Source organism: Stenotrophomonas sp. YJH_SMC_80 (assembly GCF_059372495.1).
The window spans coordinates 1-107,228 of record NZ_JCAFVP010000013.1; the positions used below are offsets into that span (position 1 = coordinate 1).

The 107,228-nt window shown below is 67.4% G+C and carries 87 protein-coding genes and 5 pseudogenes; 64 read left to right on the forward strand and 28 right to left on the reverse strand.

The window, feature by feature from the left end; genetic code table 11:
• The 5 genes and pseudogenes from AC5P99_RS17470 to AC5P99_RS17490 form a co-directional block, all read left to right on the forward strand.
• Positions 1-751: RHS repeat domain-containing protein (locus AC5P99_RS17470; RefSeq protein ID WP_495213367.1), on the forward strand; the 751-nt coding region annotated here is incomplete at its 5' end.
• A gap of 402 nt (positions 752-1,153) precedes the next feature.
• Positions 1,154-1,481 (forward strand): annotated as a pseudogene (locus AC5P99_RS17475) (RHS repeat-associated core domain-containing protein); the annotation flags it as partial.
• 410 nt (positions 1,482-1,891) lie between these two features.
• Positions 1,892-2,104, forward strand: coding sequence for a hypothetical protein (locus AC5P99_RS17480; RefSeq protein ID WP_227833054.1), 213 nt, complete (start codon positions 1,892-1,894; stop codon positions 2,102-2,104).
• Positions 2,105-2,608: 504 nt separating this feature from the next.
• A pseudogene (locus AC5P99_RS17485) lies at positions 2,609-3,150 on the forward strand (RHS repeat-associated core domain-containing protein); the annotation flags it as partial.
• A 314-nt stretch (positions 3,151-3,464) separates the two neighbouring features.
• Positions 3,465-3,749, forward strand: coding sequence for a DUF6984 family protein (locus AC5P99_RS17490; RefSeq protein WP_049451634.1), 285 nt, complete (start codon positions 3,465-3,467; stop codon positions 3,747-3,749).
• A gap of 45 nt (positions 3,750-3,794) precedes the next feature.
• Here the strand turns inward: AC5P99_RS17490 and AC5P99_RS17495 are convergent.
• Positions 3,795-4,168: pseudogene (locus tag AC5P99_RS17495) on the reverse strand (hypothetical protein).
• Positions 4,169-4,734: 566 nt separating this feature from the next.
• On the opposite strand from AC5P99_RS17495, the gene moaA reads away from it, so the two are divergent.
• From moaA to AC5P99_RS17550, 11 genes are all read left to right on the forward strand, one after another.
• The gene (gene moaA / locus AC5P99_RS17500) at positions 4,735-5,715 is read left to right on the forward strand and encodes a GTP 3',8-cyclase MoaA (RefSeq protein ID WP_495213368.1); all 981 of its coding nucleotides are present in this window, start codon (positions 4,735-4,737) and stop codon (positions 5,713-5,715) included.
• 8 nt (positions 5,716-5,723) lie between these two features.
• On the forward strand, positions 5,724-6,719 hold the full coding sequence (gene moaCB / locus AC5P99_RS17505) for a bifunctional molybdenum cofactor biosynthesis protein MoaC/MoaB (protein WP_495213389.1): 996 nt from the start codon (positions 5,724-5,726) through the stop codon (positions 6,717-6,719).
• Entirely contained in the window at positions 6,719-7,972 is a 1,254-nt protein-coding gene (locus tag AC5P99_RS17510; RefSeq protein ID WP_495213369.1) for a molybdopterin molybdotransferase MoeA, read from the forward strand. The genes moaCB and AC5P99_RS17510 overlap by 1 nt, the downstream gene beginning before the upstream one ends.
• The gene (locus AC5P99_RS17515) at positions 7,972-8,232 is read left to right on the forward strand and encodes a MoaD/ThiS family protein (protein ID WP_021204222.1); all 261 of its coding nucleotides are present in this window, start codon (positions 7,972-7,974) and stop codon (positions 8,230-8,232) included. Before AC5P99_RS17510 ends, AC5P99_RS17515 begins: the two co-directional genes overlap by 1 nt.
• Positions 8,233-8,235: 3 nt before the next feature.
• Positions 8,236-8,736, forward strand: a complete 501-nt coding sequence (locus AC5P99_RS17520) for a molybdenum cofactor biosynthesis protein MoaE (RefSeq protein ID WP_111687368.1) — start codon at positions 8,236-8,238, stop codon at positions 8,734-8,736.
• 102 nt (positions 8,737-8,838) lie between these two features.
• A complete protein-coding gene (gene mobA, locus AC5P99_RS17525) occupies positions 8,839-9,387 on the forward strand; it encodes a molybdenum cofactor guanylyltransferase (RefSeq protein ID WP_005409912.1) in 549 nt (182 codons plus the stop codon).
• Positions 9,384-9,749: a hypothetical protein gene (locus AC5P99_RS17530; RefSeq protein WP_005413668.1), complete on the forward strand. Its 366-nt coding sequence runs from the start codon at positions 9,384-9,386 to the stop codon at positions 9,747-9,749. Before mobA ends, AC5P99_RS17530 begins: the two co-directional genes overlap by 4 nt.
• Positions 9,750-9,817: 68 nt before the next feature.
• The gene (locus tag AC5P99_RS17535) at positions 9,818-10,594 is read left to right on the forward strand and encodes a helix-turn-helix domain-containing protein (RefSeq protein ID WP_005409910.1); all 777 of its coding nucleotides are present in this window, start codon (positions 9,818-9,820) and stop codon (positions 10,592-10,594) included.
• Between the two features lie 23 nt (positions 10,595-10,617).
• A complete protein-coding gene (modA, locus tag AC5P99_RS17540; protein ID WP_032966866.1) occupies positions 10,618-11,361 on the forward strand; it encodes a molybdate ABC transporter substrate-binding protein in 744 nt (247 codons plus the stop codon).
• Between the two features lie 3 nt (positions 11,362-11,364).
• Positions 11,365-12,048, forward strand: coding sequence for a molybdate ABC transporter permease subunit (gene modB / locus AC5P99_RS17545; RefSeq protein ID WP_111151345.1), 684 nt, complete (start codon positions 11,365-11,367; stop codon positions 12,046-12,048).
• Positions 12,038-12,706, forward strand: coding sequence for a sulfate/molybdate ABC transporter ATP-binding protein (locus tag AC5P99_RS17550; protein ID WP_495213390.1), 669 nt, complete (start codon positions 12,038-12,040; stop codon positions 12,704-12,706). Before modB ends, AC5P99_RS17550 begins: the two co-directional genes overlap by 11 nt.
• Positions 12,707-13,003: 297 nt before the next feature.
• On the opposite strand, the gene AC5P99_RS17555 is transcribed toward AC5P99_RS17550, so the two are convergent.
• Complete coding sequence (locus AC5P99_RS17555; protein ID WP_495213370.1) at positions 13,004-14,533, reverse strand: diflavin oxidoreductase; 1,530 nt, start codon at positions 14,531-14,533, stop codon at positions 13,004-13,006.
• Positions 14,530-14,958, reverse strand: coding sequence for a PAS domain-containing protein (locus tag AC5P99_RS17560; RefSeq protein WP_005409905.1), 429 nt, complete (start codon positions 14,956-14,958; stop codon positions 14,530-14,532). Before AC5P99_RS17560 ends, AC5P99_RS17555 begins: the two co-directional genes overlap by 4 nt.
• A gap of 579 nt (positions 14,959-15,537) precedes the next feature.
• Between AC5P99_RS17560 and glgA the strand changes: the two are divergent.
• The 7 genes and pseudogenes from glgA (at position 15,538) to glgX (ending at position 27,531) form a co-directional block, all read left to right on the forward strand.
• A pseudogene (gene glgA, locus AC5P99_RS17565) lies at positions 15,538-16,925 on the forward strand (glycogen synthase GlgA).
• A complete protein-coding gene (locus AC5P99_RS17570) occupies positions 16,922-19,159 on the forward strand; it encodes a 1,4-alpha-glucan branching enzyme (RefSeq protein ID WP_285311756.1) in 2,238 nt (745 codons plus the stop codon). Before glgA ends, AC5P99_RS17570 begins: the two are co-directional and overlap by 4 nt.
• Entirely contained in the window at positions 19,156-20,874 is a 1,719-nt protein-coding gene (gene treZ / locus AC5P99_RS17575) for a malto-oligosyltrehalose trehalohydrolase (protein ID WP_123958644.1), read from the forward strand. Before AC5P99_RS17570 ends, treZ begins: the two co-directional genes overlap by 4 nt.
• Positions 20,871-22,715, forward strand: coding sequence for a 4-alpha-glucanotransferase (locus AC5P99_RS17580; RefSeq protein ID WP_285311757.1), 1,845 nt, complete (start codon positions 20,871-20,873; stop codon positions 22,713-22,715). Before treZ ends, AC5P99_RS17580 begins: the two co-directional genes overlap by 4 nt.
• A complete protein-coding gene (treY, locus tag AC5P99_RS17585) occupies positions 22,712-25,285 on the forward strand; it encodes a malto-oligosyltrehalose synthase (protein WP_495213371.1) in 2,574 nt (857 codons plus the stop codon). Before AC5P99_RS17580 ends, treY begins: the two co-directional genes overlap by 4 nt.
• Complete coding sequence (locus AC5P99_RS17590) at positions 25,254-25,424, forward strand: DUF2934 domain-containing protein (protein ID WP_005413658.1); 171 nt, start codon at positions 25,254-25,256, stop codon at positions 25,422-25,424. Before treY ends, AC5P99_RS17590 begins: the two co-directional genes overlap by 32 nt.
• Positions 25,411-27,531, forward strand: a complete 2,121-nt coding sequence (gene glgX, locus AC5P99_RS17595; RefSeq protein WP_049407224.1) for a glycogen debranching protein GlgX — start codon at positions 25,411-25,413, stop codon at positions 27,529-27,531. The genes AC5P99_RS17590 and glgX overlap by 14 nt, the downstream gene beginning before the upstream one ends.
• 52 nt (positions 27,532-27,583) lie before the next feature.
• On the opposite strand, the gene AC5P99_RS17600 is transcribed toward glgX, so the two are convergent.
• The gene (locus tag AC5P99_RS17600; protein ID WP_005409898.1) at positions 27,584-27,898 is read right to left on the reverse strand and encodes an AzlD family protein; all 315 of its coding nucleotides are present in this window, start codon (positions 27,896-27,898) and stop codon (positions 27,584-27,586) included.
• Positions 27,895-28,626: an AzlC family ABC transporter permease gene (locus AC5P99_RS17605; RefSeq protein ID WP_099481087.1), complete on the reverse strand. Its 732-nt coding sequence runs from the start codon at positions 28,624-28,626 to the stop codon at positions 27,895-27,897. The genes AC5P99_RS17600 and AC5P99_RS17605 overlap by 4 nt, the downstream gene beginning before the upstream one ends.
• Positions 28,627-28,753: 127 nt before the next feature.
• On the opposite strand from AC5P99_RS17605, the gene AC5P99_RS17610 reads away from it, so the two are divergent.
• From AC5P99_RS17610 to AC5P99_RS17680, 15 genes are all read left to right on the forward strand, one after another.
• Positions 28,754-29,218, forward strand: coding sequence for an Lrp/AsnC family transcriptional regulator (locus AC5P99_RS17610; protein WP_005413654.1), 465 nt, complete (start codon positions 28,754-28,756; stop codon positions 29,216-29,218).
• Positions 29,219-29,850: 632 nt separating this feature from the next.
• Positions 29,851-30,531: a TonB C-terminal domain-containing protein gene (locus AC5P99_RS17615; RefSeq protein WP_111151492.1), complete on the forward strand. Its 681-nt coding sequence runs from the start codon at positions 29,851-29,853 to the stop codon at positions 30,529-30,531.
• Between the two features lie 16 nt (positions 30,532-30,547).
• Entirely contained in the window at positions 30,548-31,078 is a 531-nt protein-coding gene (locus AC5P99_RS17620) for an RNA polymerase sigma factor (protein ID WP_123958641.1), read from the forward strand.
• A gap of 69 nt (positions 31,079-31,147) precedes the next feature.
• Complete coding sequence (locus AC5P99_RS17625; RefSeq protein WP_005409893.1) at positions 31,148-32,128, forward strand: FecR family protein; 981 nt, start codon at positions 31,148-31,150, stop codon at positions 32,126-32,128.
• Positions 32,129-32,186: 58 nt separating this feature from the next.
• Positions 32,187-32,738, forward strand: a complete 552-nt coding sequence (locus tag AC5P99_RS17630) for a hypothetical protein (RefSeq protein ID WP_012480451.1) — start codon at positions 32,187-32,189, stop codon at positions 32,736-32,738.
• 144 nt (positions 32,739-32,882) lie between these two features.
• Complete coding sequence (locus AC5P99_RS17635; protein ID WP_253682444.1) at positions 32,883-33,443, forward strand: hypothetical protein; 561 nt, start codon at positions 32,883-32,885, stop codon at positions 33,441-33,443.
• Positions 33,444-33,500: 57 nt separating this feature from the next.
• Complete coding sequence (gspG, locus tag AC5P99_RS17640; protein ID WP_005409890.1) at positions 33,501-33,938, forward strand: type II secretion system major pseudopilin GspG; 438 nt, start codon at positions 33,501-33,503, stop codon at positions 33,936-33,938.
• 9 nt (positions 33,939-33,947) lie between these two features.
• Positions 33,948-34,853, forward strand: coding sequence for a type II secretion system minor pseudopilin GspK (gspK, locus tag AC5P99_RS17645; protein WP_060380596.1), 906 nt, complete (start codon positions 33,948-33,950; stop codon positions 34,851-34,853).
• Entirely contained in the window at positions 34,850-36,013 is a 1,164-nt protein-coding gene (gspL, locus tag AC5P99_RS17650) for a type II secretion system protein GspL (protein ID WP_149501150.1), read from the forward strand. Before gspK ends, gspL begins: the two co-directional genes overlap by 4 nt.
• Entirely contained in the window at positions 36,010-36,537 is a 528-nt protein-coding gene (locus AC5P99_RS17655) for a type II secretion system protein M (protein ID WP_005409887.1), read from the forward strand. Before gspL ends, AC5P99_RS17655 begins: the two co-directional genes overlap by 4 nt.
• Entirely contained in the window at positions 36,534-38,915 is a 2,382-nt protein-coding gene (gene gspD / locus AC5P99_RS17660; protein ID WP_329753018.1) for a type II secretion system secretin GspD, read from the forward strand. The genes AC5P99_RS17655 and gspD overlap by 4 nt, the downstream gene beginning before the upstream one ends.
• Complete coding sequence (gene gspE / locus AC5P99_RS17665) at positions 38,912-40,345, forward strand: type II secretion system ATPase GspE (RefSeq protein ID WP_329753017.1); 1,434 nt, start codon at positions 38,912-38,914, stop codon at positions 40,343-40,345. Before gspD ends, gspE begins: the two co-directional genes overlap by 4 nt.
• Before the next feature lie 7 nt (positions 40,346-40,352).
• Positions 40,353-41,552: a type II secretion system inner membrane protein GspF gene (gspF, locus tag AC5P99_RS17670; protein ID WP_005409884.1), complete on the forward strand. Its 1,200-nt coding sequence runs from the start codon at positions 40,353-40,355 to the stop codon at positions 41,550-41,552.
• 563 nt (positions 41,553-42,115) lie between these two features.
• Positions 42,116-43,291 (forward strand): substrate-binding domain-containing protein, encoded by a 1,176-nt coding sequence (locus AC5P99_RS17675; protein ID WP_049451124.1) that lies wholly within the window; start codon positions 42,116-42,118, stop codon positions 43,289-43,291.
• A 199-nt stretch (positions 43,292-43,490) separates the two neighbouring features.
• Complete coding sequence (locus AC5P99_RS17680) at positions 43,491-55,874, forward strand: filamentous hemagglutinin family protein (RefSeq protein ID WP_495213372.1); 12,384 nt, start codon at positions 43,491-43,493, stop codon at positions 55,872-55,874.
• Positions 55,875-56,233: 359 nt separating this feature from the next.
• Here the strand turns inward: AC5P99_RS17680 and AC5P99_RS17685 are convergent, their stop codons facing one another.
• Genes AC5P99_RS17685 through gspH form a run of 3 tightly spaced genes read right to left on the reverse strand, consistent with a single transcriptional unit; the run spans position 56,234 to position 57,650 of the window.
• Positions 56,234-56,848, reverse strand: coding sequence for a prepilin-type N-terminal cleavage/methylation domain-containing protein (locus AC5P99_RS17685; RefSeq protein WP_329753027.1), 615 nt, complete (start codon positions 56,846-56,848; stop codon positions 56,234-56,236).
• Positions 56,845-57,195, reverse strand: a complete 351-nt coding sequence (gene gspI / locus AC5P99_RS17690; protein ID WP_329753015.1) for a type II secretion system minor pseudopilin GspI — start codon at positions 57,193-57,195, stop codon at positions 56,845-56,847. Before gspI ends, AC5P99_RS17685 begins: the two co-directional genes overlap by 4 nt.
• Positions 57,196-57,203: 8 nt before the next feature.
• Entirely contained in the window at positions 57,204-57,650 is a 447-nt protein-coding gene (gene gspH / locus AC5P99_RS17695; RefSeq protein ID WP_049396082.1) for a type II secretion system minor pseudopilin GspH, read from the reverse strand.
• Positions 57,651-57,753: 103 nt separating this feature from the next.
• On the opposite strand from gspH, the gene AC5P99_RS17700 reads away from it, so the two are divergent.
• Positions 57,754-58,215 carry a hypothetical protein gene (locus AC5P99_RS17700; RefSeq protein WP_005413637.1) on the forward strand — a complete coding sequence of 154 codons (462 nt, stop codon included), beginning with the start codon at positions 57,754-57,756 and terminating at the stop codon, positions 58,213-58,215.
• Between the two features lie 130 nt (positions 58,216-58,345).
• Here the strand turns inward: AC5P99_RS17700 and AC5P99_RS17705 are convergent, their stop codons facing one another.
• Entirely contained in the window at positions 58,346-58,681 is a 336-nt protein-coding gene (locus AC5P99_RS17705; RefSeq protein ID WP_088435983.1) for a hypothetical protein, read from the reverse strand.
• A gap of 201 nt (positions 58,682-58,882) precedes the next feature.
• Between AC5P99_RS17705 and AC5P99_RS17710 the strand changes: the two genes are divergently transcribed.
• From AC5P99_RS17710 to AC5P99_RS17735, 6 genes are all read left to right on the forward strand, one after another.
• The gene (locus tag AC5P99_RS17710) at positions 58,883-60,499 is read left to right on the forward strand and encodes a ShlB/FhaC/HecB family hemolysin secretion/activation protein (RefSeq protein ID WP_329753014.1); all 1,617 of its coding nucleotides are present in this window, start codon (positions 58,883-58,885) and stop codon (positions 60,497-60,499) included.
• 38 nt (positions 60,500-60,537) lie between these two features.
• Positions 60,538-62,322 (forward strand): DUF2341 domain-containing protein, encoded by a 1,785-nt coding sequence (locus AC5P99_RS17715; protein WP_049454606.1) that lies wholly within the window; start codon positions 60,538-60,540, stop codon positions 62,320-62,322.
• A gap of 10 nt (positions 62,323-62,332) precedes the next feature.
• The gene (locus AC5P99_RS17720) at positions 62,333-62,746 is read left to right on the forward strand and encodes an ExbD/TolR family protein (protein ID WP_005409874.1); all 414 of its coding nucleotides are present in this window, start codon (positions 62,333-62,335) and stop codon (positions 62,744-62,746) included.
• A 39-nt stretch (positions 62,747-62,785) separates the two neighbouring features.
• Positions 62,786-63,451 carry a TonB family protein gene (locus tag AC5P99_RS17725; protein WP_038646013.1) on the forward strand — a complete coding sequence of 222 codons (666 nt, stop codon included), beginning with the start codon at positions 62,786-62,788 and terminating at the stop codon, positions 63,449-63,451.
• Between the two features lie 42 nt (positions 63,452-63,493).
• A complete protein-coding gene (locus AC5P99_RS17730; protein ID WP_099523609.1) occupies positions 63,494-65,239 on the forward strand; it encodes a putative porin in 1,746 nt (581 codons plus the stop codon).
• 97 nt (positions 65,240-65,336) lie between these two features.
• Positions 65,337-65,666, forward strand: a complete 330-nt coding sequence (locus AC5P99_RS17735; protein ID WP_005409871.1) for a hypothetical protein — start codon at positions 65,337-65,339, stop codon at positions 65,664-65,666.
• A gap of 42 nt (positions 65,667-65,708) precedes the next feature.
• Here AC5P99_RS17735 and AC5P99_RS17740 read toward each other — a convergent pair whose 3' ends face one another.
• The 6 genes from AC5P99_RS17740 to AC5P99_RS17765 all read right to left on the reverse strand — a co-directional run bounded on the left by AC5P99_RS17740 (position 65,709) and on the right by AC5P99_RS17765 (position 71,821).
• A complete protein-coding gene (locus AC5P99_RS17740) occupies positions 65,709-66,107 on the reverse strand; it encodes an OsmC family protein (protein ID WP_005413631.1) in 399 nt (132 codons plus the stop codon).
• Between the two features lie 84 nt (positions 66,108-66,191).
• The gene (locus AC5P99_RS17745) at positions 66,192-66,833 is read right to left on the reverse strand and encodes a hydrolase (protein ID WP_005409869.1); all 642 of its coding nucleotides are present in this window, start codon (positions 66,831-66,833) and stop codon (positions 66,192-66,194) included.
• Between the two features lie 87 nt (positions 66,834-66,920).
• Positions 66,921-68,582 (reverse strand): amidohydrolase, encoded by a 1,662-nt coding sequence (locus tag AC5P99_RS17750; protein ID WP_495213373.1) that lies wholly within the window; start codon positions 68,580-68,582, stop codon positions 66,921-66,923.
• Positions 68,583-68,702: 120 nt separating this feature from the next.
• Complete coding sequence (locus tag AC5P99_RS17755; RefSeq protein ID WP_141097917.1) at positions 68,703-70,124, reverse strand: alginate export family protein; 1,422 nt, start codon at positions 70,122-70,124, stop codon at positions 68,703-68,705.
• Positions 70,125-70,201: 77 nt separating this feature from the next.
• The gene (locus tag AC5P99_RS17760) at positions 70,202-70,882 is read right to left on the reverse strand and encodes a hydrolase (protein WP_005409868.1); all 681 of its coding nucleotides are present in this window, start codon (positions 70,880-70,882) and stop codon (positions 70,202-70,204) included.
• 72 nt (positions 70,883-70,954) lie between these two features.
• Entirely contained in the window at positions 70,955-71,821 is an 867-nt protein-coding gene (locus AC5P99_RS17765) for a pirin family protein (RefSeq protein WP_005409867.1), read from the reverse strand.
• A 151-nt stretch (positions 71,822-71,972) separates the two neighbouring features.
• Between AC5P99_RS17765 and AC5P99_RS17770 the strand changes: the two genes are divergently transcribed.
• The 11 genes from AC5P99_RS17770 (at position 71,973) to AC5P99_RS17820 (ending at position 84,209) form a co-directional block, all read left to right on the forward strand.
• Entirely contained in the window at positions 71,973-72,899 is a 927-nt protein-coding gene (locus AC5P99_RS17770; RefSeq protein ID WP_024956507.1) for a LysR family transcriptional regulator, read from the forward strand.
• A gap of 185 nt (positions 72,900-73,084) precedes the next feature.
• Complete coding sequence (locus AC5P99_RS17775) at positions 73,085-73,585, forward strand: RNA polymerase sigma factor (RefSeq protein WP_049450892.1); 501 nt, start codon at positions 73,085-73,087, stop codon at positions 73,583-73,585.
• An 85-nt stretch (positions 73,586-73,670) separates the two neighbouring features.
• A complete protein-coding gene (locus AC5P99_RS17780; RefSeq protein WP_322533785.1) occupies positions 73,671-74,627 on the forward strand; it encodes a FecR family protein in 957 nt (318 codons plus the stop codon).
• A 182-nt stretch (positions 74,628-74,809) separates the two neighbouring features.
• Entirely contained in the window at positions 74,810-77,932 is a 3,123-nt protein-coding gene (locus tag AC5P99_RS17785) for a TonB-dependent receptor (RefSeq protein WP_495213374.1), read from the forward strand.
• Between the two features lie 53 nt (positions 77,933-77,985).
• Positions 77,986-78,750, forward strand: coding sequence for a Slam-dependent surface lipoprotein (locus AC5P99_RS17790; protein WP_049450888.1), 765 nt, complete (start codon positions 77,986-77,988; stop codon positions 78,748-78,750).
• A 90-nt stretch (positions 78,751-78,840) separates the two neighbouring features.
• Positions 78,841-80,295, forward strand: a complete 1,455-nt coding sequence (locus AC5P99_RS17795) for a surface lipoprotein assembly modifier (RefSeq protein WP_049450887.1) — start codon at positions 78,841-78,843, stop codon at positions 80,293-80,295.
• Between the two features lie 136 nt (positions 80,296-80,431).
• The gene (locus AC5P99_RS17800) at positions 80,432-80,836 is read left to right on the forward strand and encodes a response regulator (RefSeq protein ID WP_024956513.1); all 405 of its coding nucleotides are present in this window, start codon (positions 80,432-80,434) and stop codon (positions 80,834-80,836) included.
• A gap of 9 nt (positions 80,837-80,845) precedes the next feature.
• A complete protein-coding gene (locus AC5P99_RS17805; RefSeq protein ID WP_322533782.1) occupies positions 80,846-82,441 on the forward strand; it encodes a sensor histidine kinase in 1,596 nt (531 codons plus the stop codon).
• A 70-nt stretch (positions 82,442-82,511) separates the two neighbouring features.
• Positions 82,512-82,853 (forward strand): type II toxin-antitoxin system prevent-host-death family antitoxin, encoded by a 342-nt coding sequence (locus AC5P99_RS17810; protein WP_005413623.1) that lies wholly within the window; start codon positions 82,512-82,514, stop codon positions 82,851-82,853.
• A gap of 3 nt (positions 82,854-82,856) precedes the next feature.
• Complete coding sequence (locus tag AC5P99_RS17815; protein ID WP_099530360.1) at positions 82,857-83,483, forward strand: ATPase; 627 nt, start codon at positions 82,857-82,859, stop codon at positions 83,481-83,483.
• A gap of 105 nt (positions 83,484-83,588) precedes the next feature.
• Positions 83,589-84,209: a hypothetical protein gene (locus tag AC5P99_RS17820; protein ID WP_495213375.1), complete on the forward strand. Its 621-nt coding sequence runs from the start codon at positions 83,589-83,591 to the stop codon at positions 84,207-84,209.
• Positions 84,210-84,293: 84 nt separating this feature from the next.
• On the opposite strand, the gene proP is transcribed toward AC5P99_RS17820, so the two are convergent.
• Entirely contained in the window at positions 84,294-85,781 is a 1,488-nt protein-coding gene (proP, locus tag AC5P99_RS17825; RefSeq protein ID WP_495213376.1) for a glycine betaine/L-proline transporter ProP, read from the reverse strand.
• Positions 85,782-86,261: 480 nt separating this feature from the next.
• On the opposite strand from proP, the gene AC5P99_RS17830 reads away from it, so the two are divergent.
• The 3 genes from AC5P99_RS17830 (at position 86,262) to AC5P99_RS17840 (ending at position 89,455) form a co-directional block, all read left to right on the forward strand.
• Positions 86,262-86,678 (forward strand): host attachment family protein, encoded by a 417-nt coding sequence (locus AC5P99_RS17830; protein WP_005409854.1) that lies wholly within the window; start codon positions 86,262-86,264, stop codon positions 86,676-86,678.
• Between the two features lie 5 nt (positions 86,679-86,683).
• Positions 86,684-87,007: a thioredoxin family protein gene (locus AC5P99_RS17835; RefSeq protein WP_049469714.1), complete on the forward strand. Its 324-nt coding sequence runs from the start codon at positions 86,684-86,686 to the stop codon at positions 87,005-87,007.
• Positions 87,008-87,103: 96 nt separating this feature from the next.
• Complete coding sequence (locus AC5P99_RS17840; protein ID WP_495213377.1) at positions 87,104-89,455, forward strand: GH92 family glycosyl hydrolase; 2,352 nt, start codon at positions 87,104-87,106, stop codon at positions 89,453-89,455.
• A gap of 164 nt (positions 89,456-89,619) precedes the next feature.
• Here the strand turns inward: AC5P99_RS17840 and AC5P99_RS17845 are convergent, their stop codons facing one another.
• Both AC5P99_RS17845 and AC5P99_RS17850 read right to left on the reverse strand, forming a co-directional pair.
• A complete protein-coding gene (locus AC5P99_RS17845; protein WP_495213378.1) occupies positions 89,620-90,999 on the reverse strand; it encodes a sensor histidine kinase N-terminal domain-containing protein in 1,380 nt (459 codons plus the stop codon).
• A complete protein-coding gene (locus tag AC5P99_RS17850) occupies positions 90,992-91,666 on the reverse strand; it encodes a response regulator (protein WP_495213379.1) in 675 nt (224 codons plus the stop codon). Before AC5P99_RS17850 ends, AC5P99_RS17845 begins: the two co-directional genes overlap by 8 nt.
• Before the next feature lie 62 nt (positions 91,667-91,728).
• Here AC5P99_RS17850 and AC5P99_RS17855 point away from each other — a divergent pair, with 62 nt between their 5' ends.
• Genes AC5P99_RS17855 through AC5P99_RS17865 form a run of 3 tightly spaced genes read left to right on the forward strand, consistent with a single transcriptional unit; the run spans position 91,729 to position 97,219 of the window.
• Positions 91,729-92,976 carry a TolC family protein gene (locus AC5P99_RS17855; protein WP_099604801.1) on the forward strand — a complete coding sequence of 416 codons (1,248 nt, stop codon included), beginning with the start codon at positions 91,729-91,731 and terminating at the stop codon, positions 92,974-92,976.
• Positions 92,973-94,145, forward strand: coding sequence for an efflux RND transporter periplasmic adaptor subunit (locus AC5P99_RS17860; protein ID WP_495213380.1), 1,173 nt, complete (start codon positions 92,973-92,975; stop codon positions 94,143-94,145). Before AC5P99_RS17855 ends, AC5P99_RS17860 begins: the two co-directional genes overlap by 4 nt.
• On the forward strand, positions 94,142-97,219 hold the full coding sequence (locus AC5P99_RS17865) for an efflux RND transporter permease subunit (RefSeq protein WP_495213381.1): 3,078 nt from the start codon (positions 94,142-94,144) through the stop codon (positions 97,217-97,219). Before AC5P99_RS17860 ends, AC5P99_RS17865 begins: the two co-directional genes overlap by 4 nt.
• 100 nt (positions 97,220-97,319) lie before the next feature.
• On the opposite strand, the gene AC5P99_RS17870 is transcribed toward AC5P99_RS17865, so the two are convergent.
• Positions 97,320-98,063 (reverse strand): SDR family oxidoreductase, encoded by a 744-nt coding sequence (locus AC5P99_RS17870; protein WP_495213382.1) that lies wholly within the window; start codon positions 98,061-98,063, stop codon positions 97,320-97,322.
• 105 nt (positions 98,064-98,168) lie between these two features.
• On the opposite strand from AC5P99_RS17870, the gene AC5P99_RS17875 reads away from it, so the two are divergent.
• Positions 98,169-99,110 carry a LysR family transcriptional regulator gene (locus AC5P99_RS17875; protein WP_049450869.1) on the forward strand — a complete coding sequence of 314 codons (942 nt, stop codon included), beginning with the start codon at positions 98,169-98,171 and terminating at the stop codon, positions 99,108-99,110.
• 136 nt (positions 99,111-99,246) lie between these two features.
• On the opposite strand, the gene AC5P99_RS17880 is transcribed toward AC5P99_RS17875, so the two are convergent.
• The 8 genes from AC5P99_RS17880 to dkgB all read right to left on the reverse strand — a co-directional run bounded on the left by AC5P99_RS17880 (position 99,247) and on the right by dkgB (position 105,794).
• Positions 99,247-100,614 carry a heavy metal sensor histidine kinase gene (locus tag AC5P99_RS17880; protein ID WP_495213383.1) on the reverse strand — a complete coding sequence of 456 codons (1,368 nt, stop codon included), beginning with the start codon at positions 100,612-100,614 and terminating at the stop codon, positions 99,247-99,249.
• On the reverse strand, positions 100,611-101,309 hold the full coding sequence (locus AC5P99_RS17885) for a heavy metal response regulator transcription factor (protein WP_495213384.1): 699 nt from the start codon (positions 101,307-101,309) through the stop codon (positions 100,611-100,613). Before AC5P99_RS17885 ends, AC5P99_RS17880 begins: the two co-directional genes overlap by 4 nt.
• Before the next feature lie 45 nt (positions 101,310-101,354).
• Positions 101,355-102,239 carry a copper homeostasis membrane protein CopD gene (copD, locus tag AC5P99_RS17890; protein ID WP_495213385.1) on the reverse strand — a complete coding sequence of 295 codons (885 nt, stop codon included), beginning with the start codon at positions 102,237-102,239 and terminating at the stop codon, positions 101,355-101,357.
• Between the two features lie 10 nt (positions 102,240-102,249).
• The gene (copC, locus tag AC5P99_RS17895) at positions 102,250-102,627 is read right to left on the reverse strand and encodes a copper homeostasis periplasmic binding protein CopC (RefSeq protein ID WP_495213386.1); all 378 of its coding nucleotides are present in this window, start codon (positions 102,625-102,627) and stop codon (positions 102,250-102,252) included.
• 126 nt (positions 102,628-102,753) lie between these two features.
• Positions 102,754-103,077: a MoaF-related domain-containing protein gene (locus AC5P99_RS17900; RefSeq protein WP_049471694.1), complete on the reverse strand. Its 324-nt coding sequence runs from the start codon at positions 103,075-103,077 to the stop codon at positions 102,754-102,756.
• Positions 103,074-104,012: a cyclase family protein gene (locus AC5P99_RS17905; protein ID WP_495213387.1), complete on the reverse strand. Its 939-nt coding sequence runs from the start codon at positions 104,010-104,012 to the stop codon at positions 103,074-103,076. The genes AC5P99_RS17900 and AC5P99_RS17905 overlap by 4 nt, the downstream gene beginning before the upstream one ends.
• A gap of 19 nt (positions 104,013-104,031) precedes the next feature.
• Positions 104,032-104,979, reverse strand: coding sequence for a TIGR03571 family LLM class oxidoreductase (locus AC5P99_RS17910; RefSeq protein WP_495213388.1), 948 nt, complete (start codon positions 104,977-104,979; stop codon positions 104,032-104,034).
• 11 nt (positions 104,980-104,990) lie between these two features.
• Positions 104,991-105,794 carry a 2,5-didehydrogluconate reductase DkgB gene (dkgB, locus tag AC5P99_RS17915; protein ID WP_065183956.1) on the reverse strand — a complete coding sequence of 268 codons (804 nt, stop codon included), beginning with the start codon at positions 105,792-105,794 and terminating at the stop codon, positions 104,991-104,993.
• Between the two features lie 118 nt (positions 105,795-105,912).
• Here dkgB and AC5P99_RS17920 point away from each other — a divergent pair, with 118 nt between their 5' ends.
• Positions 105,913-106,815 (forward strand): LysR family transcriptional regulator, encoded by a 903-nt coding sequence (locus tag AC5P99_RS17920; RefSeq protein WP_005409836.1) that lies wholly within the window; start codon positions 105,913-105,915, stop codon positions 106,813-106,815.
• A gap of 278 nt (positions 106,816-107,093) precedes the next feature.
• On the opposite strand, the pseudogene AC5P99_RS17925 reads toward AC5P99_RS17920, so the two are convergent.
• Positions 107,094-107,228: pseudogene (locus tag AC5P99_RS17925) on the reverse strand (MerC domain-containing protein); the annotation flags it as partial.

Sequence of the window (107,228 nt, forward strand, 5' to 3'; positions counted from 1 at the left end):
CACCGGCGTGCCGGAACTTGCCTACGTCCAACCAGATCATCTGGGCACACCGCGCGTGGTGATTGATCCGGTGAGTGATGTCGCGATCTGGGAGTGGAACAACAGGAGCGAGGTGTTCGGCAACCAGATTCCGAGTGCCGACCCGGATGGGGATGGTGTGGCGCTCGAGCTGGCACTGCGCTTCCCGGGTCAGCAGGCGACGGCTGCGAGTGGGTTGTTCTACAACTACCAGCGCGAGTACGACGCTGCGACCGGACGCTATACGCAAGCGGATCCCATAGGCTTGTCCGGCGGCATTTCCGCGTACGGGTATTCGAATGCCTCTCCGCTTCTTGCGGCTGACCCACTTGGGCTTGAGCCCGTGTTCGATACAAGTACGTGCGGCGGACAGCTGGGAATGGTGACTTGTGATGGCAATGGAGGATTTCTGGTCAGTGTCTGCAATTCAGGCTGCGACAAGATATGCACCGTTATGCATGAGCGAAACCATAAGGCGTTATTGGAAAAGAGGGTTCCTAATGCCTGCGTGGGTAGGCCTAAAGGTGCAAGCCCATTCCCAAAGGACTGGGAATATGGTGGGATCGAGCATCGGCAGCTGGCCAATGAGCTTGAGTGTCGTGCATATCAAGAGCAGATGATCTGTGCAACTCGGCTGCGCGATGGAGGACTCGGAGGCGCCGCAGTAGACAAGGCCTACAGCAGGGCAGTAAAGGAAAGGAGCAACAGGCAATGCGATGCATTCGGATACTAGCCATCCTCTCGCTCGTTCTGGGCCAGCTGGGGTGCCGGGATGAGGTTGAGAGTTCAACGTACCCCATGGGTCAGACGGGAAAGAGTTGCACTGCCTACAAAGGCTTTGATCGCCAGCCTCCCGAAGTGGTTGTTGCGGAACTGGCCAGACGGGGGTTGGACAGTCGCAGGTTGATCCATAAAACAGTTTGCGGCTCGATCACCAGCTGGGAGATCCTTCCCGCAGGGGCGTCAATCAATCGGATACCTCCCCCAGATACCTACGTGAACGTCTGGCTGAGGGAAGACGGCTCTGTTTCCGTCAGTACGGACCTCCCTTGATGTCGGCGCTCTGATGCTCACGCATCGGGCCAGCGCGCCTGCGCAATAGGTCAGCTAAGGCGAAGTCGCGCTCACTTGATGTCATCCGGGTGGACCGCGCGTGGCAATCGCTCGGTCCCGATGTCCCGGTTTGGGCGCGTAGCAGAAAGAGCGAAGTGTTTGGCAACCAGATTCCGAGTGCCGACCCGGACGGGGATGGTGTGGCAGTCGAGCTGGCGCTGCGCTTCCCGGGCCAGCAGGCCACGGATGCGAGTGGGTTGTTCTACAACTATCAGCGCGAGTACGACCCGGCGGTGGGGCGGTACTCGCAGAGTGATGCTATTGGATTGAAGGGGGGCATCAGCGCTTACGCTTATGTCGATTCGAATCCAACCATTGCTACCGATCCGAAGGGGCTGGCAAAGAAGAGAGCGTGTGTCGCGGCCTACATCGCTGGAGGTGCGGTTTGCGGCGGTGCGGCGGGCTACTACGGAGGAGGCGCTGTGGGAGGCATCAGCGGCGCGGCGGCTTGCAGTCCATCAGGCCCAGGGGCAGCAGTCTGCGCCATCGGCGGCGCGGCTGGCGGGAGTGCTCTCGGCGGTGCCGCAGGTTCGGTGGTCGGCGGGTTTCTGGGCAATATCGCCGGTCAGGCGATGTGTTCGGACGAGGAGGGAGAAGATTGTGAGGCCCTGCTACGGACTGACACGGATACCTGCAATGGAATCACCAGGATGCGTGGCGCAAGAGCCGGTGCGGTCTGTCATGCGTCGGCGACGCAGAGATATGCTGCGTGTCTTAGCGGAAGCCCTATTCCGCCATTGAATACATGGAGCAATTGACAATGAATACGTATGACCATCTCGTCTGTGTTGATGAAGATGCAAAGGAATTGGTTGTTTTTCGGGTGGGGGCAGATGGGAAGAGGACCTTGTTCACCAGGGTGGCGCTTCCGCAGGTTGAGGGATGGTCTGCCGAGTTGCAGGATCTTGCGAGAGCGCTCGGCGAGAACCTGCTGATCGACTCTCCGGTGATCCGGCGGATTCTCAATGTGTGAGACATGAAACAGGGAGCTCCTCAGCCCTCCAGGAAGGTCCGTGGCATAGCATGAGAGCGTTTGATCTGCGATGTTTGAAAAAGGACGCCGAGAAAAGCGGAATGCGGGCCGTTGGAAATTTCTTGATTGCCTTGTATACGCGAGATGTGATCTTTGGGTTTGCGATAGACCCTGCGCCGTCTGCTATCTACTTATGGACCTTTATCTCTAGGTCAGAGGATTGCAAGTGCGGAAGTGGATAGAGTTTTTTTCGCGGAATGCGTGAGGGGCTTTAAGTTGCCAATGTCCAATGTTATTAAAAATAGATTAGATGCGATTCATTCTGTACTGAAGAATGGTGGTGAACCGGGAATCGCAGCATCTTCTGGAGACGTGGTCTGTTCAGACGGCTCGATTGGTCGGCGGCAGCTCCTGGGGCAGCGGACGGTAGCGAATTGTCTCGCTGGGCGCAGCCCCAACGCAGCAGGGAATACACGCTCTGGCAGCAGATCGTTTACCTGCAGCGACCCGGTGCGTGATGTCGCGATCTGGGATTGGAGCAACAAGAGCGAAGTGTTCGGCAACCAGATTCCGAGTGCCGATCCGGATGGGGATGGTGTGGCGTTCGAGCTTGCGTTGCGCTTCCCGGGCCAGCAGGCGACGGATGCGAGTGGGTTGTTCTACAACTATCAGCGGAATACGTCCCTGCAGTGGGGCTGTATTCGCAGAGTGATCGCATTGGACTACTTTGAGGGATTGCAAGCTTTGCGTATGTTGGTGGGAATCCTATTTCACAGTCCGATTCTCTGGGATTGTGCGAAGACGATAATGGTTTTGATGCGTCCATTCATCAAAAGACATATGGCAAGTACTTCAAGTCATGCATGTCTTACGTTCAGCCTCCGACATGGTTGACTTTGCCGGTGTCTAGTGCATCCGTTCTGATATTGTTTGTTGAAGTGCCCTTTGTTGCCGGTGTTGCAACAGTGGGAGGAGGAGCGCTGGCGAGCTATGAGGTTGGAGCAGCTATAGTCTGCGCTATGGCTGGAATTCAAACTCTGCAGTGAGCCCTATGAAACTGACACGCGGGGGGCTTCTTACATTTTCTGGGATTTGGCTAGCACTTTCGGCCTTGATGCTGTGGCTTGACCGAATCTGGGATGCGTGTGGCGCGTTCCTGGCTGCGGCAGCCTTCTTTCTGGTTGCCTTGAGGAGAAAGCAGCATTTGGCTGGTAGATCACAAGAGTAGCGTGCCTTCTCAGCCCTCTCTTCGAGGAGGGGCCTTGAGAATTGTGACTCCAGCGGTCATCGCACCCCGCTGACGACTTCGGCAGGCACCGCCAGCTACACCTTTCCCCCAACCAGCCATCGCTTGGCTGCGGTGGATGGCGAGGTACGCAGCCATGACGCAGCGGGCAACACCACCAGCGTCCAGGTGGAGAACGTGGAAGTCGTCGGATTCGGGGGCGTGGTGCTCCTGTCCAGCACGACCCAGGTCTTCGGAAGCGACATTGCCACGGCGATGCTTGCCGATGCCGACGGCGTGCCGGTGAGAGTCACCCTGTGCCTGGACAATCACGATCAGCTCTTCGAGCTGGAGCTGTGGAAGGTGGACTTCTCGCCGATCATCGGCGTCGATCTGAGGAGCGCTTTCAGTGAGCACTGACGCCTGCTGAAAGCGATCCAAGCTGAAGGGCGTTGTGCATCGCGTTCACCCTTCGGGCTGCAACCGCCCCACCGCCTGCGCGCACAACGACTGGCAGGCCATGACCAACCCCTCATCACCCGGTCGCCCACGTACTGCCCGGGGTCGCCGTTCTGCCGGGTGCGTTCCGCCGCCAAGAGCATTTCCAGCACCACCCGCAATCCACTCAACGCGCAATCGGCATCGGCCAGGGCCAGGCAGCGGCCGGGCAGTTGATGCCGCTCGGGCCAGGGCTGTCCATCGGCCGCCGCACCGGAGCCGATGCGGTGGAGATTGGCAATGAAGGTGTTCCTGTCCTCTGTTGGCGCAGCCGGAGGCGAACCGTCGTCGCCGGCGGTGCTGCGGTAGGCGTGCAGATGGGGGAAGTCCGATTCGTTCATGGCAAGGCTCCGTGCAGGGCAATCGGTAGCCGCCACCCATAAAAGTGGCGGACGGTACGTGGTTCGAACACCGGGTTGATGTCAGTCCGGCGGGCCCGAAGGCCCCCACGCACCGTCCGCCATAGCCGGCAGACGGATTGCCAGCCGGCGCCACGCTAAGGTGGCGCCGGCTGGCAAGCGCATACATCAACATCAACTCGGGTGTTCGAAGCCCGGCCACCCTTTTTAGGTGGCACGCCATCTGAGCCCCTGGCGCTGTGCAATGCCAATCAGAAGAGTTGCAAACATCACTCGATTGGAGACGCATTTGACATTGTCCTACGCTGTTAAGCCGCGCCAGTGCTGGCTGGCGTAGTGATCCGCCCGCAACGTGCAATCTGCGACAGGTGTCGAGGTTGTCACGGCGAACGGGCCGGGCGGGGAGGGCCTATCACGACAGGCGGCGCCAATTCAGGCTGCGTGGCTCACGGGTTGACGCTTTCAACGCCCCAGCGCACTCTGCGGGCTGGGGTCGACAACCCGTTCAGGGGCAGGGCTGCAGGGTGGTACCAGGAGGCGGAACAGCCATGAGCCAACTCACCGACAGCTTCGGACGCAGCTTTCCGTACCTGCGCTTGTCGCTTACCGAGGCCTGCAACTTCCGTTGCAGCTACTGCCTGCCCGACGGCTACCAGGCCGATGGCCGCCCGCGCTTCCTGCAGGTGGACGAGATTGCCCATCTGGTGCGTGCGTTCGCCGCGCTGGGCATGAGCAAGATCCGCCTGACCGGCGGCGAGCCCAGCCTGCGCAAGGATCTGGACGAGATCATCGCCACCGTGGCGGCGGTGCCGGGCATCCGCAAGGTGGCCATCACCACCAACGGTACGCTGCTTCCCCGGCGCCTGCCGGGCTGGCACCGGGCCGGCCTGACCGCGCTGAACGTGAGCATGGACAGCCTGCAGCGCGAACGCTTCAAGACCATCACCGGGCACGACCGCCTGCCGGAGATCCAGCAGGGCCTGGCGCTGGCGCAGGCGTTGGGCCTGCCAGCGATCAAGCTCAATGCGGTGCTGCTGCGTGGCCTGAACGACGACGAGCTGCCGCAGTGGATGGATTACCTGCGTGACCGCCCCTTCAGCGTGCGCTTCATCGAGCTGATGCGCACCGGCGACAACGAAGCCTATTTCCAGCGCCACCACCTGCGCGCCGACGTGGTGATCGAGCAGCTGCTGGCTGCCGGTTGGCAAGAGCGTCCGCGCGCGGCCGACGCCGGCCCGGCGCGCGAGTTCGGTCACCCCGACCATCGCGGCAGCATCGGCATCATCGCCCCGTATTCGCGTGACTTCTGCAAGGGCTGCAACCGCCTGCGGGTGACCGCCAAGGGCGACCTGCGGCTTTGCCTGTTCGGCGAGTTCGGCGTGCCGCTGCGCCCGCTGCTGCAGCGCGATGAGGACCACGACGCGCTGCTGGCACGCATCACGACCCAGCTTGGCCTGAAAGCGGCCGGGCATGGACTGCACCAGGGCCAGACCGGGCTGACCCCGCACCTGGCCTCGATCGGAGGATGAGCAACACGATGAGTGGGGAATTGAACGCGGCCTTCCACATGGCCGATGTGCGCAACAAGCGCATCAGCCGCCGCCGTGCGGTGGCGGTGGGCGAGTTGCATGCCGGTCCAGTGGCCTATCCGCTGATCGTCGAGCGCCGCCTGCCCAAGGGCGATGCGCTGGTGATGGCCGAGATTGCCGGACTGCAGGGCGCCAAGATGGCGTCGATGCTGATGCCGCTGTGCCATCCGCTGCCGCTGGAACTGGTGCAGGTGTTCTGCGCGCCGGTGCCGGAACGGCAGGCGATCCGCGTGTGGTGCGAGTGCGCGAGCGAGGCGCGCACCGGCGTGGAGATGGAGGCGCTGGCTGGCGTCAACGCGGCGCTGCTGACCCTGTACGACCTGAGCAAGCCGGTGGAGCCGGCGTTGCGCATCGAAGGCATCCGCCTGCTGTTCAAGGAGGGCGGCAAGCGCGGTGTCTGGCTGCACCCGGATGGCATGGACGAGGCCGAGCGCGCGCGTTTCAAGCCGCGTGCACCTAAGGGGTTGGAGGATGCGGCCTGCGCGGTGATCACGCTGAGCGATCGCGCCAGCGAAGGCACCTATGAGGATATCTCCGGCCCGACCCTGGTGGCCGGGCTGAAGAAGCTGGGGGGCGAGGTGGTAGCCGCCGAGGTACTGCCCGATGGCATTGAGCCGTTGGCGGGCCGCCTGCAGGCCTTGGCTGCTGAGGGCGTGCGCCTGTGCCTGTGTACCGGTGGTACCGGGCTGGGCCCGCGTGACCTGACCCCGGAGGCGCTGCGTTCCTTGAACGCGCGGCCCGTGCATGGCCTGGCGCAGATGGTGCGGGCCCTGAGTGCGCAGCACACGCCGATGGCCTGGCTGAGCCGCGCCGAGGTGGTACAGCTGGGCAACATGCTGGTGTTCGCATTGCCCGGCAGCCCGAAGGCGGCGGCGCAGTGCCTGGATATCCTGGCGCCGGTACTGGGCCATGCCCTGGCGATGGTCGAGGGGGATGGCCACTGATGATTGCCTACAGCGATGCCTTGCAGCACCTGCTGGACGCGGCCAAGCCGCTGCCGGCCGAGCATCTGCCGCTGCATGAGGCCGCGGGCCGCACGCTGGCCCGTGACATCCACAGCGCGCAGTCGCTGCCGCCGTTCGACAATTCGGCGATGGACGGCTTCGCGCTGCGCGCCAACGGCACGGCGTTCGAGGCCGGTACCGAATTTGCCGTGCAGGGTTGGCAGGCAGCCGGTGATGCAGGTGCCGAAGGTGGCGAGGGTGCCTGGGAAATCATGACCGGTGCGCGCATGCCGTCCGGGCTGGATACGGTGGTGCCGGTCGAGAACGTGGACATCCTCGCCAGCGAGGAGGGACGCCCGACCCGCATCGCCCTGAAGACATCGGTGAAGCCGGGCCAGAACGTGCGCCTGCGCGGAGAGGATGTAAGCGATGGTGAGCGCGTGCTGCAGGCCGGCCAGGTGCTTGATATCAATGCGCGCACCCTGCTGCATGCCATCGGCGTGGGCCAGGTGGCAGTGGTGGCACGGCCGGGGGCTGCGGTGATCGCCACCGGCAAGGAACTGGTGACCGAGGCGGAGCAGACGCTGGAATCCGGGCAGATCCGTGACAGCAACCGGCCGTATCTGGTCGGCCGCCTGCAGGCCGCCGGTGCCGAGGTGGTCTGGCAGGGCTCGGTAGGCGATGAGGTGGCCGCGTTCAACGCGGTACTGGATGCAGCGCTGGACGCGGGTGCGCAGCTGTTGATCAGCACCGGCGCGGTGTCGGCCGGCCGCTACGATTTCATTCCCGACGCGCTGCGCGGCCGGGGTGCGCGCATCGTGTTCCACAAGGTGGCGATCCGCCCCGGCAAGCCGCTGCTGTTTGCGGTGCTGCCCAATGGCGCGCTGTATTTCGGCCTGCCCGGCAACCCGGTGTCGGCTGCGGTGGGCCAGCGCTTCTTCGTTGAGCCGGTACTGCGCCGCCTGCTGGGGCTGGCACCGGAGCCGGTGTTGACATTGCCCCTGCAGGCCGACGTGCGCACGCCGCCCGGCCTGCGCTTCCACGCGCGGGCGCGGGTGGAGGTGGACGCACAGGGGCGCCTGAGTGCGCGCGTGTTGGCCGGGCAGGAGTCGTTCCGTTTGATGTCCATGCTGCAGGCCAACGCCTGGGTGGTGCTGGAAGGCGAGGGAGGTCTGGCCAGTGCTGGCACCTACGTGCGCGTGCAGGGCTGGGGTCATCAGGACCCGGTGCAGCTGGCGAGCCAGGAGTCATGATGAGACAGGTAAATCTGCAGTTGTTCGGTGCGTTCTCCGATCTGGATGCCAGCCGCGAGATTGCCGTGGAGGTGGCCGGTGGCACCGTGGCCGACCTGCGCCAGGCGTTGCGCGAGCTGCTGCCGCTGCGTTGGCCCGGTTTCCGCGCGGGCCTGCTGGACTATTCGGCATTCGCCGACCAGCAACGTGTGCTGCGCGACCATGACGCGCTGCCAGACGATGGCCGGGTGGCGATCCTGCCGCCGGTGAGCGGGGGCTGAGCGATGAGCGAGATGATCATCGCCAAGGTGGTGGATCGCGCGCAGGCGGCGATCGATCCGGCCGAGGGCATCGCGGCAGTGTCCGATCCTGGCTTCGGCGGCATCGATGTGTTCATCGGCAAAGTGCGCGACGTCAATGTGGGCCGGCGGGTGACCGGGATTACCTACGACCTGTTTGAACCACTGGTGCTGAACGAATTCAAGCGGCTGGCCGCCGAGGTCGAGTCGACGTTCGGTCCGAAGCTGAAGCTGTACGTGGCCCATGCCAAGGGCCGGCTTGGCATCGGCGATGTGGCGGTGGTGGTGGCCGCCGGCAGTCCGCACCGTGACGAGGCGTTCCGCGCCTGCCGGCAGTTGATCGAGGTGGTCAAGCACCAGTGCCCGATCTGGAAGCAGGAGCATTACGAGGACGGCGACAGCCAGTGGAGCGAAGGTTGCAGCCTTTGCCATGCGGAAAGTGAACCTTCGCACTCCCATGGCCATACGCATGACCACGGGCATTGACCGCGCCCTTCAGGGCGCGGGATTCAGTAGATCCACGCCATGCGTGGGAGAGGCCTTTCCCCCGCATCCGGCCGACACAGCCACGCATGGCGTGGCTCTACCATGAATGGAACCATCAACGGCATCGTGTTGGCCGGTGGCCTGTCCGCCCGCATGGGTCGCGACAAGGCACTGCTGCCCTGGCAGGGCCGCACATTGCTGGAGCACATGCGCGGCCTGTTGAAGCAGGCGGGCGCGCGCGAGATCTGGGTCAGCGGAAACTACCCGGCGTTTGGCGGAATCCCGGATCGGGTTGCACGCTGCGGCCCACTGGGCGGCCTCTACAGTGTGGCGATGCAGATGACGGATGGCCCTGCCTGGGTGGTGCCGGTCGATACGCCGCGGGTGACACCCGCGCTGTTGCAGCGCCTGCAGGCCGATCAAGCGCGCGCCTGCACGGTATTCGACGATGAACCGTTGCCGATGCGGTTGCAGATCGATGATCATTGCCGCCGCGTGCTGCAGGCCTTGATCGATGACCCGACGGCGCGCCGTTCACTGCGCGCCCTGCAGGAACGCCTGGGCGTGACACGGTTGCCACTGGCGCCGGAGGATCAGGCGTTGCTGCTCAACTGCAATACCCCGTCGGAATGGGAGTCCATCACAGCATGAAGGTCCAGCTGCAACAGCAATCGATGCGCCTGCGCGTGGATGAAGAAGAACTGGCTCGATTGCTGGCAGGTGAATCGGTGGAGAACCTGACGCGCTTTGGTGGCAGCGGTGGCTGGGGCGTGGCGCTGTCGCTGCATGCCGGCGACCAGGCCGTGCTGCTCGATGGCGGTACATTCTGCCGGTTGGTACTGCCGCGCCAGGCCGTCGAGTCGCTGGCGGGGAGGCTGCCCTGCCGCGATGGCCTGGGCTTCGGTATCGCGTTGGATGACGACAGCATGCTGCAGCTGCAGTTCGACGTGGACGTGCGCGACAGCATGCGGCAGCGTGGCCCGCAGCGGCGTTCTGAACCTGCGCCCGAGTAGGCGCAGGTTGCGCAGGGCCGGGTGGTGCGCTGTCGTATGATGAGGGCCTTCGTTACTGCGTCGCTGCAATGCCCCTGAACCCCTCCGCTCCGCCCGCGTCCCGACCGGCCACGCCCAATCCGGCAGCGGCCGACGACGGAGACGCGCTGCACTTCTGCAGCACCTGCGCGTTCTCCGATGCCTGCATGTCGCAGGGCTACGACAAGACCGCGCTGGGCGAACTGCATGTGCTGGTCGACCACGTCGGCCCGTTCCAGGCCGGCGACTACCTGTTCCGTGCAGGCGATCCGTTCGACTCGATCGCAGCGGTCCGCGCGGGCATGGTCAAGACCTTTGTCGATGACAGCCAGGGCAATGAGCAGGTGCTGGGTTTCAGCCTGCCGGGCGAGGTGATCGGGCTCAATGCCATCCATGGCGCGCGCTTTCCCTGCAACGCCGTGGCCCTGGACACCGTCTACCTGTGCCGGATCTCGTTCCCGCGATTGAGCCTGCTGGCCACCCGCATGCCGGGTTTGCAGGCACGGCTGTTCAGCCTGCTCAGTGCCGAGATCGGCAAGGTGGCCACGCTGGCTGCCAACCATCGCACCGAGGAGCGCATGGCGGCGTTCCTGCTGGATCTTTCCGAGCGCTACGCCCGGCGCGGATTCTCCGCCACCCGTTTCAACCTGAGCATGGCCCGTACCGAGATTGCCAACTATCTGCGGATGGCGCCGGAGACAGTGAGCCGGGTACTGCGCCGCTTGAGCGACGAGGGCGTGATTGCGGTGAACCAACGTGAGATGCTGTTGCTGCAACCCGAACGGCTGGCGGCGTTGGCCGTGGCTCGGGAATCCGGACTGGACTGATCAGGCAAGCGAGGGGCCGACCCATGATGCGAGCGGGGCTGTTGGTGCTGGGAATGCTGGCTGCAGTACCGGCCTGGGCGGCCGACCTGACGGTGTCGGCGGCTTCGAGCCTGACCGAGAGCTTCCGCGAGCTGGGCGCGGCGTATGAGAGGGCGCACCCGGGAACCAAGGTCGATTTCAACTTCGCCGCATCCGGCGTGCTGCTGCAGCAGATCAGCCGTGGCGCACCGGTGGATGTGTTCGCGTCGGCCGATGAAACCACGATGGACCAGGCCCAGCAGCAGGACCTGCTGGCGGCCGGTACCCGCGAGGTGTTCGCGGTGAACGCGCTGTGGGTGGTGGTGCCACCGCAGGCCAAGGCCGCGCCGCGCACCTTGAAGGACCTGGCTGGTGCCGGTGTGCAGCGCGTTGCGCTGGGCAACCCGGACAGCGTGCCGGTCGGCCGCTATGCCAAGGGCGCGCTGGAAGCGGCGGGCCTGTGGCCGTCGGTGCAGGGCAGGATCATCACGACGCAGAACGTGCGCCAGTCGCTGGATTACGTGGCGCGCGGTGAAGTGGATGCGGGCTTCGTCTATGCCACCGATGCACAGGCGATGCCCGACCGGGTGCGCCGCGCCTTCGCGGTTCCGGTGGCGGGGCGCATTGCCTATCCGCTGGCGGTGACCAGGGCCAGCGCGCAGTCGGCCGAAGCCAGGCGCTTCACCGCCTTCGTGCGTTCGGCGCCGGGCCAGGCGATCCTGGCCAAGCACGGGTTCGGCAAGCCCTGACGCATGGATCTGGACTGGAGCGCACTGGGGTTGTCGCTGAAGGTGGCCGGCTGGGCCACCGCGATCAATCTGGTGCTGGGCGTGGCACTGGGCGCGCTGCTGGCGCGGCGGCGCTTTCCCGGCCGCGAGCTGCTGGATTCGCTGCTGACCCTGCCGATGGTGCTGCCACCGACGGTGCTGGGCTATTACCTGCTGGTGCTGATCGGCCGCAACGGCCCGATCGGCGCGTGGCTGCAGTCGTGGTTCGGCATCAACCTGGTGTTCACCTGGCAGGCCGCGGTGATCGCCGCGGCGGTGGCTTCGCTGCCGCTGGTGTTCAAGCCGGCACGCGCGGCGTTCGAAGAAGTGGACGGGCAGCTGGAGCAGGCCGCGCGCACGCTTGGAGTGTCCGAAGCAGCGGTGTTCTTCCGCGTCACGCTGCCGCTGGCGTGGCGCGGCATTCTTGCCGGCCTGCTGCTGGCCTTCGCACGCGCGATGGGTGAATTCGGCGCGACATTGATGGTGGCGGGCAGCATTCCGGGACGCACGCAGACGCTGTCGATCGCCATCTACGAGGCGGTGCAGGCCGGCCAGGATGGCAAGGCCAATGCGCTGGTGATCCTGACTTCGGTGGTGTGCATCGTGATCCTGTTGCTGGCTGCGCGGCTGGTGGGCGGACGTCGCCGGGGGCTGCGTGATGTGGCTTGACCTGCAGGTGCAGCGCCGCCTGCAGGCGGCCGGCCAGGATTTCGTGTTGGACGTATCGCTGCAGTGCACGCAGCGCCAGGTGGTGCTGTTCGGGCCTTCAGGCGCCGGCAAGAGCCTGACCCTGAAGGCGGTGGCCGGGCTGCTGCGGCCGGGCGAGGGCCATGTGCGCCTGCAGGGGCAGACCCTGTTCGACGCGGCCACCGCTGTGGATCTGCCGCCGCAGCGCCGCCGGCTGGGCTACGTGTTCCAGGACTACGCGTTGTTCCCGCACCTGAGCGTGCGCCAGAACGTGGCGTTCGGGCTGCAGAAGGGATGGCTGAATCCGCGGGTCGGCCAGCGTTTCGATGCGGTGGAGCAGTGGCTGCACGCATTCCGCATCGACACGGTGGGCGATCTGCTGCCGTCGCAGGTCTCCGGTGGCCAGCGCCAGCGCACTGCATTGGCGCGCGCCCTGGTGACGCAGCCGCAAGCGCTGCTGCTGGATGAGCCGTTCTCCGCACTGGACCATGACCTGCGCCAGCATCTGCGCCAGGAGCTGGAGACCGTGCTGGACAAGACCGGCATTCCGCTGCTGTTGATCAGCCACGATCCACAGGACGTGGCGATGTTCGGTCAGCAGGTGGCGCGCATGGTGGATGGTCGCATCGTCGGCGGTTGACCCGTGATGGACGCACCGGCGATGGTTGGTCACATCTGATGGTAGTGCCGGCCGCTGGCCGGCAACCTCGGTATCCTGAGCAGCCGGCCAGCGGCCGGCTCTACCGTGATGCACGGGCGATGATTGGCTACATGTTCTGGTAGTGCCGGTCAGCGGCCGGCTCTACCGTGATGCACAGGCGATGATTGGCTACATGTTCTGGTAGTGCCGGCCGCTGGCCGGCAACCAAGGGATACTGACCAGCCGGCCAGCGGCCGGCTCTACCGGTCCAGGATTCGTGCAGTCCAGTGGTACCGATCAATACAACTCACAGTGCGTGCGGCCTTCACCGCGCAGCGCGTCCCAGCGCCCCTCGCCACCAATGGTATCGATGGCCTCGCGCACCGCGCCTTCCAGATGGCGCTTGTTGCCGCACAGGTACAGGTGCCCGCCGCGGGCCAGGACGTCGCGCACTTCGCTGGCGCGCTGATGCAGCACATGCTGCACATAGATCTTTTCAGCGCCATCGCGCGAGAACGCGGTATGCAGGCCGGACAGCACGCCACGCGCGTGCCAGTCCTGCAGCTGGTCGCGGTACAGGTAATCGTGCTGGCGGTGCTTCTCACCAAACACCAGGTGCACCTCGCGTTCGCAGCCGTTGGCCTGCAGCTCCTGCATCAGGCCCATCAGCGGTGCGATGCCGGTGCCGGTGCCGACCAGCAGCAGCGGCGCCTGGCCGGTATCGGGCAGGTGGAAGCCAGGGTTGGAGCGGCAGTACACACGGGCGTGCTCGCCGCCATGCAGCAGGCTGCCGGTGGCGGTGCCGAAGCGCTCTCGGCCGCGCAGGGTGTAGCGCACTTCGCGCACGCACAGGCTCAGCTGGTCGTCGCACGGGTGTGAGGCGATCGAATAGGCGCGCGGCAGCCGCGGTGAAAGCAGCTCACGCAGTCTGGCCAGCGGCACGCTGTCCGGCGTGGCGTGGTCCTGCAGCACGTCCAGCAGGTCCAGGCCGTGCAGGTAGGCTTCCAGCTCGCGCTTCTGGCTGACCTTCAACAGGCCCTTCAGTACCTCGCTACCGCCGAGCCTGGCCAGTTCGCGCAGCACGCCCTTGCTCAGCAGGCGCAGCTCGCGGTCGTGCAGGGCGGCCACGGCGGCGGTATCGCCGTACCAGGTAGCCAATGCCTGCAGCAAGGCAGGGTCGTTCTCGGGTACCACGTGCAGGGTGTCACCCGCGCGGTAGGCCATGCCACTGCCGGCAATGTCCAGTTGCACGTGCCAGGCGGCCGGGTCGCTGCTGTTCAAGCGGCGGCGTTTGAGGATGCGGGCGGCAAACGCATTGTCTTCGCCATAGGCGGTGACCTGCAGGTGCAGGTGCTGGCCAGCGCTGAGGTCGCCATCCAGCACCTGGCCGAGCACCGGCTGCCATTGCTGGAAGAACTGCTCGTAGCCCAGGTCGGCGTCCACCCGATGCAGCAGCGGCTGCGCCTGGCGCTCGCTCAGCGCGGCATCCAGCGCCTTGGTGAAGCCGCAGAAGCTCGGGTAGCCGGTATCACCGAGCCCGAACACTGCATAGCGCAGGCCGCTCAGCGTCGGGATCTGGCGCAGCGTTTCGAAGAACTGCTCGCCATTGGCTGGCGGCTCACCGTCACCGAAGGAACTGGAGATCGCCAGCAGCACATCGCCTTGGCCGAGACTGGCTACGTCGATGTCGTTGAACGGGAGCACCTGCGGCCCATGCGGCTGCAGTTCCGCGCCCAGGCGCTGGGCCAGGGCGCGGGCGTTGCCCGACTCGGACGCGAAACCCACCAGCAGACGGCTGAAGGGCGTACTGGTCGGGAGAGCGTTCACGCGGCCTCGTAGAAGTCGTCGAACTTTTCCTTGCTGAACTCGACCAGGTCGTAGTTCTGCATCAGGTCGTTCACCACGCGGCGGATGCTGATGTAGGAGGTGATGTTGCCGTCTGCGTCGAACAGCGGCTGCACGGTGGTGTCGACCACGTAGAGCACGCCGCCCTTGCCGAGGTTGGGCACGATGCCGGTCCAGGTCTTGCCGGCCTTGATGGTGTCCCACATGTCCTTGTAGACGGCCTTGGGCACGTCCGGGTGGCGCACGATGCTGTGCGGCTGGCCGATCAGCTCTTCGCGGGCGAAGCCGGTGAGCGTGCAGAACAGGTCATTGGCGTAGGTGATGTTGCCCTGCAGGTCGGTGGTGGAGATCACCATGACGTTCTGCATGGCGTTCAGCAGCTGGGCGTTGTCGGGGGTGTAGCTCATCGCAGGGTCCTTGTGGATGCCGGCCGCGCCGGCGTGTTCGGGTCCTGCATAGGAATACGCCCGCGCGGCGGCGGGCGGTTTGACATTGGTCAAGCGCGTAGCGCGAAGGCCTGCGACCGGGTGTCGCAGGGTGAGTCTCTTAAAGACCAATCCAGCTCGGCTCAGGCGGCACGTGGGATTGCCAACAGCCGGGCGTGGGCTCGGCCCCATCGCAGGAGACACGGGCAGGAGGCGGGCGCATGTCATGTGTACTGAGCTCATGACGTGTTGTCACAAAGAAATCGCCATGGCTTCACGGTTGATTGATCGCATGCAGGGCTATTGTCGTCCTGAGCCTCTCGCTGACGTCCCCCACGTCCTGCGTCGACTTCCTTCCCACCATCAGCGCCCGTCCGGGCGCCGCTGGCGTCCGTCTGCCTGAAATACCCGAGAGATCCTCCCATGGCCCGCGCTGTCCAGTCCGCTTCATCTGTTGCGACCTCTCCCGGTTCGCTCGTGCCGATCGGCACCCGGCGTGGCCACTCGCAGCCACTGCAGCTGCCGGAGCTGGTACAGCGTGTGTTGTTCGTCGCGACCGAGATGGCCGACTTCATCAAGGCCGGGGGCCTGGGCGACGTGGCCGCAGCCCTGCCGCGTGCGGTACGCGGCGCCTGTGATTCGCGCGTGCTGCTGCCCGGCTACCCGGAGGTACTGCAGCGCCTGCCACAGCTGCAGCGGGTGGGACAGGTCAGCGCGAGGGCGGGCCTGCCTGCGTGCGGGATCGGCATGGCAGTGCAGGCAGACGGCCTTCCGATCTACGTGCTGCTCTCGCCAGAGCTGTACGAGCGCGAAGGTTCGCCATACGTCGATGGGCAGGGCCAGGAGTGGAAGGACAACGCGGTTCGCTTCGCCACGCTCTCACACGCGGCGGCGGAGATTGCGGCCGGGCGTGCCGGGCTGGACTGGTCGCCGCAGCTGCTGCACCTGAATGATTGGCCTGTGGCCATGGCGGCAGCCTACGTGCGTTGGGACCGGACCACCGTGCCGACCCTGCTGACCATCCACAACCTGGCTTACCAGGGGCTGTTTCCGTATGCGCTTGCACCTGTGCTGGGCGTGCCGGTCGAACACCTGGATGAACTGCACTTCCATGGGCAGATGTCGTTCCTGCAGGGTGGCATCACCAATGCCACGCGGCTGAACACGGTCAGCCTGCGCTACGCGCAGCAGATCACCGCCCCGGATGACGGCTGCGGGCTGCATGACCTGTTGGCGCGCCGGGCGGCCGGCGGACACCTGAGTGGCATCGTCAACGGCATCGACGCCAGCTGGGATCCACGCCGCGACATCCACCTCAAGGCCCATTTCGGCATCGGCGAATGGACCGGGCGCGCCACCAATGCGCACGCGGTGCGCAGTGCATTCGGCCTGGCGCCCTCGGCCGGCCGCTGTTCGCGGTGGTCTCCCGCCTGGTGCACCAGAAAGGTCTGGACATCACATGCGACGTGGCGCCGCAGATCGTGGCGGCCGGCGGCCAGCTGGTCATCATCGGTGGCGGCGAGCCGCAGGTGGAAGCGCAGGTGCAGGCGCTGGCCCGGCGCTACCCCGGACGGGTGGGCGCATTCATCGGCTTCGAAGAGGCGCTGGCCCGCCAGATGTTTGCTGGCGCCGATTTCCTGCTGATGCCTTCGCGTTTCGAACCCTGTGGGTTGAGCCAGATGTACGCGCAGCGCTTCGGCTGCCTGCCAATCGCGCACGCGACCGGCGGGCTGGTCGATACCGTTGAGGATGGCGTGACCGGATTCCTGTTCCACGGCGCGAATGCCGATGGCCTGCGCCGCTGTGTGGAACGGGCGATGCGCACCTTCCGCCTGCCCGGCCTGCTGCAGGCCATGCGCCGCGCGGCCATGCTGCGGCCGGGCGGTTGGGATGCGGCGGGGCGCGCATATCTGGCCCTATACCAGCAGACCTGCCAGGTGGCCGCATGAGTCACGACAGCCTGCAGCCGGTCGCCCTCGAGGACGAGGCCATGGCGACTGCCGGACGGGAGGAGGGCGTGGTGGCTCCGGCCCTGGTCGACCTGGTTCATGCACGGCCGGCCGATGCGTTTGCCTGGCTCGGGCCGCACCAACAGCCCGATGGCCAGCGCCAGCTGCGCGTTCTGGTGCCCCACGCGCGTCGCGTGGAGGTGATTGCGGGCCCGGAGCGGCGCTGGGATCTGCAACCGGGCCCCTTGCCCGGCCTGTTCGAAGGTGCAGCAGGTGAAGCGCCCGTGCCGTTGCTCGCCCTGCATTTCGAGCAGGGTGTGGAGCAGGTGCACGATGCCTATTCCTTCGGTCCGCTGCTGGATGAGGCGCTGCTGCAGCATTTCCATGCCGGTGACGCTGATGCAGCGCGCCAGTTGGGCGCAGTAGCGATGCAGGTACAGGGTATCGACGGCGTGCGCTTCGCGGTGTGGGCCCCCAACGCACGAAGGGTTGCCGTGGTCGGCGATTTCAACGGGTGGGATGGCCGGCGCCATCCGATGCGGCTGCGCCACACCGCTGGCGTGTGGGAGCTGTTCCTGCCTGGCGTGCAGGCCGGTGCCCGCTACAAATTCCGCATCGTCGGCGCCGACGGTCGGGTGATGCCCGACAAGTTCGATCCGATGGCGCGCTGGGCCGAGCTGCCACCGGCCACCGCCTCGCGGGTGCCTTCGGCCGCGCCGATGCAGTGGCACGATGATGCATGGTTGGCGGCGCGGCGGCAGGCCGGAACCTGCACGCCGCTGTCGATCTACGAAGTGCATGCGGGCTCCTGGCAGCGCAGCGACGATGGTTCGCCGCTGGACTGGGATGCCCTGGCCGACCGGTTGATTCCGTACGTGGTAGGGCTTGGCTTCACCCACATCGAGCTGCTGCCAGTCAGCGAGCATCCCTTTGGCGGTTCCTGGGGCTATCAGCCACTGGGGATCTACGCGCCGACGGCGCGCCATGGCACGCCACAGGCCTTCGCGCGCTTCGTGGACCACTGCCATCAGGCCGGCGTCGGGGTGATCGTGGACTGGGTGAGCGCGCACTTCCCGAACGATGCGCATGGGCTGGCCGGGTTCGATGGCACCGCGCTGTACGAGCATGCCGACCCGCGTGAAGGGGTGCACGCCGACTGGGACACGCTGATCTACAACTATGGCCGCAACGAAGTGGCTGCCTACCTGATCGGCAGTGCGCTGGAGTGGGTGGAGCGGTTCCATATCGACGGCCTGCGCGTGGATGCCGTGGCGTCGATGCTGTACCGGGACTACAGCCGTGCCGAGGGGGAGTGGATACCCAACGAGCAGGGCGGACGCGAGAACCTGCAGGCGGTCGCTTTTCTACGGCGGATGAACCAGACGCTGAGGGAGCGCTTCCCGGACGTGCTGGTGATCGCCGAGGAATCCACCGCATGGCCAGGGGTGACCGCGCCGGTGGAGCAGGGCGGGCTTGGTTTCACCCACAAATGGAACATGGGCTGGATGCACGACACCCTGCAGTACCTGGGTCGCGATCCGGTTCATCGCCAGCATCACCATAGTGAGATCAGCTTCGGCCTGGTCTACGCCTTCTCCGAACGGTTCGTGCTTCCGCTTTCGCATGACGAGGTGGTGCACGGCAAGGGAGCGCTGCTGGCCAAGATGGCGGGCGAGCCGGCGCAGCGGCTGGCCCAGCTCCGCGCGTACTACGGTTTCATGTGGGCGCACCCGGGCAGCAAACTGCTGTTCATGGGCGGCGAGTTCGGCCAGGGACAGGAGTGGTCGCACGATGCGGCACTGGACTGGGCACGGGCGGCCAGCAACGAGGGCCAGGGCCTGTCGCGCCTGGTGGGCGACCTCAATGCCGTGCTGCGCTCCGAACCCGCGTTGCACCGCGACGAACGCGACGAACGCGGTTTCGACTGGAGCGTGGCCGACGACAGCCGCAACAGCGTCTACGCCTTCATCCGCCGGGATCCGGCCGGTAGCGGCCGCACCCTTCTGGTAGTGAGCAACTTCACTCCGGTACGTCGCGACGGCTACCGGGTCGGTGTGCCGCAACCGGGGTGTTGGACCGAACGGCTCAACACCGACAGCGGTTACTACGGTGGCGGCAACGCGGGAAACCTCGGCGCAGTGCATACCGAGCCGAGGCCGATGCATGGTCACGCGCAGTCGCTGCGGCTCACACTGCCGCCGCTGTCCACGCTGTACCTGCAGGTTGATGCATGACCGCAGTGGCGCCGCGCCTGGGCGCATGGCCGGTGGCCGGTGAAGGTGTCGAGTTCCGCGTGTGGGCACCGGACGCAGGCACCGTGGCGCTGTGCCTGCAGGGCGTGCTGCGGCCGATGCACCGCGACCCGGACGGCTGCCACTGGCTGCGGACACAGGCGTCGCATGGTGACCGCTACCGGTTCCGCCTGCCGTCCGGCCAGGACGTGCCCGACCCGGCCTCGCGCTGGCAGCCGGACGGCATCGACGGCGACAGCGCGGTGGTGCTGGATACGGAGGCAGCGCGGCCTGCCTGGCACGGGCATGCCTGGCAGGACCTGGTGATCTATGAAGTGCACATCGAGGCCGGCGGCGGGTTCGCGGCGTTGACCGCGCAGCTGCCGATGCTGGCGGCCCTGGGCATCACCGCCATTGAACTGATGCCGGTCGCGCAGTTTCCCGGTGGCCGCAACTGGGGCTACGACGGCGTGTTCCCGTATGCACCCGCGCTGGCCTATGGCGGTCCGTCCGCGCTGAAGGCCTTTGTCGACGCTGCGCACGATGCAGGGCTCTCGGTGCTGCTGGATGTGGTCTACAACCACTTCGGGCCGCAGGGGAACCGTCTGCGCGACTACGCGTGCGGGTTCTTCCGTGACGATCGCAGCACGCCGTGGGGCGAGGCCATCGACTTCCGCCAGCCCTGGGTGCGGCGGTTCTTCATCCACAATGCGCTGATGTGGCTGCGCGACTATGGCGTCGACGGACTGCGCCTGGATGCGGTGCACGCCATTGACGATGACCGGTTCCTGCAGCAGCTGGCCGATGAGGTACGCTCGGCGGTGCCGCAGGCGCACCTGGTGCTGGAGAACGAACGCAACCAGGCGCGGTGGCTGCGCGGCGCCTATCAGGGGCAGTGGAACGACGACTTCCACAACGCGCTGCATGTGATGCTGACCGGCGAGCAGGAAGGCTATTACGCGGCCTATGCCGGGCGCGCCGAAGCACTCCTGGCGCGCTGCCTGGCCGAAGGATTCGCCTGGCAGGGCGAGCCGGACCTGCACGGCCATCCCCGTGGCGAGCCCAGCGTCGACCTGTCGCCCGCGCGTTTTGTGGTATTCGCGCAGAACCACGACCAGGTGGGCAACCGCGCCTTCGGCGAGCGCCTGTCGATGCTGATCGATCCTGCCCGGCTGCGCGCGGCGCTGGCCCTGACCCTGCTGACGCCGATGATCCCGCTGCTGTTCATGGGCGAACCGTGGCAGGCGCAATCGCCCTTCCTGTTCTTCACCGACTACGCGCCACCGCTGGACGAAGCCGTGCGCGAGGGACGTCGCCGCGAATTCGCGGGTTTCAGCGCCTTTGCCGATGTCGCCTCGCGGGCGCGCATTCCGGACCCGAACGATGCGGCGACCCTGCAGGCCTCGTACACACTGCCACCCGGCGATGATCCCTGGTCGCAGCACTGGCTGCGCTGCACGGGTGAGTTCCTCGGCCTGCGCAGGCGCTATCTGCAGCCTGGCCTGCTGCAGGCGCGGTCGCTGGGCGCGCGCGTGCTGGGCCAGGGCGCGGTGCAGGCGGGCTGGCAGTTGCCATCGGGCCAGTGGTGGATCGCGATCAACGTGGGTCCGTCGCCGGTGGCCCACGCGATGCCGGCCGGCGAGTGCGTCGTGGGGCCGGATGCGGCCGCGATGCTGCCGGCAGGCGGCGGTGCGCTTGCGCGCTGGATCGCCGCATGAATACGGATGCGGCGGTGCGGGAGGCGGCTCGCCGTGCGGGCCTGCTGGTCCGCTGGACCGACGTGGCCGGAGCAGAGCGCGAGGTTGCGCCCGACGTGCTGCGCGCCGTGCTGTCGGAGTTCGCGTGCGACGGTGCGCCGGTGGTCCACCCGTTGCTCACCGCCTGCTGTGGTCAGCTCCTGGCCATGCCTGAGGCAACGGGCGCGGCGTGCTGGGTGGACGAGCAGGGCACAGCGTTGCCTGCACGTGCGGATGCGCAAGGGCGCTGGCGGGTTCCGGATCAGCCAGGCTATTGGCAGTGGCGCCAGGGCGGGCAGCAACAGGCGGTTGCGGTGGCACCGCAGCGTGCCTGGTGGCCGCAGGGCCTGCTGCGCGGTTGGGGTCTTTCGGCGCAGGTCTACAGCCTGCGCGCGCCCGGTGATGCCGGCATCGGTGACAGCGCCGGCTGTGCGCGGTGGCGCGAGCTGCTGCACCGTCACGGCGGCGATGCACTGGCGTTGAGTCCGCTGCACGCCGGCCTGCCACCGGGCACGGGCTACAGTCCTTACTCGCCCAGCGACCGGCGCTGGCTCGATCCGCTGCAGGTGTCGCTGCCGCAGGTTTTACCGGAGGCCGCCGGCAGCGTGCTGCGCGAGGACGAAGCACTGGCGATGGCCGTTGAAGCGGCTACCGCAGCACGCCGCATCGACTGGCCGCACTCGGCGGCAGTGAAGTGGCGCTGGCTGCGCCAAGGGCGCCAATGGCTGCGGCAGCAGGCGCCGGCACAGTACGAACAGTTGCAGACGTGGTGCGATGCGCAGGGCGAACCCCTGCTGCAGTATTGCGAGCACGCCGCCGACCGCTTCACTGGAAGCGCCGACGACCATGCGTTTGCGCAGTGGTTGGCGCGGCAAGGCTGGGCGCAGGTGCAGGCGGGACTGCGCAGCGACGGCGCGTCGATCGGACTGATCGCGGATCTGGCAGTGGGTTGCGCACCGCAGGGCGTCGAGGCCCGGACCGGCGGCGACCGCCTGCTGCAGGGCCTCGAGCTGGGCGCGCCGCCGGATGCGTTCAATCCGCTGGGCCAGGCCTGGGGTATCACCAGCTGGTCACCCTCTGCGTTGCAGCGTGAGGGGTTTGAACCGTTCATCCGCGTGTTGCGCGCCGTGATGGCGGGTCGCGGTGGATTGCGCATCGACCACATCCTGGGCCTGCAGCGGCTGTGGGTGCTGCCTCGTGGCGCAGGCGCCGGGCAGGGGGTGTACCTGCGCTATCCGTTCGATGATCTGATCAACCTGCTGGTGCTGGAATCGTGGCGCCATCGCTGCGTGCTGATCGGTGAGGACCTTGGGGTGGTTCCTCCGGGTATCCGCCAGCGACTGGCAGCCCGTGGCGTGCTGGGGCTTGAGGTGCTGCCGTTCGCCCGCAACGGTGAGCGCTTCCTGCCGGCGCCACGGTGGCGCCGCGATGCGGTGGCCATGCCGTCCACCCATGATCTGCCGCCGCTGGCCGGCTGGCTGCGTGGGCGCGACCTGCGCTGGCGTGCACGTCTGGGTGAGCTGGCCGAGCTTCCCGCGGCGCTGCACGCGCGTGCCAGCGAGGTACAGGCGCTGTCCGCAGTCGCCCGGGGCGAGGGCGCGACGCTGGAAGCGCGTGCGCTGTCACTGGTGGCGCACGCACCTTCACGGCTGGCGCTGCTCCCGCTGGAAGATGCGCTGGGCAGCCGCGCGCAGGTGAACCTGCCGGGTACCGTCAATGGTCACCCGAACTGGCGCCGACGCTTGCCGCTTGCGTGGGATCCGGACGCGGCCGATGCGCGCATTGCCCGGTTCAGCGCCACGCGACGCAAGGCGGGACGATGACCCGGTTGCGTGCCACCGCACGCCTGCAGCTGCATGCAGGCTTCAACTTCGATGCCGCTGCGGCGCAGCTGCCGTACTACGCCGCGCTGGGCGTCAGCCACCTTTACCTGTCGCCGATCAGCGCTGCGATGCCAGGGTCCATGCATGGCTACGATGGCATCGACCCGGCCCGCATCAATCCGGAACTGGGCGGCGAAGATGCCTTCCAGCGATTGGCGACAGCGGCGCGCGCGCATGGCATGGGCCTGATCCTGGACATCGTACCCAACCATCTTGCGGCATCCCCGCAGACGCCCTGGTGGAACGATGTGCTGCTGCACGGGTGCAGAAGTCCCCATGCCGGATGGTTCGACATTGACTGGGAGGCGCCGGGCTGCGAGGGCCGGCTCTGGCTGCCTGTGCTGGACCGGCCACTGCACGAGGCCGTGCGCGATGGCGTGTTGCGCGTAGCAGTGGACGATGAGCGGCCGATGCTGCGTCATCACGGGCTGGCATTGCCGTTGTCTCCGCGCAGCCATCCGCTGGCACCCGCGCAGTGGCCGGCATGGGCGGAACGCTGCAACCGCAGCGTCGAACGATTGCACACGCTGCTGCAGCGGCAGCACTACCGGCTGGCTTGGTGGCGCACGGCGGGCGATCAGGTGAACTACCGGCGCTTCTTCGACATCAACGAACTGGCCGCACTGCGGGTGGAGCGCGACGATGTGTTCGCGGCGGTGCATGTGCTGCCGTTGCGGCTGGTGCGTGAGGGCTGGGTGGATGGCCTGCGCATTGACCATGTGGATGGCCTGTCGTCGCCCGGAGCCTACCTGCAACATCTGCGTGCGTCGCTCGACGAGGCCTGCGCGGCAGGCGGTCGCGACCCACAGGCAGTGAGCGTGCATGTGGAGAAGATACTGGCGGAGGACGAACAGCTGCCCGATGGCTGGGCCTGCGACGGCACGACGGGCTATGACTTCATGGACCAGGTTGGCGCGTGGCTGCATGATCCGGCAGCTGCACCCGCGCTCTCCCGCACCTGGCAAGCGGCGAGTGCCGACGCGCGCAGCTTTGACGACTTGCAGCAGGATGCCCGCGGCATGCTGCTGCGCACGTCGCTTCACACCGACTTCCAGCGACTGCTGCGCAGCGCGCAGCGGGTCCTGCAGCCCCGGCTGGCCGAAGCCGATATCGGAGCCGCGGCGCTTGCCCGTGCATTGGCCGCGCTGCTGCGGCACTACCGTACCTACCGCCCCTATTCGCTGCAGGATGCGGGTGAACGGAAGGCCTTGGTGGACGCTGCCGTAGCAGCACGCGTGGCACTGGACGGTACGGCACACGCGGCACTGGATCTGCTGCTGCGGGCACTTCCCGGCGAGGCGGAGGTCGAGCGCGCGCTGCGGGTGAGATTCGGGCAATTGGCCGCGCCGTTGAATGCCAAGTCGGTGGAGGACACAGCCTTCTATCGTTACTTCAGGCTGCTGTCGCGCAACGAAGTCGGAAGTGATCCGCAGCGGCTGGGCATGGAGGGACGGGAGCTGCTGGAACACGCAGTGAGACGCCTGCAGCGCCATCCGCGGGCATTGCTTGCGCTGGCGACCCACGATCACAAGCGCGGGGCCGACAGCCGGGCGCGGCTGGCGGTTCTCAGCACCTGCACGGTCGAGTGGCGGGACGCCGTGCGGCGCTGGAGCCGGATGTCGACCCGCGCGGGCGCGCCAATGCCGTTGCCGGGTGCCGAGGCCTATGCGCTGTGGCAGGCGCTCGTGGCCGCGTGGCCGATGCACGGTAACCCGGGCGCCGACTTCGCCTCGAGGATGGTGCAATGGCTGACCAAGGCGTTGCGCGAGGGCAAACGGGTCAGCAGCTGGTCCGATCCCAATGTGGCGGTGGAGGAGGCCGCCGCGCAGTGGCTGCACGCACTGCTGGATGGAGCGCCATTGCAGCCGGTGCGGGAGGCGCTGGCGACGTTCGTGGCGCGCATTGCGCCGGCCGGCGCCTGCAACGGCCTGGCACAGCTGTGCCTGCAGCACTGCCTGCCCGGCGTGCCCGACCTCTACCAGGGCGGAGAAGGCTGGGACCTGAGCCTGGTGGACCCGGACAACCGGCGTGCCGTGGACTATCCAGTGCGGCAGGCGTGGCTGCGCGATACGCCCGGTTGGCCCGCCCTGCTGGAGGACTGGCGGGACGGTGGCATCAAGGTATTTCTGCTCAGGCGCTTGCTGGAGTGCCGCCGCAGGCACCCGCAGCTGTTCCTGCACGGCCAACTGCAGCCGCTGTCCGTACCGGCGCGTTCGCCCTGGCTGGCATTCGCGCGCAGGCATCAGGCGCAGGTGCTGCTGGTGATCGTGCGGCGTGGTTCGCCCACCGCCGTGCCCGGGCCCGGCCTGCACGCAGCACACGACGTCGGCACTGGCGTGATGCTGCACGGGCTGCCGACAGGCCGCATGCGCAACCTGCTGGACGGGCGCATCGAACATTTCAAGGCAACCGAGGACGCGGCACGGCTTCTGGCTGGCAGCCCGTTGGCGGTATGGATCAACGAGGAGACGGACAGGAATGGACAGCAGGGAACGACGGCAGCGGATTGAGGCATTGGCCCATCAGATATGGGAAGCGGAAGGGCGCCCGGACGACCAGCAGCAGCGGCATTGGCACATGGCCGAGCGCCTGGTGGAAGCCGAGATTGCCGCTGCGCGCGACGAGGAGGGAACCGATGGCCAGCCGTAAGTGGACGCAGACCTCGCGGGTGCGCGAAGGCCGGCCGTTCCCGCTGGGGGCGACCTGGGACGGCTTGGGTGTGAACTTCGCGCTGTACTCGCGGCACGCTACCCGGGTGGAACTCTGCCTGTTCGACGCGCGCAACCGTGAAGTCGAGCGTATCGCGCTGCCCGAGTACACCAACGAGATCTGGCACGGCTACCTGCCGGACGTGCGGCCCGGGCAACGTTACGGCTACCGGGTGCACGGCCCGTATGCCCCGGAAGAGGGCCATCGTTTCAATCCCAACAAGCTGCTGCTGGACCCCTACGCCAAGCAGATCGTCGGCGAACTGAAGTGGGCCCCACACCTGTTCGGCTACACCCTGGGTCACCGCGATGGCGATCTCAGTTTCGACCGCCGCGACAGCGCCGGTTACATGCCACGCTGTGCCGTGATCGATCCGGCTTTCAGCTGGGGCGTCGAGCGTGCACCTGCCACGCCCTGGGACCGGACCGTGATCTACGAAGCCCACGTGCGCGGACTGACCATGCAGCATCCCGACGTCCCGCAGGCCGAGCGCGGTACTTTCTCCGCGTTGCGGCACGATGCGGTGGTCGACCACCTCAGCCATCTGGGGGTGACCGCCATCGAGCTGCTGCCGGTGCATGCCTACGTGGATGACCAGCAGCTGCTCGAGCGCGGGCTGCGCAACTACTGGGGATACAACACCATCGGCTTCTTCGCGCCGCAGGCACGCTATCTGTCGCTGGGCACCGTGGCCGAGTTCAAGCAGATGGTCGCGCGCCTGCACAACGCGGGCATCGAGGTCATCCTGGACGTGGTCTACAACCACACGGCCGAAGGCAACGAGCTGGGCCCTACGCTGTCGTTCAAGGGCATCGACAACGCCAGCTACTACCGTTTGGCCGATGATCGCCGCTATTACATCAACGATACGGGTACCGGCAATACGTTCGACCTGACCAATGCCGGTGCGCTGCGCATGGTCATGGACTCCCTGCGGTATTGGGTGACCGAGATGCGGGTGGATGGGTTCCGCTTCGACCTGGCAACCATCCTCGGCCGCGAACGGCATGGCTTTGACGCCTCGGGCAGCTTCCTCGATGCGGTACGCCAGGACCCGATCCTGAGCCAGGTGAAGCTGATTGCCGAGCCATGGGACATCGGCCCGGGCGGCTACCAGCTGGGCCAGTTTCCGCCGGGCTGGGCCGAGTGGAACGACCGCTTCCGCGACACGGTGCGCGCGCTGTGGCGTGGCGATGGCGGGCAGCTGGCGGAGTTTGCCACGCGCTTCACTGGCTCGGCCGACCTGTTCGAACACCACGGCAGGCGACCGTCGGCCAGCATCAATCTGGTGACGGCGCATGATGGATTCACCCTGCACGATCTGGTCAGCTACAACGATCGCCACAACGAGGCCAACGGCGAGGACAACCGTGACGGGCACTCGCACAACCTCTCCAGCAACCACGGCGTGGAGGGAGACACCGATGATGCGGCGATCCTTTCGTTGCGTGCGCGGCAGATGCGCAATCTGCTGGCCACGCTGCTGCTGGCGCAGGGGACGCCGATGCTGCTGGCAGGCGATGAGTTCGGCCATTCGCAGCAGGGCAACAACAACGCCTACTGCCAAGACAATCCACTGAGCTGGATCGACTGGGAGCGCGCAGCATTGCCGGCTGCACAGGCGCAGGTGGCGTTCGTGCGGCGGGCGCTGTCGCTGCGCCGGCGCTACGGCCTGCTGCGCCGGAACCGGTTCCTGCGCGGCGAGTACGATGAGGCACTGGGCCTGCGCGATATCGACTGGCGGCATCCCGATGGTCGCGGCATGGAGGAAGCGGACTGGCATGACGCAGGGCTGCGTGCGCTGCTGATCGTGCTGGACGGTCGCAGCCCGGACAGTGGCCTGCGCGAGCCCGGGCGGCATGTCAGCCTGGCCCTGCTGTTGAACGCCGGGGAGCAGCCGCAGCGGTTCTGTGTGTCAGACGACGCCCTGTCGTTCCGGCGCGTACTCCTGCAGACCGACGAAACGCCGTTGGAGCCGGATGAGGAAGGCGCCTGGACGCTGCCGCCGCGCAGCCTGTGCCTGCTGGCGGCAAGCAGCAGCGCGTGATTGCTCTGCTGCGCCACTACGGTGCGCCGGGCATTGCCCGGCGTACCGGTAGCTACCCCATCAGATAGCGCAACACACCCGCCGAGACCACGCCGATCAGCACGGTCGGCAGCATCGACAGCCGCGTGGCGGCCAGCAGGGTGATGGCCAGTGCGGCCAGGTCGGCCGGCTTGTCGGCCACGAAGTCCGGGGCGATCACCGAGATCAGCACGCAGCCCGGCGCGGCTTCCATCACCGTCACTGCGCGTTTGCTCAGTGTGCGGTTGCGCAGCGCGAGGAAGCCGACGATGCGGGTCAGGTAGGTGGCGGCGGCCATCAGCACGATGGTCAGTACCGAGGTCCAGTGGATCAGGCCATTGAAGATCATGCTGCGTCCTCCGCCAGCAGCCAGGCCGCGGCCAGGCCGGCCAGTGCGCCGCTGGCCACGTACCACGCACCTGGCACCAGCAGGTAGGTAGCAGCGGCAACGACCAGGCTGACCAGCCACGGCCGCGCGGCCTTCATGCCCTGCCACATGCCGCGCAACAGGACCAGGAACACGGCGGGGAAGGCCATGTCGAAACCATAGGCGTGGATGTCGCCCAGCATCGGGCCAACGATCGCGCCCAGCGTGGTGCAGGCCACCCAGACCGTGTACAGGCCTGCCGATACGCCCAGGTAGTAGGCCAGGCTGAAGCCAAGCGCGCGTCTGCGCGCATCGGCCACGCCCATCGCCCAGCTTTCGTCGCACATGAAGAACAGCGCCGGCAGCACCCGGCGGCGCGGCAGGTGCTGGAGCAGCGGGGCCAGGCTGGCGCCCATCAGCAGGTGACGGCTGTTGACCAGCGCGGTGATCGCCACGATCAGTGCAATGTGCGGTGGCGAGGTCCACAGTTCGACGGCGGCGAACTCCGAGCCGCCAGCGAAGTTGAGGCCGGTCATCAGCGGTACTTCCAGTGCGCTCAGGCCCTTCTGGGCCGCCTGCGCGCCGAGCACCAGGGCGAACGGAATGAAGCCGATCATCACCGGCACGGCGGCGCGCAGGCCGCGCAGGAATTCGGCACGCGGCGCGGTATCGCAGGTGTCAGGCAGGGGGAGGGTAGTACGGGCGTCCATCGAACGGCACAACAAGGTGGGGGTGGCCCATGCTAGCGGTCCAATCGCGAAATCGGGTTGCGTTGATACCACTTGATTCTGGATGATTGATATTTCATGCGGCCAGAAGTGAAAGGGGTGAAATTCCATGCAGTACCAGCTGGACAACCTCGATCGGCGCATCCTCGACGCCCTGCAGCGCGACGGCCGCCTGCAGAACCTGGAGCTGGCACGCCTGGTCGGGCTGTCGCCGTCGGCCTGCCTGCGCCGGGTGCGTCTGCTGGAGGAGGGCGGCTACATCGACCGCTATGTGGCCTTGTTGAACGAGGCCAAGGTGGGCCGTGGCTTCACGGTGTTCGTGCGGGTGTGGCTGCGCGGGCAGGACGAGGACACCACCAATCATTTCATCAACAGCATCAAGTCGTTCCCGGAAGTGCTTGAATGCCATCTGATGGCCGGTGACTGCGATTTCCTGTTGCGGGTGGCGGTGGCCGACCTGGATGCCTACCGGCAGTTCCAGATGCAGCACCTGAACCGGATTGCCGGGGTGCAGAACACCAAGACCGAGATTCCGATGCAGCGGATCAAGCAGACGACCCAGCTGCCGCTTTGAGGGATGGGGTTTGCGGCCGGGTTGCACCCGGCACCCGCGGGTAGTGCCGGCCGCTGGCCGGCAACCTCAGAAGCAACAGCAACAGCAACAGCAACAGCAACAGCGGGCCTGCTGAGGGATGGCGGGGTGGGTCCGGTTGCGGGGGACGCTGCAAGTACGTCCATGTAAGCTCGGTCGCGGCTTGCTCGTGTGCGCTGTCCTGCGCACACGGCAAGACCGGGGTTGGGCGTCCTGCCCAACCCGCCCGAGGCATGCCTTGGGCCCATGCGGCTCACGCCCCCGCAACCGGACCCACCCCGCCTTCGACAGATTTCCACGATCTGCCGGAACGGCATGAGCTGCTCCTGGTGGGTGTCGACCTTGGTCGACACGTTTGGGTCGGTACCGGGTCGGATCCCGTTGCTGCGCAACGGGCTCTGACCCTGTGAGCAAATGAACAGGTCTGTTCGATTCATTGATTCCTGATGCGTGACTGGCTTTACGGAGCCTGGCTCGATGCCAGGCCGTGGGCGGCGGTCATCGCAATGACATGTGGCGCCGGTACGGTTTGAGCCCGCTTGCGGGTCGCGCGCGGGCCGGGGTTCCGGTGGTGGCGCGCGTCCACTGCAGCTGCTGTCGCTGCCGAGGGTCATGTGTTCTACGTCAGGGGGCTGAATGGACACCATGCGGTCAGAACTTGGAAGGTGGCCATCGCCGCATGGCTGCTGCTGTCCTTTGCCGCTGCCGCGCAGGACGCTGTTCATGCCTACGACATCCCTGCGCAGCCGCTGGAACAGGCGGTCGAGCGCTTCAGCGTCATCAGTGGGTGGTCAGTGATGTACCCGGGTGACCTGGCCGCAGGCCGCAGCAGCCATGCGCTGCGCGGCAGCCTGGCACCGCTGCCTGCGTTGCAGGTGCTGCTGCAGGACTCCGGTATCGAGGCCGAGGTGATCGGCGAGCAGCGCGTGGTGCTGCGCCGGGGCACGCCCTCGGCCGCCGAATCGAGTGTTGGCGCCGAACTTCCCGAGGCCGAGCGTCGGCGTCGCTACGGCGGCCTGCAGCAGCGGTTGCGTGCGGCGTTCTGTGACGACCCGGAGATCGCGCCCGGCCGCTATGCCGCGACGCTGCGCTTCCGCATCGACGGCGCGGGCCAGGTGAGCGAGCCCGAGCTGCTGTCAGGCAGTGGCAGCGCCCGCCGCGATGCGCGCCTGCTGCAGGCGCTGCAGGGCTTGGTGCTGGCGCCCGATGCCGCTGCGCTGCCGCAGCCGGTGACGCTGCAGATCCGTCCTTCCGGTACCGACCACGACTGTGGCCGGCGCGCGCCCCTTCCATGACTTCAAGGATTCGAACATGAGCAACGGTACGGCTGGGGCAGTTGACCTGATGGACCACCTTCTGGGTGCCTACGATGAGCTGAAGCGCCGGCTGGTGCGCAAGCTGGGCTCGGAGGAGCTGGCCGGCGACGCGCTGCAGGACACGTGGATGCGCCTGAGCGCGCGGCGTGACCGCCTGGATGCCGTGCAGAACCCCGCGGCCTACCTGCTGCGCATGGCAATGAATACCGTGATCGATCGCCAACGTGCTGACCACCGCCTGCTGAGCCTGGAGGAGGTGGATACGCTGATGGACATGGCCGACCCTGCACCCGGCCCGGCGCAGGCGGCCGAACTGGACTTCGCGCTGGAAGACATGGTTGGCCTGCTGCAGCGCATGCCCGAGCGCCGTCGCCGCATCCTGCTGGCGATCCGCGTCGATGGCCTGCAGCAGCGCGACGTGGCCGATCACCTCGGTGTGTCGCTGCGACTGGTGCAGCGTGAGCTGAAGGCGGCCCAGGACTACCTGGGCGAGCGCAGCGGGCAGGGGCGCCAGGTGCGGTTCTGAACGGCGGCATCCGTCTACACTTTGACGCCGAGCAGAACCCCGCAGCGTGCGGGTCCGGCATGAGCCCCCATGGATCCTGACGATCGCCCGCAACGCCCGCTGGATGCCGTCGAGCGTCAGGCGCACGCGTGGGTGGTGCGGCTGACCTCGGGCGAGGCGACCGCCGCCGACGGGCGCAGGTTCCGTGCGTGGTGCGAGTCGGATCCGCGTCATCGTGAGGCGTTCGGCCGTGCGCGCCGGCAATGGGAGCAGGTACGGCTGGCCGGCGAGCAGCTGCCCGCCGCCGCCCGCCAACCGGTGGCGCCGACGCCGGCCCAGCGCTGGAGCCGGCGCGCCTTCCTGGGCGCGGCGATTGCCGCCCCGGCCAGCCTGGTGGTGGTGGCGGCAATCCGCCCGCCGCTGGGGCTGTGGCCTTCGGTGACGGCGATGACGGCTGATTTCCACACCGGCACCGGTGAACGTCTGCAGATCGCACCCTTGCCACAGCTGAAGATCGAACTGGATACGCAGAGCAGCCTGCGCCGCCGCGCCGACGCGCAGGGCGAAGGCTTCGAGCTGGTGCAGGGCCAGGCCGCGATCGAGACCCTGGCCGGCCTGCGCCTGGCGTTGTTCGCGGGCCCGGGTTGCGTGATTGCCGATGAAGGCGCAGTGCGCCTGGATGTGCGCAACACCCACGGCCAGGTACGGGTGACCTGCCTGCAGGGCAGCGCCCGCATCGAGCATCCGCAGGGCCGGCTGCAGCTGCAGGCGGGTCAGCAGACCCAGTACGACGAGCGCCTCAGTGGCGTGGTGGCCGAAGCCGTGGCTTCTGAAGTGAGCGCCTGGACCGAAGGCATGCTGGTGTTCCGCCGCGCACCGCTGCGTGAAGTGGTGGACGAGATCAACCGCTACCGCCGCGGCAAGGTGCTGCTGGGAGAATCGGCGTTGGCGCGCGCGCCGGTCAGCGGTCGCTTCCGTATTGATGATCCGGACGCGGCACTGGAGCAGCTGCGACTGACGATGTCGCTGGATCTGCGTCGCTTTCCGGGTGGCATTGCCGTCCTTGGATAGATGAAGACGCTGGCCGTGCGCGCCGCGCAGGGCTGTTGCAAGCGAGGAGAGGCCAAGGATGCGCAACGAGACCATCGGTGTGCTGGATCTGCGTCGCAATCTGTCGGCGCTGCTGGAAACCACGCAGCGACGGCCATTGATGGTGCATCGCTATGGCTCACCTTGGGTGTGCGTGGTGTCCGATGCGCAGTGGCAGCAACAGGCGGTGCTGCTGGACTTTGATCCGCAGTCGCACCCGCTGGCGATGCTGCTGCGCCTGCAGCAGCAGTCGCTTCCGCTGCCTGAAGCCGGTGCGTTGCCGCCCGCGGCGGTTGCACGCGCACTGCTGTTGATGGACGTGCATCGCATTGAGGATCTCGCACAGCTGCACGACCAGGTGCTTCACCATCGCCTCTGGCATTGGTTCGTAGCAGGCACCCATGGTGTGATGGACGGTTGGCAGCTGCCGGCGCTGCGCGTTGCGATGGCGTCATGGTTCGATGACGTGGACATGTCCAATGCGCTGGCAACATTCGCCGCGCGCAGCGACGTGGCGATACTGGCGCGCCGTTGTGGAGGCGAAGCGCCGCGGCTGGAACGTGAAGCCTGCAGGCAGATGACGCTGCGATGACGTTGTCGATGAAGCGCCACGCAGTGCACAGAGCTGCATGCGCGCTGTCGCTTCACCTGCCTTGCTGACGTCTTCTCCAGAGTACGACGCACCGCGCGTCGTGGAGCATGGGCGGCGCCTATGGCAGACAGTCGCAGGATCAGCATGCTGGAGCTGGATCGTCACCTGAGCCAGTCACTGGAGCAGGCACGGCATGCACCATTGAACGTGCAGCGCTATGGGCGCTCGTGGGTCTGGGTGCTGTCCAGCGATGCCTGGGCGGATGCGGCGCGCTGGGCGGCACTGGATGGTAGTGCGCACCCACTGGCGGCGCTGCGAAAAGCCCTCGACCTGCGGCTGCGGCCCTGGCCCGAGGCGGCGATGAGCCCGCTACCGCTTGATGCAGGCGATGCGCGGCTGCTGCAGCGCGCGGCTCTGCTGGTGGTCGTGCGCGGTCTGAACAGTGCCCAGCGCGTGTACGACGACCTGCGCTATCACCAGGCCTATCGGATGTTCATCGGCCTCGATCATGGAACGGCATGGTCGCCGATGCAGTGCGTGCGCCTGCTGCAGGCCTGCGCGCACCCGTTGCTGCGCGGCTGCATCGACGATGCGCTGGCCAGCGTGCCGCAGCACCTGTTCGAGTCTGCATGTGCCCCGGCTGCACGTATTGCGCCTGCACAGGGACACGCGCAGCGGATTTCCAGCGGATGTTTATCGTACTGACACATGCACCGCTGACCATGGCGCAGCGGTCTCTTCCAGGATGACGAGGGCGGAACAATGGCAAGGCAGGTTCGTGGTCGCAGGGCTCGGCAGCAGGGTTTCAGCCTGATCGAGATCATGGTGGTGGTGGTGATCATCGGCATCCTCGCCGCATTGATCGTGCCGCGGTTGATGGACCGCCCCGACCAGGCGCGCGTAGTGGCGGCGCGCCAGGACATCGCTGCATTGATGCAGGCATTGAAACTGTTCAAGCTGGACAACGGGCGCTATCCCAGTGCCGAGCAGGGGCTGCAGGCGCTGGTGAAGCCACCGCAGGGTGGTGGCGCGATGCCGGTCACGCCCTATCTGGATCGCCTGCCCAATGATCCATGGGGCCATCCGTACCAGTACCAGATTCCCGGAACCCATGGCGACATCGATGTGTTCTCGCTGGGCGCGGACAGCAAGCCCGGTGGCGACGCCGGGAATGCGGACATCGGTTCCTGGCAGCTGTGAGGCAGGCCGATGTCAGCCCGGATGCGTTCTGTTTCGAGTGTCCGCCAACGTGGCATGGCGGTGATCGTCGCCCTGCTGGTGGTGGCACTGGTGGCGGTGATTGCCACCGCACTGCTGACCCGGCAGTCGGCCCAGCTGCGTGCGCTGCGTGGCGACCAGCTGCGCGTACAGGTACGCATGGCGGTGGACGCAACGCTGGAGCGTGCGGCACAGCAGCTGCGTGAGGATGTAAAGGAACAGCTGACCACGGTGCGCAGCGGGCGCTGGGCGCGCCCATTGGAGCTGCAGGCGCCGTTGCCGGTGCAGCTGCAGCTGGTCGATGCGCAGTCGATGTTCAACCTGCGCAACCTTCTTGCGCATGGCAGGCCGGACCCCGAGGCGCGGCGCGCGTTCATCGCGTTGTGTGCCGGGCAGGGGCTGGGCCAGGGCGCCTGCGCATCCGCCGCCGACCACATCCAGGCGCGCCTGCGCGATGGCGACATGCAGGCGCAGGCGCCGCTGCCGCGCGAATCACTGATCGAACAGGCGTTGCCTGGCGCCGATCCGGTGGCGTTGCAGGCGCTGGCGCGGCGCACCGTGGTGTTGCCGGCGCAGACCCTGGTCAACGCCAACACCAGCGACCTGCGCGTTCTGCAGGCGGTGACGCCCGTGGTCGAGCCGGCACGGCTGCAGGCGCTGCTCGGTGAGCGCGATGCTGGCCATTGGCTGCTCAATCGCGGCGACATCGCCAACCGACTCCAACTGAGCAACGAACAGATGGCCGTGCTTCCCCTGGGTATCCATAGCGAATGGTTCCTGGCCGTCGGCCAGGTGCAGGCTGACGGCAGTGCGGTCGATTTTCGCGCGCTGTTGTGGCGCGAATACCGCGACGATGGGGTGCGTGTGCAACGGGTGTGGACGAGGATCGGCGCATGAATGTGCAGCTTCGCATGCGCCTGCCGGCGCTGGAGCACCTGCGCGCCGACAGCGCGGTGGACTGGGCGCAGCTGCACAAGGGCGAGGTGCTGGCGCATGGCCGCGACACACTGACGGCGCTGGGCCTGCGGCATCCGCAGGCTGCGGTGCGTGCCTGCCTCGATCCGAACGACCTGATCCTGCTGGAACTGCAGCTGCCGCCGTTGTCCGGGCGCCGCCTGCAGTCGGCGCTGCAGGGTGAGGTGGAGGCGATGCTGCTGGATGACCTGCAGGAGGTGGCGCTGGCCCACGGCGCGCAGGCGGCAGACGGCACGGTTCCGGTGGCCTGGCTTGGCCAGCAGGCCATCGCGCAGGTGCAGCAGATGCTGGCCTCGTGTGCGCTGCAGCTGCAGGCGCTGTATCCGACGCCACTGCTGCTGCCCTGGCAGGACGGCCAGGCCACGCTGCAGGTCAGCGGCGAGCATCTGCTGGTACGCAGCGGGCGCGATCGGGGTTTCGTTCAATGGTATGGCGGACGTGATGCCTGTGCGGTGATGCAGGCGCTGGCCGTGCGCCTGCAACAGGCCGGCGTGCAGGCCGTGCAGTGGATCGATAGTGTGCCGCCGATGTGGCCGGACAGCCTGCCGGCCACCGCCGTCACGCATGAACGGCAGACCTCTGGCCCCTTGCCAGGCTGGTCATTGCCGCTGCCCGGCGCAGGCCGGCAAGCACCGCGACTGGCGATCGGCCTGGCACTGGCAGCAGTGCTGCTGGCTGCACTCGGCCTGCAGCTGCAGGTCTCGCGTTGGCGGATCGAGGGCGAGGCCCTGCAACAGGACATGGCGCGCCAGTTCAGCGCGCGCTTCCCGGAGATCACCGATGTGGTGGACCCGGTGTTGCAGGCAAGGCGAGCACTTGCCGTGCCGCTGCCGGCGCCGCCGTTGCCGGCGCTGCAGCGTCAGGTTGCCAGCACGCTGCAGGCTGTTCCGGAGCTGGCCGGGCAAGTGCGCAGCCTGCATTACCAACCCGGGCAGCTGGACATGGAGCTGGATGCCGATGCCCAGGCATTGGCCGACGATCCGCAGCGGCTTGAGCACTGGCAGCAAGCAGTTCAGGCACAGGGCCTGCAGCTGGCGCGCCAAGCCGGTGGACACCTGCGAGTGAGCGGAGCTGGGCAGTGACGACCCGCACCCTATGGCTGGGCGAGGGGCTGGTGGGCCTGCAGCACCGCTGGCAACGCCTGCCACCGCGCGACCGGCTGATGCTGTGGGTGATGGTGGTGGCGCTGCTGGTGGCGGGCCTGTGGTCGTTGTGGCTGGAGCCACTGCTGAAGCAGCGCACGTATTGGCAGGCCGAGCTGCCGCGGCTGCAGGCGCAGTCCCGCGCATTGGCACCGCTGCTGCGCGCCCGTGAGCGCCAGCAGCTGGCGCAGAGCCAGCACCCGACACTGGCCGGGCTGCGCGATGGCATCAAGACCGCCGGCCTTGCCGCCGGCCTGCATATCGAAGCGCGCGACGGGCGTTGGCACCTGCAGGTGCAGGCAGTGCCCGCCGACGCGCTGTGGAACTGGCTGCTGCCCGTGCTGGCCGATCCGGCCATCGAACTGCAGCAGCTGCAACTGACACGCACAGGGGATGCGAACATGCCGGCGGCACGGATTTCCGGAAACATCGTGATGGTGGCCACCGCGGGTGCCCATCCATGAGGGCGATGCGTAGCTTTGCCTGCAGTACCGCACTGGCCCTGATCGTGTGCATGGCCCACGCACCGGCGCTGGTACTGGCGCAGGACGCCCGTGATGAGCCGGTGCAGTTGAACCTGGTCGACACCGATATCGGTGGCGTACTGCGCATGGCAGCGCGCTTCACCGGGCGCCAGTTCCTGGTCGATCCACGGGTGACCGGCAAGATGACAGTGGTTTCCGATGGCCCGGTCAGCCGTACCCAGGCCTACCAGTTGCTGCTGGGCGCACTGCGCATGCGCGGCTTCGCCGTGGTCGAGAACGGCGGCGTCAGCCGGGTGGTGCCGCAGGCCGATGCCAAGCTGCTCGGTGGCCGCGTTGGCAGCGGCGGTGCGGGGGGCGAGGTTGCCACGCGCACCTTCGCGCTGCGCTACGAGAACGCGGCCGCGCTGGTGGCGGTGCTGCGGCCGATGATCAGCCCGGACAATCCGATCACTGCCAATCCGGGCAACAACACGCTGGTGATCACCGACTATGCCGACAACCTGGAGCGCATCGCGCGGGTGATCGCCAGCGTGGATACACCGGCCGGCATGGACACCGATGTGGTGAAGCTGCAGCAGGGCATTGCCGTTGACGTCGCGGCGATGGTCGCGCCGCTGCTGGATGCGCAGGGCGCCGAGCCCACCCAGAAGGTGGTGGTGATGGCCGACCCGCGCAGCAACAGCGTGCTGCTGCGGTCGAGCAGTCCCGGGCGCACCCGCCTGGCTAGGCAGCTGGTGGAGAAGCTGGACCGTGCCCAGGATGAATCCGGCAACCTGCATGTGGTCTACCTGCGCAATGCCCAGGCCAACCAGCTCGCGGGTGTGCTGCGTGGCGTGGTGGCCGGGCAGAGCGATGCACCGGCGATGGGCAGCAACGAAGGCATCACACCACTGCCCGGCGACGCCAGCCGCTCCACCCCCGCGCAGCCGTCGCAGCCGCAGCAGGCCAAGCCCGGAGGCAATGCGCTGGAATCGCAGCGCCTGGACCCGAGCCGCCGTGACCCGATCGATGCAGGAAGCACCGGCTTCAGCCAGAACGGCATCTCGGTACAGGCGGACGTGGCCACCAACACGCTGCTGATCTCCGCCCCCGAGCCGGTGTACCGCAACCTGCGCCGGGTGATCGACCAGCTCGACCAGCGCCGTGCACAGGTGCTGGTGGAAAGCCTGATCGTGGAGGTCAACCAGACCGACGCGGCCGAACTGGGCGTGCAGTGGATGCTGGGCAATGGCCGCACCTTCGGCGGCACCCACTTCGGCGGCACCACCGGTGGCAGCGGGTTGAACACCAACGCACGCACCACCCTGGACGTGCTGCCCAAGGATGGCCTGAAGATCGGTGTGATCGACGGCACCATCAACCTGCCCGGCGTCGGCCAGATCCTCAACATGAAGGCGTTGGCCAACGCGCTGCAGAGCAAGGGCGGTGCCAACATCCTGTCCACGCCGAACCTGATGACGCTGGACAACGAAGCGGCCAGCATCATGGTCGGCCAGACCGTGCCGTTCGTCAGTGGCCGCTACGTGACCGACGGCGGCGGCGGCAGCAACAACCCGTTCCAGACCATCGTGCGCGAGGACGTCGGCCTGAAGCTGCGGGTGCGCCCGCAGATCTCCGAGGGCGGCACGGTGAAGCTGGACATCTACCAGGAAGTCAGCAGCATCGACGCGCAGAGCGCGAACAGCACGGCCGGCATCATCACCAACAAGCGCGCCCTGGATACCAGCGTGCTGCTGGACGATGGCCAGATCATGGTGCTGGGTGGCCTGCTGGAAGACAGCGTCAGCCATGGCCGTGATGCGGTGCCGGGGCTGGGAAAGATCCCGGTCCTGGGCGCCTTGTTCCGCAGCGACACGCGCAAGCGCGCCAAGACCAACCTGATGGTGTTCCTGCGCCCGCACGTGGTGCGTGACCCGGCCGCCGGCCAGCGCCTGACCCGCGACCGCTACGACTACATGCGCAACGCGCAGGCGGGCGCGCAGCCGGCACAGAGCTGGGCCTTGCCGGCGCTGTCGGCACCGCAGCTGCCACCGCAGGACCTGTCTGTCCTCGGCCAGGGCAATGCACGCGATGGCCAGGGCCAGCCGCTGCAGAGCAGCAGCCTGGCGGCGCTGTACCCGTCCGGTGACGGCGACGCGCAGCTGGTGCAGTTCGCGCAGGGGCTGGACCCGGCGCGTGCCAGCCAGGGCGTGGCGCAGGTGCGTGCACTGGGCCTGCAGGCCTATGCCGAAGCGACGCCCGGCGAGAGCGGGCAACGCCTGCGCGTGCGATTGCCGCGCGATCCGGCGACGCTGGACCCTGCGCTGCAGCAGCTGCGCGGGCTGGGCTACACGCCGGAACTGGTGATCGGGCCGTGAGCGCCGCCACAGCTCTGCCGTACGTCTGGGTGCGCAGCCATGGCGTGATGCTGTCCGAAGTTGGTGGCGAGCCCGTGTTACTGGGCACCGCCGAAACTGCGGCGTGGGCCGTGGCCGAACTGCGCCGTCGGCATGGCCCGCTGCCGTTCCAGGCGCTGGATGCTGCGACGTGGCAACAGCGGTTGGGTGAGCAGTACCGTGACGGCGGCGATGCCGCTGCCGTAGTGGGTGCCGCCGAAAGCGAAGTCGATCTGGACCGGCTGATGCAGGACATGCCGGAGGTCACCGATCTGCTGGATGCTCAGGACGATGCGCCGGTGATCCGCATGATCAACGCGCTGCTGGCACAGGCCGCACGCGATGGCGCCAGCGATCTGCATATCGAACCGTTCGAGACCCATTCGGTTGTGCGCTACCGCGTGGACGGCACCCTGCGCGACATGGTGCAGCCACGGCGCGCACTGCATGCGGCGCTGGTATCACGCATCAAGATCATGGCGCACCTGGACATTGCCGAGAAGCGCCTGCCGCAGGACGGGCGCATCGCCATCCGCGTGGGCGGGCGGCCGCTGGATATCCGTGTCTCCACGGTGCCGACCGGTCATGGCGAGCGTGCTGTGCTGCGCCTGTTGGAAAAGGATGCCGGTCGCCTGCAGCTGCAGCGCCTCGGCATGGCCGATGACACGCTGGCCACGTTCACCGGGTTGATCCGTCAGCCGCACGGCATCGTGCTGGTCACCGGGCCGACCGGCAGCGGCAAGACCACGTCGCTGTACGCCGCACTGGGCCAGCTCGACAGCAGCACCAGCAACATCCTCACTGTGGAAGACCCGGTGGAGTACGACTTCGCCGGCATCGGCCAGATCCAGGTCAACGCGCGCATCGGCATGAGCTTTGGCACCGCGCTGCGTGCGATCCTGCGCCAGGATCCGGACACCATCATGATCGGTGAGATCCGCGACCTGGAGACCGCGCAGATTGCGGTGCAGTCGTCGCTGACCGGGCATGGCGTGCTGGCCTCGCTGCACACCAACGATGCGATCTCGGCGGTGACCCGCCTGGCTGACATGGGCGTGGAGCCCTTCCTGCTGGCCTCGTCGCTGCGCGGCGTGCTGGCGCAGCGGTTGGTGCGGCGGCTGTGCACGCAGTGCCGTCGTGCCGAGGTGGACGGCGAGGGTCGCACCGTATGGCGCGCGGTGGGCTGCGCGGCCTGCGCCAACAGCGGCTATCGGGGGCGAACCGGCATCCATGAACTATTCGTGGTCGACGACCGCGTGCGCGCATTGATCCATGAAGGGCAGGGCGAGCCTGCGCTGCGCGAGGCGGCCCGGCGGGCCGGCATGCGGACCCTGCGGCAGGATGGCCAGCGCTGGGTCGACAGCGGGGTAACCACGCTGGAAGAGATCCTGCGCGTCACCGGCGACGATTGAGGCCTGCATGGCACTGTTCGACTACCAGGCTGCCAACGCGCAGGGCCGCATCGAAAAGGGCCAGTTGGATGCCGACAGCCCGCGCGGTGCTCGCCAGCTGCTGCGCGGGCGCGGGCTGACCCCTGTGCAGGTGAGTGCGGCGCGCAGTGCCGGCAGTGGCTGGGGCGCTCGCCGGTTGTCCGCCAGCGAGTTGGCCTGGGCTACGCGCCAGCTGGCCAGCCTGTTGGCCGCCAGCCTGCCGTTGGAAGGTGCTTTGAGTGCGGTGATCGAGCAGGCCGAGCGCCCGCATGTTGCGCAGGCACTCACTGCCGTGCGTGCGGATGTACGTGCTGGCCAGCGCCTGACCGTCGCACTCGCCGCGCGGCCGCGCGATTTCCCACCGATCTATCGGGCACTGGTGGGTGCAGGTGAAGACTCCGGTGATCTGGCACGGGTGATGGAGCGCCTGGCCGACTACATCGAAGAACGCAATGCGCTGCAGGCCAAGGTACTGACCGCCTTCATCTACCCAGCGGCGATCAGCCTGGTATCGGTGGCGATCGTGATCTTCCTGCTCAGCTACGTGGTGCCGCAGGTGGTGACCGCGTTCGTGCAGGCGCGGCAGACGCTGCCGATGCTCACGCAGATGATGCTGGGCGCCAGCGCGTTCGTGCGCAGCTGGGGCGTGTGGGCAGGGCTCGGCATCGCTGCGCTGGTGGTGGCCTGGCGGTTGGCCCTGCGCAGGCCCGAGCTGCGCCTGCGCTGGGACGCGATGCTCATGCGGGTGCCGATGGTCGGGCGATTCGTGCTGGGTGTGAACAGTGCGCGCTTCGCCTCGACACTGGCGATCCTGCTGGATGCTGGCGTGCCGCTGCTGCGTGCGCTTGAAGCTGCCCGGCAGACCCTGGGCAATGCGCTGCTGGCGCGCTGTGCCGACGATGTGTCCGCGCGCGTGCGCGAAGGTGCCGCGCTGGGTGCTGCGTTGAAGGTACAGAAGGTGTATCCGCCGATCCTGGTGCATCTGGTGGCCAGTGGCGAGAAGACCGGTTCGCTGGCGCCGCTGCTGGATCGCGCCGCGCAGACCATCTCGCGCGAGATCGAGCGTCGCGCGATGGCACTGACTGCCTTGCTGGAGCCGACCATGATCCTGGTGATGGGCGGCGTGGTGCTGACGATCGTGTTGGCGGTGCTGATGCCGATCATGGAAATGAACCAGTTGGTGCAGTGATGCGCAACGCGCATCACGGGTAGAGTCGACTGTTAGTCGACCAGCGCGGAGATCGAGTGCATTCAGATCGTTTCCGCGTGCGAAAGCAGTCGACTAACAGTCGACTCTACCCAGTCGATCCCATCGGGTCGATCCCATCGGGTCGATCCCATCGGGTCGATCCCATCGGGTCGATCCCATCGGGTCGATCCCATCGGGTCGATCCAATCAGGTCGATCCAATCAGGTCGATCCAATCAGGTCGATCCAATCAGGTCGATTCAATCAGGTCGATTCAATTCAGTCGATTCAATTCAGTCGATTCAATTCAGTCGATTCAATTCAGTCGATTCAATTCAGTTGATCGGGCGGCGTCGTTGGAATGTGGCATGGGTCGATTCTCCACACAATCCTCCACACCTTTTTTCGATCTTCCACAGGTTTCTTAAGCGGCCTGTCATCGGCGCGGACCAGCATGGACACGTCGCCGCAGAGTGGGCTGGGAGGCCCTCGGCGGCAGCAGGCGTGTAGTGACCGTTCCTCCCTTGGCGTTTCCCTTCGCAGTAAACCCTTCAGGAGAAGATCATGAACAAGTACAAGACCCTGGCCGCGCTGGTTGCCACCGCGCTGCTCGCTACCGTTGGCGCCGCCTCCGCGCAGACCGTTACCGGCGGCGGTGCTTCGCTGCCGGCCGACCTCTACAAGGGTTCGTCCGACAGCATCCTGCCAGCGAACTTCACCTACGCCGTGACCGGTTCGGGCACCGGCAAGAAGGCCTTCCTGGAAAACAACTCGCTGCTGTTCTCGACTACCGGCACCGTGCACTTCGCCGGCAGCGATTCGGTGCTGAGCAGCACCGAGCTGAGCACCTACACCACCAACTTCAACCAGCCGACCAACGCCAACCGCTACGGCGCGCTGATCCAGGTGCCGTCGGTGGCCACGTCGGTCACCATTCCGTTCAACAAGGCCGGTTCGGCGGTGGACCTGAGCGTGGCGCAGATCTGCGGCGTGTTCTCGGGTGCGATCAGCGACTGGTCGACCATCGATGCCAACCGCAGCGGCCCGATCCAGGTGGTGTACCGCCCGGAAAGCAGCGGCACCAGCGAAATGTTCAGCCGCTTCCTGACTGCGGCCTGTGCGGCTGAGAACGCTGGTACCTCGAACCTGGTGGGTGGCAAGTTCGCCATCAAGTCGACCTTCGCCGACCTGTACAAGCGCGATGCCAACGGCAACCTGCCGGCGTTCCTGGTGGCCGCGCCGGCCACCGGTGGCACCTCGCTGTACAACGCTGTCTACGCTGCTGAAGGCCGTATCGGTTACGTTGGCCCGGACGTGATTCCGAGCGTGACCGATGCGACCAAGGTCGCCAAGGTCAAGGGCTTCTCGCCGGATCAGGTGAGTGTGCAGGCGACCCTGGACACCGTCGCTCCGCCGACCGGTACCGCTGCCGAGGACCCCGCCAACTGGGTGCCGGTGTTCGGCAACCCGTCGGCCGGCTATCCGATCGCCGGCTACACCAACCTGGTGATCGGCCAGTGCTACAAGGATTCGAGCGTCGCCACCAGCCTGCGCGGCTTCCTGGCCCGCCACTATCCGGCGACCTACACCGTCGCGTATGAGAAGTCGATCACCGACCACGGCTTCATCCCGCTGACCAAGGCCTGGCGCGATGCGATCCGCAACCGTTTCGTGCTGGCCAGCAGCACTGCCGGCCTGAACAATCCCAGCACCTGCGCCGGCATCGGTCGTCCGCTGTAATCCGCAGCACTGATTGAATCCTGCTTGACCCGACGCCGGCCCCTGGGCCGGCGTCGCCATTTCCGCGACGGTGCCGCCGCCGCAGTGTTTCGCTGTCGGCTTCGTGTCACGTGAACCGTCTATCAGTGGCAGGGCATGCGTTGCGCGTGTCTCCCCGATCGTCGCCGCAGCCGCGGCCCACCAGGTTGATGAGGTTCCGATGTCGCACCCGCTCCCGTCCGCTGTTCGTCCGGCCGCGCCGATGCGCCGCAATCATCCGATGGCGTGGGCCATCGCGGTCGCCCTGGGCAGCATGGTGGCCCCGGCCAGCCAGGCGCAGCAGGCGTTCAGCCCGGGCTGGTTCGCCGAGCGGGGCGCGGCCCAGGGCAGCGCGGCACAGAGTGGCCGGATGCCCAACGGTGTGCCGATCCAGTTCCAGTTGCCTGCCCAGCAGCAGGATGCAGCACGGCAGAAGCTGCAGCAGTCGATCGACAACCTCGGTACGGCGGCGCAGGCGATTGCCCTGCAGCAGCGCCTGCAGGAACAGGCGCGGCAGGCGCGCCGCGAGGCTGGCTTCATCGTTGCCGATGGCCTGGGCAAGGATGGCCTGAGCGTCGACCAGAACCCGCTGACCCGCGGCTGGCTCAATGCGCGCGACGCGATCCAGTCGCAGGGCAGCGACGGGCGGGTGCAGGTTACGGTCGAGCAGACCGCGGACAAGGCGATCCTGAACTGGGAGACCTTCAATATCGGCGGCAACACCACGCTGAACTTCCTGCAGAACCCTGACTGGGCAGTCCTGAACCGCGTCAATGATCCGCAGGCGCGGCCCAGCCAGATCCTGGGCCAGCTGAAGGCCAATGGCACGGTGTTCGTGGCCAACCGCAACGGGGTGGTGTTCGGCAACAACAGCCAGGTCAATGTACGCAATCTGCTGGCGGCTGCAGCACGGATCAGCGATGCGCAGTTCCGTGACAACGGCCTGTACAGCCCCGACGCCAGCAGCAGCGCGCTCAGCGATGCATTTGGCAAGGTGATGGTGGAGCAGGGTGCCCGCATCGCGACCCATGAGCCGACCAGCGCGACGCGCGGCGGTGGCTACGTGCTGCTGGCCGGGCACAGCGTGGAGAATGCTGGCCATATCGAGGCGCGCAAGGGCCAGGTGCAGCTCGCTGCCGGTGACAGTTTCGTGATCCGGCGCGGCGTGGGTACGGCGACCAATACCAGCTCCACCACCCGCGGCAATGAAATCGCGCCGCGCTTCGTCGCTGGCAGCACGGCGGGCAGCGTGCGCAACACCGGTCTGCTGCGCGCCCGCGAGGGTGACGTGACCCTGGCCGGGCGCAACGTCGAGCAGGCCGGTGTGGCCGTGGCCAGCACCACGCTGGCGCAGCGCGGCACCGTGCATCTTCTGACTTCGGCCAGTGATGCCGGCAGCAGCGTCACGCTTGCCGATGGAGCCACCACGGCGGTGTTGGTCGAGGACGATGGCAAGGCCACGGTGCTGGATACGCAGCGCAACAGCCTCATCAAGGAGTCGGCAGAGCAGGACGCGATCCGCGCCGGCGCGCGCTCGGCAACCTTCGACAATCTGTCCCAGCACAATGATCGCCGGGACCAGTCGCGGGTGGAGATCGTCTCGGGTGGCAACATCCATTTCAGTGCGGATTCGCTGACGGTTGCCACGGGCGGCCAGATCATCGCCGACGCGGCAGCCCGCAGCTACGTAGACGACGCGGCACGCGTGGATGTTTCCGGCGCAGTGGGCGTACAGGTGTCGATGGAAAGCAACAATGTCCAGGTCAAGGTGCAGGGCAACGAACTGCGCGATGCCCTGGACAACCGCGACAGCGGCAAGCTGACCAGCAGCGAGGTCTGGGTCGACCGCCGCAGGCTGGTCCACGTTCCGGCCGGTACCGGGGGCTATGCGGGTGAGCGCTGGTACGCGGCGGGTGGCCTGCTGGAAGTGGGCGGCTACCTTGACAACCAGGGGCACTCGATCGGCGAATGGGCCGCGCAGGGAGGCACCGTCCTGCTGGGCGGCAGGGAAGTGATCACGCATGGCGGCTCACGCATCAACCTTGCCGGTGGCAGCCTGGATGTGCAGAGCGGCGTGATCCGGCAGAGCTGGGTGCGCGGCGTCGATGGCCAGGTCTATCGGCTTGATGACGCGCCGGCGGAGATGCTCTTCGATGGCCTGTACAGCGGCCATGAAGTAAAGCAGGAGCGCTGGGGCATCACCGAGACCTTCCGTGATCCGATTGTATTCGCGGCGCAGCGTGTCGATAACGGATACACGGTCGGCCGCGATGCAGGACGCCTGATCATCTCCGCACCGACCGCGGTGCTGGATGGAAAGGTTGAGACGGCTACCTTCCAGGGCGCGCAGCAGAACCGCAGGCCGGATACCGCGCTGGAGGGTTATGCGCAGGCGCAGACGGCGGTCGCGCGCAATGCGCAGCTGTACCTGGGGCGCTACGACGGCCAGGGCCGCAGCGGTGTGTTCGGCTCGGATGTGCGCCTGGATGACAAGGCTCGGACGAAGGCCGCGTGGTCGCTGCTGGCCCCGGTCAACGAAGAGCGGCGTGGCACCGTGTGGCTGGATACCGCAGAGCTGAGTGCCCAGCAGTGGGGACGGATCGACCTGGCGACCGCTGATCGCATCCGCATCGACGGCAGCCTTCGGCTTCAGGCAGGCGGACAGCTCAACCTGACGGGCAGCGAGGTGGAACTGGCAGGCGACATCGGCATCGCCGGCGGCCAGCTGTCGGCGGGCAACTTGCTGGATGTGCAGGGCCGGCCGACGGCGCTGCTGCATGATGGCCGCGCGCGCACCGCCATCGCCGACGGCACGCGGATCGATCTCTCCGGTGAATGGAGCAATGCGTCACTGGCGACGCCGCGCGACGCGAGCGGTGCCTGGACGGATGGCGGCCGCCTGAGCCTGGGCAATAGTCATGACGTGGCCGTGGGCGCCGACTCAACGGTTGACGTCGAGGCCGGTGCTGCGCTGGACCTGCGCGGCAAGGCCCATATCGGCAAAGGCGGCAGCGTCAGCCTGCAGGCGAACAGCAGTACGGTGACGACCGACGGCAGTGGCCGGGTGCAACTGGGCGACGGAAGCCGGTTCAGTGGTCGAGGACAGGGGGGGGGTTCCTTCTCGCTGGGGACCGGTGGCCAGGTGCGGCTGGGCGATGCGGACCTGGCGGGCACATCGCTGCGACTGGACCCCGGCCTGTTCGGCAGTGGCTTCGCGCAGTACGACATCAATGGCCACCAGGGTGTGGAGGTGGCCGATGGCGCGCGGCTGGTCGCTGCCCTGCCAGGCCTGCGCCTGACCCAGGACGCGCGGATGGCGACCGACCGGGCGTCCGCACTGGCAGCGTGGGACGCGCCACTGTACAGCGCTGATCCGTCGAGCGGGCGCGTCAGCCAGCGCGCGGGTGCGAGCATCAGCCTGCGTTCGGAGCGCAACAGCGTGGGCGGTGACCTTCGGGTTGGCAAGGATGCACTGGTGGCGGTCGATCCAGGGCAGACGATCTCGCTGCTCGGTGCAGGCAACATCGATGTTGAAGGCACGCTGCGCGCGAAGGGCGGCCGCATCCTGATCGACGATGTGCGCCCGGAAAACGCGCTGTACGCCGGGCAGCGCACCGAACGCACCTGGCGTTTCGCCGAAGGCGCGCTGCTGGATGCCGATGCAGACGCGATGTCGCTGCCCGATTCCAGCGGCCGCCTGCGCGGGCAGGTGCGCGCAGGTGGGCGCATCGAGATTGGCGGGGCGCTGGACTGGGAGACCAACGCATTCGTCGACAACCGACCACCGGAAGCCTTCGTGGTGGTCGAACGCGGTGCGCGCCTGCAGGCGCGGGGCGCGTCGGCCGAACTGGACATCGATGGCCAGGGCCGCGTGCGCGTGGACAGCGACGGCGGGCAGATCGTGCTGCGTTCGGCCAACGCGCTGTACCTGGACGGCGGGATGGACGCGGCCGCCGGTGGTGCCGGCGCACGCGGGGGCACGCTTGGCCTGGCCTTTGGCGGGAGCATCCATGCACGTGGCGCCAGCGACGAGGTACTGCGAGCGCGTGCGATCAGCCTCAGCCAGCACAGCGCACCGGCGCAGCCACTGCCGGCCACATTGGAATATGGCCACGCCGCGTTGTCGGTCGAGCAGCTGCAGGCCGGCGGTTTCGACAACCTGTCCGTGTTCGGTGACATCCGCGCGGTCGGCGACGTCGACCTGCGCCTGGCCCAGAGCCTGCGCATCCACGGCCAGGGCACTTCGAGCCTGGGCATGGCCGTGGATGCCGGGCTATCGTCTGGGCTGCGACTGAGTGCGCCCTATGTTCGCCTGGCGCAGGCACGCTGGCGCCAGATGCCGGGCGAGAACCTGCAGGGCACCGCCGCGGTCGCTTCGTCCGGGCCGGAAGATCACGCGCTGGCGGTGCAGGCCGAGCTGATCGACATCCGCGACGTCACCTGGCTGCCGGGTTTCGAGCATGTGGCGCTGGAAAGCCGCAGTGACGTGCGCCTGACCAACGGCATTGCCAGCAGTGGCAACACCAGCGCGTTGATGACGGCTGGTTCGATGGACGTGACCGCTGCGCGCCTGTACCCCACCACAGGCGCGATCGGCACGCTGGTGGCCGGCGCGTCGGCGCAGACCGTGCAGACCGCTGATTACTGGGCCGATCCGGATGCCGTGCTGCGCATCCACGGCACCGGTGCGGACACGAAGCCGGCGCCGGAATCGGCGCTGGGTACGCTTCGCCTGGTGGCCGCCACGGTGCAGCAGGGCGGCAACGTACAGGCGCCGATGGGCACGCTGCAGCTGGGTGGCCTTATCCAGAACGGAACCGTCGGCAGCCGGGTGGAACTGCTGCCAGGCAGCGTCACCTCGACCAGTGGCGCCGGCTTGTCGCTGCCCTATGGTGGCACCGTCGATGGTGTCGACTGGCGGGTCGGTACGCGCAGCCTGGGTTCGCTGACGCCGGCCGGCATCTCCTCGATGGGGGTGACCCTGAAGGCGAATGAGATCGAGGTGGCGCCGGGGGCCCTGCTGGACATGTCCGGCGGTGGTGAGTTGACCGGTGCCGCCTTTGTGTCAGGACGCGGTGGCTCTGTCGACGTGCTGCGAACGGCGTTGGCCGACGCCAATCCGCGCTATGAATTCAGTGCGTCGGGCAACCCGGTGTATGCGATCGTGCCGGGACGCGCCGGGACATTTGCCCCCAGCGGCGAGGAAGGATTCGCCGCACCGGCCGTGGGCCAGCAGATCACCGTGCCGGCGGGCGTGCCCGGCCTGGCGGCAGGCACCTACACGCTGATGCCGGCCAGCTATGCGCTGCAGCCCGGTGCATTCCGGGTTGAGCTGGGCGCCACCGGCACCTCGGGCATCGCGCAACCCATCGCGACCGGTACCGGCACCTGGCGTGTGTCCGGGCAGCAGCGCACGGCGCTGGGCGCGGCAATCTCGCCGTTGCTCACCGACATCCTGCTGACCCCCGCCGCAGTAGTACGCCGGCACTCGGGCTACAACGAAACCTCCTACAACAGCTTCGCGCAATCGGTGGCCGACCGCCGCGGCGAGTCGCGTGGCTGGCAGACCATCGATGCGCTCGGGTTGACCCTTGCGTTGGGCGAAGGCGCAGGTCGTGCAGACACGCCTGCCATCCGCTTCGCCGGCACCGCGCGGTTCGGCGCCGCCACCGACAACGGGCGAGGCGGCACGCTGACAGCCACGTTGGCCAGCCCGGCGGTCGGTTCACTGGAGATCGTCGACGGCGGTGCGCAATCGCAGGCGCGTGATCGCGGTGCCACCTTCAGCGACGACGCGCTCAATGCCTTCCTGCCGGCGCGGATGATGATCGGCGGGCAGTTCAACCAGGAGGCCTCGCAGGTGGCGGTGACCGGCCAGGCGCGCAGCGTGGCGATCCGTTCCGGCGTCACCTTGAACGCACCGGAAGTGCTGGTGGCAGCGGCCTCCGGTGGCAGCGGCGTGCTGGTCGAGGCCGGTGCGACCCTCGATACACTGTCGTTCGCATCCGCCAACGCGAATGCCAGCGCGACCCTGCCTTACCAGGTCTCCGGCGGCCTGCTGGCGGTGTCCAACCAGCGCCTGAACCTGATCACCGGCACCACCGGGGTGGAGGCCGGTCCAGTGGCGATCGACATCGGGGGGTGCCAGACGGCGTGCGACGGCCAGACCCGGCTGGTTTCCGATGGCAGCATCGCGGTAGCGACCGATGGCGCGCTGCAGATGCGCGACTCGGCCAGCTATGGCACCCGTCAGCTCGGCCTGAGCATGGCGGCGCTGAACCTCGGCAGTGCCGAAGCGATCGCCCTGGCCGCTGCGGCAGGGGCGCTGCCCAGTGGCATGACCATGAACCAGTCCGTGCTGCAGCAACTGCTGCGCGGCAATGATGCCACTGGCGCGCCGGCGCTGGACACGCTGAGCCTGGTCGCGCGGGACTCTGTCAACGTGTTCGGCAGCGTCGACCTGGACGCGCGCGACAGTGCCACCGGCCGCAGTGGCCTGCAGACGCTCGTGCTTGGTGCGCAGGCCATCCGCGGCTACGGTGCTGCGACTGACCGGGCGCGCATCCTGGTGGACACGCTGGTCTGGGACGGCTCATTGGCGGCGAGTCAAGCGCCGGGCAGTGACGCGTCGGTGCCGCCGGCCGATCCGATGGTGGACCGGCTCGGCGCCGGGCAGCTGGACATCTTTACCCGCCAGCTGCAGCTGGGGCGGGCGCCATTCAGCCGTCCCAGTTCTGAAGTACCTGCGAACCGGCAGGTGCTCGGATTCAGTGCGCTGAACCTGAGTGCTTCGGAGCAGCTGTCGTTCTCCGCGCAGGGCACGCTGGACGTGTTCCAGCAGCGCGGCGACTATCTGGCCGACAAGGGCTGGCAGTACAGCGGAGGCAGCCTGGGTATCGATACACCGCTGTTGACGGCCGATCCCGCCGCGCGGCTGCGCGTGCGCACCGGCGGCGACTTCCGCCTGCAGGGGGGCACCGGCAAGGCGGGTGGCGATGCACTGGGCAGTGAGCTGAGCATCGACGCCAACCGGATCACGCTGGACAGCACGGTCGCGCTGGCGTCCGGACGGCTGTCGGCGAACGCACGCCAGGGCATCACGCTTGGCAGCCGGGCCGCGTTGGATCTGGCCGGACGCAAGGTCTCGCTGTACGACGTGGACAAGTTCAGCTGGGGCGGCGATGTCCTGCTGTCCAGCGACACGGGTGACATCCGCGCCGATGCGGCCTCCCGCATCGATGTTTCCGCCCGCAACAACCGAGGCGGACGCCTGACGGTCACCGCAATGGCCGGCCGAGCCGATCTGGCCGGTGTTCTGCAGGGTGCCGCCACTGGTCGCTACGATGCCGGTGGCACGCTGGTGCCCTACGACGGTGGCGAACTGGTGGTGCGGGCACGCCAGCTGCAGGACTTCGCCGGCCTCAACCAGCGATTGACCGCCGGCGGCGTCGTCGGCGGTCGCAGCTTCCAGATCGGTGAGGGCGATCTGCGGATCGGCGACGAAGTGAAGGCGCGCCGGGTCGATATCAGCGTCGATGCGGGCAGCCTGACCGTGGCCGGCCGCATCGATGCCAGCGGCGAGCAGGTCGGCAGCATCCGCCTGTACGCCCGCGATCAGTTGCAGGTGGACGGCACGCTGGACGCGCACGGTACCGGCCTGCGCGTGGACAGCCATGGCAAGATCATCGACAGTCCAAACCGGGCCACCATCACGCTGGGCAGCGCCGAAGGTGCCGTCGGCCTGGGCAGCGCGGCGCAGCTGGACCTGCGTGCGGGCAGCGATGTTACCGTCGGTGGACGTCCTGGCCAGAACGATGGCACCCCGCGCGGCACGCTGAAGATCGATGTGCCGCGGCTGGGCAGCAACGACGCGGCGATTGCCGCGGCCACCGGCCTGCGCATCGATGGCGCGGCCGACATCCAGCTCAATGGTGTTCGCCGCTACGACGATGCGCCCCTGGCAGCCACCGCTGACGTGCGCGGCAACCGCGCGCAGCTGGTCACCCAGCAGTGGTTGGACCAGGTGGTCGATCCGCACAGCGTGGCCTGGATCGATGCTGCGCTGGACAACGCGGATCTGCAGCAGCGCACGCGGGCGCTGGGCGATGTCCGCCTTCGTCCCGGCGTGCAGGTGCTGGCGCGGCGCAGCGATGCCAACCCGGACGGCGACCTGACCATTGCCGGCGACATCGATCTGTCCGGCTACCGCTACGGGCCCGAAGCCAACCGCGCCGATCCATCGCGGCGTGGCTTCGGCGAATCGGCCTCGCTGGTGCTGCGGGCCGAAGGCAACATCAACGTCTACGGCAGCATCAACGATGGGTTCGCACCGCCGCCGTCCACGCCGGATGAGGGTGGCTGGCAGCTGTATGAGGGTCGCAATGGCAGCGCGGGGCAAACCCCCTTTGGCGGCGGCCTGGTGGTGCCGGTGGACGGAGTGAAGCTGCAGCCCGGCACCGAGTTCCAGGCCGGCACCCGCCTGAACTATGACGTGCCGGTCGAATCGGTAACGCTTCCGGTCGGTACCGTGCTGCCCGCGCCGATGGTGATCTCGCAGAACCTGCGCCTGCCAGCGGGCACGGTGCTGGGTGCGGCGGTGACCACCGACTCCGGGCAGACGCTGGCGGCGGGCACCGTGCTGCAGGAGCCGCTGGTGTTGGCGGCCGGTGCGCGCCTGGGGGCCGGCTTCCGCCTGCGCAGTGCGGTACAGATGGCGGCACAGGAATGGCCCGCCGGCGCGACGCTGCCGGTTGCGTTGCGCCTGGCACGGGAAGTCGAGCTCAAGGTGGGCGCGTACATCCCATCGTTGACCAAGGTGGAGTTGCCCGGCAACGGGCCGGTGAATCTGCGGCCGGCCGATGCCGGCGGCAACCAGGGGCGCAACTGGGCGCTGGCGCCGATGCTGGCCGAGGGCACCACCTCCTGGGACCTGACCGTGGTCGCCGGTGCCGATGCCGGGGCAGCCGACCCACGCAGCCGGCGCTGGGGCAGTGAAGGCAGCGTGGTGCTGGCCGACACCCACCAGGGCTCGATCGGTACGGTCAAGACCGAAATCATCTGGGTGGGTGATCGTGCGTTGACTGAGCGGGCATCGCTGGACTGGATCGGCGACACCTCCTATGCAGGCCGTCCGATTGCGGAGTTGGCCGACATGTTCGGCTTCACCGAAGACGAGTTCTGCGCGATGTCGGCCGACTACTGCGGCCCGGCCCCCCGCCAGGTGGCCGCGCAGGGCTCGCTGGATTACTGGGGCGACGAGTCCTACGTAGGCACCCCTGCGAAGGACTTCGCCGCGATGTTTGGCATGACCGAAGACGAGTTCTGCAGCACGGCGCCCACCTACTGCGCCGGCGGCGGCACGCAGACCGAAGTGACCACTTACGGCAAGCGCGCAGGCACGCCGGCGTGGAGCGTGCTGCGCACCGGCAAGGGGGACCTCGAACTGCTCGCTGCCGGTGATGTCGTGATGAAGTCCGGCTTCGGTGTGTACACGGCGGGCGCTCCCACCACGCTGGGCGAGGGCCGCGACGCTGCCTTCAATTCGCCCCGTGCAGCAGCCCCCAGGAACACCGCACTGCTGGGTCCGAACCTGGTGCCGGGCAGCTATGATGCCGCGTTGGCCGGCTACCAGGCCTGGTATCCCGATCATGGCGGCAACCTGCGCGTCGAAGCCGGGCGAGATATCGTCGGTGACGTCTGGACCGGGCGCGCAGAGTCGGGCACCAGCGAGCGCGACTGGGCGCTGTACTCCAGTGCCGCGGTCGGCAATTGGCTGTGGCGGCAGGGAACCGGCAGCACCACCGGTGTGGAGCCGGTGCCGACCAGCTGGTGGGTGAACTTTGGCGCCTACACCAACGTGTCCGCTGCTGCTGGCGCCTCTCCGCGGATGGTCGGCTTCACCGGCTTCGGTACATTGGGCGGCGGCAACTTGACGCTGGAGGCCGGGCGTGACGCCGGCGTGCGCGATGCGATAGGTGACGCGCTGGACTCGACGATCGCACCGCGCTCGGGTGCGATCATCGCGGCGGTGGGATCGACCGGCCGGGTCAGCGATGGCCAGCTGCACCTGACCGGCGGCGGCGACCTGCAACTGCGTATCGGTGGCGCACTGAATCCGAATCTGCGGGCGACGTTCTCCAGCCTCAATGCCTCCAGGGCGGGACAGAATCTCGATCTCAACGGTACCTTCAGCAATCTGCGTGGCAGCCTGCAGCTGGATGCGGGACGCATCGGTGCAATGGGCGTCACCCTGGAAAGCTACGCGACGCTGGGCCAGCTGCGTGCGGCCGATCTGTTCGCCGCCGACGCCGCTCGCCCGATGGGCGGGCCGGTGCTGGTGCTGGGCGATGCGGTCGCGCAGCTGCAGGCGCGGGGCGATGTGGTGCTCGGCGGCGTCGCCGATGCCGGCCGGGTTCCGCTGGCCAACTACAGCGCGGTGCTGCTGGATGATGGCGCGCGCGCTGCAGGCAGTACGTGGTTCTCCCTGTGGACCGCCAACACGGCCGTGGATCTGTTCAGTGCCGGTGGTGACCTCGCGCCAGGCCTCGCCGGGCCGGAAAACGTGACGGGCAGCAATCTGTGGCGCGAGCAGGTCCAGCTTGTTGTGCGTGGCGGTGATGATCTGCTGAATTACTGGCTCTATCCTTCGCGCTTCAGCGCGATTGCTGCGCAGGGTGACATCAAGCTGGACCGGATCAGCACCACGCCGGGGACGCAGGATGTGATCCTGCTGGCACCCTCGGCGACAGGACGGCTGGACGTCCTGGCCGGTGGCGGCATCTTCGCCCAGCCTGGCGCGACCCAGATCGCGCGCTCGGCCAGTGACGCGCGCCTGCCGGGACCCTTCGACCCGGCATTCATGGCCGAGCAGGGTGATTCCGCAGGCAATGTGACCCGCACGCGGCACAACCTTTCGGTCGACGGCAACATTGCATCGCCGGACGCGTCGCTTCCGCTGTTTGCGTTCGGTCCGAATACTCCGCTGTCCTCCGTGTCTGCGGCCCTGGCGCCGAGCCGTTTCTACGCGGTGCAGGGGGACATTATCGGCCTGGCCACCGGCGCCCGGCGCACGCTGAATCCCAACGCGGGGCAGCGCACGCAGTTGAACTGGTTCGAGGCCGCCGGCGCCGTGCAACTGCGGGCAGGCCGGGACATCCTCGGGGTGTCGATGACCGCGTTGAACACCGCGCCCACCGACATCACGGTGGCGGCGGCAGGCCGCGACATCGTGCATCTGAACGCGACCATCGCTGGCCCCGGCAACACCGAGATCAGTGCCGGCCGCCAGCTGCGCCAGGAGGATGCGGGCAGCATCGTCAGCCTCGGTGGCATCGTGCAGGGCGACACCCGTCCCGGCGCCAGCATCGCGCTGACGGCCGGCAACCAGCAGATCGACTTCGCGGCCCTGCGTGCCCGTTATCTGGACCCAGTCAACCTTGCCGATCCCGCGCAATCGCTTGCATCGCAGCCGGGCAAGGCAGTCAAGGTCTACAACCAGGAGCTGAAGCAGTGGCTGCAGCAGCGCTTCGGCGTGGCTGCCGACGGCGACGGGGCGCTGGCCGCGTTCGATGCGCTGCCGCAGGAACAGCAGCGCATCTTCCTGCGCCAGGTCTATTACGCCGAGCTGCGCGAAGGTGGAAGGGAATATACCGATGTAGAAGGGCCCCGCTTCGGCTCCTACCTGCGTGGGCGCGAAGCCATCGCCACGCTGATGCCGGACAGGAATGCGGCCGGTGCGACGATCGACCGTACCGGCGACATCGTGATGTACGGTGGCTCCGGCGTGCGTACCGAGGCGGGCGGCAACATCGAGCTGATGGCACCGGGTGGGCAGATCGTGATCGGTGTGCAGGGCGTGGTGCCACCTGCCAGCGCCGGCCTTGTCACCCAGGGGCAGGGCGATATCCGCCTGTTCAGCCAGGACAGCGTGCTGCTGGGCCTGTCGCGGGTGATGACCACGTTCGGCGGCGACATCCTGGCGTGGTCGGAGCAGGGTGACATCAATGCCGGTCGCGGTTCGCAGACGACGCTGCTGTACACGCCACCGCGTCGCGTCTATGACGGCTGGGGCAATGTGATCCTGTCGCCGCAGGCTCCCGCCAGTGGCGCCGGCATCGCGACCTTGAACCCCATCGCCGAAGTACGACCGGGCGACGTCGACCTGATCGCACCGCTTGGCACCATCGACGCGGGCGAGGCCGGTATCCGCGTCTCGGGCAACATCAACCTGGCGGCGCTGCAGGTGCTCAATGCCGCCAACATCCAGGTACAGGGCGAGAGCAAGGGCCTGCCGGTGCTGGCATCGGTGAACGTCAATGCGCTGGCCTCGGCCAGTGCGGCAGCCAACAGCGCCAGCCAGGCGGCACAGGATGTGATGCGCAAGAGCCAGGACGAGGCACGGCGCAACCAGCCGTCGGTGATCAGCGTGCAGATCCTCGGCTTCGGCAGTGGCACCAGCGCCATCAATCCGCCGGCGCGTGGCAACACTGCTAACAGCGGCTATGACGCCAACAGTGCCTTCCAGTTCCCGCAGGCAAGTCGCGACGAGGGCACGCAGCGCCGGTAGGCCTCCTGCAACCGTGCCGGCCAACGGTCGGCACCACCGTAGATCCACGCCATGCGTGGATGCGACCGGGCCGAAAGAACGAACAGCATCGGGCCAGCCGCCACGGAACGGCAGCGGCCCCAGCCAGGATGGCACGGAGGGCAGGGAGCGGCCATCAGCGGTGAGGACCACCGACACGGCGCCGCCGGGTGCAGGAGGGCACCCGGCGGCAGGCTCGGCAGTAGATCCGCGCCATGCGTGGATGGCTGGGCCAGCCTCAGTGCCGACCAACGGTCGGCACCCACCAAAGCAGGCCGGGCAGTAGAAGCCGCTCGGCAGTAGATCCACGCCATGCGTGGATGCTTTGCCTGGAAGGAATCCTAAAGCTCCAGCACGCGCCGGTAACTCAACGGCCCACGCCCATCGCGCAGGCCCAACCGCAGTTCCAGCCCGGTGGCCGGCAGCACCTCGCCTTTGCTCGGTAGCAGCGCCCACCCGGCGCCCGGCTGCCAGGCGCGTACCTCGAATCGCTGCACATCCTGCGCCACCGCGATCCCCTTTGACTGATCCGGTGCGGGCAAAGGGTAGCGATCCGTCGCAGCGCTACTGGCCCGCCACAGCGTGCTTCCCTGTCGCCACCAGCGAACACGTTGCCAGCGCAACCCGTCGCTGCCCAAGCTGCGGGTGATCTCCAGCGCGAAGCTTCCATCCGGATGCCGTTCGCTCACCAGTGAAGGGGGTAGCAGGCGCTGAGGCTGATCCGCCGGGCGCACTGCGCCGTTCATCAGTTCGTCGTCGGCGCGCATCTCGATGTCGCGCTGGAACTGCTGCAGCACGCGCAGCGCCGTCGTGGTCTCGGCATCGGCCCGGCGCAGGCGTTGGTCGCTGCTGGCCACGCTGTCGAGCGTCCGCCAGCAGATCAGCGCGAGTACGCCCATGATGGTGATCGCGATCATCACCTCGATCAGGGTGAAACCTGCTGCGGTACGCTTCATTGCGCCGCCGTCCACGGCAGCTGTATCCGCGCCAGCGATTGCCGCGGTGCATCTTCGGCCACCACGCTGAGTTCCAGTTGCGGCTGTCCGTCACTCCCGGTGCCGACATGCTGCAGCACCAGGAAACTGCTGCGCCCCTGCACGCAGCGCTGCCGTGCATCCTGCGGAGGCTGCCCGGCCAGGCGCAGCTCCTGCCAGCGGTCCTGCGCACACATCAGTGCCAGCCGACGGTCGCGCAGGCGCGATTGATCATCGGTCGCCACCGCCACCGAACGCATCACCGCCGCCAGCGCAATCGAAACGATCGCCAATGCGATCAGCACTTCGATCAGGGTGAACCCGCGCATGTTCCGCTTCACTGCACGACCTGCAACTGTCCGCTGCCATCGTCACGAAGACGCAGCTGGCGGCCCTGCAACGACAACCTCAGCTCCCACGCCACGCCGATCCACTCCGGGCTCAGTTCAATCGGCGTGGTCGGTTGCACCGCGATGCCCGCCGGTTGCCATTGCTGCGGACGCAGAAGGTCATCGCGCTGCACGTCAACCCAGCGGGTGCCCTCGCGGCGGCTGAAGCGGTAGCCGGCGGCGTCGGCCTGCCAGCGCAGGGGGCGGCCATCGATGCGCGCCTCGTCACGCGCCACCTGCAGGCGCTGCGCCAGCCGTTCAGCTTCCTGCCGCAGCTGCCGGCCCGGATCGAGCAGGCTGCCCAGGCCAAGGCCGATGCCCGCCGTGCAGATGCCGATGATCACCAGCACCACCATCAGTTCCAGCAGGGTGAAACCACGCGGCACGTGCTGCATCGACGTTGCCTCCTGTCCAGGTCGATGCCTGCCAGCGTAGGCCCGCATGATGAAACAAAAGCGTCAGCGGCAGCTGCTAGCGTGGGCAGACACGAACGTGGCGATGGTGCGGAACATGGATGGCAGGCGCTGGGATCGCAATCGCATGTTGACCCTGCTGGCGGCGACGCTGCTGCTGGCGGTGGTGGCCTATTGGGGCGTGACCCTGTCTGCGGTGGCACCGACGGCTGCGGCCAGCGAAACGCACGCAGAGGTCCCTGCACGCCCCCTGTTCGATGCAGTGGCCAGCCTGCCGCTGGTGCGGTTGCTGTCCCCCGGTGCGGTGCAGACCGAGGTGGTCGTGCTGGGCGTGATGGCCGGCGACCACGCGCCGCTGGCGCTGCTTTCGGTGGATGGCCGTCCTGCCGAAGCCTACGCGCCGGGCCAGCGGTTGGGGCCCTGCACGGTTCTCGCCAGCATCAGCGCCAACGCGGTGGAGCTGAACCAGGCGGGGCAGTTGCGCAGCCTGCCGGTGCCTGAGCTGCCGCCGGTGCCGAGCGATGGCATCGTGCCCGCGGCACCGTAGTGCCGAGCCTACGCTCGGCTGCGTCTGGAAGAACAGTCGAGCCTGGCTCGACTCTACAGAATCCTGCCGAGCGATAGCTCGACCCTTCAAATCCTGCCAGGCGTGGGCTCGGCCCTACGGCCGCGCAGGCTCATCGCGCCGGACGCTGCGGTACCACCGAACGACCAAAGGCATCGCCCATGCGCTGTCGCGCGCCTTCCAGGTTGTACTGCATCAGCTGGTTGCCCGGCTGCCGCATCAGCCGCTCGGCCTCCGGCAGTGCCGGTGACTTCGCCGCTTTCGATGCCGGCGCCAACTTGCGCTGCAGGCAGTCCCAGGCCGGAATGCGCTCGCCATTGACCTGTACTTCGATGCAGGGCGCGGCGTCTTCCTGCTTCTTCGCCTCGTCGGCGCGCACCGGGGCCAGCACCAGCAGCAACGCAAGGATGAGGGCAGCGCGCAGTTCCACCATCAGTGATTCACGCATCTCGAATCTTCCGCAGCAATCGACGTTCTGCAATGAAGACGTGTGGAGAAGGCAGGGTCCGCCTGCGTGCGTTGCGGTGCCGTCAAAAGATGACAGTGCTGTCACAAAACTGTTGGCGGTTTTGACGCGACGTACACGTCCTGTTGGTAGACCCACGCGCCGCTCCATGGCCCTTTCCTTCGATACGACGCGATGCCTTCGATGACTCCTGTTCCGTGCCGAGCCGTCCGCCTCCCGCTGCGCCTGCATCCGCTGGTGCTGGCCCTGGCGGCGCTGCCACTGCCGCTGTTCGCGCAGGAGGCGGCGCCCGCGCCCAGCGTGAACATCAATGAGTACATCGTGCGCGGCAACACCGTGCTCGATCCGCGCCAGATCGAACGCGCGGTCGAACCCTTCCTCGGACCGGGAAAGACCCTGGCCGATGTCGAGAAGGCACGCGATGCCGTCAATGCGCTGTACCAGCAGGCGGGCTACCAGTCGGTCTACGTGGAGCTGCCCGAGCAGCAGGTCAGCGGTGGCGTGGTGCTGCTGAAGGTACAGCAGACACCGATTGGCCAGCTGCGGGTCGTGGGGACGAAGCACGAATCGCCCGAACGCATCCTCGAACGCGTACCGGCACTTGCCGAGGGCAAGGTGCCGGACTTCGACCAGGCGCAGAAGGAACTGACCGCACTGAATGAGGGCGGGCGTCGCCAGGTGATGCCGCTGGTGCGCGAAGGCCAGGTGCCGGGCACGATGGATGTGGACCTGCAGGTCGAAGAGAAGTCGCCGTGGCGTGCCAGCGCGTCACTCAACAACGACCACAGCGCAGACACCGAGAAGCTGCGCCTGAGTGCGTCGCTGGCCTACGACAACCTGTGGAAGCGGGGGCACAGCGCCAACATCGGCGTGTACCTGGCGCCGGAAGATACAAAGCAGGCCAAGGTGTTCTCGGCCTCGTACACGATGCCGTTCGAAGGCACGCCGTGGAGCCTGGAAGCCTCCGGCTACAAGTCCGACAGCCGCGTGCTGAACGCGGGCGGACAGGTCGGTACCGGCACCGGAACCAATGTGATCGGCAACGGCCATTCGATCGGTCTCAAGCTCAACTATCGACTGGCCGGCAGCAGCCAGTGGTGGCGCCAGCTCAGCCTCGGCGTGGACTTCAAGGACACCGAGGAAGACACGCAGATGGGCAAGGAGAGCCTGAAGACGCCGCTGAAGTACGCGCCGATCACCCTGGGGTTTGTCGGTGTGCGCCAGGGCGAGAAGGATCAGTTGAGTATCAACACGCAGCTGGTGGCCGGTACCCGTCGTCTGTTCGGCTATGGCAGTGATGCCATCGGGTTCGGGCAGAAGCGCTACTGGGCAGACCCCAGTTTCGTCGCGTTCAAGGCGGACGTCGCCAACACGCACACGTTCAGCAGCGACTGGCAGTGGTATGTACGCGGCTCGTTGCAGGTGACCGATGCGCCGCTGGTGTCGGCCGAGCAGTTCGCCGCCGGTGGCATGTACACCGTGCGCGGCTATCTGTCGGCCGAGGCGATCGGCGATTACGGCGGCCTGGCCAGCCTGGAATGGCGCACGCCTGCGTGGTCGCTGTGGAGCGGCACCGACCTGCGTGTCTACAGCTTTGCCGACGCGGCCTACCTGCGCCTGCGCCAGCCGCTGCCCGAACAGCGCGACAAGTACAACCTGGCCTCGGTCGGTCTGGGCGCGCAGCTGCGCCTGGGTGAACACCTCCAACTTCGTCTGGACTACGCCTGGCCGTATGCCGATGGCCCGGTCACGCGCAAGGACGACCCACGCCTGCATTTCAACATCAGCACCAGTTACTGACCCTTCCCTTGAACATGCGTTCTCCGGAGACCCTTCGCATGGACCGTTTGCTTTCCCGAGTGTTGTTGCTGCTGGCCGCGCTGGTTGCGCTGCCGGCCGCTGCGGCCGATGCCAATTGGTGGCAGGCCGAATGGAAGTACCGCAAGCCGATCACTGTCGACGCCGGCCCGCAGGGCGCGGGCCTGGCCGGTGATCCGGGTCGCACGCCGCTGCTGCTGCGCCTGCACACCGGCAACTTCGGCTTCGACGGCACCCAGGATGCGGGCAACGACCTGCGCTTTGTCTCGGGTGATGGCCGCACCGTGCTGGCCCACCAGATCGAACAGTTCGATCCCAAGCTGGGCCTGGCCCTGGTCTGGGTGGACGTGCCGGCGGTCAGCGCTGCGGCACCGCAGACGATCTGGATGTACTACGGCAATGAAAAGGCCCCCGCCAGCGGCAACGGCCAGCAGGTGTTCGATCCGGACTATACGCTGGTCTACCACTTCGCCGAGGCCAATGCGCCGGCACGCGACACCACCGCTTATGGCAACAATGCCGGTGCCGTGGTGCCGCCATCGGAAGGCTCGGTGATCGGCCGCGGCGTTCAGTTGGGTGCAGCCCCGCTGCCGCTGCCGGCCAGCGCATCGCTTGCGCAGGAGGCGGGCGCGCCGCTCACTGTTTCGGCCTGGATCAAGCCAGGCAGCAACAACGCTGCACAGGCGATCTACGCGCGTCGCGACGGTGCGTCCGAACTGGTGCTGGGCATCGAAAACCGGGTGCCGTTCGTGCAGCTCAATGGCCAGCGCAGCACGCCGGCGCAGCCGGTTCCGGAAGGGCAGTGGGCGCATGTGGCGCTGACCGCAGAGAAGGGCGCACTGCAGTTGTACCTCAATGGCCGCGTGGTCGCCCAGCTGAGCGGCGAGCTGCCGGCGCTGACCACCGCGCCGGTGGTGGGCGCCGATGCGCCGGGCGCGGTGCAGCCGCTGGCCAGCTTCGAGGGCGCGCTGGATGAGCTGCGTATCTCGCGCGTGGCACGTCCGGCCGCGCTGCTGCTGGCCGATGCCACCGCGCAGGGCGCCGACTCGCGCCTGATCAGCTACGGCGCCGACGAGCAGTCCGCCGGGCAGAGCCACTTCGCCTTCATTCTCAAGGCGATGCCGTTCGACGCCTGGGTGGTGGTCGCCATCCTGGGCCTGATGATGCTGCTGTCGTGGGCGATCATGATCGCCAAGGGGCGGCACTTCGGCCGTACCAGCAAGGCCAATGCAGTGTTCACCGAGAGCTTCGGCAAGCTGTCCGGTGTGCCGCTGCGCACCCTGTCCGACATGGACCGCCAGGGCAAGGCACCCACCGCGATGCACGACGGTTCGCTGTGGCGCATCTACCAGGTGGCCATCGATGAAATGCAGCAGCGTCACCAGCGCGACGGCAATAGTGGTTATCTCAGTGGTGCCACCATTGCGGCGATCCGCGCCTCGATGGATGCGGTGATGGTGCGTGAGCAGGAAGCGATGGCGCGGCGGATGAACTGGCTGTCGACCACCATCGAAGGCGCGCCGTACGTGGGCCTGTTCGGTACCGTGATCGGCATCATGCTGGTGTTCGTGGTGGCGGCGATGGCTGGCGCGGTGGACATCAATTCGGTGGCGCCGGGCATGGCCGCGGCGCTGCTGTGTACCGCAGCCGGCCTCGGCGTCGCGATCCCGGCGCTGTTCGGCTACAACTACCTGGGCGCGCGTGCCGAAGCGATCGGTGCGGACATGGCAGTGTTCATCGACGAGTTCGCCGCGCGCCTGGCCGAAGAGCAGGACGGGCGCGGCCCGGCCGCGGTCCAGGGCTGAGGGGCACGCCATGGGCCAGAAGGCGAAGTTCGGCATCAAGAAGCGCGAGAAGGGCATCAACGTGACGCCCTTCGTCGACGTGCTGCTGGTGGTGCTGGTGATCTTCATCCTGACCAGCAACGCCTCCATCCCCGGCATCGAGGTCAACCTGCCGAAGGCGAGCAACAGCGTCGCGCTGGAGAAGCCGAAGACCAAGGCGATCACCATCGACCCCAGTGGACAGGTGTTCCTGGACGCCTACCCGGTGACGATGGCCGAACTGGAAGACCGGCTGCGCACCGAGCGCGCGACCACGCCGGATTTCCCGGTGATCGTGCGCGGTGATGCGCAGGTGCAGTACGCCCGCGTGGTCGAGGTGCTGGACCTGCTGCGGCGGCTGGAGCTGGCCCAGGTCGGCCTGGTCACCGGCAAGGCGCAGGGCTGAGGCATGACGGCCCATCAACCCCCTCGGCCGGAGCCCGGCATGCGCGGTCGCCAGTTGCTGGTGACCGTCGCGCTGGTGCTGGCCGCGTTGCTGGTGCTCGGCATCGCCGTGTGGTGGATGCTGTTCAGGGACACTGCCAGTACCCGTCGGCCGGTGGTGCAGCCGCCGATGCTGGCGCTGCCGCCGCCCCCTCCGCCGCCGCCGCCGCCACCGGAAAAGCCGCCGGAACCCGAAACGCCGCCGGAAGAGGCCATTCCCGAGCCGGAGCCGCTGGATCAGCCGACGCCGGCCGAAGAGCCGACCCCGACCCCGGACAACGCCGACCCGGTAACGATGAATGCCGATGCGCAGGCCGGTGGTGACAACTTCGGTATCCAGTCCGGCAGTGGCGGCGGTTCGTCCGGCGTTGGCCGTGGTGGCGCCGGCAACGCTACCTACGGCCGCTACCTGGGCTACCTGATGCAGCAGGCGATCTCGCGCGACGACAAGGTCAAGCGCCTGGCGTTCCAGCTGCAGGTGAATGTGTGGCTGGCCAACGACGGCCGCCTGGAAAAGGTCGAACTGGTGCGTGGCAGTGGCAACGAGGAGGCCGACGCGGCCGTGCTCGATGCACTGCGTCGCATCGGCAAGGTCGACCAGGCACCCCCAGCGTCGCTTGATTTCCCCGCCCGCGTGCTGATCCAGGGCCGCCGGCCCGGGGCCTGATTCCCGACCTCCGTGATTTCCCTTCTTTCGATGAGAACCGTGATGAACGACCACGTCCGCGCACGAACCGACTCCCGCCGCCCGCGGCCGGCCCGACGGGCGCTGCTGTGCTGCGCCGTGCTGCTCAGCCTGGCCGCCCCGGCCGGTGCGATGGCCGCCGAAACGACCATGGTCAAGCTGATCAAGGGCCTGATCGCCAGCGGCGCGCTGAAGCCCGAAGACGGCCAGGCATTGCTGGTGCAGGCCGAGGCTGAAGCAGCGGCCGCCCAGCGCGGTGCAGCCACCGCACCTTCGGCCGCCAGCGGTGGCGTGGCCCTGGAGGCTGGCGACGTGCGCGTGCCCTACGTGCCGCAGAGCGTGCGCGACGGCATTCGTGACGAAGTGCGCCAGGACGTGATGGCGCAGGCCAAGTCCGAAGGCTGGGCGGCACCGAACGAAGTGGCCGAATGGACCAAGCGAATCAAGGTCACCGGTGACATGCGCGTGCGCAGCGAGTCGCGCTTCTTCTCCGAACGCAACAGCGACATCGTGAGCAACTGGTCGTCGATCAATTCCGGCAACGGCTTCGACACCAACACCAACACCAACCTGCAGCTGCCGCCACTGCTGAACACCCGCCAGGACCGCCGCAACCTGTGGCGCATCCGCGCGCGCCTGGGCATCGAGGCAACCATTGGCCAGCACACCACGGCCGGCGTGCGCCTGGCCAGCGGCAGCAGCAATGGCCCGGTGTCGACCACCGAGCAGCTGGGTGGCGGCCTGAGCAAGAAGGACGTGTGGCTGGACCAGGCCTGGCTGGCCTACAGCCCGGCTGACTGGGTGACGGTGCGCGGCGGCCGCTTCGGCAATCCGTTCTGGACCAGCGACACGCTGTTCTCCAACGACCTCAACTTCGATGGCCTGGCCGCGAACCTGAAGTATGACTTCGACGATGGCGACCTCGACCTGTTCGGCAACCTCGCGGTGGTGCCGCTGGAGTACACCTCCGACAGCTCGCCGAGCCAGAGCAAGGTCAAGACTCCGAACGAGAACAAGTGGCTGTCCGGTGCCCAGGTGGGCGTGAACTGGCGCTTCAACGACGACAACGCAGTGCGTGCCGCGCTGGGCTACTACGACTTCAAGAACATCAGCGGCCGGCTGTCCTCAACGTGCTCGCTGTATTCGGGCGCGGTAGGCTGCGACACCGACTGGTCGCGCCCGGCGTTCATGCAGAAGGGCAACACGCTGATGCTGATCCGGAACATCGCGCGCAATCCGCAGGACCCGGCCGGTACGCCGACCCCGCAGTATGTCGGCCTGGCCTCGGCCTTCCGCCTGGCTACCTTGAACCTGCGCTGGGATACACAGCTGGCGCAGGGCATCGGTCTGCGCCTGGACGGCGATTACATCCGCAACCTGGCCTACGACAAGCAGGCCATGTTCAGCCGCGCCCAGAACGGCATCGTCAACAACTACGGCGCCGGCGATACTGTCGGCATCGATACCTTCCGTAGCGGCGACACCGCGTGGATGGTGCAGGCCACCTTCGGTGCCACCGAGCTGAAGGAGAAGGGTCAGTGGCAGGCGCTGCTGGGCTACAAGCACATCGAGGCCGATGCGCTGCCCGACGCCTACAACGATCCGAACTTCCACCTGGGCGGCACCAACGCCCGCGGCTACTACGTGGGCGGCGCCTACGCGCTGGATGCACGCAGCTGGATCAGCGGCAAGTGGATGGCGGCCAAGGAAGTGTCCGGCGCGCCGCTGTCGATCGACGTGTTCCAGCTGGAGTTCAATACCGGCTTCTGAGTGGCGGCGTGATGCGGATCACGTAGTGCGTGGCGGGGGCGCAGCGATGCGCCCGTCTAAGGAAAGGAGACCACGCGTTGTTCAAAAGGAGGAGTGGATGAGCCGTCGCAAGCTGTTCGAGAGCCCCGAACCGTCCAGCCAGATGCTGGGTGTTGGGCCGGCCTATGTTTCCGTCGAGGGCCTGCGCCAGCACCTGGCCGAGTTCCTGCTGTATGCAGGCCGGCCGGTGGTGATCATGCGCGGGCGCAGCGAGGTGGGCTATTTCCTGCCGGCGCGCTGCTGGCGCCAGCGTGACGATGATCCGCTGGCCGCCGCTGCCGCCGACCAGCTGCTGGATGCGGCCGGTTTCCAGGCCGAAGACATCCAGCAGGTGGAGCAGGAATTCAACGCGATGCGCCAGCGCACCGTGCTGCATTCACGGCGCTGAGCTTTCGCCTCTACAGTAGATCCACGCCATGCGTGGATGGGATTACGCTGCAGCCCCACGCTCACTGGTGATGCGCGCACCCTCGCGCATCACCAGGGTCACCGGGGTCTTTTCCACCACCTCCAGCAACCGCTGCCACTGCGCATCGCTCAGCTCGGCGCTGGCATGCAGCACGCGGTGCACATGGAAGCGACCATCCGCGTCACGTTCCGAACGCAGCTCGGCATGGAACTCGCCCAGTTCCCACCCCTTGCGCTGCGCGTACATGCGCAGGGTGATGGCGGTGCACGCCGCCAGCGAGGCCAGGTACAGGTCGAACGGTGCGAAGCCCTTGCCCTGGCCGCCCAACGAGGCGGGCTCGTCCGCATCCACGGCGAATGTGCCATTGCTGATGTGGTGCAGGTAGTTGTCGGCGGTTGAAACAATGCGTGCGTAGGCCATCACGTTCTCCATCTGTCTGTGGCGTCGAGCCATGTTCGACTGCTCCAAAAGGCGGCGCCGGCCAGGACCGGCGCCGCCATCCAATCACTCGGTACGATCGTACGAGAACTGGATGCCTGCCGTACCACCGGTTTCAATGAAGAGGTTCATGAAGGCCGGCACCGTTTCCGAACGGGCCCAGTCGCGCTGCAGCTCGCAGAACAGCTGTGGCACGCTGATCAGCTGGCCACCGGCCTGTTCGATGCGGCGCAGCGCCGCATCGTGCGCGGCCAGCGAGGTGCCGCCGACGGCGTCGACCACCACATACACCTCATAGCCTTCCTTCAACGCATCCAGGGCCGGGAAAGTCAGGCACGCCTCGGTCCACAGCGCGGTCATGATCAGCTTGCGGCGGCCGGTGGCTTCCACCGCCTTGCGGAACTCGACGTCCTCCCAAGAGTTGATGGTGGTGCGGTCGTAGGTGGGGTAGTCACCCAGCACCTTGCGCAGCTGCGGAATCGGCGGCTTGTTCAGGCCGGTCTTGACGTTCACCGTCGAATGCACGATCGGCAAACCATAGGCGACGGCGGCTTTGGCGGTGCCGACGATGTTGTTGACCAGCAGCTGGCGGTCCATCGAGGCGATGGAGTTCACCTGCACCGGCTGGTAGTCGATGATGATGAAGGCGGAATTCTGCGGGGTCAGCAGATGATCGCTGGCCGGGTCGCGGATCGGTTCACTGGACATGGTGGGTCTCCATTGCAGGAGCGGCGCGAGGCCGCGGGGGAATGCCCGGGGGCGGGCAGGGGCAGGATGGCAGGGCAGGGGACGCGGCTATTCGGCGTCCAGGGCGCCGCTGTCGTGCACGATGCGGCCGCCGACCAGGGTGAGCAGCGAGCGCAGCGAGTGGATGCGACGGGCCGGCATGGTCAGGTAGGGTTGGTCGAGCACAGCCAGATCAGCCAGCTTTCCCGCGGTGAGAGAGCCGCGCTCGTCTTCGGCAAACGACAGCCAGGCCGCATTGCGGGTGAACAGGCGCAGTGCCGCATCGCGGGTGATGAGGTTGTCCTCGCTGCGGCGCACGCCTGCCAGTGGCTGGCCGTCAACGTGGTACTGGATGGCCTGCCAGACGCCTGCCACGCCGATGCGGGTGGAGTCGGTGCCACCCGCCACCGGAATGCCTAGCGCCATCGCGGCCCGCACCGGGGCGCTGGACGCCGCAACCTGTGCCGTGTTGGCGGCATGGATCGCGGTGGTTTCGAAGTACGGTCCCATCTGTACGCTGTAGGCCAGCCCGAGCCGGGCCATGCGCTGCAACGTCCGCTGTGACCCGGTGTTCAGGTGCGCGATCGCCCAGCGCAGCGGCCGCAGGTCATGATCGCGCGCCACCACCTCGAAAGCGTCCAGGATGGCATCGGCGGCATCATCGGTGTATGCGTGGATCTCCAGCGGGATGCGCCGCTCCGCGGCCAGCCGGGCGACCTCGATCAGCTCCTGCCGGGCCTCGGCCGGCGGATCGAAGCCAGGCCCCATCAGGACGCCGTCGTTCATGGCGGTGACCAGGTTCTCACCCAGGCCGAGAAAGGCGATGTCGCCATCGTCGTGCCGGTTCGGGCGGAACGCCATCACGTTGCGGAACCACTCGGCTTCATCACCGTGGGTGCCGGCCGGAATGCGGTAGCCGGCGCGCAGCGTCAGCCCGCCCTGGTCGCGTAGCTTGAACAATGTTTCGTAGGACGATGGTGGGCCGGCGGAGGGATCGATGAAACCGGTCACGCCCTGCGCGTTGAGGGCAGCGAAGAAGGTCCGCAGGCTCTTTTCGTGATCGGCGCTGGCACTGATCTGCGCGAACAGTGCATTGAATGGACCGATGCCACCGGACAGGCGGCCGGTGGCCTGTCCGTCATTGTCGCGCTCGACGATGATGCCCGGGGGCAGGCGGGGCTGCTCGCCCTGCAGATCCAGCGCTGCGATGCCGGCACGGTTGAGCAGGGCGAAGTCGTACAGATGCTGCACGTAGACCGGCCTGTCTGGCAGGGCGGCATCGAGCTCGGCGCGGGTCGGGGCCCGGCCCTCCGCGAACTGTTCGGGATGCCACGCACCGACCACGGCGGCCCATTGCCCGTCAGGCTTGCGCTGGGCTTCGCGCTGCAGCCGCTGCAGCGCCTCGGACAGCGTGGGAGCGTCGAACCAGTAGGTTTCGAAGGTGAACGTCTGGCCGCCACGGACTGCGTGGATGTGCGTGTCGATCAGGCCCGGAACGACGGTGCGCCGTTGCAGGTCGATGACCCGGGTGCTGGGGCCGATATGACGTTGCATGGCGCGGTCACTGCCGACCGCCAGGATTCGCTCGCCGCGGATGGCAAGCGCGCTGGCACGTGGCGTATTGCTGTCCTGGGTCAACAGCAGGCCATTGCGCAGCACCAGGTCGGCCGGCTCGGCCGCTGCCGCCACGGTTGGCAGCACAAGCATGAAGAGGAGGAGCAGTACGCGCATGGAAGTGTCTCGCTCTGGGGGGAGGGGGCAATCGCCGCGGGGCGTTGGGGTGGCGGAGGCATCCAGTGCTTCCCCGGTGATGTGTATCCGCCATCGGCGGGTTGTTGGGGCGTCGCGGCCTCAGTAGCGCCAGAGCGCCTCAAGGCCGATGAAATGGACGGTGTCGGCGCGCCCGGTGTCCCGGATGAAGCGCCCCGGCCTGAAGATCGAATAGGCCGCTTCGACGCTGAGCTGGCGGGAGATCTCGCGCCCCAGTACCAGATCCGCCTGCGTGCCGATGTACCGGGCGCGGCTGTTGCCCGCCGGCCGCAGCAGGTTTCCGGCAACGCCATACACGCCGTCGCGCGCGCTCTGCCGCCAGTAGAAGACGACTGCACTGGCCAATGACCAGCCACCACCCAGATCCAGTTCCAGCGAGGGGTGCAGGTTGATCAGGTTGCTCGGGCCGACCTGGCCGCTTTCGCCGAAGTACTTGCCCTTCGGGAACATCATGTTGAAGGTCTGCAACGCGCGATCGTCGGGGTCACGGTCGCCGCTGATGATGTTGGCCTTCAGGCCGAGCCGTGGCGACAGCGGCCACGCATCGAAGCGATGGCGCACATCGCTGGCGACCGACCACGCACGTACCGGCGCGCCGGCGAAACTGCCGTACTGGAAGAACCCCTCCAGGTCCCAGCTCCATCCGTTGCGACGGCCGAACCAGCGACTGCCCAGCGTATTGCGGGTTTCGGCACCTTCTCCCTGATCGTAGCGGGTGCGATCGCTGGACAGGCCCAGGTAGTAGAGATCCAGGCCGGTATCGCGGTGGTTTCCGGGGTCCTGGAAGGTGGTGTACACGCCCCACACGCGCCGCTGCGGATCACCACGGTCATTGAAGGAACCCATGGCATTGCGTACCGGGCGCAGCAGGAAGGCTTCGGTACGTGAGTGCGACGTCCGCCACGCGAGCAGGCCACCATCGAATGCGCGCAGGACATTGGGTCCATAGCGCACCGAAACCAGGCGCTCGCTGCCGTAGGCCAGTACCAGCCGGCCCACGCGCAAGGTCGCACCTGCGTCGCGCGAGGGCAGCGAAAGATCGACGAAGCCCTGCAGGACCTCGGCGCCGGTATCGTCCACCGGGCCGATGGTGCTGTCGTCGCGACGGGCATGGGTCAGGTTGAGCTGGGTGAAGACCCTGGCATGCTCGTTGAGCTTCAGATCGGCATACGGCAGCGCACGATAGAGCGCACTGCCGTCGCGCTTGACAGGTGCGTGCCCGAACTCATTACGGGTGTAGTGCTCGTAGCGCGCACGCAACTCGGCGCCGACGGTCAGGCTGCCGGATGCACCGAACGGCATCCATTTTCCCTTCTCCCACCAGGCGCCGGAACGGAAGGCCGGATCCTGCAGGTAGCGGTAGTCTTCGCTGTAGCGCCACGGATCGATGGCGGGTGGTGACGGCACGATCTCTTCCGCGCCGGCTGCAGCGGCTAACAGGGCGGCAAGCGCGCCCATCGAACGCGCCGCGATGCCCGCTGCAGGGGAACCTGGCCAACGCATGATCGCCTCCGGTGCAGGATGGAAGAAGGAAAGACACAGCAGGGCGGCGGCGCTGCGGCGCACCGCCCCGCATGGCGTCAGCTGCGCTGCGAATCCAGCTGTTCGTGGTTCTTCTGCACGTCCTGCGCCTTCAGGTAGCTTTCGATCAGCAGCTGGTAGTTCGGGAAGATCTTCGTGTAGACCTCGGCCCACTGCTGGGCATCGTCGCGGTTCCAGGTGCGCTGGATCTCCGAGGCCACCGCGGCGGTGTCCATCGGCACCACGCCGGCCTGCACCACGCGGGCCAGGGTGATCTCCTCGGCCATCTTCGAGTAGGTGCCAGACGCGTCGATGACCGCGAACACCTGGTAGCCATCGGCAACGGCGGCGATCGACGGGAAGGCCATGCACACGCTGGTGATGGTGCCGGCAATGATCAGCTGCTTGCGGCCGGTGGCCTTCACCGCGGCAACGAATTCCGGGTTGTCCCAGGCGTTGATCTCACCCTTGCGTGCCACGTACTGGGCATGCGGGGCCGCGTCGTGGATCTCCGGGATCAGCGGGCCGTTCGGGCCCTGCGGAACAGAGGCGGTGGTGATCACTGGCATCTTTGCCAGCGTGGCCATCTTCGCCAGCGCGGTGGCGTGGGCGCGCACGCTGGTGAACGGCATGTCACCGATGGTCTGGAACAGGCCGCTCTGATGGTCGATCAGCAGCATCGCAGCGTTGTCCGGATCGATCACCGGGCGGGCACCGTTGAAGTTGGCGGGGGTACTCATGGTCAGTCTCCTGGAGAAGGTGGGCGATGGCCCGGAAGGTGCGGCGGGCCAATGCCCGCCGCATTGAAACGATCAGTGCGCGATCTGGCCGAAGCGGCCGCTGTTGAAGTCGTTGACCGCCTGCGCGATCTCGGCTTGGCTGTTCATCACGAACGGGCCATAGCCCACCACCGGCTCGTCGATCGGTTCACCGCTGAGCAGCAGCACGGTGGCGTCGCTGTCGGCGTCGACGAACACGTCCTCGCCGCTGCGGTCGAAGGTGACCAGCTGTGCCTCGCCGACCGGCTGGCCGCCGTTGATCCGCACCGTGCCCTTCAGCACCACCAGCGCCAGCGTGCGGCCATCGGCCACCGGCAGTTCGGCGTGGTGGCCCTGCCGCAGGCGGATGTCCCAGACATCCATCGGCGTGTGGGTGCGGGCCGGGCCGGCATGACCGTCGAAGCGGCCGGCGATGACACGCACCCGGCCGGCGCCTTCAGGCAGTTCAACCGAGGGGATCTGTGCGTCGAGCAGGGTCTGGTAGCCCGGTGCACCCATCTTGTCCTGCGCCGGCAGGTTCACCCACAGCTGCACCATGTCCAGCGTGCCGCCGCGCTTGCTGAACTCCGGTGTGTGGAACTCCTCGTGGAGGATGCCGGAGGCCGCGGTCATCCACTGCACGTCACCCGGGCCGATGGTGCCGCCGGCGCCGGTTGAATCGCGGTGGGCGACCTCGCCCTCATAGACGATGGTGACGGTCTCGAAACCGCGATGCGGATGCTGGCCGACCCCGCGCGGGGTATCGCTGGGGGCGAAGGTATAAGGGCCGGCGTAGTCCAGCAGCAGGAACGGGCTCAGGTGCTGGCCGTGGGTGTTGTAGGAAAACATCGAGCGGGCGGGGAATCCGTCGCCCACCCAGTGCGGGCGCGGGGCGCTGTAGGTACCGGTGACACGCTTCATGGCGATCTCCTGGCCGGGGCTGCCGGCCGCTGTTCTTCGTTGCAGGAGACGATATCGCCGCGACAATTGGGCCGGTAGACGCCAATATTTGCCGTCATAGTCCTATCTGGTGAACAATGGGTGCGCGCCTTGCGCCACAGGAGATCGCCCCGTGTTCATCGCTGATATCCGCCGTTGCGACCTCAACGACCTGTTCTACTTCGCCATGGTGGTCGAGCACGGCGGCTTCTCGCAGGCCGGTCGGGCGCTGGCCATGCCGAAGTCGAAACTGAGCCGGCGCATCGCGCTGCTGGAGGAACGGTTGGGCGTGCGCCTGATCCAGCGCTCGACCCGGCGTTTCTCGGTCACCGAGGTCGGCCAGGACTACTACCGCCACTGCAAGGCGATGCTGGTCGAAGCCGAAGCAGCCGAAGAAGCGATTGCGATGTCGCGCGCCGAGCCGCGCGGCACGATCCGCCTGGCGTGCCCGATCGCGATCCTGCACGCGCGCATCGGCCCGATGCTGGCCGACTTCCTGGCCCAGCACCCGCAGGTGACGGTGCAGCTGGACGCCACCAACCGGCGCGTCGACGTGGTGGGCGAGGGTGTGGACGTGGCGATTCGGGTGCGGCCGCCGCCACTGGAGGACAGCGACCTGGTGGTACGCGTGCTGGCGCGTCGCGTCTGGTGTACCAGTGCCAGTCCGGCGCTGCTGCAGCGGCTGGGCACGCCGCAGGTGCCGGCCGACCTGGCGATGATGCCGACCGTCGATCTGGCATCGCCCAGCCAGCAGCATGTATGGGAATACACCGGGCCGGGCGACGTGCTGGCCAGCGTGCATCATCGCCCGCGGCTGGTCAGCGATGACATGATTGCGTTGCGCACCGCTGCGGTGGCCGGGGTGGGGTTGCTGATGCTGCCGCGGATGATGATCAGTGACGAACTGGCCAGTGGCGCGCTGGTGCCGGTGCTGCCGGAGTGGGTGCCCAAGCACGGCATCGTGCACGCGGTGTTCCCGTCGCGACGCGGCCTGTTGCCGGCGGTGCGTGCACTGATCGATTACCTCGCCGAACGCTTCGAGGCGCTGGAGGAACCCTAGCTCTTCCATCCACGCATGGCGTGGATCTACTGGATCCGCCACCGCCTGGTAGATCCACGCCATGCGTGGATGATCCTGGTGCCGCGCGACGGGCCTTCGCTTGCCGCCTGCGGCCGTGCAGCCCACAATCCACGTCCGGACCGTCGCCATCACGCCCATCATTCCCCGGTCCGGCCTTGGCACCTATGTCTCCCAATGCCCTGGCGCTGGTCGAGCTGCTGATCCGCGAGCGCCGTGCGTTGTCTCGCTTCATCGCGCGCTATCTCGACCCGGCCAGTACCGAGGACACCCTGCAGAACCTGTACCTGAAGGCCAGCAGCGTGCCCGGCGATCCGCCCATCCTGGAGCCGCGTGGCTATCTGTACCGGATGGCCTACCACCACGCGCTCAACCGCAGCCAGTCCGACGCCCGCGAGCGGCGTGCGATGGCCGAGTACGCCCTCGACATGGCCGAGGCGAGTCGCGATGGCGAGGCGCAGGCGCTGGACCAGGCGCAGCTGCGCGAGATCACCCAGACCATCCTCGCGCTGCCGGCCCAGGTGCGTGAGTGCTTCGTGCTCAACCGCTACCTGGGCCTGAGCGAGCGCGAGATCGCCGCCCGGCTGGGTATTTCCAAGAGCCTGGTCGGCAAGCATGTGCTGCGCGCGGCGCTGTTGATCCAGCAGCATCAGCAGGGAGTGCATTGATGAGCTGCGATTGCCGTGGGCAGATCGCGCCCGCCGTTGTCACAACAGGAAGGCGCACCCGTTCGGGGTGCGGCAGGCCACAACCATGAACACGTCCGAACCCTCGCCGCGTCAGGCCAGGCAGGCGTTGCGCTGGGTGATCCGGTGCAGTGCAGGCCCGCTGCCGGAACGCCAACAACGAACCCTGCAGCGCTGGCTGCAGGCCGATCCCCGCCATGCGCTGGCATGGCGCCAGCAGCAGGCCTTCTGGCAGGGGCTGGATGCCGCTGGGCCGGAGGTGCTGGCCGCACTGCCCGGGCTGACGGCTGATCGCCAAGGGCTGCGTCCGATCGCACCGCGCCGCCGCCTGCCGTGGCTGTTGGCCAGTGCCGCCTCCGTGGTACTGGTGGTCGCGGCCGCACCGCAGGCGTTGCTGCTGGCACGCAGTGACCTGCACAGCAGCGATGCACCGCGCGTGGTGCAGCTGGAGGACGGCAGCACCGCCGTACTCGATGCGGGCACCGCATTGGCGGTTGCGTTCGATGGCCAGCAGCGGCACCTGCGCCTGCTGCGCGGCCAGGCCTGGTTCCAGGTGGCCCATGAGGCGCGACCGTTCCAGGTCGAGGCGGCGGGCGGCCTGGTCCGTGACATCGGTACCGCCTTCAGTGTGTCGATGCTGGATACCACGGTCACCACCCAGGTCAGCGAGGGTGTGGTCGACGTGCGTCCGGGCGATGGCAGCGTACAGCGCCTGCATGCGGGGCAGTCACGCGTGTTCCGTGACGGTCGTTGGCTGCAGCCAATGCAGCTGGAAGATGCCGAGACCATGGCGCCGTGGCGGCGTGGCGAGGTAGTGATCGACGATCAGCCGGCCGCGCAGGCCATCGCTGATCTCGCGCGCTACCGTCGTGCACCGGTCTGGGTACTGGGCGGGCAGGGCGCGGACGTACGGGTCAGTGGTCTGTTCCATCTGCAGCAACCGGAGGCCGCCATCGATGCGGTGGCCGCGCAGGCAGGGCTGCGTGTGCAGCGCTTGCCCGGCGGCGCGCTGGTGCTGTGGTGAGGTGCCTGCGGCGCAGCGCACGGCCCGCTAGATGAAAAAAACATGAAAGAACCGTGGGCAACTGCAGTGCCCCGCTGTCTATAGAGGTATAGCCAGAGCGAAACACCGTTTCTCCTCAAGCCAGACACGCCACCGGCACCGGGTGTGCCCGTGGTTCCGCCATGCTTGAGGAGTTCCCGTCCATGCCGTCCACGGCATCCGCCTGTCATCGTCGCGCCACCGCTCTGGCCCTGGCTGTTTCCACCGCATTGCTGCCGCTGGCCTGGGTGCCGGCCGTGCAGGCGCAGCCGGCGATCGTCGCGCCGGTGCGGCAGTACACCATTCCGGAGCAGCCGCTGGCTGATGCCGTACGCGCCTTTGGCCGCCAGGCCGATGTGCAGGTGGTGTTCCGCAGCGACCTGGTGGAAGGCCGCCGCTCCAGCGCAGTGAAGGGTGAGTACAGCCAGATGCAGGCGCTGCAGCAGCTGTTGCGCGGCAGCGGCGTGCGTGCACAGCGCGGCATGGACGGTACCTGGAGCCTGCGGGCCGCAGCGGAGGCGGGTGAGGGCGAAGGGGTGCGGGTGACCGAAACACTGGACGTGGCGGGTCGCCTTCAGTCGGAAGGGGGTGAGGCCCGCGATCGGCGTGGCTACGACGATGTGTTCGCGCTGGACCTGACCACGGCGTATTCGGGGCGCGACCGGGTGGAGCGTTACCGAGGCTCCAATCCGGCCGACGTGGTCAAGGATCTGGTCGGCGTGTTCAGTGGCGATGCGCGCAACAGTGGCGCGCTGGACGTCAACATCCGTGGCATCCAGGGGCCCGGGCGGGTGCCGGTCAGCATCGACGGCGGCGAACAGGCGCTCACGGTCTGGCGTGGCTACAACGGCGTCAGCAACCGCAACTACATCGATCCCAACCTGATTGGTGGCATCCAGGTCATCAAGGGGCCAGGGCTGGTGCGCGATGTGCACAGCGGGATCGGTGGCGCGCTGGTGATCAAGACCATCGACGTCGATGACATCGTCGCTGCCGGCGAGCGCTTCGGCGGGGAGCTGAAGATCGAAGGCAGCAGCAATGCGGTGGCACCGCGCCTGCCGCGGCTGCACACCGGCGAGGACTACCGCACCGTGCCGGGTTTCCCGCAGGGCTCGCCGAACTCACCCTACGACGACCGCACCCTGGTGGTGCCGGTGAAGTCGCGCAGTGGCAACAATCCCTTCGATGGCGAGGACCAAGCCTGGCGTGTGGCGCTGGGCGTGCGTGGCGACAACGTCGACCTGATGGCTGCCTACGCCTGGCGCAAGCGCGGCAACTACTTCTCCGGGACCCAGGGCAGCGCCTACTACGAACAGGACCAGCGCGAGCAGTTCGAGTACCAGGGCATCGACTACATCACCACGCTGGCGCGCTACTTCAAGCCCGGCGATGAAGTGCCCAATACCTCCAGCGAACAGGAGTCCTGGCTGGTCAAAGGCAGCTGGCAGATCAACGATGACCAGCAGTTGAAGGCGACCTGGCGGCGCACGCTGTCGCACTACGGCGAGATCATGCCGTCTCGCATCCTGTCGGCCCCCGACTACGGCCGCATCCAGTGGCCGCTCAGCCGGGTCGATTCGGATGCGTGGAACCTGGAATACCGTTTCCAGCCCGCCGGCAGTCGTTGGCTGGACCTGTACGCCAACCTGTGGCGCACGGAAACGGAAAGCGATACCTACAGCGCTGGCGGCTTCCCGAACTTCGCAGTGGGTAATCCGGCATGGAATCCGGACGCCAGCCCGATCCTGCGCAATACCGCGCTGGCCAACGCGCGCAATGACCGCACCGGCCTGATCCTGAGCAACCGCTTCGCGCTGCATTCGACCCTGGACCTGACTGTGGGCGGCAACTGGCAGTACGAGAAGTTGGGGTCCCGCGATCCGTACTTCGGCACCACCGATGGCTGGCGCATGTTCCCGCGTGCCGGGCGCCGCCAGGAGGGTGAAGGCTACCTCACCCTGGAGTGGCGGCCGGTCGACTTCCTCACCCTCAATGCAGGCGTGCGCTACAGCCGCTACTGGGCCTTCGACGATTTCCTCGAGGCGCACCCCGAGCTGCTGACCAAGGGCGTAGGTGGCAAGGAAGCGCAGTACACCGTGAACGAATTGCCGCCCCGTCCCGCCAATCTGCAGGCCCGCATCGACGCGTTGGAAGCACGCCGCGCCGTATGGGAAAAGCGCGGCATGGGCTGGTTCATCGACGACAGCATCCGTGCGTTGCTGGCACCGTACGAGACGCCGCGTCCGGTCCGGTACACGCGGCCCTGGCTGCCCGATGCCGATGGCAACTACACCCGCGCCGGCAATCCCTGCCTCAATGGCGAAGTGGCGGCCATTCCCGGCGTGCAGCCGGTGTTCGCCGGCAGCGACCAGGTCTGCAACATCGGCAACAGCGTACAGTCGCAGCCGGTCGATGGACGCAACAGCCGCCGCCGCGACCATGCCTGGCTGCCGACCTTCTCGGCCACTGCACACCTGTTCCCGGCCGCCCGTGCCTACGTGCGTTACAGCGAAGCGATGCGCTTCCCGAGCATGTTCGAAAGCACCATCGCCTTCTCCGGCAGCCTCAATCCGCTGCATTCGCTCAAGCCCGAGCACGCCTACAACTACGAGGTGGGCTACGTGCACAACCTGTCGGCCCTGTTCGGCAACACCGCCGATGCCGACGTCAAGCTGGCGTACTACGTGCACAAGACCCGTGACGTGATCGAACGCGATGGCAACTTCCTGTTCGACAACATCGACAAGCAGACCATCCGTGGTATCGAACTGCAGGCCCGCTTCGACAACCGGCGCTTCTTCACCGATCTGGGCATCACCCGCACGCTGGAAAACGAGGTGTGTGACGAGAGCACGGCGGTGCTCCTGGACGCGAACCGGGGACTGGTCCCGAACTGCGTGCAGGATGGTTTCGTCGGTGGCTACCTGCTGACCCAGGCCATTCCCAGGCTGTCGATCAACGGGTCGCTGGGCACGCGCCTGTTCGATGAGCGCCTGGAGCTGGGCAGCCGCATCGTGCACTACCAGCGCCACGAGAACCCTGATCTGCAGGCCTACCGTGACCGCCTGCTGAGCGGTGGCAGCGGCCTGCTCTGGCAGAACGTACCGTTCACCTGGGGAAACATCACCACCGTCGACGCCTATGCGCGCTGGCGCTTCAACGAGCATGCCAGCGTCGAACTGGTCGGCAGCAACCTCGGCAACCGCTACTACGTCGATCCAGCCACGCGGTCCACGCTGCCAGCCCCGGGTCGCACCCTGAAGCTCGGCGTCACCGCGCGCTTCTGATCTCCCACCTTCAAGCGTTGTACCCGTAGTTCCCTCAACCAAGGAGCAATACCATGAAAATGATCTCCCGTTCGGTGCTCGCCGTTGCCGCCTCGCTGGCTCTGGTCGGTGCCGCGCATGCTGCCGATATCGTCGGTGCCGCCAGTGCCAGGACCGATGCCGAGCTGTACGTGGCGGTTGGTGAATCGCAGGTCAATGGCGGCCCGCACCGCGCTGGCAAGGCCGGCATCGGTGTCGGTACCGTGTCCCAGGCCAAGCCGGTGGACTTCCAGGGCCTGAGCGCCTACTCGGCACCCACCACCGTCAATGGCGTGACGGTACGTACTCTGGCCATGCCGATCACCGGCGCACCGGGCAGCCACGCCGGCATGGGCCACTTCAACTTCGTCAAGGTCGGCAGTGGTGATGTCTGGTTCGGCGAATGGTCCAAGGATGGCGCCGCCGGTGGCTTCAACAACCGCCAGGTCTACTTCGTTGGCGACCGCGCCGGCACCACGCTGCCCGCCGGCGTGGCGTCCTACACCGTGGCCGGCCTGAACAAGTTCAACGGCAGCAACCTGCTGAGCGGCACCTTCGACGCCGACTTCGGCGCCGGCACCCTGGACGGTGCGCTGTCCGGCAATGGCCTGACCCTGGCCATCGTTGCCAACATCAACAGTGCCGATGCATCGTTCGCCGGTTCGGCCAACGTCAATGGCAGCGTCAACGGCACCACCCAGGGCCAGTTCTTCGGCGCCAACGCCGCCACCCTGGGCGGCATCGCCACCTTCGCCGGCAACAGCCAGTACGACACCGCCTTCGGCGGCAGCAAGAACTGATTGCCACGCCCCTGACGGGGCAGGGCAGGGACAAGCCGCGATCCGCCAGTCCCTGCTTCGGCCCGCTGCATGCACCGCCACGGATCGACCATGCGCCATCCCATCTTCCTTGTGATCCTGTTGCTGGCGGCTGCCGATGTGCGCGCCCAGCAGGATGATCTTCGTCGTGTGCTGGAGCAGGGCAGCGAGCTGCGCCACCAGCAGCAGGACCAGCAGCGCCTGCAGCAGGCCGAGTCGGCGCGACCGACCATCACCATCGACGGTCAGACCCTGCGCGTGGAGCGCACGGTCGACGATCTGGGCCAGGCGCTGTACCTGTCGCTGCAGCATCAGCAATGGGGCGCAGCGCAGCGCTTCCTGGACGAATACATCGAACTGCCCGGCCACGACCCGCTGCTGCGCCACTACGCGCAGGGCGGCCTGGCGCGGGTGGCCGGCAATCACCGCCGCGCGGCCAACGAGTACGAAGCACTGCTGGCGGCGCAGCCGGATTTCCTGCCGGCCCGCCTTGAGCTTGCACGTGTCCATGCCGAGGACCAGCGCGACCGCGATGCGGAGGCGTTGTTCACGGCCATCGCCGGTGGCATCAATGCCGACGACCCCACTACCGCAGGTGTACGCGGACGGGTGGACGCCTACCTGGCCGCACTGCAGGCGCGCAGGCGCTGGAAAGGAGCGCTGGCAGCCGGCCCGGCATGGAGCGACAACATCAACCGCAGCTCGGCCAGCCGCACCTGCCTGTTCGGGGTGGGCGACACCTGCATCATCCAGCGCAATCTTCCCGATGCCCAGCGCGCCATGGGCCTGGACTACGACGGCAACCTGGAGCGTCGCTGGGCATTGGCCGGTCATCACGGCGTCTATGTGCGCGCGCTTGCGTTCGGCCAGGCATGGCGCGGGCACAGCGCCTACAACGAGCTCAATGCGAGCGTGCAGGCGGGCTATAGCTGGCGCAGCGCACGGCATTCCCTGCAGATCGCGCCGAGCTATGACTACCAGGGCCTGGGCAACCGGGCTCTGCAGGGCGGCAGCGGGCTGCATGGCGAATGGCAATATGCATTGGATGCGCGCAACCTGCTCAGGCTGGAGGCCGACTGGAAGCGCCAGCGCTATCGCCAGCGCGGCCTGGCCAGCAATTACGACGGTGAGCTGGCCGCGGTGTATGCCACCTGGTTCCGTGCGCTCAACCCGCGCTGGACCCTCTTTGCCGGGCTGGACCTGAGTGACAGCCGCGCCGCCAATCCGGCCAACGGTTACCGCCAGCGTGGACTGCGCCTGGGGGCGGCGCGCCAGTGGACGGGCACCACCGCCACCGTGTTCGTGTCGTTGCGCGAGCGCGACTACGATGCGTGGAGCCCGCTGCTGGAGGCGCGGCGTGAGGACAGCGAACAGAACCTGATTGCTGTCGTGCGCAGCGAGCGCTTGGCGGTGGCCGGGCTGGTGCCCAGCCTGAGCCTGCGCTACGCGCGCATCGACAGCAACGTCGGCTGGCTGTACAGCCACGACCGCAGCCTGCTCAGCCTGAAATGGGAACGGGCCTTCTGAACGCGCCGCTGCGCTGCCACGGTGAACGCGCCGTGGCCGCGATCTTCATTCATCATCACGCGCTCTTGTAGCCCGTTTCGCGCATCCTTCGGGTGTTGCGGCAGAGCTGGGCCGCGTGTATCGAGGAGCGCCGGTCGTGCTGGAAGCGGGCAACAAACCAGAGGGCCTGAAAGGGCTGCGTGTACTGGTGGCGGAGGATGAATTCGCCATCGCGATGTTTCTGGTCGACTATCTGGAGCTGAAAGGCGCACAGGTGGTGGGGCCTGCCGGTGACCTGCAGGCGCTGGGGCGGCTGGTCGATACCCATCCCATCGATGTGGCATTGCTGGACATCAACCTGGGCGGTGAGCAGGTCTATCCGCTGGCCGATCGGCTGGCCGAGACGGGTATCCCCTTCCTGCTGACCTCCGGTTACGACGACAACCTGCCCAGCCGCTTTGCCAGCGCGCCGCGCTGTACCAAGCCTTATCACATCGAAGCGCTGGTGCAGCAGCTGGCCGCGCTGGTGGCGGCGCCGCAGGTCTCTGCGGGCATTGCCTGATTGCGCGGCATGTCGCGCCGTCCTGAAGACATCCACGCCGCCAAGCTGCGTGGCCAGATGCCACCTGCACCGCAGCTGCATGTGCGCCACGATGGCATGGCCGCGCGCATCGCCCGCCACGACTGGTCATCCACGCCGTTGGGTGCCTGCGAGCAGTGGCCGCCCCACCTGCGCGCCACCGTCGACCTGATGCTGGCCCATGGTTTCCCGATGATCGTGCTGTGGGGTGAGCAGCTGGTGCAGCTCTACAACGATGGCTATGCCGAGATTCTGGCCGACAAGCATCCCGGCGGGCTCGGCCAGCCGACCCGCGAGTGCTGGCCCGAGGTCTGGCATATCAATGGGCCCATCTACCAGCGCGTCTGGCAGGGCGAAACCATCACCTACGAGGACAAACTCTATCCCCTGGCGCGCCGCGGGCGGTTGGAGGAAGTCTGGTTCACCATTACCTACAGCCCGATCCGTGGCGAGGAAGGGCGCATCAACGGCGTGCTCGTGACCATGTTCGAGACCACAGCGGCGCATGTGGCCCAATCGGCACGCGAGCGCGAAGAGCAGAAGCGGCGGGAGGCGGACCGGCGCCTGGCATTGGCCTTCAAGGTGCTGCCGGTGGGCGTCTGCATTGTCGACACCGAAGGGCGCCTGCAGCTGTCCAACGACCAGATGCGTGCCTACCTGCCCAGCGGCAAGGTGCCCTCCACGGATGAGGTGAACCTGCATCGCTGGCGTGGCTGGCATGCGGACGGCAGCGCCATCGGGCCGGAGGATTTCGCCATCGCCCGTGCGATGCGCGGCGAGACCGTGGTGCCGGGGCTGGAGTTCCAGTATCTGCATGACGATGGGCGCGCGCGCTGGACCCGGGTCGCGGCCGCGCCCCTGCGCGATGGCGACGGTGAGGTCAGCGGCGTATTTGCCATCGCCGTGGACATCGACGATCTCAAGCGTGCCACCGAGCGCCAGTCTGTATTGCTGGCCGAACTGCAGCACCGGGTGCGCAACATCATGTCGACCATCCATGCCATTGCCTGGCGGACCCGCGAGTCGGTCAGCAGCGTGGATGAATACGCTGAACGGTTGTGCGGGCGACTGATGTCGCTGGCGCGCACGCAGAGCCTGCTGACCCGCGGCGCCAATGCCGGGGTCTGCCTGCGTGGCATGCTCGATGAGGAGATCGCGGCGCAGACGCCGGCAGCGGCGGCCTACCGCCTGCAGGGCGAGGATGTGCTGCTGCCGCCGAAGGCGGCCGAAGTACTGTCCCTGGCGATCCACGAGCTGGCGAGCAATGCCCTGCGGCATGGCGCACTGACCCATGAGGATGGCCGGATCGAGGTGACCTGGGATCTGCAGGTTCAGGCCGGCCAGCCATGGCTGGGTCTGCACTGGTGCGAGCGCCATGCCGAAGTGGAGGACTGGGAGCAGCCCCGGCAGCGTGGCCTTGGCCGGGCGCTGATCGAGCAGCGCGTGCCCTACGAACTCGCCGGCAGCGGCGAGCTGCGCTTTGGCCCGCAGGGCCTGGATGCCTGGATCCGCTTTCCGCTGCGCGAGCGAGACAGCCTGCTGCAGACCGATGCTCCCGGCGCGGCGGCGGGCGGTTCCGGCAGGTAGAGGTCCATTTATCCCCAATTTGGCCAAATTGGGCATAATGGCCTCAACTGTCCCCGTCTGGAGCCGTGCCATGACCCTGCCGCTGGATCTGCCTGGCCTCGAAAAGGCCCCCGCGTCGTCGGTGAAGACCCGTGGCTGGCCGAGCCTGATGCGCACCGTGCGCGAGAAGCAGGCGCTGGTCATCACCAACCACAACCACCCCGAAGCGGTGATCGTGGACATCCGCACCTACCAGGAACTGCTGGCCAAGGCCGCTGGCGGCGATGCCGGTGAGCGCAGCGAAGAACTGCTGCGCCTGCGCGGTGAGTTTGACCAGACCCTGGCCAGCCTGCAGCGCGGGGAGGGGCTGGGCAAGGTGCTGGGCCAGCCGATCCGCCGCGGTCGCAAGGTCACCCTCGGCCGCCCGCTCTGACCGATGGGGCGGATCCTGGTGCTTGCCGGCGTCAATGGCGCCGGCAAGAGTTCGCTGCTGGGTACCTGGCTGGAAGCCGAAGGGCTGGGCTGGTTCAACCCCGATTCGTTCACCCGGCGCCTGGTGGAGGCCGGCTGGCCGCTGCCCGATGCCAATGCGGAGGCCTGGCAGGAAGGCACCCGCCGCCTGCGCCAGGCCATGGCCGATGGCACGGACTTCGCCTTCGAGACCACGTTGGGCGGCAACACCATTCCAGGCCTGCTGCGCGAGGCCTGTGAGCAGCATCATGTGGCGGTATGGTTCTGCGGCCTGGCCAGCGTCGAGCTGCACATCGCCCGCGTCGCTGCGCGGGTAGCGGCCGGTGGCCACGATATTCCGGTGGAGAAGATCCACGCCCGCTTCGATTCGGCGCGCGAGAACCTGCTGGACCTGCTGCCACACCTGGCCGAGCTGCATGTCTACGACAACAGCGCTCCCGCCGACGCCGACGGCTGCGTCGAGCCGCTGCCGGTGCTGGCGATGGCGCATGGCCAACTGCAGTACCCGGTCTCGGTGGCCGAGCTGCTGCATACGCCGGATTGGGCCAAGCCCGTCGTGATGCGTGCGATGGAGTTGAACACCTCGAATTAGATCCACGCCATACGTGGATTCCTTTCACACATCGCGCGAAACCGCGCCGTGCACGACTGCCACCGGAGCTGCGGTTAGACTGACCGCACACTCAAGGAGGATGACATGCACGGACCTGCGACATTCCGCTCCAGTTCCATCTGCCTGGTGCTTGCCGCGCTGGCGCTGGCGCTGTCCTGCACGCCGACGATGGCAGCGTCGCCTGCCGCCAAGCGACCATCGCCGCCCAGCCTGGTGCAGGCCTTCCACGCCGCCGAAGCCAACCTGCGGCTGATTCCCGGCGGCGACATTGAATCCGACTTCCGCCCGGTTTGGACCGCTGTTGCCGATCTCGATGGCGATGGCCGTGCCGAGGTCGTGTATTTCTACACGTCCGACTATTCCGGCGGCAGCTTCGCCCAAAGCAACGTTGTTGCGGTGATGACGGCGCTGACGGCAAACGATCCGCGCGGCCAGGAGAACCCGAACAGCCTGTCGCCGGTGGAAGCAGAGGACTATGCCGCCATCCGCAGGTATGGCTATGCTGACGACGCGGCTGAACAGATCCCAGGCGCCATCCGTGCCATCCGCATCCAGGGTGATCGCATCGTTGTCGATTTCACTGTCAGTGCCGGGGCGACGGTCTGCGAATGGAAGAGCCCGAACCGCCACGTCTGTCCGCCGGACGGAAACTACACATGGACGCTGCGTTGGACGCCGGGGAGGCTGACTCACATCAGGAAATAGCGCCAGGGAGTGCCGGGCGTATTCGCCCGGCGCCACTGGCCCCGTAGGTCCACGCCAAGCGGGGACCGCGTTCTGCGGCCAGCCTCAGGCCGGCTTCACCTGCTCAGGCTCCGCAGCCTCCGGCAGTGGTGGCAGACTCGGGTCCACCGTTACCGGCACATCGCTCTTCAACAACGCAGCGGCTTCCCTGTCGCTGCCCACTGCCGGCGGTGAGCCACGCAGCGGCAGGCCGGCGGTCTCCTTCACGAACAGCATGGTCACCAGCCCGATCACCGCCGCGCCCATCAGGTAATAGGCCGGCACCAGCGGGTCGCCGGTACGTTCCACCAGCCACGCGGTCACCAGTGGCGTGGTGCCACCGAACAGCGACACCGACACGTTGAATGCGATCGACAGCGCGCTGTAGCGCACCGGCGTATAGAACAGCGCCGGCAGCGTGGACGGCATCGAACTGGTGAAGCAGACCAGTGCCAGGCCCAGCAGCATCAGGCCAAGGAAGATCAGCCCGTCGTTGCCGCTGCCGACCAGCAGCAGGCACGGAATCGCCAGCACCAGCAGCGCGATGCAGGCACCGATGATCATCGGTCGGCGGCCCAGCCTGTCACTGAATAACCCGCCGACGATGTTCAACGGCATCATCACCATCATCACGATGATGATCAGCAGCAGGCCCTTGCTCTCGGCATAGCCCATGGTGACGCTGAGGTAGCTGGGCATGTAGGTCAGCAGCATGTAGTCGGTGACGTTGAACACCAGCACCAGGCCCATGCACACCAGCAGTTGGCGACCATGCACCTGGAACAGTGCGCCCAGCCCCGGGCGGTCGTGCTCGCGCTTCTCGGCTTCTTCGGCGAACGCGCGGAACGCCGGGGTTTCCTCCAGCTTCATGCGCATGTACAGGCCGAGCAGGCCCAACGGGCCGGCCACCAGGAATGGAATGCGCCAGCCCCAGTCCAGCATCTGCTCGCTGCTCAGCAGCATGTGCAGCGCAGTGACGGTACCGGCGCCTGCGATGTAGCCGCCCAGCGTGCCGAACTCCAGCCAGCTGCCCATCAACCCACGGTTGCGGTCGGTGGAATACTCGGCGATGAAGGTGGCCGCACCGCCGTACTCGCCACCGGTGGAGAAGCCCTGCACCACGCGCGCCAGCAGCAACAGCACCGGCGCCCAGATGCCGATGCGCTCGTAGGACGGAATCAGGCCGATGGCAAACGTGCCCAGCGCCATCAGGATCATGGTGAACGCCAGCACTTTCTGGCGGCCGTAGCGATCCCCCAGCGGGCCGAACACAAGGCCGCCGAGCGGACGCACCAGGAACGCCACGGTAAAGGTGGCGAAGGCGGCGATCACCTGTGCGGTGGGGTTGCTGGACGGGAAGAACACCTGGCCGATGGTGACGGCCAGATAGCCGTAGACACCGAAGTCGAACCACTCCATGGCATTGCCGAGTGCGGCGGCACCGACGGCGCGCTTGAGCATGGGCGTGTCGACGACGGTGATCTCATCGACCTTCAGATGGCGGCGGCGTTTGAACCAGCCGAAATGGGCATGTGCATCGGGGGTGTCCTGCATGGGGGCTCCCTGGGAGGTTTGAAATGGAGAAAACGGCCGCATGCGTGGATGCACGCGCACGGCGAGGCACCGCCGTGTCGGCGGAAGCACGGCAACGGGACCACGACGGCCGCGCGGTCAGCGGCCGGGAATCACAGCGGTGCGGGGGATGCAGGCGAAGTGCCTGCGGGCGTCATCCGCCAGGATCCAGCGCGAGGCGATGGATGGGCGGAGCAGGAACATGCGTGGCAAGCGGAGCGCCGGTCGGCAGTGCTTTCCACGTAACAGGTGCGCCCGTCACGTAGTGGGTCGTGTCGATCATCCGTTCATCATAACGGCACGCGCGTGAGCGTGCAGCGAAGCGCAGTTGTCTGCACGCTGTGTTCCATGATGCCTGTTCATCTGGAAGGCAATGATGACGTGCGTTGAACGGAATCTGGTCGTGCTGCTCACATGCGGCCCTCTACGTTGTGGGCGAACGCAACAGAGAAGGAGCATCGCATGACCCGTCGCATTCCCGAAGGTACGCTTGTGGTTGTCGCCGATGGCGGTTCGGCCCGTGTATTCACCAATGTCGGCAGCGATCACCAGCTGGCCTTGAAGCAGGAAGGCGAACTGCGCCTGCAGGACATCAGCGAGCAGGGTGTATCCGGGCAGGGGCCTGCGGGTGCAGTGCCGAAGGACATGTCGGTATCCCAGCTCAACGAGGCGACGTTCGCCAAGCAGGTGGCGGAACAGCTCAATGAGGATGCGTTGAAGAACCGCTATGCACACCTGGTGTTGATCGCTGATCCGACCACGCTGGGACGCATCCGTCCGCTGCTGCACAAGGAAACCCAGGCCCGCCTGCTGGGCGACATCGCCAAGGACCTGACCAACGCGCCGTTGGCGGATATCCAGAAGGCGCTGGCGGCGTAGCGCGGATGCCATTCATGCGCGATCACCTGTCGGCGGAGCCCGACCGCTTGGATGTGGAGGCGCAGGTCGGCTGGTTGCTTCTCGAGTTTGGCGCGCCCTGGTGTGGCCACTGCCAGGCCGCGCAGCCCGCGTTACAGGCCTTTGTCGAAGCGAACGATCTGCCGCACTGGAAGATCGAGGATGGCAAGGGCAGGCCTCTGGGCCGAGCGTTCAAAGTGAAGCTGTGGCCGACGGTGGTGCTGCTGCACGATGGAGAAGAGGTCGCGCGGGTAGTGAGGCCGCTGGACAGCGCGGACCTCATGTCGTTGCAGGGCGCGCTTCCCGATTGAGGAGTGACCCGGGCGCGGCACGCGGGGCAGTCGCACTGCAGCATGCGGCGTGACAGGCCCGGTGCTAGCATCCGGCTATCACCTGAATCGATCCAAATGCCGATGCCCACGCTGGACCGTCGTCTCCTGATCGCTGTCGCCGCCACGGCGATGCTCGCTTCCGGCCTGGCTTCGGCCGCGCCTGCCAGAACCGCCGCCGACAAGGCCTATGCATCGGTGGACCCGTTCATCGGCACCGGTGGCGAAGGTCACACCTATCCGGGTGCGACGGTACCGTTCGGCATGGTCCAGCTCAGCCCGGATACGCGTATCCAGCCGCGCGAGAAGGCCTACGGTTGGGCGGCCGGCTACCGCTACGACGACAGCAGCATCGTCGGCTTCTCGCACACCCATTTTTCCGGCACTGGCCATTCCGATCTGGGCGACATCCTGCTGATGCCGTTCACCGGCAGTCCCGGCCTGGAGCGTGGCGATCCCGAGAAGCCGCGCAGCGGCTATGCCTCCCGCTTCCGCCATGATGACGAGAAAGCGGAGCCGGGCTACTACGCGGTCACGTTGGACGATTACAAGGTGCGTGCCGAGCTGACCACCAGTACCCGCGTGGGCGTGCATCGCTATGCGTTCCCCAAGGGCACCGACGCCAAGGTGCTGCTGGACATGCGCACCAGCATGTACGACTACCCGGGCAAGGTGTTGTGGTCGCGGGTGCGGGTGCGTGCCGACGGCACGGTGACCGGCTTCCGCGAGACGCGCGGCTGGGCGCCGGGCCGCCAGCTGTATTTCGCGATGCGCTTCTCGCGCCCGCTGGCCAGGCATGAGCTGCACAACACCGAGCAGAACATCGTCTACAAGGGCTTCCCGCCGCCGGGCGAGAAGGATCCGTCCCAGCGCGCACAGATCGAGGGCCGTCAGCTGGTCGGTACCTTCGCATTCGGCAAGCTGGACGCACCGCTGGTGGTCAAGGTTGCCATCTCGCCGGTCAGCGAGGCCGGGGCCATTGCCAACCTCGACGCGGAAGTGGCCGACTTCGATTTCGACCGCGTGCGTGCGCAGGCGAAACAGGAATGGACGCAGGCGCTGTCGGTGCTCGACATCGATGCACCCGAGCATGCTCGCCGCAGCGCCTATACCGCGCTGTACCACACACTGTTGGGGCCGACGCTGTTCATGGATGCCGATGGCCAGTATCGCGGTTCGGACAATGCCGTGCACAAGGCCGATGGTTTCACGAATTATTCGACTTTCTCGCTGTGGGATACCTACCGTGCGTTGCATCCGTTGCTGACCCTGGTGCAGCCGGAGAAGCGCAACAGCGACTTCGTCAATTCGATGCTGGCCCACCATGAGCACAGCCCCTACGGCATGCTGCCGGTGTGGTCGTTCCATGGCCTGGAAGACTGGTGCATGATCGGCTACCACGCCGTGCCGGTGATCGCCGACGCCTATGTGAAGGGCATTCGTGGCTTCGACGCCGACAAGGCGCTGAAGGCGATGGTCGAGACCGCCAATTACGGCCCCTATGACGGTATCGCACAGTACCGCGAGCTGGGCTACGTACCGATCGACGAGGAAGGTGAAGCGGCCAGCAAGACGCTGGAATACGCCTTCGATGACTGGACCATCGCACGCATGGCGCAGGCGATGGGCAAGGGCGATATCGCGGCGACCTTCGACAAGCGCGCGGCCAACTGGCGCAATGCGTTCGACAAGGACACCGGCTTCATGCGCGCACGCAAGCGCGACGGCAGTTTCCGCGCCCCGTTCGACCCCAGCGCCAGCGGCTACGGAACCGACTACACCGAGGGCAACGCCTGGCAGTATTCCTGGTATGTGCCGCAGGACGTGGCCGGGCTGGCGGCAGCGCACGGTGGCAGCGACAAGCTGCTCGCGCGCCTGGACGAGGTGTTCAACGCCCAGGTGGATCCGTCCATCTTCGAGCACATGGAAGACATCACCGGGCTGATCGGCTGGTATGCACATGGCAACGAACCCAGCCACCATGTGGCCTACCTGTACTCGTACGCTGGCCAGCCGTGGCGCACCCAGGCGCGCCTGAAGCAGATCATGGACACCCAGTACGCCGACCGTCCGGATGGCCTGGCCGGCAACGATGACGTCGGCCAGATGTCGGCGTGGTATGTGTTCACCGCGCTGGGCTTCTATCCGGTGGCACCGGGCTCGGGCGAGTACATCCTCGGCCGCCCGTTCCTGCCGAAGACCGCGATGCGCCTGCCCAACGGCAAGACGTTCACCATCGTGGCCGATGGCCTGGATGACAAGCACACCTATGTGGGCAGCGTGAGCCTCAACGGCAAGCCGCTGCAGCGCACCTTCCTGCGCCACGACGAGATCCTGGCCGGTGGCGAGCTGCGCTTCAGCATGCAGGCCGAGCCGAACAAGGACTGGCCGGGGCAGGGCGCGCAGGCGCCGTACTCGATGAGCCGGTGATGCGGGGCGGCGCCGCATTGCCGCCGTCATTGCCCCGCACCTGGTAGGTGCCAACCTTGGTTGGCACGCGGGAGGCCAAGGGCGTCCACCAAGGTGGGCGACTACCGGAATCCGTGGGTCGGGGTGCTTTTGGTAGGTGCCAACCTTGGTTGGCACGCAGGACGTCAACGCGAACGGAACCGCACCCCCACCCGCGCGCCACCGAGCGGCGCCGTTTCGATCTTCAACATCGCACCATGTCGCTGCGCGATCTCCGCCACGATCGCCAACCCCAGCCCGCAGCCATCGCCTTCGCTGCTGGCCCGGTAGAAGCGTTCCGTGACGCGCGTGCGTTCGGCCTCGGCGATGCCGGCGCCGTCATCGTCTACCCATACCTGCACGCCGCCCGCGTCCTGCCGAACGCCGAGGGTGATTACGCCGGGCACGGCACCGTAGCGCAGCGCGTTGTCCAGCAGGTTGCCCAACGCTTCGCGCAGCAGCTGCGGATCGCCCTGCACCTGCACGCCGTCGTCTGGCCCCTCGTAGCCCAGGTCAACGCCCGCCGCCAACGCACGGTCGGCGTAGCGCTCCACCACCCCGCGTGCCAACGCAGCCAGGTCCACCGGTTGCAGTGGCAGTGCGCTGCCATGCGGATCTTCCGAGCGGCTGAGCATCAGCAGCTGGTTGACCAGATGCTGCAAGCGGGCCAGCCCGGCAAGCGTGCCGCACAGCGCCAGCTGCTGGGCCTGCGGGTCGTGCTGGCGCAATGAACTCTCCAGCTCCACCTGCATCGCTGCCAGCGGTGTGCGCAGCTGGTGCGCGGCATTGCTGACAAAGCGCCGCTGCGCATCCTGCATCGCGTCCAGACGCTGCAGCAGCGCGTTGTAGGCCTCTACCGCCGGCCACAGTTCGCGCGGTGCCTCCTGCGCGGGGTCCAACGGTGCCAACGGATCCGGCCGCGGGCTGGCCAGCTTCCGCGCAACCAGGTTGGCATGGCGAGCGGCAGCGCCTGTACCGGACCAGGCCAGCCACGCCGCCAGTGCCAGGATCGCGGCCTGGAAGGGAACGCTGGTCAGCAGCAGCTTGCGCTCCAGCCGGTGGCGTTTGCGAAGCGTCTCAGCCACGCGCAGCCGGATGTCATGGCCCGGTCCGGCGCTGACCACCACCTCGACCATGCGCACGGCCTGACCACGCAGCTGCGCATCATAGTAGACCGCGTCGTCACTGTTGGCGGACGTCGCCGGGCGGGGCAGGGCTTCGGGCAGGTCGCCATACAGACGCCCACCCTCGGCATCGACTACCTCGCCATGCACTTCGTCGGCGGTGTCCCAGCTGAACATGCGCGAGACGGCTGGGGTGATCTCGATCGAAGCACGACCATCCTGCACCGTCACCAGCTCGGACAACGACATCGCCGAATCCAGCAGCCAGCGGTCGTAGACCTGGCCGGCATAGAACCGGGCCAGCGCAAATGAACCCACTGCGCTGCACAGCAGCAGTACCAGCAGCGGTAGCCAAAGGCGCCTGAGCAGCAGGCCACGCAGGCTGTGCACGCGCTCAGTCACCCACGGCCTCCAGCCGGTATCCAAGCCCACGCAGCATACGGATGCCGACGCCGGCGCGCGCCTGTTCCAGTTTGCGGCGCAGGCGGCTGACATGCACCTCGATCACCGACAGGTTGGCCTCGTGGTCCCAGCTGTACAGCGCATCGAACAAGCGCTGCTTGGTGACGGTGCGGCCGGGATGCTGCATCAGTGCCTCGACCAGCGACAGTTCGCGCGCGGTCAACTCGATGCGCTGGCCTTCAACCTGCACTTCATTGCGGATGCTGTCGAAGCACAACCGGCCCAGCCGTTTCTGCGCCGGTGCATCGCTGCGGCGGCGCGACAGTGCACGCAGGCGGGCTTCCAGCTCACCGAGTGCGAACGGCTTGGCCAGGTAATCGTCGCCACCGCGGTCGAGGCCGAGGATGCGGTCCTCCACACCATCGCGTGCGGTCAGGATCAGCACCGGCAGGTTGGCGCCGTCATTGCGCAGGCGCGAGAGCAGGTCCAGGCCATCGACGTCGGGCAATGAAAGGTCCAGCACCATCACGTCATACGGTGCGCTGGCCAATGCCGCCGGCGCGTGCAGTCCACGCGAGAGGTGGTCGCACAGATGACCGGCACCCTGCAGGGCGCGGATCAGTCCATCGGCCAGAGCGGCGTCGTCTTCGATCAGCAGGATTCGCATTGCAAGCTTCGTGCAAGGTTGGGGCAAGTTTGGCGCAAGTGCATCACCTTACCGTGGCGTGCATGAATTTCTCCTCTCGTCTAGCGGCCGTGCTGGCCACGCTTCTGTGCGCGCCTGCGGCTTCGGCGCTGTCCCTGCAGGAAGCGCAGCGCGCAATGGAAGCACACAACCCGGACCTGCGCGCGGCGGCACTGGAGCTGCGCGGTGTGCAGGGCGATGCGCAGACGGCTGCATTACGCCCGTCCACCGAGCTGTCGATCGGCACCAGCAAGATCAGCCCCAAGCATGGTATCGGCCCCGGACGCTGGCAGGACAAGCGGGTGGACAGCACCGTGGGCCTGGGCTGGACCTGGGAGCGCGGCGGCAAGCGCGCACTGCGCATCCGCCAGGCCGACGCGCTGCTGGAAGTGGCCGGGCTGGAGATGCTCGATGCGCGGCGTCGCCAGCAGGTGGCGCTGCATGAAACCTATTTCGGCCTGAAGGGCGCCCAGGAGCGGGCGCGGATTGCTGATGCCAACCGGCAGAGTTCGGCCGAGCAGATGGCGGCGGCGGACAAGCAGGTCGCGACAGGGGCGATGGCACCGGTGGATCGCGCGCGGCTGGCGGTGGACGATCTCGCCGTAGCCGACGCGGCGCGCGAGGCGGCCCTGGATCTGCGCGATGCACGGCATGCGCTGGGGCTGCTGCTCGGCCGCGACGACAGCCATGACCTCAGCGCCGATGATCCGTGGCCAGACCCCGCGGGCAGGGTGGATACGGGTGCGTTCGACCCGCAGCAGCGTGCCGATCTGCGCGCGGCACGTTCGCGCCTGGCCGCGGCCGACGCCGGCGTGGCGCTGGCGCGCAGCGAGCGCCAGCGCGACATCCAGCTGGGTGTGGAGGCCGAGCGCGAGCCGACCGACATCAGCGGTGTCACCTGGGGTGTGTCATTGACCATTCCGCTCGGCGGCCCGTCACGTGCACGCGGCGCGATCCAGCGTGCCGAGGCCGACCGTGACAGCGCCGCGCTGGAGCTGCAGGTACTGCAGCGCGAAGCACGCGCCGAGCTGGACCAGCTGCAGGCCAGCGCGCAGTCCGCCGCACAGCGCCGCAGCGACTATGAGGGACTGCAGTCCGACGCCGCACGCAAGGCGGTGCAGGGCATCGAACTGGCGTACCGGCGCGGCGCCGCCAGCCTGACCGATCTGCTGGATGCGCGCCGCAGTTGGCGCGACTTCGAGGCCGCGCTGATCGATGCGCGCGCCGACCATGCCATTGCCCTGGCGCGCTGGGAAGCGGCCACATCCGTTGCTGAAGGAGAGTCCCGATGAAGTCCCCCGTCGCCCATCGCCCGCGGGCGCGACACGCCGTGCTGCCGGCCTTGCTGGCGCTGGCCCTGCTGGGCGGCTGCGGCCGTGAGCCGGCGTCCTACACCGAGGATGCGCCGCAGATCAGTGCCGGCCAGATCCAGTTTCCTGCCGGCAGTCGCCAGCTGGACGTGCTGCGCAGCGAGGCGGTGACCGCCGGCGCCAGCGTCAGCCTGCAGCTGCCGGGCCGGGTGGTCTGGGACGAGACCCGTTCCAGTGCACTGCGCACGCCGTTGCCGGGGCAGGTGGCGCGCATCGAGGCGCAGCCGGGCCAGAAAGTGAAGGCCGGCCAATTGATTGCCTGGATCACCTCGCCCGAGTTCGGCCAGGCCCAGGCGGAGGGCGTGCGTGGCCGCGCCGAGCTGCAGCAGGCGCGCAAGGAGCTGGAGCGCACCCGCGAGCTGCATGCGGCGGGTGTGGCGTCGGGCCGCGAACTGGACGAGGCCGAGGCCAACTTCGCCGGCAGCCAGGCCGATCATGCGCGTGCAACCGCCTTCGCCAAGGCATATGGCAACGGCCAGCGCGTCGACCAGCGCCTGCCGCTGCGCGCGCCCATTGATGGCGTGCTGGTGGAGCGGCGGATGAGCCCGGGCATGTCGGTCAGCCCGGACAGCGAACAGCCATTGGCGGTGATTGGCGATCCGGACCGCCTGTGGTTGCTGCTGGATGTTCCCGAGAGCCTGGCCGGACGCATGAAGGCGGGCATGCAGGTGAGCGTACCTGGTGCCGATGGCCAACTGCTGCAGGCGACCCTGCAGCACGTGGATGACTTCGTCGACAGCGAACGGCGCGTGGTGCAGGCGCGCGCCGAGCTGGACAACCGCGCACGCGGCTTCAAGGCGGGGCAGTACGTGCGCGCCCAGGTGGCGTTGCCGGCCGACGGCGGTGTCTCGCTGCCCGATGCGGCTGTGCTGCTGATCGACGGCAAGCAGGTGGTGTTCGTGGAGGAGGACAAGGGACGCTACGTGCGCCATGCCGTGCATGCCGAGGAACTGGGCGATGGCCGGCTGTGGGTGCGTGACGGCCTGGCGGTTGGCAGCAGGGTGGTGGTCGAGGGCGGCCTGCTGTTGCAGCAGCTGGTCGACAGCGCGCCAGCCGCCGCCAGCGCCGGCACGGGGCACGCCGCGCCATGATCGATCGCCTGATTGCCTATTGCCTGCGCCAGCCCTTGATGGTGATGCTGGCGCTGCTGTTGTTCATCGGCGCTGGCATTGCCGCGTTCCGCGTGCTGCCAGTCGAGGCCTTTCCGGATGTGTCCGATACACAGGTGACAGTGGTATCGCTGCACCCCGGGCGCGCGGCCGAAGAGGTGGAGCGCGAAGTGACGATGCCGCTGGAAGTGGCGCTGTCCGGCATTCCGCATTCGGTGCGGGTGTTCTCGCATACGCAGTTCGGCCTGTCGATGATCATCCTGACCTTCGACGACAAGGCCGATGACTACTTCGCGCGCCAGCAGGTGCTGGAGCGCCTGCAGGGCGTGGAGCTGCCGGAAGGGGTGACCCCGGAACTGGAGGCGATGAGCTCAGCGGTAGGCGAGATCTACCGCTACGTGCTCAAGGGCCCGCACATGACGCCGACCCAGCTGCGCACCGTGCAGGAATGGACGATGGAGCGCAGCCTGCGCACCGTGCCGGGCGTGGCCGATGTGATCAGCTTCGGCGGCTTCGCGCGCACGCTCCAGGTCAAGCCGGACCTGGACAAGCTGCGTGACCGCGGCATCAGCCTGGGTGAGTTCGCCGAGGCCCTGGAGAAGGGCAGCTCGAATGCCGGCGGCGGCTACGTGGAGCGCGGCCAACAGCAGTTCCTGATCCGCGGTGTGGGCCTGATGCGTTCGCCGGCCGACATCGGCAACGTGGTGGTGGCGCAGCGCGGGGGCACGCCAATCCTGGTGCGTGACCTGGCCGGCATCGCCGACACCGGCCTGCCCCGGCAGGGCCTGGTCGGCCAGGACGGCAATGACGATGCGGTGTTCGGCATGGTGCTGATGCGCAAGGGCGAGAATCCGTCCGACGTGCTCGACGCCCTGCATGCGCGCATCGCCGAGATCGAGGCCAACCGGCTGCCGCACGGGGTCAGCATCGAGCCGTTCTACGACCGCTCGTGGCTGGTCTCGACCACGCTGAAAACCGTCTTCAGCAACCTGCTGGAAGGCGCGGTGCTGGTGTTCCTGGTGCTGTGGCTGTTCCTGTACAACGCCCGCGCCGCACTGATCGTGGCGGCGATGATGCCGCTTGCGCTGCTGTCGACCTTCCTCGGCCTGCATCTGTGGGGCGTACCGGCCAACCTGCTGTCGTTGGGTGCGATGGACTTCGGCATCATCATCGATGGCGCGGTGATCGTGACCGAGCACATCGTCTCGCGATTGTCGAAGCTGCCCCCTGCGGCCGACCGGAAGACACGGTTCTCGACCATTCTTTCAGCCGCATCGGAAGTGGGGCGGCCGACGTTTTTCTCGATGTTGATCATCATCGCCGCACACATCCCGATCTTCACCCTGCAGCGCCAGGAGGGCCGCATGTTCGCGCCGATGGCTTATTCGGTGACCTCGGCGTTGATCGGTGCATTGATCCTGGCGCTGACCGTGGTGCCCCTGTTCTGCTACTGGTGGTTGCGGCGCGACCGCATGCGCGACGGCAATCCGCTGATGGACCGCCTGACCGGCTGGTACCGGCCGATCCTGGAGCGCGCTCTGGCCCGCCCGCGTGCGGTGGTACTGACCGCGGTTGCGCTGCTGGTCGGCACGCTCGCGCTGGGCACCCGGCTGGGTTCGGAGTTCCTGCCGGAGCTGGACGAGGGCTCGATCTGGTTGACCGCCACGCTTGACCCCAGCACCAGCCTGGCCGAGGCGCAGCAGCAGTCGCGGCGCATCCGTGAGCTGGTCGGCACCTTCCCGCAGGTATCGACGGTGGTGGCCAAGCTGGGGCGCCCGGAAGACGGCTCCGATGCCAAGGGCGCCAACCAGATCGAGGCGCTGGTGGCGTTGAAGCCGGAGAAGGAATGGCCGAAGGGCGTGAACAAGCGGCAGCTGGTCAGTGATCTGCAGCGCACGCTGGAGCAGCGTATTCCAGGGCCGGAGTTCTCGATCTCGCAGCCGGTGCGCGACAACATCCTGGAGAGCATCTCGCAGATCAAGGGCCAGGTGGTGATCAAGGTCAGCGGCTCGGATCTGGACGTGTTGAACCAGCAGGCGCAAGCGATCCTGGGCCAGGTGCGTAGCGTGGAGGGCGTAGAGAGTGCCTTCATCGACCGTGACGGCTCACTGCCGCAGCTGCAGATCGAAATCGACCGCGACCGTGCTGCGCGCTATGGCTTGAACGTGCGCGACATCGACGAGGTGATCGAGACCGCACTGGGCGGGCGCCAGGTCGGCGAACTCTGGGAGGGCGACCGCAGGTTCCCGATCACGCTGCGCCTGGACGACGCCGATCGTGACCTGCAGCGGCTGCGCACGGTGCCGGTCGGCATCGGCGATGGGCACACGGTGATACTGTCCGACGTGGCCGACTTCCGCATGGCCAGCGGCGCGATCAACATCTCGCGCGAGAACGCACAGCGGGTCAAGGCGGTGAGCATTTTCATCGCCGGGCGTGACATGGGCAGCGTGGTGGCCGACATGCGCAAGCGCGTGGACGCCAGCGTGCAGTTGCCGGAAGGCTACCGGCTGGAATGGTCCGGGGAGTTCGAGAACCAGCAGCGTGCGATGAAGCGGCTGGGCTGGGTGATCCCGTTGTCGGTGCTGATCATCTTCGTGCTGCTGTTCGATGCCTTCAAGGACATCAGCAGTGCGGCGCTGATCCTGGCCAACGTGCCACTGGCGATGATCGGCGGCATTCTCGCCCTGTGGTTGACCGGCATCCCGCTGTCGGTGTCCGCGGCGATCGGTTTCATTGCATTGTTCGGGCAGGCGGTCCTGAACGGGGTGGTGATGCTCAGTCGATTTGCCCAGCTGCGCGAGCAGGGCATGGACCTGCTGCAGTCGGTGGTGCAGGGCTCGCTGCAGCGCCTGCGCACGGTGCTGATGACCGCACTGCTGGCGATGTTCGGCCTGCTGCCGATGGCGACCTCGCATGCCATTGGCGCCGAGACCCAGAAGCCGCTGGCGGTGGTGGTGATCGGTGGCCTGCTGTCGGCGATGCTGCTGACCCTGCTGGTACTGCCCACGCTGTACTACTGGGTGCATCACCGCCGCGAGGCTCGCACGGGCTGACGGCGATATCCGGCTCTCCGCCCGGTAGAGGCCAACCTTGGTTGGCAGACGGCGAAGCGCCCACCAAGGTGGGCGACTACCGGTGTGCGATGGCCGCGAACTACACCATCCCGCCATTGGCGCGCAGCACCTGGCCGTTGATCCATCCGCCATCGGCACCGGCCAGGAAGGCAACCGCACCGGCGATGTCCTCCGGCGTACCCAGCCGCTCCAAGGGGTTCATCTTCGCCAGCCGCTCGATCAGTTCCGGCGACTTGCCGTCCAGGAACAGGTCGGTGGCGGTCGGGCCGGGCGCCACTGCATTCACGGTGATGTTGCGCCCGCGCAGCTCCTTGCTGAGGATCGCGCCCATCGTCTCCACCGCCGCCTTGCTGGCGGCATACACGCTGTAGTTCTCCAGCTTGATGCCAACCACGCTGGTGGACAGGGTGATCAGGCGGCCACCGTCGCGCACCCGTCGCGCGCTCTCGCGCAGCACGTTGAAGGCGCCTTTCAGGTTGATCCCGATCACCCTCTCGAACAGGGCGTCGTCGGTATCGGCCAATGGTGCCAGCTGCAACACGCCGGCACTGTTCACCACTACGTCTATACCGCCGAAGCGCGCCTCGATGGCATCGAACAGCTGCCGCACCGCCTGCGGATCGGCGACATCGGCCTGCAGCGCGATGGCCTGCGCGCCGGCCGCGCTGAGTTCGGCCGCCAATGCATCGGCGTCGTCGCGGCGGCCCGCATAGTTGATCGCGAGCGCGTGGCCATCGGCGGCCAGGCGGCGGGAGATGGCGGCGCCGATGCCACGGGAGCCGCCGGTGACCAGTGCGACAGAGCGGGCGGGGGAGAGGGTCATGGTCGGTTCCAGCGGGCGCGCCGGAGTGGCGCAGGGCCATCTTCGCGACATTGCCTTTTCGGATAATCCTGCATAATCCGTCAACATCATCCGGACAGCCGAACAATGGATCGTTTCACGGCCATGCGCGCCTTCGTCCGTATCGTCGAGCGCCGCAGCTTCACCCGGGCCTCCGAGGACCTGGGCCTGCCGCGGGCCACGGTGACCGACGCGATCAAGGCGCTGGAACAGCGGCTGGGCGTGCGCCTGCTACACCGGACCACCCGGCTGGTGGTGCCGACGCTGGAAGGCGAGGCCTTCTATGGCCGTTGCCTGCGCCTGATCGCCGACATGGACGATGCCGAGGCAGCGTTCCGTGATGCCCCGCCACGTGGCCCGTTGCGCATTGAAGTGCATGGCACGCTGGGCCGGCACCTGCTGTTTCCGCACCTGCCGGAGTTCCTGCAGCGCTACCCGGAGATCGAGCTGGACGTCAGTGAAGGCGACCGCTATGTTGACCTGCTGCGCGAAGGCGTGGATGCGGCGTTGCGGGTGGGGACGCTGGCCGACAGCGATCTGGCGGCGCGCCGGTTGACGATGCTGCGCGAGGTCACGGTGGCCGCGCCGGGTTATGTGCAGGCGCACGGCCTGCCCGATACCATTGAATCGCTGGAGCAAGGCCATCAGATGGTCGGCTACCGGTCCAGCGCCACTGGCCAACTGATCCCTCTGGAGTTCCAACAGGCGGGACAGGTGCGCTACGTGCCGCTGCCGGCGCGGGTGCGTGTTTCCGGCGCGGATGCATTCCTTGGGGCCGCGTTGGCGGGCCTGGGCATCATCCAGGCGCCGCGCTACCGGATGGACCCGTATATCGCGCGCGGGCAGCTGGTCGAGCTGTTGCCTGAGACGCCGCCGACGCCAAGCCCGTTGAGCCTGGTCTACCCGCGCAACCGCACGCCGTCGCCACGCTTGCGGGTGTTCATCGACTGGGCGGCCGGGGTGTTCGAGCAGACCGGGGTTGCCGGCCAGCGGCCGGCACTACCGACCAGGGGCGCGCGCGCTGGGTAGTGCCGGCCGCTGGCCGGCAGCACCGAAGCAACGTTCCTGAGACGCTGCCATGGGCTGGCTGTGCAGGGTAGTGCCGGCCGCTGGCCGGCAACTGCAATGCGCTTGATGTACCAGGGGTGCCGGCCAGCGGCCGGCACTACCGGGCGGCAGCGCCCGGCAGCACCAGCTCGAACACGGTGCCGGTGTCATCCGACACAACACTCACACTACCGCCATGGGCCTGTGCAATCGCGCGGGTGATCGCCAGCCCCAGTCCGGCACCTTCGTGGCGACCGCGCTCGCCGCGGTAGAAGCGATCGAACAGGCGCGGCAGCGCTTCGGCGGCAATCGGCGTGCCAAGGTTGTGCACGCTGACCCTGCACACGCCATCGGCCTCGAGCAGCCGCACCCGTACTTCGCTGCCCACGGCTGCGTGCTTCAACGCGTTGGACAGCAGGTTGGCGATCGCACGGTGCAGCATCAGGCGGTTGCCTTCCACGCTCGCCACACCGTCGCGGCGCAGGGTCAACTTCCGGTCCTCGGCCAGCAGGTCGTAGAACTCGAGCAGCGAATCCACCACCCCATCCAGCGCCACCGGCTCGCGTGAGGGAAGCGCGCCCGGCGCCTCGGCCTGCGCCAGGTACAGCAGGTCGCCCACGGTCTGCGCCAGCTGCTGCAGTTCTTCGGCACACGACGCCAGCGTCTCGCGGTAGGCCTCGTTGCTGCGCGGGTGCGCCAGCACCACCTGCACCTGGGTCAGCATGTTGGTGATCGGGGTGCGCAACTCGTGGGCGAGATCACCGGAGAACTCGGTCAGCCGCGCGAAGTCCTGCTGCAGGCGTGCCAGCATGCCGTTGAGGGTCTGCGCCAACTGCTCCAGTTCGGCCGGTGCACTGCGCGCGCTCAGGCGGCGCTGCAGGCGACCGGCGGTGATCTGCCTGGCCTCATCGGCCAGCGTGCGCAGCGGCCGTAGCGTACGCCGCACCACATAACCGCCGAGCAGGCTGCTGGCCACCGTGGCGCCGATGATCGCGATCGCCAGCAGGTGGCGAAAGCGCTGCAGGAAATCGGCATGGCGGTCGTCATCGATGGCCAGCAGGGTGACCAGCGGGCTGCCGTCGGCCAGGGTCTGGCGCAGGTGCAGGGCATGCATGCAGCGGCCATCGGCGAGGATCCAGTCGTGCCGCCGTGGCGCGGCGTCGATCGGCTGGCCGCGTGCATGCTCGCGCAGCAGCGCCGGTGCGGTCGAGAACAGCACCGCGCCACGCCCATCAACAACGTGGAAGGCGATGTCCGGATGATGGCCCAGCGCCTCTGCCAAGCGCTTCGCGCGTGCGGACGCAGGTCCGTTATCGGCGAGGTCACGGATCAACGCGACCTTGTTTTCCAGTTCGACGAAGTCCTGGGCGACCAGGTCGTGGCGGGCACTGACATAGATCGCCACGCCCAACGCGGCCAGCACCAGCGTGGCCACGATGGCGAACAGCAGCGTCAGACGCACCGCGATGGAACGGCGCAGGCTCATCCGCTGTGCACTGCACCGTCGTCCGGCGCCTCCAGCACATAGCCCATGCCGCGTACGGTGACGATCAGCTTGGCATCGAAGTCATCGTCGATCTTCGCGCGCAGGCGGCGGATCGCCACGTCGATCACGTTGGTGTCGCTGTCGAAATTCATGTCCCACACCTGCGAAGCGATCAACGAGCGCGGCAGCACTTCGCCGCGTCGGCGCGCCAGCAGCTCCAGCAGGGTGTATTCCTTCTGGCTGAGGGTGATGCGCTGGCCGCCGCGTTCAACCCGGCGGCGCAGGGTGTCCACCACCAGGTCGGCGACGACGACGCGCTCGGCCTGCGGCTGCGCCTGGCCGCGACGCAGCAGGGTGCGTACCCGCGCCAGCAGCTCGGCGAAGGCGAATGGCTTGGCCAGGTAGTCGTCGGCGCCCAGCTCAAGGCCCTGCACGCGGTCGGCGATGCTGCTGCGCGCGGTCAGGAACAGTACCGGCACCTGCCAGCCGGCCTCGCGCAGCCGCGACAGCACGTTCCAGCCATCCAGGCCGGGCAGCATCACGTCGAGGATGACCAGCTGGTACTCGCCGCTGCCGGCCAGGTGCAGCCCGTCGACGCCGTTGCAGGCGAGATCGACCACGTAGCCGGCCTCGATCAGCCCCTGGCGCAGGTAGTTGCCGGTCTTGGGTTCGTCTTCGACGATCAGCAGTTTCATGATGCGCCCATCATCGCAGCTTGGGCCCGTACCGGAACGGATTGATCATGCCAGTGGGTCCAGCGTGCCAAGCACCGCGACGCAGGCCAGCACCAGCAGCGCCAGCAGCGATTCGCAGGCCAGGCTTTGGCGGAGCGAGCGCAGCGGCCTGGGTTGCCAGCCGCCACGGATGGAGACCGCCAGCGCCGGCACCAGCCGCCAGCGATGCAGCGCGGCCAGGCCCAGCATGCCACCGACCAGGGCGAGTTTGAGCAGCAGCCAGCGTCCGTGCGCAGTGCCGATGAGGGTCTGCACGGAACCGCCAAGATCGACATAGGTATAGGCGCCGGTCATCGCCAGGGTGGCGACGATGATCGTGCCGGGCAGGGCGAAGCCGTGGGCGGCCTGCCACAGCTCCCGGGTGCGTTCGCGCAGGTGTAGGCCTTGTGGACGCAGCGCCAGTTGCAGAATGGCGGCGATCGCGCCGACCCAGGCGCCGGCGGCCAGCAGGTGCACGTTGCCGGCCAGCAGCCGCAGCGTGCCACCGAACCCATCGCCCGCAGCGGCGTGGCCGTTCCAGGACAGGCTGGCGAGGGCCATTCCGGACAACGCGAGCAGCGCCACGCGCCGCGGTCCACCCAGCGGCGTGGCGGATGCCAGCAGGGGCAGCATCGCCAGCACCGCCACGGTGCGCAGCAGGCCGGCTTCACCTACCGGCGTGCTGGTGAGGAACCAGTGCGCCGTTGCAGGGTCGATGTCGACCGGCGCGATGCCGAGCACACCGGACAAGCGGGTGATGGCATCGGTGACCACCACGGCCAACGCGATCAGGGCGAGCGCCAGCGAGACGCCGCGCGGTAGCCGCGGACGGACGAACAGCATCCGCCCGAACAGCAGCATCAGCACCAGGTACAGCGCCAGCCGCAGCGCATACGGCGAGAGCTCGGCCATGGCGGCGGCCTTACTTCACGGTGAAGCGGTAGTTGCCGGTCATCGGATGACTGTCCTGGCCGACCGCGCGCCATTGCAGTGCGTAGCTGCCTGCGGGCAGCGGCTTGGCGAAACGCGCGCGCAGCGTGTGGCCATCTTCGGAAATGTCCTGTGCGGTGGTGGGCATGGCCATCTTCATGCGGCCATGGTCCATGCTCAGTTCGATGCGGGTGGCACGCGGCATCACCTTCTCACTGAACTGCAGCGTGATCTCGGTCGCCGGGGCAATGGTGGCGTCGGCGGCCGGCGTCGAACGCACCAGGCTGGGATGGGCCAGCGCCAGCGGCGCAACCGCGAGGCCGGACAGGAGAAGAGCAAGGGAAGCGGAGCGGAGCAGGGAACGGGACATGCGCGGGACACCTGTGGAAGACGTGGCCCACAGGGTGGAGGGCAGCGCCTTTCGCTGCCCTGACCCGTACATTACCGATCTGTAATGTTCCGTCCACGCACCGGTGGTGCCGGCCGCTGGCCGGCGTCACAGTGCTGCCAACGGCCCCTGCATGCGATGGAAACTGCCATCGGTGGCGGTGAACCAGGCCAGCGAACGCCCACCGACGAAGTCATCGACATGCACGACCGTTGCGCCATCGGCTTCCTGCCACGAAATGGCATAGACCCCTTCGCTGATCTGCTGCCACTCGCAGGCGGCTTCGCCCTGCGCACCGGCATAGGCGCCGGAAACGATGGCGTACTGCACGTGGCGGCCATCGGCGCTGTAGACATTGTCGGCGGCCAGGCCGTCATAGCTGACGCGGAAGCGGCGGCCGGCGAACAACGGCAAGGCGGGGGCCGTGTTCATCGGATCGCCACCGGGTTGATGTTGACCTGGGTCGAGCCGACGTAAAGCGGCTGGCCGAGCACGAACAGGAATTCCCAGGCCTTGTCGCGCACCAGCGCACGGCTGTCGATCAGCTCCAGGTTGTAGATGCCGCGCTTGGCCAGCATGTACTGGTTGATCGGGAACTCCTCGGTACCGTTCGGGTTCGGGTAGACCTCCGAGGCCCAGGTGTCGCCACCGAAGGCGACGATGCCCTGGTCGGCCAGCCACTTCGCGGCCTCCATGCCGATACCCGGCTCCACTTCCAGGAACTGTGTGTTGTCCTTGCCGATCAGTTCCAGCCAACCGGTGTTGAACAGCACCACGTCGCCCTTGCGCAGGCTCAGTCCCTGCTTCTTCAGCACGGCCTGGATGTCGGCCACGGTGAACTCGGTGCCGCCGGGCACGATCGCCTTGCCGTAGTACGCGGTCATGTCCAGCACGACGCCGCGGGTGACCATCGGCGGTACCTTCTCGACGCCGAGCTTGCGCACACCGTCCACGGTGACGAAGTCGGCGGCCTTGTTGCCGTTGTAGTAGACGTTGTCGATGCCGATATGGCCGATGCCGTTGAGCTGGGTGCCAACGCCGGTCCAGGCGTTCACCAGTTCATCGTTGAAGGTGAACTTGTTGGGGCCCAGCGACTTGCCGGCCTGCTGGCCGACCTGCACGTTGTACAGGCGGAAGCTGCGGTGGCGGAACGCGGGCAGGTTCTTGTCCACCGGCACCGCCAGCGGATAGGTCTTGCCGGTCCTGACCAGCGAGACCGCGTGCTTGACAACGTCAGCGGTGAGCAGGTTGGCCGCGCCGATCTCGTCGTTGGCGCCGTAGGCAGAGGGATACCACTCCTCGGCGGTGGCCTGGAAGGACAGCGGCAGGGTGGCCAGCGCAAGCGCGGCCAGGGTCTTCATCTTCATGGCAAAGCTCCGGTAACTGTCAGGCCGTCGCGGTGGCGCCGGCATGGGCCGGGAAGTGCGGCAGCACGTACTCGGCGATTTCGTGGAAGGTTTCGGCCAACGGCCGTTCGTTGCGGCGGAACTGCAGGCCGATGTGGTCGACACCGGCCGCCTGCATGGCGTGCAGCTCGGCCAGCAGGGCGATGCGGCCGCCACGCAGGCCGAAGCGCCAGCGCTGCAGGGGGGCGTCGGCATCGTCCACCAGGTCCAGGTGGATGAAGCTGGCATACGGCTTGTTGCCGGCCACGGCGCGCCACGCCGCCACGCGTTGCGCATGGTCCTGCGGCGCGCCCGGGTAGGCCAGGCAGCCATCCATGTGCTGGCCGATCCATGCTGGTTGCTGTTGGGCCAGGCCGGCCACGAACAACGGCAGGGCCGGGCCATCGGCGGGCAGTACGTCCAGGCCCTGCGGCAGGTGCGCGGTGGCGCCTTCGCGCAGCAGCGCGATCTGCTCGCGGAAACGGCTGCCACGGCTGTCGAAGTCGCGGCCGAACAGCGGGTATTCCACCGGGCGGTCTCCACTGGCTACGCCCAGCAACAGGCGGTCGCCGCTGAGCCGCTGCACGCTGCGCGCCGACTTCAGGGTCAGCAACGGCTCACGGATCGGCAGCACCACCGCACCGGTGCCCAGCAGGATGTCATTGGTGATGCCGGCCAGGTAGCCGAGGTAACTGAATACCTCGAACACCTGCGCCGCATCGCCGAAGGCCGGGTCGTACACCGGCACGTCGCGTACCCACAGCGCACGGAAGCCGAGGCGGTCGGCCAACCGTGCCAGTTCCGCATGGCGCTGCAGGTCCGGTTCACCGGGCAGGCGTCGTGCGGCGCGTCGTACCTGTTCGCCCAGCGGCGTCCAGTCATTGTCCAGCGGTGCTTCGATGCCGATGCTGAAACCACCGGCCTGCAGCCGCGCCAACGCACTGCCCATGGCCAGGCTCCTCAGTCCCAGGCCGGGGCCAGGCCCGGCGGATCGACTTCGCGGCCGTTGCGGTCAAGTGCAGCGATCGCGGCCATGTCATCGGCATCCAGGTGCAGGTCCTGGGCGAGCAGGTTGCTGGCCAGATTCTCGCGCTTGGTCGAGGACGGGATGACCGAGTAACCCAGTTGCAGTGCCCACGCTAGCGCGACCTGGGCCACGGTGGCCTGGTGCTTGTCGGCGATGGCGGCCAGCACCGGATCCTTCAGCACCTTGCCGTAGGCCAGGGTCATGTAGGAGGTCACGGTGATGCCCTGGTCCTGCAGGAAGGCGGTCAGTGCCGGGTTCTGCAGGTATGGGCTCAGTTCGATCTGGTTGGTGGCGATCTCGCCGGCACCGACCACCTCGATGGCCTGCCGGGTCAGCTCGATGTTGAAGTTGGACACACCGATCTGGCGGGTCAGACCCAGCGTCTTGGCTTCGGCCAGCGCGGTCATGTACTCGCGCAGTTCAACGCCATTGCCCGGCGCCGGCCAGTGGATCAGCAGCAGGTCGACGTAGTCGGTGCGCAGCTTGGCCAGGCTGTCGCGCAGGCTCGGGATCAGCTTGTCGGCGGCGTAGTTGTCCACCCAGATCTTGGTGGTCAGGAACAGCTGGTCGCGCGGGACGCCGGATTCGGCGATGGCCTGGCCGACTTCGGCTTCGTTGCCGTAGATCTGCGCGGTATCGACCGCACGGTAGCCAACGTCGAGGGCGTTGCGCACCGAGTCGATGACGGTCTGGCCGGTCAGGCGGAAGGTGCCGACGCCAAAGGAAGGAACGCTCATGATGGACTCCAGGGACTTCGTTGAGAGCCGGTGGGCTCGGGACAGGGCGAAGTGTGGGCGCTTTACATTTGTTGATTAAGCCGTGTATACGGGAAACGCTTTTGCGCCGAGGTAAAAAATGAAAACCACTCTGGATGAGCTGAAGGCTTTCGTGGCCGTGGTCGACAGCGGTTCGATCACGGCGGCGGCCGAGGCGCTGGAACTGACCATCTCTGCCACCAGCCGCACCCTGGCGCGGCTGGAGGACAAGCTGCAGACCACGCTGCTGCGACGGACCACGCGGCGGCTGGAACTGACCGAGGAAGGCGCGGCGTTCCTGGAGTACGCGCGCACGATCCTGGCCACGGTGGACGAGGCCGAGGAACAGATGGCCGCGCGGCGGCTGCAGCCGGTCGGGCGCCTGCGCGTGGACGCCGCCACGCCGTTCATGCTGCACGTGATCGTGCCGCTGCTTGAGGGGTTCCGTGAGCGCTACCCGCAGGTGGAGCTGGAGCTGAATTCCAACGAAGGCATCACCGACCTGATCGAGAAGCGCACCGACGTAGCATTCCGCATTGGCGTGCTGCGCGATTCGACCCTGCATGCGCGGCCGATCGGCCACAGCCGCATCCGGGTGGTGGCCAGCCCCGAATACCTGCGCCGCCACGGCACGCCCACGCGCGTGGAGCAGCTGCGTGAGCACGACCTGCTGGGCTTCACCCAGCCCAGTTCGTTGAACGAATGGCCGCTGCAGGATGCCGATGGTGGGCCTTTCGTGATCGAGCCGGCCATCGCTTCATCCAGTGGCGAGACACTGCGGCAGATGGCGGTAGCCGGGCTGGGCATCGCCTGCCTGTCTGATTTCCTGACCCGCCAGGACCGGCGTGATGGCCGCCTGGTGCAACTGTTCGCCAGGCAGACGCAGGAAGTGCGGCAGCCGATCAACGCGGTGTACTACCGCAACACCGCGCTGGCCGCCCGCATCACCTGTTTCGTGGACCACGTGACGCAGACGCTCGGCCAGCGTCCGTTTGACGAATAAGGAGGGGTAGAGCCGGCCGCTGGCCGGCTTTCCCCACCTGCCGGATCACAGCAGCTGCCGGCCAGCGGCCGGCACTACCAACTGTGTATCACCTGTTGCGTGGCCCATCCATGGATGGGTAGAGCCGGGCGCTGGCCGGCTGCCGGGTCCTTGGGGCTGCCGGCCAGCGGCCGGCACTACCAAATGCGTATCACCTGATGCGTGGCCCATGTACGGATGGGTAGAGCCGGGCGCTGGCCGGCTGCCGGGTCCCCGGGGCTGCCGGCCAGCGGCCGGCACTACCGGCGGTTGTGCAGCGCCCGCCGGTTGCCGATGTGCGCGCATGCTAGCAGCACGCCACCAGTGGCTGTCGCCACGCCATGCCAGCGCAGCGATTCCTTCAGCGGCAGGTACAGCGAGGCCGACAGCAGCAG

Coding starts and splice junctions, on each gene's coding strand:
- AC5P99_RS17560 (WP_005409905.1), bottom strand. CDS start 14,958: ATGAGCTACACCCCCGACAACGCCCAGCTGCTGAACGCCATGCAGAAC.
- AC5P99_RS17625 (WP_005409893.1), top strand. CDS start 31,148: ATGGATCCTGACGATCGCCCGCAACGCCCGCTGGATGCCGTCGAGCGT.
- AC5P99_RS17580 (WP_285311757.1), top strand. CDS start 20,871: ATGAATACGGATGCGGCGGTGCGGGAGGCGGCTCGCCGTGCGGGCCTG.
- AC5P99_RS17740 (WP_005413631.1), bottom strand. CDS start 66,107: ATGGCCTACGCACGCATTGTTTCAACCGCCGACAACTACCTGCACCAC.
- AC5P99_RS17550 (WP_495213390.1), top strand. CDS start 12,038: ATGTGGCTTGACCTGCAGGTGCAGCGCCGCCTGCAGGCGGCCGGCCAG.
- AC5P99_RS17785 (WP_495213374.1), top strand. CDS start 74,810: ATGCCGTCCACGGCATCCGCCTGTCATCGTCGCGCCACCGCTCTGGCC.
- AC5P99_RS17765 (WP_005409867.1), bottom strand. CDS start 71,821: ATGAAGCGTGTCACCGGTACCTACAGCGCCCCGCGCCCGCACTGGGTG.
- copC (WP_495213386.1), bottom strand. CDS start 102,627: ATGTCCCGTTCCCTGCTCCGCTCCGCTTCCCTTGCTCTTCTCCTGTCC.
- gspD (WP_329753018.1), top strand. CDS start 36,534: ATGAGGGCGATGCGTAGCTTTGCCTGCAGTACCGCACTGGCCCTGATC.
- AC5P99_RS17620 (WP_123958641.1), top strand. CDS start 30,548: ATGAGCAACGGTACGGCTGGGGCAGTTGACCTGATGGACCACCTTCTG.
- AC5P99_RS17855 (WP_099604801.1), top strand. CDS start 91,729: ATGAATTTCTCCTCTCGTCTAGCGGCCGTGCTGGCCACGCTTCTGTGC.
- modB (WP_111151345.1), top strand. CDS start 11,365: ATGGATCTGGACTGGAGCGCACTGGGGTTGTCGCTGAAGGTGGCCGGC.
- AC5P99_RS17675 (WP_049451124.1), top strand. CDS start 42,116: ATGAACAAGTACAAGACCCTGGCCGCGCTGGTTGCCACCGCGCTGCTC.
- AC5P99_RS17875 (WP_049450869.1), top strand. CDS start 98,169: ATGGATCGTTTCACGGCCATGCGCGCCTTCGTCCGTATCGTCGAGCGC.
- moaA (WP_495213368.1), top strand. CDS start 4,735: ATGAGCCAACTCACCGACAGCTTCGGACGCAGCTTTCCGTACCTGCGC.
- AC5P99_RS17795 (WP_049450887.1), top strand. CDS start 78,841: ATGCGCCATCCCATCTTCCTTGTGATCCTGTTGCTGGCGGCTGCCGAT.
- AC5P99_RS17810 (WP_005413623.1), top strand. CDS start 82,512: ATGACCCTGCCGCTGGATCTGCCTGGCCTCGAAAAGGCCCCCGCGTCG.
- AC5P99_RS17570 (WP_285311756.1), top strand. CDS start 16,922: ATGAGTCACGACAGCCTGCAGCCGGTCGCCCTCGAGGACGAGGCCATG.
- AC5P99_RS17680 (WP_495213372.1), top strand. CDS start 43,491: ATGTCGCACCCGCTCCCGTCCGCTGTTCGTCCGGCCGCGCCGATGCGC.
- AC5P99_RS17755 (WP_141097917.1), bottom strand. CDS start 70,124: ATGCGTTGGCCAGGTTCCCCTGCAGCGGGCATCGCGGCGCGTTCGATG.
- AC5P99_RS17780 (WP_322533785.1), top strand. CDS start 73,671: ATGAACACGTCCGAACCCTCGCCGCGTCAGGCCAGGCAGGCGTTGCGC.
- AC5P99_RS17885 (WP_495213384.1), bottom strand. CDS start 101,309: ATGAAACTGCTGATCGTCGAAGACGAACCCAAGACCGGCAACTACCTG.
- AC5P99_RS17735 (WP_005409871.1), top strand. CDS start 65,337: ATGAGCCGTCGCAAGCTGTTCGAGAGCCCCGAACCGTCCAGCCAGATG.
- AC5P99_RS17530 (WP_005413668.1), top strand. CDS start 9,384: ATGAAGGTCCAGCTGCAACAGCAATCGATGCGCCTGCGCGTGGATGAA.
- AC5P99_RS17705 (WP_088435983.1), bottom strand. CDS start 58,681: ATGCGTGAATCACTGATGGTGGAACTGCGCGCTGCCCTCATCCTTGCG.
- AC5P99_RS17920 (WP_005409836.1), top strand. CDS start 105,913: ATGAAAACCACTCTGGATGAGCTGAAGGCTTTCGTGGCCGTGGTCGAC.
- gspK (WP_060380596.1), top strand. CDS start 33,948: ATGTCAGCCCGGATGCGTTCTGTTTCGAGTGTCCGCCAACGTGGCATG.
- moaCB (WP_495213389.1), top strand. CDS start 5,724: ATGAGTGGGGAATTGAACGCGGCCTTCCACATGGCCGATGTGCGCAAC.
- mobA (WP_005409912.1), top strand. CDS start 8,839: ATGAATGGAACCATCAACGGCATCGTGTTGGCCGGTGGCCTGTCCGCC.
- AC5P99_RS17745 (WP_005409869.1), bottom strand. CDS start 66,833: ATGTCCAGTGAACCGATCCGCGACCCGGCCAGCGATCATCTGCTGACC.
- AC5P99_RS17685 (WP_329753027.1), bottom strand. CDS start 56,848: ATGAAGCGTACCGCAGCAGGTTTCACCCTGATCGAGGTGATGATCGCG.
- AC5P99_RS17910 (WP_495213388.1), bottom strand. CDS start 104,979: ATGGGCAGTGCGTTGGCGCGGCTGCAGGCCGGTGGTTTCAGCATCGGC.
- gspL (WP_149501150.1), top strand. CDS start 34,850: ATGAATGTGCAGCTTCGCATGCGCCTGCCGGCGCTGGAGCACCTGCGC.
- treZ (WP_123958644.1), top strand. CDS start 19,156: ATGACCGCAGTGGCGCCGCGCCTGGGCGCATGGCCGGTGGCCGGTGAA.
- AC5P99_RS17630 (WP_012480451.1), top strand. CDS start 32,187: ATGCGCAACGAGACCATCGGTGTGCTGGATCTGCGTCGCAATCTGTCG.
- AC5P99_RS17515 (WP_021204222.1), top strand. CDS start 7,972: ATGAGACAGGTAAATCTGCAGTTGTTCGGTGCGTTCTCCGATCTGGAT.
- AC5P99_RS17720 (WP_005409874.1), top strand. CDS start 62,333: ATGGGCCAGAAGGCGAAGTTCGGCATCAAGAAGCGCGAGAAGGGCATC.
- AC5P99_RS17860 (WP_495213380.1), top strand. CDS start 92,973: ATGAAGTCCCCCGTCGCCCATCGCCCGCGGGCGCGACACGCCGTGCTG.
- AC5P99_RS17725 (WP_038646013.1), top strand. CDS start 62,786: ATGCGCGGTCGCCAGTTGCTGGTGACCGTCGCGCTGGTGCTGGCCGCG.
- AC5P99_RS17610 (WP_005413654.1), top strand. CDS start 28,754: ATGCAGTACCAGCTGGACAACCTCGATCGGCGCATCCTCGACGCCCTG.
- AC5P99_RS17830 (WP_005409854.1), top strand. CDS start 86,262: ATGACCCGTCGCATTCCCGAAGGTACGCTTGTGGTTGTCGCCGATGGC.
- modA (WP_032966866.1), top strand. CDS start 10,618: ATGATGCGAGCGGGGCTGTTGGTGCTGGGAATGCTGGCTGCAGTACCG.
- AC5P99_RS17790 (WP_049450888.1), top strand. CDS start 77,986: ATGAAAATGATCTCCCGTTCGGTGCTCGCCGTTGCCGCCTCGCTGGCT.
- AC5P99_RS17535 (WP_005409910.1), top strand. CDS start 9,818: ATGCCCCTGAACCCCTCCGCTCCGCCCGCGTCCCGACCGGCCACGCCC.
- AC5P99_RS17760 (WP_005409868.1), bottom strand. CDS start 70,882: ATGAGTACCCCCGCCAACTTCAACGGTGCCCGCCCGGTGATCGATCCG.
- AC5P99_RS17820 (WP_495213375.1), top strand. CDS start 83,589: ATGCACGGACCTGCGACATTCCGCTCCAGTTCCATCTGCCTGGTGCTT.
- AC5P99_RS17835 (WP_049469714.1), top strand. CDS start 86,684: ATGCCATTCATGCGCGATCACCTGTCGGCGGAGCCCGACCGCTTGGAT.
- copD (WP_495213385.1), bottom strand. CDS start 102,239: ATGGCCGAGCTCTCGCCGTATGCGCTGCGGCTGGCGCTGTACCTGGTG.
- treY (WP_495213371.1), top strand. CDS start 22,712: ATGACCCGGTTGCGTGCCACCGCACGCCTGCAGCTGCATGCAGGCTTC.
- AC5P99_RS17600 (WP_005409898.1), bottom strand. CDS start 27,898: ATGATCTTCAATGGCCTGATCCACTGGACCTCGGTACTGACCATCGTG.
- gspI (WP_329753015.1), bottom strand. CDS start 57,195: ATGCGCGGGTTCACCCTGATCGAAGTGCTGATCGCATTGGCGATCGTT.
- AC5P99_RS17605 (WP_099481087.1), bottom strand. CDS start 28,626: ATGGACGCCCGTACTACCCTCCCCCTGCCTGACACCTGCGATACCGCG.
- AC5P99_RS17805 (WP_322533782.1), top strand. CDS start 80,846: ATGTCGCGCCGTCCTGAAGACATCCACGCCGCCAAGCTGCGTGGCCAG.
- AC5P99_RS17750 (WP_495213373.1), bottom strand. CDS start 68,582: ATGCGCGTACTGCTCCTCCTCTTCATGCTTGTGCTGCCAACCGTGGCG.
- AC5P99_RS17865 (WP_495213381.1), top strand. CDS start 94,142: ATGATCGATCGCCTGATTGCCTATTGCCTGCGCCAGCCCTTGATGGTG.
- AC5P99_RS17715 (WP_049454606.1), top strand. CDS start 60,538: ATGGACCGTTTGCTTTCCCGAGTGTTGTTGCTGCTGGCCGCGCTGGTT.
- gspF (WP_005409884.1), top strand. CDS start 40,353: ATGGCACTGTTCGACTACCAGGCTGCCAACGCGCAGGGCCGCATCGAA.
- AC5P99_RS17905 (WP_495213387.1), bottom strand. CDS start 104,012: ATGAAGATGAAGACCCTGGCCGCGCTTGCGCTGGCCACCCTGCCGCTG.
- AC5P99_RS17480 (WP_227833054.1), top strand. CDS start 1,892: ATGAATACGTATGACCATCTCGTCTGTGTTGATGAAGATGCAAAGGAA.
- AC5P99_RS17880 (WP_495213383.1), bottom strand. CDS start 100,614: ATGAGCCTGCGCCGTTCCATCGCGGTGCGTCTGACGCTGCTGTTCGCC.
- AC5P99_RS17510 (WP_495213369.1), top strand. CDS start 6,719: ATGATTGCCTACAGCGATGCCTTGCAGCACCTGCTGGACGCGGCCAAG.
- AC5P99_RS17730 (WP_099523609.1), top strand. CDS start 63,494: ATGAACGACCACGTCCGCGCACGAACCGACTCCCGCCGCCCGCGGCCG.
- AC5P99_RS17840 (WP_495213377.1), top strand. CDS start 87,104: ATGCCGATGCCCACGCTGGACCGTCGTCTCCTGATCGCTGTCGCCGCC.
- AC5P99_RS17590 (WP_005413658.1), top strand. CDS start 25,254: ATGGACAGCAGGGAACGACGGCAGCGGATTGAGGCATTGGCCCATCAG.
- AC5P99_RS17635 (WP_253682444.1), top strand. CDS start 32,883: ATGCTGGAGCTGGATCGTCACCTGAGCCAGTCACTGGAGCAGGCACGG.
- AC5P99_RS17815 (WP_099530360.1), top strand. CDS start 82,857: ATGGGGCGGATCCTGGTGCTTGCCGGCGTCAATGGCGCCGGCAAGAGT.
- proP (WP_495213376.1), bottom strand. CDS start 85,781: ATGCAGGACACCCCCGATGCACATGCCCATTTCGGCTGGTTCAAACGC.
- gspG (WP_005409890.1), top strand. CDS start 33,501: ATGGCAAGGCAGGTTCGTGGTCGCAGGGCTCGGCAGCAGGGTTTCAGC.
- gspH (WP_049396082.1), bottom strand. CDS start 57,650: ATGCAGCACGTGCCGCGTGGTTTCACCCTGCTGGAACTGATGGTGGTG.
- glgX (WP_049407224.1), top strand. CDS start 25,411: ATGGCCAGCCGTAAGTGGACGCAGACCTCGCGGGTGCGCGAAGGCCGG.
- AC5P99_RS17700 (WP_005413637.1), top strand. CDS start 57,754: ATGGTGCGGAACATGGATGGCAGGCGCTGGGATCGCAATCGCATGTTG.
- AC5P99_RS17870 (WP_495213382.1), bottom strand. CDS start 98,063: ATGACCCTCTCCCCCGCCCGCTCTGTCGCACTGGTCACCGGCGGCTCC.
- AC5P99_RS17900 (WP_049471694.1), bottom strand. CDS start 103,077: ATGAACACGGCCCCCGCCTTGCCGTTGTTCGCCGGCCGCCGCTTCCGC.
- AC5P99_RS17775 (WP_049450892.1), top strand. CDS start 73,085: ATGTCTCCCAATGCCCTGGCGCTGGTCGAGCTGCTGATCCGCGAGCGC.
- dkgB (WP_065183956.1), bottom strand. CDS start 105,794: ATGAGCGTTCCTTCCTTTGGCGTCGGCACCTTCCGCCTGACCGGCCAG.
- AC5P99_RS17520 (WP_111687368.1), top strand. CDS start 8,236: ATGAGCGAGATGATCATCGCCAAGGTGGTGGATCGCGCGCAGGCGGCG.
- AC5P99_RS17850 (WP_495213379.1), bottom strand. CDS start 91,666: ATGCGAATCCTGCTGATCGAAGACGACGCCGCTCTGGCCGATGGACTG.
- AC5P99_RS17710 (WP_329753014.1), top strand. CDS start 58,883: ATGACTCCTGTTCCGTGCCGAGCCGTCCGCCTCCCGCTGCGCCTGCAT.